This window comes from Terriglobia bacterium, assembly GCA_020073085.1.
In the GTDB taxonomy this organism is placed as follows: Bacteria; Acidobacteriota; Terriglobia; order JAIQFV01; family JAIQFV01; genus JAIQFV01.
Genome location: JAIQFV010000001.1, coordinates 288,358 through 403,700 on the forward strand (window position 1 = coordinate 288,358; position 115,343 = coordinate 403,700).

General features: G+C 56.6%; 96 protein-coding genes, 1 tRNA gene and 1 pseudogene (2 of these 98 only partly in view). 48 read left to right on the forward strand and 50 right to left on the reverse strand.

All coding sequences use genetic code 11. The annotated features are described in order from the left end of the window. The 13 genes from LAO21_01110 to rpsO all read right to left on the reverse strand — a co-directional run. A protein-coding gene (locus tag LAO21_01110) for a pyridoxal phosphate-dependent aminotransferase (GenBank protein MBZ5551288.1) crosses the window boundary here: on the reverse strand, positions 1 to 245 show its 5' portion. It extends 949 nt beyond the left edge of the window; 245 of the gene's 1,194 nt are visible here — the first part of the coding sequence; its start codon is at positions 243 to 245; the stop codon falls past the left edge of the window. Between the two features lie 103 nt (positions 246 to 348). Then, positions 349 to 858, reverse strand: coding sequence for a pantetheine-phosphate adenylyltransferase (coaD, locus tag LAO21_01115; protein MBZ5551289.1), 510 nt, complete (start codon positions 856 to 858; stop codon positions 349 to 351). Positions 859 to 863: 5 nt separating this feature from the next. After that, on the reverse strand, positions 864 to 1,430 hold the full coding sequence (gene rsmD / locus LAO21_01120) for a 16S rRNA (guanine(966)-N(2))-methyltransferase RsmD (protein MBZ5551290.1): 567 nt from the start codon (positions 1,428 to 1,430) through the stop codon (positions 864 to 866). 227 nt (positions 1,431 to 1,657) lie between these two features. After that, positions 1,658 to 3,787, reverse strand: coding sequence for an ATP-dependent DNA helicase RecG (recG, locus tag LAO21_01125; GenBank protein MBZ5551291.1), 2,130 nt, complete (start codon positions 3,785 to 3,787; stop codon positions 1,658 to 1,660). A gap of 98 nt (positions 3,788 to 3,885) precedes the next feature. Continuing rightward, positions 3,886 to 4,884: an NAD(P)-dependent glycerol-3-phosphate dehydrogenase gene (locus LAO21_01130; GenBank protein MBZ5551292.1), complete on the reverse strand. Its 999-nt coding sequence runs from the start codon at positions 4,882 to 4,884 to the stop codon at positions 3,886 to 3,888. A 135-nt stretch (positions 4,885 to 5,019) separates the two neighbouring features. Further along, a complete protein-coding gene (gene plsY, locus LAO21_01135; GenBank protein ID MBZ5551293.1) occupies positions 5,020 to 5,637 on the reverse strand; it encodes a glycerol-3-phosphate 1-O-acyltransferase PlsY in 618 nt (205 codons plus the stop codon). Positions 5,638 to 5,695: 58 nt separating this feature from the next. Continuing rightward, a complete protein-coding gene (gene thpR / locus LAO21_01140; GenBank protein MBZ5551294.1) occupies positions 5,696 to 6,253 on the reverse strand; it encodes an RNA 2',3'-cyclic phosphodiesterase in 558 nt (185 codons plus the stop codon). Positions 6,254 to 6,298: 45 nt separating this feature from the next. Further along, positions 6,299 to 7,531 (reverse strand): competence/damage-inducible protein A, encoded by a 1,233-nt coding sequence (locus tag LAO21_01145; protein MBZ5551295.1) that lies wholly within the window; start codon positions 7,529 to 7,531, stop codon positions 6,299 to 6,301. Positions 7,532 to 7,656: 125 nt separating this feature from the next. After that, positions 7,657 to 8,661, reverse strand: a complete 1,005-nt coding sequence (locus LAO21_01150; protein ID MBZ5551296.1) for a gluconolaconase — start codon at positions 8,659 to 8,661, stop codon at positions 7,657 to 7,659. A gap of 82 nt (positions 8,662 to 8,743) precedes the next feature. Continuing rightward, positions 8,744 to 9,259, reverse strand: coding sequence for a phosphatidylglycerophosphatase A (locus LAO21_01155; GenBank protein MBZ5551297.1), 516 nt, complete (start codon positions 9,257 to 9,259; stop codon positions 8,744 to 8,746). 8 nt (positions 9,260 to 9,267) lie between these two features. After that, positions 9,268 to 10,623, reverse strand: coding sequence for a 30S ribosomal protein S12 methylthiotransferase RimO (rimO, locus tag LAO21_01160; GenBank protein ID MBZ5551298.1), 1,356 nt, complete (start codon positions 10,621 to 10,623; stop codon positions 9,268 to 9,270). 217 nt (positions 10,624 to 10,840) lie between these two features. Continuing rightward, positions 10,841 to 12,982 carry a polyribonucleotide nucleotidyltransferase gene (pnp, locus tag LAO21_01165; GenBank protein MBZ5551299.1) on the reverse strand — a complete coding sequence of 714 codons (2,142 nt, stop codon included), beginning with the start codon at positions 12,980 to 12,982 and terminating at the stop codon, positions 10,841 to 10,843. 264 nt (positions 12,983 to 13,246) lie between these two features. Further along, positions 13,247 to 13,516 (reverse strand): 30S ribosomal protein S15, encoded by a 270-nt coding sequence (gene rpsO, locus LAO21_01170; protein ID MBZ5551300.1) that lies wholly within the window; start codon positions 13,514 to 13,516, stop codon positions 13,247 to 13,249. A 691-nt stretch (positions 13,517 to 14,207) separates the two neighbouring features. On the opposite strand from rpsO, the gene LAO21_01175 reads away from it, so the two are divergent. The 8 genes from LAO21_01175 (at position 14,208) to LAO21_01210 (ending at position 24,155) form a co-directional block, all read left to right on the forward strand. Then, positions 14,208 to 14,525 (forward strand): CopG family transcriptional regulator, encoded by a 318-nt coding sequence (locus LAO21_01175; GenBank protein ID MBZ5551301.1) that lies wholly within the window; start codon positions 14,208 to 14,210, stop codon positions 14,523 to 14,525. Between the two features lie 17 nt (positions 14,526 to 14,542). Next, positions 14,543 to 14,884, forward strand: coding sequence for a type II toxin-antitoxin system PemK/MazF family toxin (locus LAO21_01180; protein MBZ5551302.1), 342 nt, complete (start codon positions 14,543 to 14,545; stop codon positions 14,882 to 14,884). 88 nt (positions 14,885 to 14,972) lie between these two features. Then, on the forward strand, positions 14,973 to 16,379 hold the full coding sequence (locus LAO21_01185) for an IgA Peptidase M64 (GenBank protein ID MBZ5551303.1): 1,407 nt from the start codon (positions 14,973 to 14,975) through the stop codon (positions 16,377 to 16,379). A 107-nt stretch (positions 16,380 to 16,486) separates the two neighbouring features. Further along, positions 16,487 to 17,203: a cyclase family protein gene (locus LAO21_01190; GenBank protein ID MBZ5551304.1), complete on the forward strand. Its 717-nt coding sequence runs from the start codon at positions 16,487 to 16,489 to the stop codon at positions 17,201 to 17,203. Between the two features lie 159 nt (positions 17,204 to 17,362). Next, positions 17,363 to 19,330: a 1,4-alpha-glucan branching protein GlgB gene (gene glgB, locus LAO21_01195; protein MBZ5551305.1), complete on the forward strand. Its 1,968-nt coding sequence runs from the start codon at positions 17,363 to 17,365 to the stop codon at positions 19,328 to 19,330. Positions 19,331 to 19,598: 268 nt separating this feature from the next. Then, positions 19,599 to 22,028, forward strand: coding sequence for a DUF3536 domain-containing protein (locus tag LAO21_01200; GenBank protein ID MBZ5551306.1), 2,430 nt, complete (start codon positions 19,599 to 19,601; stop codon positions 22,026 to 22,028). Between the two features lie 363 nt (positions 22,029 to 22,391). Next, the gene (locus LAO21_01205; protein MBZ5551307.1) at positions 22,392 to 22,928 is read left to right on the forward strand and encodes a hypothetical protein; all 537 of its coding nucleotides are present in this window, start codon (positions 22,392 to 22,394) and stop codon (positions 22,926 to 22,928) included. 276 nt (positions 22,929 to 23,204) lie between these two features. Beyond that, positions 23,205 to 24,155 (forward strand): transglutaminase domain-containing protein, encoded by a 951-nt coding sequence (locus LAO21_01210; GenBank protein MBZ5551308.1) that lies wholly within the window; start codon positions 23,205 to 23,207, stop codon positions 24,153 to 24,155. Positions 24,156 to 24,223: 68 nt separating this feature from the next. Here the strand turns inward: LAO21_01210 and ftsZ are convergent, their stop codons facing one another. The 14 genes from ftsZ to LAO21_01280 form a co-directional block, all read right to left on the reverse strand. Next, positions 24,224 to 25,387, reverse strand: a complete 1,164-nt coding sequence (ftsZ, locus tag LAO21_01215; protein MBZ5551309.1) for a cell division protein FtsZ — start codon at positions 25,385 to 25,387, stop codon at positions 24,224 to 24,226. A gap of 143 nt (positions 25,388 to 25,530) precedes the next feature. Further along, a complete protein-coding gene (gene ftsA / locus LAO21_01220) occupies positions 25,531 to 26,760 on the reverse strand; it encodes a cell division protein FtsA (protein MBZ5551310.1) in 1,230 nt (409 codons plus the stop codon). Positions 26,761 to 26,793: 33 nt separating this feature from the next. Next, positions 26,794 to 27,681, reverse strand: a complete 888-nt coding sequence (locus tag LAO21_01225) for an FtsQ-type POTRA domain-containing protein (GenBank protein ID MBZ5551311.1) — start codon at positions 27,679 to 27,681, stop codon at positions 26,794 to 26,796. Positions 27,682 to 27,769: 88 nt separating this feature from the next. Then, positions 27,770 to 29,176 carry a UDP-N-acetylmuramate--L-alanine ligase gene (gene murC / locus LAO21_01230; GenBank protein ID MBZ5551312.1) on the reverse strand — a complete coding sequence of 469 codons (1,407 nt, stop codon included), beginning with the start codon at positions 29,174 to 29,176 and terminating at the stop codon, positions 27,770 to 27,772. A 54-nt stretch (positions 29,177 to 29,230) separates the two neighbouring features. Next, entirely contained in the window at positions 29,231 to 30,304 is a 1,074-nt protein-coding gene (gene murG / locus LAO21_01235) for an undecaprenyldiphospho-muramoylpentapeptide beta-N-acetylglucosaminyltransferase (protein MBZ5551313.1), read from the reverse strand. Between the two features lie 67 nt (positions 30,305 to 30,371). Continuing rightward, positions 30,372 to 31,463 carry a putative lipid II flippase FtsW gene (gene ftsW, locus LAO21_01240; protein ID MBZ5551314.1) on the reverse strand — a complete coding sequence of 364 codons (1,092 nt, stop codon included), beginning with the start codon at positions 31,461 to 31,463 and terminating at the stop codon, positions 30,372 to 30,374. A gap of 110 nt (positions 31,464 to 31,573) precedes the next feature. Then, the gene (gene murD, locus LAO21_01245) at positions 31,574 to 33,004 is read right to left on the reverse strand and encodes a UDP-N-acetylmuramoyl-L-alanine--D-glutamate ligase (GenBank protein MBZ5551315.1); all 1,431 of its coding nucleotides are present in this window, start codon (positions 33,002 to 33,004) and stop codon (positions 31,574 to 31,576) included. Positions 33,005 to 33,045: 41 nt separating this feature from the next. Next, positions 33,046 to 34,176 carry a phospho-N-acetylmuramoyl-pentapeptide-transferase gene (gene mraY, locus LAO21_01250; protein ID MBZ5551316.1) on the reverse strand — a complete coding sequence of 377 codons (1,131 nt, stop codon included), beginning with the start codon at positions 34,174 to 34,176 and terminating at the stop codon, positions 33,046 to 33,048. Beyond that, the gene (locus tag LAO21_01255; GenBank protein MBZ5551317.1) at positions 34,176 to 35,621 is read right to left on the reverse strand and encodes a UDP-N-acetylmuramoyl-tripeptide--D-alanyl-D-alanine ligase; all 1,446 of its coding nucleotides are present in this window, start codon (positions 35,619 to 35,621) and stop codon (positions 34,176 to 34,178) included. The genes mraY and LAO21_01255 overlap by 1 nt, the downstream gene beginning before the upstream one ends. Further along, a complete protein-coding gene (locus tag LAO21_01260) occupies positions 35,612 to 37,102 on the reverse strand; it encodes a UDP-N-acetylmuramoyl-L-alanyl-D-glutamate--2,6-diaminopimelate ligase (protein MBZ5551318.1) in 1,491 nt (496 codons plus the stop codon). The genes LAO21_01255 and LAO21_01260 overlap by 10 nt, the downstream gene beginning before the upstream one ends. A 55-nt stretch (positions 37,103 to 37,157) precedes the next feature. Then, a complete protein-coding gene (locus LAO21_01265; GenBank protein MBZ5551319.1) occupies positions 37,158 to 39,248 on the reverse strand; it encodes a stage V sporulation protein D in 2,091 nt (696 codons plus the stop codon). Between the two features lie 66 nt (positions 39,249 to 39,314). After that, a complete protein-coding gene (locus LAO21_01270) occupies positions 39,315 to 39,734 on the reverse strand; it encodes a cell division protein FtsL (protein ID MBZ5551320.1) in 420 nt (139 codons plus the stop codon). A gap of 16 nt (positions 39,735 to 39,750) precedes the next feature. Further along, positions 39,751 to 40,662, reverse strand: coding sequence for a 16S rRNA (cytosine(1402)-N(4))-methyltransferase RsmH (rsmH, locus tag LAO21_01275; GenBank protein ID MBZ5551321.1), 912 nt, complete (start codon positions 40,660 to 40,662; stop codon positions 39,751 to 39,753). Next, on the reverse strand, positions 40,663 to 41,103 hold the full coding sequence (locus tag LAO21_01280) for a division/cell wall cluster transcriptional repressor MraZ (GenBank protein ID MBZ5551322.1): 441 nt from the start codon (positions 41,101 to 41,103) through the stop codon (positions 40,663 to 40,665). It abuts the gene before it with no gap. A gap of 489 nt (positions 41,104 to 41,592) precedes the next feature. Here LAO21_01280 and LAO21_01285 point away from each other — a divergent pair, with 489 nt between their 5' ends. Beyond that, positions 41,593 to 42,705, forward strand: a complete 1,113-nt coding sequence (locus tag LAO21_01285) for a hypothetical protein (GenBank protein MBZ5551323.1) — start codon at positions 41,593 to 41,595, stop codon at positions 42,703 to 42,705. A 35-nt stretch (positions 42,706 to 42,740) separates the two neighbouring features. Here LAO21_01285 and LAO21_01290 read toward each other — a convergent pair whose 3' ends face one another. From LAO21_01290 to LAO21_01310, 5 genes are all read right to left on the reverse strand, one after another. Beyond that, a complete protein-coding gene (locus LAO21_01290) occupies positions 42,741 to 43,328 on the reverse strand; it encodes a LemA family protein (GenBank protein ID MBZ5551324.1) in 588 nt (195 codons plus the stop codon). A 30-nt stretch (positions 43,329 to 43,358) separates the two neighbouring features. Continuing rightward, a complete protein-coding gene (locus LAO21_01295; protein ID MBZ5551325.1) occupies positions 43,359 to 44,078 on the reverse strand; it encodes a nucleotidyltransferase domain-containing protein in 720 nt (239 codons plus the stop codon). Between the two features lie 105 nt (positions 44,079 to 44,183). Further along, positions 44,184 to 44,981, reverse strand: coding sequence for a TPM domain-containing protein (locus LAO21_01300; GenBank protein ID MBZ5551326.1), 798 nt, complete (start codon positions 44,979 to 44,981; stop codon positions 44,184 to 44,186). A gap of 701 nt (positions 44,982 to 45,682) precedes the next feature. Further along, positions 45,683 to 45,874 carry a hypothetical protein gene (locus LAO21_01305; protein MBZ5551327.1) on the reverse strand — a complete coding sequence of 64 codons (192 nt, stop codon included), beginning with the start codon at positions 45,872 to 45,874 and terminating at the stop codon, positions 45,683 to 45,685. Positions 45,875 to 46,047: 173 nt separating this feature from the next. Next, complete coding sequence (locus LAO21_01310; protein MBZ5551328.1) at positions 46,048 to 46,374, reverse strand: hypothetical protein; 327 nt, start codon at positions 46,372 to 46,374, stop codon at positions 46,048 to 46,050. 665 nt (positions 46,375 to 47,039) lie between these two features. Here LAO21_01310 and ychF point away from each other — a divergent pair. Both ychF and LAO21_01320 read left to right on the forward strand, forming a co-directional pair. Next, positions 47,040 to 48,134 carry a redox-regulated ATPase YchF gene (gene ychF, locus LAO21_01315; protein MBZ5551329.1) on the forward strand — a complete coding sequence of 365 codons (1,095 nt, stop codon included), beginning with the start codon at positions 47,040 to 47,042 and terminating at the stop codon, positions 48,132 to 48,134. Positions 48,135 to 48,188: 54 nt separating this feature from the next. Then, positions 48,189 to 48,923, forward strand: coding sequence for a ZIP family metal transporter (locus LAO21_01320; protein MBZ5551330.1), 735 nt, complete (start codon positions 48,189 to 48,191; stop codon positions 48,921 to 48,923). 143 nt (positions 48,924 to 49,066) lie between these two features. Here LAO21_01320 and LAO21_01325 read toward each other — a convergent pair whose 3' ends face one another. Then, positions 49,067 to 49,531, reverse strand: coding sequence for a cytochrome c (locus LAO21_01325; protein MBZ5551331.1), 465 nt, complete (start codon positions 49,529 to 49,531; stop codon positions 49,067 to 49,069). 49 nt (positions 49,532 to 49,580) lie between these two features. Next, a complete protein-coding gene (locus tag LAO21_01330) occupies positions 49,581 to 49,874 on the reverse strand; it encodes a Dabb family protein (GenBank protein MBZ5551332.1) in 294 nt (97 codons plus the stop codon). A gap of 655 nt (positions 49,875 to 50,529) precedes the next feature. Here LAO21_01330 and LAO21_01335 point away from each other — a divergent pair. The 17 genes from LAO21_01335 (at position 50,530) to LAO21_01415 (ending at position 69,330) form a co-directional block, all read left to right on the forward strand. Then, positions 50,530 to 51,792 (forward strand): sigma 54-interacting transcriptional regulator, encoded by a 1,263-nt coding sequence (locus LAO21_01335; protein ID MBZ5551333.1) that lies wholly within the window; start codon positions 50,530 to 50,532, stop codon positions 51,790 to 51,792. Positions 51,793 to 52,110: 318 nt separating this feature from the next. Then, positions 52,111 to 52,617: a MerR family transcriptional regulator gene (locus tag LAO21_01340; protein ID MBZ5551334.1), complete on the forward strand. Its 507-nt coding sequence runs from the start codon at positions 52,111 to 52,113 to the stop codon at positions 52,615 to 52,617. Positions 52,618 to 52,620: 3 nt separating this feature from the next. Continuing rightward, positions 52,621 to 53,160: a universal stress protein gene (locus tag LAO21_01345; GenBank protein ID MBZ5551335.1), complete on the forward strand. Its 540-nt coding sequence runs from the start codon at positions 52,621 to 52,623 to the stop codon at positions 53,158 to 53,160. Between the two features lie 147 nt (positions 53,161 to 53,307). Next, positions 53,308 to 54,441: an alanine dehydrogenase gene (locus LAO21_01350; GenBank protein MBZ5551336.1), complete on the forward strand. Its 1,134-nt coding sequence runs from the start codon at positions 53,308 to 53,310 to the stop codon at positions 54,439 to 54,441. Positions 54,442 to 54,504: 63 nt separating this feature from the next. After that, entirely contained in the window at positions 54,505 to 55,833 is a 1,329-nt protein-coding gene (locus LAO21_01355) for a 4-hydroxybutyrate CoA-transferase (GenBank protein ID MBZ5551337.1), read from the forward strand. A 71-nt stretch (positions 55,834 to 55,904) separates the two neighbouring features. Next, the gene (locus LAO21_01360; GenBank protein ID MBZ5551338.1) at positions 55,905 to 56,165 is read left to right on the forward strand and encodes a 4Fe-4S dicluster domain-containing protein; all 261 of its coding nucleotides are present in this window, start codon (positions 55,905 to 55,907) and stop codon (positions 56,163 to 56,165) included. Between the two features lie 116 nt (positions 56,166 to 56,281). After that, entirely contained in the window at positions 56,282 to 57,382 is a 1,101-nt protein-coding gene (locus LAO21_01365; protein ID MBZ5551339.1) for a 3-methyl-2-oxobutanoate dehydrogenase subunit VorB, read from the forward strand. A gap of 63 nt (positions 57,383 to 57,445) precedes the next feature. Further along, positions 57,446 to 59,113: a 2-oxoacid:acceptor oxidoreductase family protein gene (locus LAO21_01370; GenBank protein MBZ5551340.1), complete on the forward strand. Its 1,668-nt coding sequence runs from the start codon at positions 57,446 to 57,448 to the stop codon at positions 59,111 to 59,113. A 200-nt stretch (positions 59,114 to 59,313) separates the two neighbouring features. Next, the gene (locus tag LAO21_01375) at positions 59,314 to 59,571 is read left to right on the forward strand and encodes a YfhL family 4Fe-4S dicluster ferredoxin (protein ID MBZ5551341.1); all 258 of its coding nucleotides are present in this window, start codon (positions 59,314 to 59,316) and stop codon (positions 59,569 to 59,571) included. A gap of 224 nt (positions 59,572 to 59,795) precedes the next feature. Continuing rightward, positions 59,796 to 60,728 carry a branched-chain amino acid transaminase gene (locus LAO21_01380; GenBank protein MBZ5551342.1) on the forward strand — a complete coding sequence of 311 codons (933 nt, stop codon included), beginning with the start codon at positions 59,796 to 59,798 and terminating at the stop codon, positions 60,726 to 60,728. A 125-nt stretch (positions 60,729 to 60,853) separates the two neighbouring features. Continuing rightward, positions 60,854 to 62,167, forward strand: a complete 1,314-nt coding sequence (locus tag LAO21_01385) for a citrate synthase (GenBank protein MBZ5551343.1) — start codon at positions 60,854 to 60,856, stop codon at positions 62,165 to 62,167. Positions 62,168 to 62,326: 159 nt separating this feature from the next. Continuing rightward, positions 62,327 to 62,806, forward strand: a complete 480-nt coding sequence (locus tag LAO21_01390; GenBank protein MBZ5551344.1) for a YbaK/EbsC family protein — start codon at positions 62,327 to 62,329, stop codon at positions 62,804 to 62,806. A 116-nt stretch (positions 62,807 to 62,922) separates the two neighbouring features. Further along, on the forward strand, positions 62,923 to 63,357 hold the full coding sequence (locus LAO21_01395; GenBank protein ID MBZ5551345.1) for a c-type cytochrome: 435 nt from the start codon (positions 62,923 to 62,925) through the stop codon (positions 63,355 to 63,357). A gap of 226 nt (positions 63,358 to 63,583) precedes the next feature. After that, positions 63,584 to 64,159, forward strand: a complete 576-nt coding sequence (locus tag LAO21_01400) for a hypothetical protein (GenBank protein ID MBZ5551346.1) — start codon at positions 63,584 to 63,586, stop codon at positions 64,157 to 64,159. A 227-nt stretch (positions 64,160 to 64,386) separates the two neighbouring features. Continuing rightward, a complete protein-coding gene (gene pta / locus LAO21_01405) occupies positions 64,387 to 66,672 on the forward strand; it encodes a phosphate acetyltransferase (protein ID MBZ5551347.1) in 2,286 nt (761 codons plus the stop codon). 1,131 nt (positions 66,673 to 67,803) lie between these two features. Further along, positions 67,804 to 68,538, forward strand: coding sequence for a tetratricopeptide repeat protein (locus tag LAO21_01410; protein MBZ5551348.1), 735 nt, complete (start codon positions 67,804 to 67,806; stop codon positions 68,536 to 68,538). Positions 68,539 to 68,844: 306 nt separating this feature from the next. Further along, entirely contained in the window at positions 68,845 to 69,330 is a 486-nt protein-coding gene (locus tag LAO21_01415; protein ID MBZ5551349.1) for a hemerythrin domain-containing protein, read from the forward strand. A gap of 175 nt (positions 69,331 to 69,505) precedes the next feature. Here the strand turns inward: LAO21_01415 and LAO21_01420 are convergent. From LAO21_01420 to LAO21_01435, 4 genes are all read right to left on the reverse strand, one after another. Then, a tRNA-Leu gene (locus tag LAO21_01420) sits at positions 69,506 to 69,593 on the reverse strand. Positions 69,594 to 69,972: 379 nt separating this feature from the next. Then, a complete protein-coding gene (locus tag LAO21_01425) occupies positions 69,973 to 71,874 on the reverse strand; it encodes an adenosylcobalamin-dependent ribonucleoside-diphosphate reductase (protein ID MBZ5551350.1) in 1,902 nt (633 codons plus the stop codon). A gap of 147 nt (positions 71,875 to 72,021) precedes the next feature. Then, the gene (locus LAO21_01430) at positions 72,022 to 72,864 is read right to left on the reverse strand and encodes a hypothetical protein (protein ID MBZ5551351.1); all 843 of its coding nucleotides are present in this window, start codon (positions 72,862 to 72,864) and stop codon (positions 72,022 to 72,024) included. 127 nt (positions 72,865 to 72,991) lie between these two features. Continuing rightward, positions 72,992 to 75,199, reverse strand: coding sequence for a sodium-translocating pyrophosphatase (locus LAO21_01435; GenBank protein MBZ5551352.1), 2,208 nt, complete (start codon positions 75,197 to 75,199; stop codon positions 72,992 to 72,994). 330 nt (positions 75,200 to 75,529) lie between these two features. Here LAO21_01435 and LAO21_01440 point away from each other — a divergent pair, with 330 nt between their 5' ends. Further along, on the forward strand, positions 75,530 to 75,829 hold the full coding sequence (locus tag LAO21_01440; protein ID MBZ5551353.1) for a YtxH domain-containing protein: 300 nt from the start codon (positions 75,530 to 75,532) through the stop codon (positions 75,827 to 75,829). A gap of 176 nt (positions 75,830 to 76,005) precedes the next feature. Further along, positions 76,006 to 76,524, forward strand: a complete 519-nt coding sequence (locus LAO21_01445; protein MBZ5551354.1) for a hypothetical protein — start codon at positions 76,006 to 76,008, stop codon at positions 76,522 to 76,524. 118 nt (positions 76,525 to 76,642) lie between these two features. Here LAO21_01445 and mnmA read toward each other — a convergent pair whose 3' ends face one another. Then, positions 76,643 to 77,797 (reverse strand): tRNA 2-thiouridine(34) synthase MnmA, encoded by a 1,155-nt coding sequence (mnmA, locus tag LAO21_01450; GenBank protein MBZ5551355.1) that lies wholly within the window; start codon positions 77,795 to 77,797, stop codon positions 76,643 to 76,645. 280 nt (positions 77,798 to 78,077) lie between these two features. On the opposite strand from mnmA, the gene LAO21_01455 reads away from it, so the two are divergent. Next, complete coding sequence (locus LAO21_01455) at positions 78,078 to 78,305, forward strand: hypothetical protein (GenBank protein MBZ5551356.1); 228 nt, start codon at positions 78,078 to 78,080, stop codon at positions 78,303 to 78,305. Positions 78,306 to 79,127: 822 nt separating this feature from the next. Beyond that, on the forward strand, positions 79,128 to 79,421 hold the full coding sequence (locus tag LAO21_01460) for a superinfection exclusion B family protein (GenBank protein ID MBZ5551357.1): 294 nt from the start codon (positions 79,128 to 79,130) through the stop codon (positions 79,419 to 79,421). A gap of 372 nt (positions 79,422 to 79,793) precedes the next feature. Here the strand turns inward: LAO21_01460 and LAO21_01465 are convergent, their stop codons facing one another. The 3 genes from LAO21_01465 to LAO21_01475 form a co-directional block, all read right to left on the reverse strand. Continuing rightward, entirely contained in the window at positions 79,794 to 80,360 is a 567-nt protein-coding gene (locus LAO21_01465) for a hypothetical protein (GenBank protein ID MBZ5551358.1), read from the reverse strand. A 12-nt stretch (positions 80,361 to 80,372) separates the two neighbouring features. Beyond that, positions 80,373 to 80,765 carry a hypothetical protein gene (locus LAO21_01470; protein MBZ5551359.1) on the reverse strand — a complete coding sequence of 131 codons (393 nt, stop codon included), beginning with the start codon at positions 80,763 to 80,765 and terminating at the stop codon, positions 80,373 to 80,375. Between the two features lie 107 nt (positions 80,766 to 80,872). Beyond that, positions 80,873 to 81,280: a hypothetical protein gene (locus tag LAO21_01475; protein MBZ5551360.1), complete on the reverse strand. Its 408-nt coding sequence runs from the start codon at positions 81,278 to 81,280 to the stop codon at positions 80,873 to 80,875. Between the two features lie 193 nt (positions 81,281 to 81,473). On the opposite strand from LAO21_01475, the gene LAO21_01480 reads away from it, so the two are divergent. The 6 genes and pseudogenes from LAO21_01480 to LAO21_01505 all read left to right on the forward strand — a co-directional run bounded on the left by LAO21_01480 (position 81,474) and on the right by LAO21_01505 (position 85,533). After that, entirely contained in the window at positions 81,474 to 81,953 is a 480-nt protein-coding gene (locus tag LAO21_01480; GenBank protein MBZ5551361.1) for an IS630 family transposase, read from the forward strand. Positions 81,954 to 81,964: 11 nt separating this feature from the next. After that, positions 81,965 to 82,504, forward strand: a complete 540-nt coding sequence (locus LAO21_01485; GenBank protein MBZ5551362.1) for a transposase — start codon at positions 81,965 to 81,967, stop codon at positions 82,502 to 82,504. Positions 82,505 to 82,777: 273 nt separating this feature from the next. Further along, the gene (locus LAO21_01490; GenBank protein MBZ5551363.1) at positions 82,778 to 83,653 is read left to right on the forward strand and encodes a hypothetical protein; all 876 of its coding nucleotides are present in this window, start codon (positions 82,778 to 82,780) and stop codon (positions 83,651 to 83,653) included. Positions 83,654 to 83,792: 139 nt separating this feature from the next. Further along, a pseudogene (locus tag LAO21_01495) lies at positions 83,793 to 84,067 on the forward strand (BrnT family toxin). Beyond that, positions 84,051 to 84,302 (forward strand): hypothetical protein, encoded by a 252-nt coding sequence (locus tag LAO21_01500; protein MBZ5551364.1) that lies wholly within the window; start codon positions 84,051 to 84,053, stop codon positions 84,300 to 84,302. Before LAO21_01495 ends, LAO21_01500 begins: the two are co-directional and overlap by 17 nt. Before the next feature lie 691 nt (positions 84,303 to 84,993). Beyond that, positions 84,994 to 85,533, forward strand: a complete 540-nt coding sequence (locus LAO21_01505) for a DUF2911 domain-containing protein (GenBank protein MBZ5551365.1) — start codon at positions 84,994 to 84,996, stop codon at positions 85,531 to 85,533. A gap of 74 nt (positions 85,534 to 85,607) precedes the next feature. On the opposite strand, the gene LAO21_01510 is transcribed toward LAO21_01505, so the two are convergent. Next, positions 85,608 to 86,858 carry an acetate kinase gene (locus LAO21_01510; protein ID MBZ5551366.1) on the reverse strand — a complete coding sequence of 417 codons (1,251 nt, stop codon included), beginning with the start codon at positions 86,856 to 86,858 and terminating at the stop codon, positions 85,608 to 85,610. A 31-nt stretch (positions 86,859 to 86,889) separates the two neighbouring features. Continuing rightward, positions 86,890 to 88,077: an aminotransferase class V-fold PLP-dependent enzyme gene (locus tag LAO21_01515; protein ID MBZ5551367.1), complete on the reverse strand. Its 1,188-nt coding sequence runs from the start codon at positions 88,075 to 88,077 to the stop codon at positions 86,890 to 86,892. 137 nt (positions 88,078 to 88,214) lie between these two features. Between LAO21_01515 and LAO21_01520 the strand changes: the two genes are divergently transcribed. The 6 genes from LAO21_01520 to LAO21_01545 all read left to right on the forward strand — a co-directional run bounded on the left by LAO21_01520 (position 88,215) and on the right by LAO21_01545 (position 100,702). Further along, the gene (locus tag LAO21_01520; protein MBZ5551368.1) at positions 88,215 to 89,015 is read left to right on the forward strand and encodes an SAM-dependent chlorinase/fluorinase; all 801 of its coding nucleotides are present in this window, start codon (positions 88,215 to 88,217) and stop codon (positions 89,013 to 89,015) included. A 325-nt stretch (positions 89,016 to 89,340) separates the two neighbouring features. After that, on the forward strand, positions 89,341 to 90,513 hold the full coding sequence (locus LAO21_01525) for a pyridoxal phosphate-dependent aminotransferase (GenBank protein ID MBZ5551369.1): 1,173 nt from the start codon (positions 89,341 to 89,343) through the stop codon (positions 90,511 to 90,513). 177 nt (positions 90,514 to 90,690) lie between these two features. After that, on the forward strand, positions 90,691 to 93,042 hold the full coding sequence (locus tag LAO21_01530; protein ID MBZ5551370.1) for a transketolase: 2,352 nt from the start codon (positions 90,691 to 90,693) through the stop codon (positions 93,040 to 93,042). 530 nt (positions 93,043 to 93,572) lie between these two features. After that, complete coding sequence (locus LAO21_01535; protein ID MBZ5551371.1) at positions 93,573 to 94,136, forward strand: hypothetical protein; 564 nt, start codon at positions 93,573 to 93,575, stop codon at positions 94,134 to 94,136. Positions 94,137 to 94,813: 677 nt separating this feature from the next. Next, entirely contained in the window at positions 94,814 to 97,915 is a 3,102-nt protein-coding gene (locus LAO21_01540) for a hypothetical protein (GenBank protein MBZ5551372.1), read from the forward strand. 426 nt (positions 97,916 to 98,341) lie between these two features. Continuing rightward, positions 98,342 to 100,702, forward strand: coding sequence for a transketolase (locus LAO21_01545; protein ID MBZ5551373.1), 2,361 nt, complete (start codon positions 98,342 to 98,344; stop codon positions 100,700 to 100,702). An 89-nt stretch (positions 100,703 to 100,791) separates the two neighbouring features. Here the strand turns inward: LAO21_01545 and LAO21_01550 are convergent, their stop codons facing one another. Continuing rightward, complete coding sequence (locus LAO21_01550; GenBank protein MBZ5551374.1) at positions 100,792 to 101,589, reverse strand: IclR family transcriptional regulator; 798 nt, start codon at positions 101,587 to 101,589, stop codon at positions 100,792 to 100,794. A gap of 383 nt (positions 101,590 to 101,972) precedes the next feature. Here LAO21_01550 and aceA point away from each other — a divergent pair, with 383 nt between their 5' ends. Then, positions 101,973 to 103,331 carry an isocitrate lyase gene (aceA, locus tag LAO21_01555; GenBank protein ID MBZ5551375.1) on the forward strand — a complete coding sequence of 453 codons (1,359 nt, stop codon included), beginning with the start codon at positions 101,973 to 101,975 and terminating at the stop codon, positions 103,329 to 103,331. Between the two features lie 281 nt (positions 103,332 to 103,612). Here the strand turns inward: aceA and LAO21_01560 are convergent, their stop codons facing one another. From LAO21_01560 to LAO21_01570, 3 genes are all read right to left on the reverse strand, one after another. Next, on the reverse strand, positions 103,613 to 104,653 hold the full coding sequence (locus LAO21_01560) for a tetratricopeptide repeat protein (protein ID MBZ5551376.1): 1,041 nt from the start codon (positions 104,651 to 104,653) through the stop codon (positions 103,613 to 103,615). 209 nt (positions 104,654 to 104,862) lie between these two features. Beyond that, positions 104,863 to 106,185: an SGNH/GDSL hydrolase family protein gene (locus tag LAO21_01565; GenBank protein MBZ5551377.1), complete on the reverse strand. Its 1,323-nt coding sequence runs from the start codon at positions 106,183 to 106,185 to the stop codon at positions 104,863 to 104,865. A gap of 112 nt (positions 106,186 to 106,297) precedes the next feature. Continuing rightward, positions 106,298 to 107,989 (reverse strand): trehalase, encoded by a 1,692-nt coding sequence (locus LAO21_01570; protein ID MBZ5551378.1) that lies wholly within the window; start codon positions 107,987 to 107,989, stop codon positions 106,298 to 106,300. An 894-nt stretch (positions 107,990 to 108,883) separates the two neighbouring features. Here LAO21_01570 and LAO21_01575 point away from each other — a divergent pair. The 3 genes from LAO21_01575 to LAO21_01585 are packed head-to-tail and all read left to right on the forward strand — an operon-like array spanning position 108,884 to position 110,789. Beyond that, positions 108,884 to 109,396: a sulfopyruvate decarboxylase gene (locus tag LAO21_01575; GenBank protein MBZ5551379.1), complete on the forward strand. Its 513-nt coding sequence runs from the start codon at positions 108,884 to 108,886 to the stop codon at positions 109,394 to 109,396. Beyond that, entirely contained in the window at positions 109,396 to 109,998 is a 603-nt protein-coding gene (locus LAO21_01580) for a thiamine pyrophosphate-binding protein (protein MBZ5551380.1), read from the forward strand. The genes LAO21_01575 and LAO21_01580 overlap by 1 nt, the downstream gene beginning before the upstream one ends. Continuing rightward, positions 109,995 to 110,789, forward strand: coding sequence for a cyclase family protein (locus tag LAO21_01585; protein MBZ5551381.1), 795 nt, complete (start codon positions 109,995 to 109,997; stop codon positions 110,787 to 110,789). The genes LAO21_01580 and LAO21_01585 overlap by 4 nt, the downstream gene beginning before the upstream one ends. 219 nt (positions 110,790 to 111,008) lie before the next feature. On the opposite strand, the gene LAO21_01590 is transcribed toward LAO21_01585, so the two are convergent. Together LAO21_01590 and LAO21_01595 are read right to left on the reverse strand one after the other, a co-directional pair. Then, positions 111,009 to 113,375, reverse strand: a complete 2,367-nt coding sequence (locus LAO21_01590; protein ID MBZ5551382.1) for a TonB-dependent receptor — start codon at positions 113,373 to 113,375, stop codon at positions 111,009 to 111,011. A 444-nt stretch (positions 113,376 to 113,819) separates the two neighbouring features. After that, on the reverse strand, positions 113,820 to 115,343 hold the 3' portion of the coding sequence (locus LAO21_01595) for a molybdopterin-dependent oxidoreductase (protein ID MBZ5551383.1). It continues 54 nt past the right edge of the window; the window shows 1,524 of its 1,578 coding nt (coding positions 55-1,578); its start codon lies beyond the right edge, outside the window — the gene reads right to left on this strand; its stop codon occupies positions 113,820 to 113,822.

Consider the following 115,343-nt stretch of genomic DNA (forward strand, 5'->3'; position numbering starts at 1 on the left):
CGCGCAATACTCTCCCGCAAGGGCATGATTCCCGGCGTGGCGGTATATTTAGTGAAGTTGGATTCGATAGCGCGAATGCCCGCTGCCTTGACGTTCGCGGGCGTCGGAAAATCGGGCTCTCCCGGGCCGAAGTCAAGGATCTCGATCCCCTGAGCCTTCAACTTCTCGGCTTCGGTCAAAACCTGCAATGTGGCTGAAACACTGATACGATGAGTGCGCTTTGAATACCGGTCCGTGATTTCCATGGAAGTCACCTGCAGAGGAAGGAGATGAATTCAATTTCGACTAAGAACCGCTTTGAAAGTGGAACAGGGTACTTCCCTTGGCGATCAGACTGAATGCATGGAATCAGCCTTGCTGACGAGCCGCCATAGGGCCCTTGTTCTTGGCGTGCAAGCGTTGTTCCACGATCTCCGGCACCAGTCCCTTCACCGACCCGCCCAATACAAAAATCTCGCGGATCAGCTTCGAACTCAGATAACTGTAAGACTCGGCCGGCAACATGAAAACCGTTTCGATCCGGGGTTCAAGCCTCCGGTTCATCAGGGCCATTTGGAGTTCGTACTCGTAATCCGAGATGGCCCGGATGCCCCGGACGATCACGGTGGCTTTCTTTTTTACCGCGTATTCAACCAACAAACCATCGAACGTATCCACTGCCACATTCCCGTAGCGCTCCTGGGTCACGGTTTTCAGCATCGACACCCGCTCCCGGACCGTGAAGAGAGGACTCTTGTCGGGGTTTAATAAAACGGCGACTATCACCCGGTCAAACAGCTTGCTGCAACGTCCAATGATATCGATGTGGCCGTTCGTCACTGGATCGAACGTACCCGGGTAAAGAGCGATTTTCTTCAAGGGATTCACCGAAGTCCGGGATTGGGAATCTGCGGTTGATAAAATGAAAGCCGACTGTCCCCTTGCGTTTTTTCCCTCACCCGCTTGAGCGAGCCATACGTCGTCGTCAGGCTGAGACGTTTGGAGTGCTCCGCAATGACCAGGGCATCCCTCGGCCAGGTGATTCTGCGGCCGAGAGCGGTAAGGGCCTTCTCATACTCCTGCGCTTCCGCATAAGGGGGATCCAGGAAGCAGATGTCGAATTCTTCCTGTTGCAGGAGCGCTCGGACGACATCGCCCTGGATGATACTAAATCTCTCGTTGATTTCCAATGCCAAAAGGTTCGAGCGGACACACTCGACGGCAGGGCGGTGCCTTTCAATAAAGGTCACGTGAGCTGCGCCGCGACTGAGCGCCTCCAAGCCAACGGCGCCGCTGCCGGCATAGGCATCCAGGAACCGGGCGCCGACGATCCGCGGCCCGATAATGTTGAAAAGAGTCTCACGGAGTTGATCACTGGTCGGCCGCAAATGCATCCCCCGGAGGGTTCTCAGCCGACGGCCGCCATATTCTCCCGCGATGATTCGTAGCATAGGATTCAGGTATCAGGTGTCGGGTGTCGGGTGTCAGGTGCCGGGTGTCAGGTGCCCGGTGTAAGTGAAACTGAAGTCTAATGTACCAGTTCAACCTCTAGAGTCCGATGCTCCGGGTTGAGAATCCAGCTTAACATCGCTTATCCAATTCCCATTCATTGTCGGTCACCATCTCTGACTTCTGGTTTCCACTGACACCCGGCACCTGACACCTGGCACCTCTCCCCTCAGCCCACCTGGACCAGGCCGAACCTGCGACTCCAGTGGGCGCGAAGGTACTGCACGAGAGTAATGAACTCCGGGTCAGCAGGTGGACGCTCCACAAAGGCGGATGCCTCGCGCTTGGCCAATTCCAGCAGATCCTGGTCCCGGATCAGGTTGGCAATTCGAAACAACGGGATACCCGACTGCCTGGTCCCAAAGAACTCTCCCGGGCCACGCATTTCGAGGTCCAGTTCGGCAATCTTGAACCCATCCCCGCTCTGTTCGAGACACTTCAGCCTCTGCTCGGCCTCTTCGCCAACCGTCTCGGAGGTCATCAAGAAGCAATATGATTTCTTTTGGCCCCTGCCGATCCTGCCGCGAAGTTGGTGCAACTGCGCCAGGCCGAAGCGCTCGGCATGTTCCACCATCATCAGGGTGGCGTTAGGGACGTCCACCCCCACCTCAATCACCGTCGTCGAGACAAGGATTTGGATGACTCCAGCCGCAAATTGAGCCATCCCATCATCCTTCTCCTGGTTTGAAAGTCGACCATGAAGCAGCCCCACTTTGAGATCGGAAAAGATTCGCGTGGAAAGATCCTCAAACACCGCAACGGCGGCCTTGAGATCCGAAGCCTCGGATTCCTCAATAAGCGGGCAGACCACGTAGATCTGGGAACCCTCCTCCGCCTGCTGGCGGACAAACCGCATCACCTTCTGGCGCTCTTTCCCCTTGACCCATCGGGTTTCGATGGGTTGTCGGTGGGGGGGCATCTCGTCGATCACGGAGAAATCGAGGTCACCGTAAAGGGTCAAGGCCAGGGTCCGAGGAATGGGCGTGGCGGTCATCACCAGGGTGTCTGGATAGAGGCCCTTCCGTTTCAATTGCAGCCGCTGCATCACGCCGAAGCGATGTTGCTCATCGATGACAATCAGCCCTAAATTCTTGAGCTCAATATCCTTTTCCAGGACGGCATGGGTCCCCACCACAAGATCGATCTCCCCGCTCTGGAGCCCTTCCAGAACCTCCGTCCTTTCCTTCCGCTTGAGGGCGCTGGTCAGCAAAGCGATCCGTGCGTCAATCGGCGCGAGGATTCTCTTTGCGTAAAGAAAGTGCTGCACGGCGAGAATCTCGGTGGGAGCCATCAGGACGGTTTGATACCCATTGCCGATGGCAATGATCATGGCTTGAAGGGCGACGATCGTCTTTCCCGAACCCACGTCTCCCTGAAGCAGGCGGTTCATGGGGCTGTGCGACCGCATGTCCTCGACAATCTCCCGCAAAACCCGCTTCTGCGCCGCCGTGGGATGGAACGGAAGGATTTTTTTAATGGCCGCGCGGATAGACTCGTTGGTCTCAAAGCAGATTCCAGCTTGTTTTCGAGCGCGTCTCCTCTTGAGAGCCAGTCCCACTTCCAGGAGAAAAAATTCTTCAAAAATCATCCGCTGTTGGGCTTGAGAGCGGAAAGAATTCAAGGTCTCGATCGGTTCACTTGAATCCGGAAAATGGAATTGACTCAGGGCGGAAGTACGGCCAGGAAAACCGAGGCGCTTTCCGATGGAAGGAGGCAGCGGATCCGCGTCCTTCAAATCAGCTGTCGCCAGTGCGGACGCAATCAAACGGCGCAGATGTCGCGTATTAAGCTGTCCTATCGCTTCGTAAACAGGAACAATTCGCCCCATCTCTGATGAGGCGAAGCCGTCGCCCCCCGACTGACTCTCTTCCGCAAGAATTTCGAACTGGGGATTGAGGAATTGCAGGTTTCGATAACCATAGGGATCGGGCTCGGGTTTCCCATAGAAGACCACACGCATCCCCTGCTTGAATACCTTCCGTTGCTCGAGATAGGCCCCGTTAAACCACTTGCATCGAATCAGACCTGAAGCATCCCGGGCCGCGAGGTCATAAATAAACATCCCCCGACGACGGGTTCGTGACAGGCCGCAGGAGAGGACCGTCACCAGGATGGACTGGGGCTGACCGACCCGCAGGTCCCGCACGGAAGAAAAGTGAATCCGGTCCTCGTACCGGAATGGCGCGTAGGTGAGCAGCTCCCCGACGTCCTTTATTCCACGCTGCAAGAGCAGTTCCGAACGGCGGGGACCCACCCCCTTCAAGTATTGGATCGGCGTGTTGAGATCAAGTGAGGACATGGAGAATTGTGATCTTTGAAAACCGGCTGGAGGAACATTAAAGGGGGTCTTGATTATACTATCATTCCCCGAGGTCCCGTGGAGGATTTCGGATTGATTCATTCTTGCTTCAAGGTTCGATCCATCAACTGATGAATCGCATCGACCGGCGTTCGATCCTCGTACAACATCGCATACATCTGGTCAATGATAGGCATCTCGACCTCAAACTTTCTCGCCAGCGCGACGGCCGCGACCGTTGTGCGAACCCCTTCGGCCACCATCCTCATGCTCGAGACAATTTCCTTGAGCCTCTTGCCTTTTCCCAGTTCCTCACCAACCGTGCGGTTGCGACTCAGCGCTCCGGTGCAGGTCAAGACCAAATCGCCGAGTCCAGCCAGCCCGGCCATGGTTTCTTTCTTTCCGCCGGTCGCCACCACCAGCCGGGTCATCTCGGCGAGGCCCCGGGTGATGAGCGCTGCAATAGAGTTTGATCCCAGGCCCAGTCCGTCGCAGACCCCGGCCGCAATCGCGATGACGTTCTTCACTGATCCTCCCAGTTCAACTCCAATCACGTCCCTATTCCGATACAGCCGGAATTGGCGGCTCGAGAACTCGCGCTGGACCAGCTGAGCAGCCGACTCCTGCTCGGAGGCAATCACCACGGCGGCTGGATCCCCGCGGGCAATCTCCCGGGCGAAGGTGGGTCCGGACAGCACCGCGAACTGCACTCCCAGCGCCTCGCCCACTACGTCCCGGAAAACCTCCGACATCCGCATCAAGGATTCTTCTTCCAGGCCTTTGGTGGCGCTGACAAAGAGCATCTCCGGACGAAGATGGGGACGCATCTGCTGGTACAGTCCCCGGGCGTGGTGCGAGGGCATCACGCCGATGACGATCTCGGCATCGGTCAACACTTCTTCAAATGAACTGGAGGCCCGGAGGGTTTCGGGTGTCTTGTACCCTTCCAGAAATAGACAGTTCTCGTGACGCTGGTTGATGGACTCTACGACTTCTTTCTCATAGGCCCACAAGGCGACGGGATGCCCCTGTCTGGAAAGGATGATGGAAAGGGCCGTGCCCCAATTCCCCCCACCAATTACTGCGACTCTCTTCATAGATGGAAAACCCCGGAAGTTCGTATTTTGTCATAAGCCCTGCCGGTTCCCGGCGTGAGGCAGTTCCCCGGCGGTAACCGACGCGTAAGCCGAATACTCATTCTTCGCCAGCTTCACACTGCGGTGATGAGAGGATCATGGAGTCTTCTTCGAAAAGCCGGTGAACTTGTTCTCGGTACCCCGGAGCAAGCGGCGAATATTCTCATGATGTTTGGCCACGATGAGAAGGGCGCCCAGCGCTGTCGCTATGAGGATCGGCGGCGGCAGGGCGCCCTGACCCATGAAATACGCGAACACCGGAAACGCACTGGTGGCAACGATGGAGCCCAGGGAGATGTAGCGGGACAACCAAACGATCAGCACGAAAATGATGAGCACGGCCGCCACCGCTTGCGGGAAGATGGCCAGAAACACCCCGACCCCTGTGGCCACCCCTTTACCGCCTCTAAACTTCAGAAAAAGGGGAAAGACATGCCCCAGGATTGCCGACATGGCCGCAGCCGCGATCATCCAATGATTTTCCGGAGAGAGTTTCTGCGCGATCAGGACCGCCACGAAACCTTTTCCCACGTCCAACAGGAAGGTCAGAATACCGCCTGCCCTGCCGGCCGCACGCATCACGTTCGTAGCGCCAATGGAGCGGCTCCCCACTTCGCGCACATCGCGGCCTGATTTCAATTTGACGATAAGATAGCCAAACGGGATTGATCCCAACAAATACGCGACCGGGACAGCCAAAATTGCCAGACCCATCGAAGCCCAACCTCGCGGGTGGAATGTCAGTCTGCCAGAGGACCAGGCCGAAAGCGGCCTATTCTAACGCAAAAGTGGCCCGTTTCGTATAAATCGATCCTCCGCGATCGAGCTTGCTTTCGTAAAGGTAGAAATGGCCGACGGTCGCTGTTCCGCACTGGTAATCGGAAAAGGCCGAGGTGGCTTCGATGAAAGAGGCCACCTCCGGGAGGAATTTGATTCGGCCAACCGTGGCATGGGGAGAGAAAGGACGCGGCTCGGGAGGAAACCCTGCCGCTCGCAATGCCTCATCGACAAACCGGGCGAGCGATTGAAGCTCCCCCTTCCCTTCTTCAATACCCATCCACACCACGCGGGGTGCCCGGGCGTTAGGGAAAAAGCCGAGACGCCCGACCGAGATCTGAAACGGCGCCACGCCGCTCTTTCGCGTCGAGAACGTCTCTACCACCCGGCGCTGCTGGTCGTTGGAAATTTCTCCAAGGAACTTCAAGGTGAGATGAATGGTCTCCGGGCGCACCCACCGGACCGCATGAGAAAAACGTCCGAGGGCGTCCTGAGCCGCTTCAATCCGGGTCTGAATTTCCCGGGTCAGGTCGACCGCAATAAACGCGCGCACGTTTGAACCGCTCCTCGAAGGTTGACATCTCCGGGCCGCCGCCGATCAGAGCAATTTTCGCCGGAGCATATCCAGCGCCAGTTGGGAGGCCCACCAGCGGACGCGCTGGCGGTCGCCCGGAAATCGCACCTCCCGGTGATCTACCCCGGTCTCGCTGGAGACTGCAAGGTGCACCAGCCCCACCGGCTTGGCTTCGCTTCCCCCTGCGGGACCGGCAATTCCAGTCACCCCGATGCCGAATGTGGTTTCGGCCCTCTTGCGGATGCCTTCGGCCAGTCCGATGGCCACTTCACGACTGACAGCGCCGTTCATCTCGATGAGCAGCGGCGGCACGTCGGCCAGCTCCGTTTTTGCGGCGTTGCTGTAACACACGACCCCGCTGACAAAGTAGGCAGAACTCCCCGGGATCCGCGTCAACCGCTCCGAGACCAGGCCTCCGGTACAGCTTTCCGCGACCGCCACCGAGGCCTGCCGCATCGTCAAATACATCCCGACAATCTGTTCCAGCGACTCGCCGCGGCGGGAGAAAATGTGGTCGCCTAATTCCATCTCGATCTTGTCGCCCAGTTCGTTCAAAAGAGACTCCGCCTCTTCCTCGTTGGGGCCGGTCGCCTTCAAATGAATCTCGATCTCCCCCGGAGACGCCAGGATCGTGGTCACCGGGTTCCGGTAGCGCGTGTAAATCGGCGCGATCCGGGCATCGCAAGACGATTCCGTCAGGCCGGTAAGCTTAAAGACCCGCTTTTGAATGCGAACCCCCTTGGACATCTCCGCCAGCCGGGCCAGACACTGCGATTCGAACATTGCTTTCATTTCATGAGGAGGACCGGGAAGCATAATGGCGTGCTTACCCTCGGATTCAATCCACAGGCCCGGGGCGGTGCCCTGGCTGTTCTCCAGGACCCGCGCCCCCGAAGGAACGAGGGCCTGGCGGGCATTGTTTGAAGTCATGGTGAGACCGCGTGAGCGGAACCGCTCCTCCAGCTGTCTGAGGATTTCTTCGTCCAGCACGAGGGGTTTCTGAAACACCCGCGCAAACACCTTCCGGGTGATGTCGTCTTCGGTGGGCCCCAGGCCCCCCGTGGCAAAAACAAAGTCCACCCGCTGGAGCGAATCGCGCAGGACCTGTTCCAGTGATGCTTCGTCATCGCCCACGACAAATTTCGCATTCAAGTCGATGCCGATACTATTCAATTTTTCGGTGAGATAGAGGGAGTTGCTGTCCATTCGATCGGAGGTCAGCAGCTCTGATCCGATCGCAATGATTTCCGCTTTCAGTGAGTTCACAGGGATAGGTCCTCGGGACAGCGTTCGAAGGACGATTCTTACGGGTCCAATCCGCTGATCGGCCACGAACGCCTGCAGCCCCTCAGTTCAAGTCGACGGCCTCTTCTTGGCGGGGTTCAGTCCATCGGATCCAGTTTCAGCCGGTAGATCGAATCGGCGGTCGCCAGAATGAGATCGTCCTTTTTGGATGGGTCGAGCGCCAAACCGACAATCCCGGCTCCGGCGATTGCCAGCGAAGCGGTGCGGTCGGGACGGATCCGAACGACGCCCTTCCGCCCTCCGAGAGAGGCCGCTACCAGCAGGTCCCCCTGGCGGTCAAAGACCATTCCCTGGGGACGGCCCAGTCTCAGATAGTATTTCTCGACGTCTCCCTGCTGAGAGATGCGGTACACCGAATCCAGGCACCCGATGGTGGGACCCGTGACAAACAAGAACCCCCGGACATCCATGGCCATGTGATAGGCGGAGACACTCGCTTCCAGGGTCGCAAAGACAAAGGTATTTCGGTCCGGATCAATCTTAAAGATGGTGCCACTGCGGTCACCCACAAAAAGGTTGTCTTCCGGATCAAAGATCAGGCCGGTCGCGACTCCCATCCCCTTCGCATAGACTTCCGTCTGCGAACGAGACCGCACCTTGTAGACGCTTCCATCCAGGCGGCTGGAGACAAACAATTCTCCCTTGGAATTGAAGGCCATGCCCGTCGGGTTCATCAGTTCCGTGAGGTAAGGGATCACGCCGTCCGGCGTGATTTTGAAGACCGAGGTGGGCACCTTTTGGCCCCGGGACCCACTGAACGTAGCGAAGATATTCCCTTCCTCGTCCACGGCCGGATTCGAAACGGGATGAAGATTCGCAGCCAGCAATGAGGCCACGCGTAATCGAACCGGCTTACTCTCAGCCGACCCGCGCACCATCTTGACCTCACCCTGACTGGCATTGGGCGGAACCACTACGATCCCATACTGCATCGAGCACGCCACGAAGTGGCTGGCCTCATTATCGATGCACACCGTCGGCCGGGAGCCATCAATCATGAAATGCTCGCCCTCCATCAATACTTCTCCTCCGGGCAAGGCGGCCTTAGGTTCGATTCTCTTGATAACCGGTTCCATGTTCATCGAATCAGTTCAAACAGAGAATTGCCGGGCGCCCTGGATACCACCGGGCGCGCCGAAAATCCATGAATTCCACTTCTCACCACTACCAATGAAGCAACCACCGCACCCCCAGCAAAACGACAAAAGCATAAAGTCCGGCGCCGACGTCATCCAACACAATGCCCGTCCCCCCATGCAGATCCTGGATCTTGCGGATCGGGTAGGGCTTCCAGACATCGAACAATCGAAAGAGAAGAAAGCCAAGGGCCAACGATTTCCAGGGGAGTGCAGGGGAGAGAAGGCCGAAATAGGCAATCTGCTGTCCAATCACTTCATCGATGACGGTCTGATGTGGATCGACCTCTTGAAACCAGGATTCGCTGCGCGTGGAGGCCCAGATCCCGAGGAGGGTCAGAGCAAGGATCCACCCAAGGTGCGCGGGCATGTAAAGGGCAGCGGGAAACCAGCGTCGCAAAGCAAGCCACAGTCCCACCGACAAGGCCGACCCGGCCGTTCCGGGGGCGATGGGAGAATAGCCGGCGCCGATGCCCGTCGCAATGAGGATCGCCACCCGATCGGTCATCGAACGGGCGCTTACGGGTAGGGTAATGTTCTCCACGGCAGAATTCAGGATTGAGACTCCACTGAAACCACTCGTCCAAGGAGGTCGTAATCATGGGCTTCCGTAATTTCGACCTGTACAAACGCGCCCGCTTCGGGAGCCAACCCCTCGGCGACATCATTGATCAAGACCACGCCATCAATCCCCGGGGCCTGGGATTCCATTCGCCCCTGCAAAAGCAGAGCGGTTTCCTCTGAAGGCCCCTCCAGCAGCACGCGCACCTTCTGCCCAATGCGGCCTGAATTCCTCGCATGCGTAATCTCCTGCTGAAGGGACATCAAGACGCCCCGACGCTCCGTGGCAATTTCCGAGGGTACTTTTTCCGGAAGGTCAAAGGCCCGGGTGTTCTCCTCGTCCGAGTAAGTGAACACGCCGACGTGATCAAACTGAATTTCTTTTACAAAATCGCACAGCTCCCGAAACCGCTCACCGGTTTCCCCCGGGTAGCCCACGATAAATGTGGTCCGAAGGGCTGCGTCCGGGATTTCGCTGCGGATCATGGACACCATCTCCGTAAACATTCGACGATGGCCTCCCCGACGCATGGACTGGAGGATCTGTTCGTTGACATGTTGCAGCGGCACGTCAAAGTACTTGCAGACGTTGGGATGACGGGACGCCACTTCCACCAGTTCCCGCGTCAGGTGACTGGGATAACAATAGAGAAAACGGATCCAAGTCAACCCCTTCACACCGGCGAGTTCGGAAAGCAGCTGGGGGAGGCCGTGGCCGGGCCCCAGGTCGCGCCCGTAATGCGTCGTGTCCTGGGAAATCAGGTTCAATTCGCGGACGCCCCGGGCGGCGTGTTGCGTGGCTTCAGCTACCAGGGAGGCAATCGGCCGGCTTCGAAATGAGCCCCGCAACCTGGGAATGATGCAAAACGAGCAGACATGGTCGCATCCTTCGGCTATTTTCATGTAGGCGGTAAACCGGGGGGTCACCTGTATGCGCGGGGTGTTCTCGTCATAGAGATAGAGCGGGTAAGAGCGGTCCTCCGCAGGAGAGTCTGGCAGTCTGGTTTCGCATGCCGCCACGATGCTTTCCAACTCATTGACCCCGAGGACGACGTCGACTTCAGGAATCTCCTGCCGCAACTCCTGGCGATAGCGTTCCGCCAGGCACCCGGTGACGACCAACCGCTTCGACCGGCCGTTTGATTTGAGCTGGGCCATTTCCAAAATCGAATCAATGGATTCCTTCTTGGCGCTCTCGATGAACGCACAGGTGTTGACTACCAACACGTCCGCTTCTTCGGCGTGTGAGGTGATGCCCCACCCGTTCCGGTCCAGCAAACCCATCATGACTTCGCTGTCAACCAGGTTCTTCGGGCATCCCAGGCTGATGAAACCCACTTTTTTCATGGTAATTTCTGACAGCCCCCAAAAGGCGCAAATCTCACAACGCCGTCATCACCCTTCAGGGGGAAGTTGATGGGGCATCATGTGAGCGGGCATTACAGGCCATCGTTCCCCGTTATCTGGCCGTGAATACTACGGGTTCCCTGATCGGACACGACTAGCCGCCGCGGCGACCTTGGGTCCGGTCAGGGTGTCGTCTGGTGCCTACTGCGGACAGGGGTCAATTCCCCTTAGGTGAATGATGGCCGCCGTGGGCCGCGCCGGTCTTGCCGCGCTGCTCGCGCAGCACCGCCTTTCGGCTCAGTTTGATCTTGTTCCCCTCGACGCCGATCACCTTGACCATCACCGTGTCGCCTTCCTTCAGAACGTCGCGCACCTCACGGATCCGCTGCTCATCGATCTCGCTGATATGCAGCAGGCCGTCGGTCCCGGGGATGATCTCCACGAACGCTCCGAAATCGGCAATGCGTGAGACGCGTCCCACATAAGTCTTCCCGACTTCCGCCTCGGCCGTGAGGTCCTTGATCATCTGGATGGCCTTCTTGGCCCCTTCCTCGTCGATGGCCGCAATGTCAATCTTGCCGTCGTCATTCACATTGATCTTGACGCCGGTCTGTTCAATGATGCTGCGAATGACCTTGCCGCCGGGTCCAATCACGTCGCGGATCTTGTCGGTCTTGATCTGCACGGTGAAGATCCGCGGCGCCAGCGGCGAGATCGCAGGCCGTGGAGCAGCAAGGGCCTCCTTCATCCGGTCGAGGATGAACAAGCGAGCTTTCTGGGCCTGGGCCAACGCCTCCCGCATGATCTGTGCGGTCACCCCGCTGATCTTGATATCCATCTGCAGCGCGGTGATTCCCTCAGCCGTTCCCGCCACCTTGAAATCCATGTCGCCATAGTGGTCTTCAGCTCCGGCGATATCGGTCAAAATCGCATAACGATCACCCTCCTTGACCAGGCCCATCGCAATGCCCGCGACCGGGGACTTGATGGGGACGCCCGCGTCCATAAGAGCAAGCGTTGATCCGCACACCGTAGCCATCGAAGAGGAGCCATTGGATTCCAGGATGTCGGAGACGACTCGAATGGTGTACGGGAAGTTCTCTTCGGCGGGGATAACCGCGCTCAGGGCGCGCTCGGCGAGGGCGCCATGGCCGATTTCGCGCCGTCCCGGTCCCATCATCCTTCCGACTTCGCCCACGCTGAACGGAGGAAAGTTGTAATGGAGCATGAACCGCTTTTCGATCCCCTCGGCTTCCATCAGGATGTCCACACGCTGCACATCCTCTGCCGTGCCCAAGGTCGTAGTGACCAGCGCTTGGGTTTCCCCGCGGGTGAAGATGGCGGACCCGTGAGTGCGCGGCAAAACCGCCACTTCACTCGTTATGTTGCGAATTTGATCGAAGGCCCTGGAATCGGGCCGACGGCGGGCCTCGAGGATGTCCTCCCGAAAGAGTCTTTCAGAGAGATGTTCGAAGATGCGTTTCGCCTCTGCCTGTTTGGCCTCATCGGCGTCGGCCAGCGAAGCCATCAGGTCCTCCTTCACCTTCTTCACCCGTGCTTGACTCTCCAGCTTCGTGCCCCGGGTGGTGTCGAGCGCCTCCTTGAGGGGTGCCTTGAATTTCGTTTCGATCTCGGCCTTCAAGGCCTCGTCATATTTGACCGGTTCCACCGCGCGCTTTGTGATTTTCATCTGGGCGGCCAGGGAACGCTGCAGCCCCACTATCTTTTTGATCTCGGCATGACCGAATTCCAAGGCTTCCACCATCTTTTCTTCCGAGATTTCGCTGGCCCCTGACTCCACCATGACGATGCCTTCTTCACTCCCCACAACCGCCAGGTTTAGGGTCGACCGTTTCTGGTCGGCATAGTTCGGATTGACCACGAGCTGGTTGTCAATCAGTCCCACGCGCAAGGCGGCGATCGGGGTTTCAAACGGGATCTCGGACAGGAACAGGGCCGTCGAGGCGCCGGTGATCGACATGATGTCCGGGTCGTTGTCGGGGTCGGCGGAGAGCACCAGCGCAATAACCTGCGTCTCGCAACGAAATCCTTCGGGAAACAACGGTCGAATGGGGCGGTCAATCTGGCGCGATGTCAGGGTCTCCTTTTCGCTGGGCCGCCCTTCCCGCTTGATGTAGCCGCCGGGAATCTTGCCCGCGGCGTAGTTGTATTCGCGGTAGTCCACGGTGAGCGGGAAAAAATCAATTCCTTTGCGTTCTTCAAAGGACGAACATGCGGTCACCAACACCACCGTGTCGCCATAACGCACCACGGCCGAGCCGCCCGCTTGCTTGGCCCACCGGCCGGTTTCAATGGTTAGAGTCCTGCCACCCATTTCAATGCTGGCACTGTATGCCATATTCAGATTCTCCTCATGGTTGTGATTACACTAAGATGTTTCGGTTTTGTCTGCGGGGGTAAGCGGTGTGGAAGGTAGCAGAGGTTATATAGGGTTCCGAACGGTCGGAACGCTGTATCACTTCTGCTAGCTGAGACACCTCTCGATGCCGCAAACGCTTTAATCCTGGGCCCAATTCACCGCAGCGAACCGCACCCTGAAATCCTGATGCTGCCAATCGAATGCCGATCCCGGTGCCTGGCACCCGATCCTCGGGCCTCCCGGCTAGCGGCGAATGCCCAACTTTTCGATGATCGTCTTATACCCGTCCACATTGATGCTGCGAAGGTAATCCAGCAAGCGGCGGCGCTGGCTGACCATTTTCAACAGACCGCGACGCGAGGAGTGATCCTTGACATGTCCTTTGAAATGATCGTTCAGCGTGTTAATCCGCTCGCTCAGCAAGGCGATCTGAACCTCGGCGGACCCGGTATCGGTCGGATGCCTCCGATGCTCGGAAATCACTTTCGTCTTTCTCTCAACTGTCAGGGGCATTCTTCTCTACTTCTCCTGCCTTTCAATTTTTAAAACATAGAAACTACCACATAACCTCAATTCTTGTAAATAGATTTGTCGATCAGGAACCCTGAGGCCAAGGTCTGGCAACCCCTCCCAGGACGGTCCGCACACCGCCGGAGGAGGATCCATCTTCATTTGGAACTTGATTTGGAACTTGAATTTTGGGTTTTATTTGGATTTTGGAATTTGGAGTTTGCTTATCTGATGGCGGGGTGGCGCATACATCTCGTTTTGCGCGATGTGTGCGAGTCATGTGAGGGAATGGAGTTCCACTGCGAACTCACAACGATGTTTCTGCAGCTTCAAAGTATACGGGTGGATCGAGATGAGTCAGACTTCCGCGCTAGCATAGGCCTTGTTCTTTTTTGGTTCAACACGGTGAAGGAGTTTGAGCCATGCTTGGCAATTCCTCGAATAGGGATCAAGTACCGGCCTTCATAGTACTCAAACTGCAACACTAATTTAATGATCAGACAAAGCCACCATGCTCCATTAGTTGTAAAAAATGTTCACATTTTCAAGTTCCATGAATGACAATTAAGTAATTTATTTTATTATATTTAATAATATATTGATTGTGCAATCTAAATCGATATTACTTCTGATATCAATCTGCATATCTTGACAGATTTCATTTTTGGTTTATTATGCGCCTGATAGGATTTTGATGGCTAAGAATCCAATTGATATTCCAAGCGAGGCTCTAATGAAATCTTCCAAGGCTAAGATTAAGGAAACCACTCTCCGCCTGCCGGCTCATGTGTATTATCGAGCAAAGGCTGTCGTTAAAAGTGGCTCCAGCGATATCAGAAAGTTGAATGATTTTTACGTCCTAGCCATTCGAAGATATTTGGAGGAATTAGAAAGGAAGAGAATTGACGACGCTTTTACTGGAATGGCCACAGATGTGAATTACCGAACCGAAGCACAAGTGATTGCATCCGAATTTGAGGGTAGCGATTGGGAGGCGCTAAATTCTAAATGACTATTGGTGATGCCGTGATATTGAGAGGGGGAGTTTATAAAGCCAGACTTGATCCTACCGAGGGTTCTGAAATTCAAGGATCACGTCCAGTAGTCGTCGTGAGCAGGAACTCGATAAATCAAAACAGCCCAGTTGTGGTAATTGTTCCACTGACTGACGCAAGAAACAAAGCGAGGATTTATCCAAGTCAAACCCAGATCACTAAGGGGGACGGTGGCCTGGAAATAGACTCGGTGGCGCTAGGAGAACAGATTCGTGTGATTAAGAAGTCGAGATTAACTGAATTCAAGGGGACACTCTCAGAACAAACCATGTCATCGATTTCCTCTGCCCTTAAAATTACTTTAGATCTCCCGTGAATACCGTGGTGTTCATTACGTGAACACAGAAGCACTTCCCGCGATCTTCCCTATTCCAAACCCTCAACAATTAGGTACAATCCCCTGCATGATCACAAAATCCTTGTTGATCCTATTCATCCTGTTACCCGTTATGACAATCGAAGTCCTCGCCGTTCCGCGGACAATGCGGATCGACTACTATCATACCGGGAACGCGACCCACGAACTGTTCAGTCTCGATCGGATCGTCATCGAGCCGCTTCCCTGGCCGGGAAACCCGGCCCGCCCCATCGACCGCACCAACCTGGGAAAGTATTACTTCGAAGTCATCGAGCAAGCGACCAAGCAGGTCGTCTATTCCCGCGGATTTTCCTCGATTTATGGGGAATGGGAGACCACCGATGAGGCCAAGACGGTCCATCGGACGTTTTCAGAATCCCTGCGGTTTCCGGCTCCACAGTCCTCGGTGCAAGTCGTGCTGAAAAAGCGTGACGCCAACAATGCCTCTAAGGAAGTATGGTCCCTCGTTGTCGATCCCAAGGATCGTTTCATCGATACATCGGCGCCCCCTCAACCCGGGCCTCTTCTGACCTTCCAGAACAACGGCGATTCGGCCTCCAAAGTCGACTTCCTCATTGTGGGCGACGGTTACACTGCCGCGGAAGCTGAAAAGTTCAACACCGATGCGAGACGTCTCATCGAGATCCTGTTCGCGACTTCCCCATTTAAGGAACGGCGCAGCGATTTCAATGTCTGGGGCCTTTGTCCGCCCGCCGCCGAATCAGGAATTTCCCGTCCTTCGACTGGAATCCACCGAAGGTCTCCGCTCGGAGCCACCTATGATGCCTTCGGCTCAGAACGGTATGTGCTGACTTTTGACAATCGCGCTTTTCGCGATATCACCTCCTTCGCCCCTTATGAGTTCGTCGAAATTCTAGTGAACGGACAGACCTATGGCGGAGGAGGGATTTTTGGCCTTTATAGCACGGTGGCCGCAGATAGTCTCTGGGCCCCATATGTTTTCGTTCATGAGTTTGGGCATCATTTCGCCGGGCTCGCGGATGAATATTACACCTCGCCTGTCGCCTACACCCCCGCCACGCAGCGGATTGAGCCGTGGGAGCCCAACGTCACTGCGTTGTTGGATCCCGCCCAGCTGAAATGGAAGGATCTCGTCAGCGCCGACACGCCCGTCCCCACTCCCTGGGAGAAAGACGCTTTTGAGAGATACTCGCGCGAGATCCAACAGAAGCGCAGCCAGCTCCGCGCCAACCGGCGTCCGGAAAAAGAGATGGATGCGCTGTTTCAAGAGGAAAAAGAACACGACAGCCATATGTTGGGGGATGGAAAGTACGCTGCCAAGGTGGGGGCATTCGAAGGGGCAATGTACGAGGCCAAGGGTTATTACCGGCCGCAAGCCGATTGCATCATGTTTACGCGCGACAGCGTCCCTTTTTGCGCCGTCTGCCGCCGGGCCCTGGAGGGAGTCATCGACCTTTACTCACGGAAATAGTTTCTCCCACAAAGCGGAATCCCCAGTTCCGTGACCGGGAGCCGGAGATTCTCTTGTTGCTCCGCGAGGCGTGGAGGTCCCTTCTCCACAGCCGAGCGGTTCGCGCCATGGAAAATGGACGAGAAGAATTCTTGAAAAACCACGTTGACAGTCCAAGCCGCCGGCGATGCGTTGATCTCAGCCACACGGTGGAACATGGGATGATTACCTATAAGGGCCTCCCCGGGCCGATCATTGGCGATTACCTCAGCCGTGAAGAATCGCGAAGTCACTATGCCCCGGAGACAGAGTTTCACATTGGGAAGATCGAAATGGTGGCGAATACGGGAACCTATCTCGATACTCCCTTCCATCGTTATGCCGACGGGGCCGATCTCTCGGAACTCGAGTTGTCCTCGATCGCCGGTTTGGAGGGCCTTGTGATTCGTGCGGATTCCCGGAGGGGACGATCCATCCCCCCAGAGGCCCTCACAACGTTCGCGATCGAGGGCAAGGCCGTCCTTCTGCATACCGGCTGGGATGCCCACTGGCGGAAAGACCAATACTCCGAGGGCCATCCATTCCTGACCGGAGAGGCGGCACAATTCCTCGCCAAAGCAGGTGCCCGCCTGGTGGGGATCGACTCCTTCAATATCGATGACACAGCAGATTTATCCAGACCCGTCCATTCCACGCTATTGCGTGCGGGAATTCCCATCGTGGAACACCTCTGCGGACTCGAGAACCTGCCGGACACCGGTTTCATGTTCTTTGCAGTGCCGGTCAAAGTGAAAGGCATGGGGACTTTCCCGGTCCGGGCGTTTGCTCTCGTCGTGGAGGAATGATCACACTGGGTTGCCCTTTAAGTGATGTGAGCGAACTCAATACTCCCTATATGCCCGGGATGGGAGGGCGATGTGCTATGATGATTAGCGCTCATCTTCAAACCGATGGTTCAACAGCTATGAGTGCAACGCTTTACCGTAGACAAACGGAAAGGTGTGATGAATCCCCCAAAGACAGTAAACACCCGGCCTGAGCAGGAGGTGCGTAGCAAGACGCCCTCGAGTTCTGACACCACTTTGCTCACTGACAACGATCTCTATCTTTTCAACGAAGGGACTCACTACCGGCTGTATGAAAAGCTTGGAGCCCATGTTGTAACGGTCGGGGGCGTGGAGGGATGTTATTTCGCCGTGTGGGCCCCTGATGCGGAACAGGTCTTCGTCATGGGTGAGTTCAACGGATGGAACAAGTCCGGCCAAGCGCTTCATGAACGCGGACAGTCCGGCATCTGGGAGGGATTTGTCCCCGGCATCTCGTACGGCGCGGCCTACAAATATCATGTCATGTCTCGGCACAATGGCTACCGCGCGGATAAAGCAGATCCATTTGCACTTTTCAGCGAGGTCCCCCCCAAGACGGCATCGATTGTGGCGAATCTGGATTACACGTGGGGTGACAGCGACTGGATGAGCGAACGGACGGGCCAGAACCTCTTGCGGGAACCGATGAGCATTTATGAACTCCACCTCGGTTCCTGGATGCGCGCGCCTGACGAGAACCACCGTTACTTGACCTACCGGGAGCTGGCCCCCCGGTTGGCCGAGTACTTGAAGCGGATGGGTTTTACTCATGCCGAATTTCTTCCGGTCATGGAGCATCCGTTTTATGGCTCGTGGGGTTACCAGACGACCGGGTATTTCGCTCCCACCAGCCGGTACGGCTCGCCCCAGGATTTCATGTTTCTGATTGACTGCTTGCACCAAAATGGCATCGGCGTCCTTCTCGATTGGGTCCCTTCGCATTTCCCTTCCGACGAACATGGCTTGGCCTACTTTGACGGCACTCATCTCTACGAGCATGCCGATTCGCGGCTGGGCTATCACCCCGACTGGGGAACCTACATCTTTAACTATGGACGTCATGAAGTCCGCAGCTTCCTGATGAGCAGCGGCTTGTTCTGGCTGGAGAAGTACCATGCGGACGGGTTGCGGGTGGATGCCGTAGCTTCAATGCTCTATCTGGATTACTCCCGCAAGCAGGGCGAGTGGATCCCCAACCGGTATGGCGGTCGTGAGAATTTGGAGGCCATCGAGTTCCTGCGCCGGTTCAACGAAGAAGCCTATCGAAGCCATCCCGGCGTCCAAACCATCGCCGAAGAATCTACCGCCTGGCCGATGGTTTCCCGGCCGGTCTATGTGGGCGGCCTGGGGTTCGGCTTCAAGTGGGACATGGGGTGGATGCACGACACGCTGGAATACATCTCCAAGGATCCGGTCCATCGCAAGTTCCATCACCACGATCTGACATTCCGGATGCTTTATGCCTTCATGGAGAACTTCGTTTTGCCACTCTCCCACGACGAGGTGGTCCACGGCAAGGGATCCCTGCTGGGCAAGATGCCTGGAGATGACTGGCAGAAGTTTGCGAATATGCGGGCCATCCTGGGATACATGTTCGCGCAGTCCGGAAAGAAAATGTTGTTCATGGGCGCGGAGCTCGGGCAATGGCGCGAATGGCACCACGACGAAAGCCTGGACTGGCACCTTCTCGAGTATGCTCCTCACGCCGGGCTTCAGAAGTGGGTCGAGGATCTGAACCGGCTGTACACAAGCGAACCGGCTCTCCACGAGCTCGACTGCGACCCGTCCGGCTTTGAATGGATCGACTGCAATGACAGCCAGGCCAGCGCAATCACGCTCCTGCGGAAGGGTCTCTCCACGCAGGACACCTTTGTCATCGCCAGCAATTTCACCCCGGTCCCCAGAGTGGATTACCGCATCGGCGTCCCCCGGGGAGGGTACTGGAAGGAAGTTTTGAACAGCGACGCCACCATGTACGGGGGCGGTGGATGGGGAAACCTCGGCGGTGTGGAGGCCAATTCAGTTTCGGTCCATGGCCGCCCTTTTTCTCTCTCGCTGACTTTGCCCGCGCTCGCCACCGTTTTTCTGAAAAGCAGTAATCCGTGATGAGCAACTGGCTTCCTGTCGATCAACCGGTTTGGCCTCGAAAAAATTTGTCCCAGCCTCATAAAGATAACCCGGGTGGATCCGAGGTGGGTCTGCCCGCTTGGGAAGTGAGCCCTTGAAGGCAGGAGGTACGCGAAGCGCTATGGCGACAGCCGATCCTCACAGGGTATCGACATCGACCAGGGTTCATTAGGGTGGCGGCGGCCCTCAACGCTGGGGTTCACGCCATGCGCTTATCGTCCCTTCCTGAGATGAGGAGCAGTGCCGGATGGAACGCTATATCTGCATTCATGGCCATTTTTACCAGCCCCCACGGGAGAACCCGTGGCTCGAGGCCATCGAATTGCAGGACTCGGCGTATCCCTATCACGACTGGAATGAACGCATCACCGCCTCGTGTTACGCCCCCAATACGGCCTCCCGCATTCTCGATGGGGTCGGGCGGATCCTCAAGATTGTCGACAACTATCCCCGGATCAGTTTCAATTTCGGCCCCACTCTCCTTTCCTGGCTGGAGGAGAAAGCGGCGGAGGTGTACCGGGCCATTCTCGCGGCGGATCAAGTAAGTCATACGTTGTATGCCGGACATGGGTCCGCCCTGGCCCAGGCCTACAATCACATGATCCTTCCTCTGGCGAATCGCCGGGACAAGTACACCCAGATCCTCTGGGGCATTCAGGACTTCCGCCACCGCTTTGGTCGCATGCCCGAGGGAATGTGGCTTCCCGAAACGGCTGTTGATCTGGAATCGCTCGATATCATGGCGGCTGAAGGGATTCGTTTTACAGTGCTTTCTCCTTCGCAGGCCCGCCGCGTTCGCGCGCTTGCCACCCGGGGTCGCACCTGGAGTGATGTCGGCGGAGAGCAAATCGACCCCTCCCGCGCCTACCGGGTTGCGTGCCGCGCCGGCCGAAGTATTGCCGTTTTCTTCTACGATGGCCCGATCTCCCGCGCCGTGGCGTTTGAAGGCGTCCTCATCAAGGGAGAGTACCTGGCCGACCGGCTGGTGAAGGCCTTTAGTGATTCACGCACCTGGCCTCAGATTGTCCACATCGCCACAGATGGTGAAACCTATGGACACCACCATCGGTACGGGGACATGGCCCTCGCTTATGCCCTGGATTACATCGAGTCCCACCATCTCGCGCGGCTGACCAATTACGGAGAATTCCTCGAAAAACATCCCCCCACCCACGAGGTCCAGGTATTCGACAACAGCTCCTGGAGTTGCGTTCATGGCGTCGAGCGGTGGAGAACCAACTGCGGCTGCAATTCGGGGATGCACCTGGGATGGCACCAGGAATGGCGCGCCCCCTTGAGGGAGGCCCTGGACTGGCTTCGCGATACCCTCATTCCCACCTATGAACAATTCGGCAGCCCGCTGTTCAAAAACCCCTGGGTGGCCCGCAACGATTACATTCAGGTGATCCTGGACCGGTCGAAAGAAAACATCGAGCATTTCCTGAATAGCCATGCGCGACGTCCGCTCGATCCGGAGGACAAAATCCAGGCGCTGAGGCTTCTCGAACTGCAGCGGCACGCCCTGCTCATGTATACCAGTTGCGGCTGGTTCTTCGATGAGTTGTCGGGGATAGAAACCGTCCAGGTGATTCAATACGCCGCCCGGGCTCTCCAGTTGGCGAAAACATTCCTGGGGGACAGCCTGGAATCACGATTTCTCGACAAGCTTGAGCAGGCAAAGAGCAATATCCCGGAACACCGGGACGGCCGGCTGGTCTATGAGAAATTTGTGAGGCCGGCGATGATCGACCTCCCCAAAGTGGGCACACATTACGCCGTGAGCTCGCTATTTAACACCAATGGAACCACCGCACGAACTTACTGCTACGCGGTTCATCGCGAGGACCACAAACTGCTTTCCGCCGGGAAAGCGAAGCTCGCGCTCGGTCGAGTCCAAGTCACTTCAGAAATTATTCTTGAATCGGCTCGCATGAATTTCGGGGTTCTCCACCAGGGCGATCACCACGTCAGCGGGGGGGTTCGGGAGTTCTCCAACGAAGAAGATTATCTTGCGATCCTCCGGGAGATCACCGAGGTGTTCGAGCGCGGGGATTTCGTTGAGCTCAATCGGACTGTCGACAAATATTTTGAGTCGGGCGCGAATACTCTCAAGCTGCTCTTCCGGGATGAGCAGCGCAGGATTCTCAAAACCATTCTGGAGTCGGCCCTTGCCGAGGCCGGAGCGGCCTATCGCCATGTGTATACCAATTATGCCCCCCTGATGCGGTTTGCAACCGCTTTGGGTATGCCTCAGAAGCATTTCCAGATCGCCGCGGAATTCACTCTGAATGCGGATCTCCAGAAGGGCTTTGAGGCCGAACGTCTCGACGCGGAACTGATCAACGCCCTCCTGGAGGAGGCGAAACGGGCCGGCATCCCGCTGGATGAGGCGACCCTGGAGTTCGCGCTGCGTCGCAACATTGAAGCAGTAGCGGATCAGTTTCGAGGAAACCCGCTTGACCTCTCCCTCCTTCAGCAGTTTCACTCAGGAATTGAATTGGCACGCTCTTTGCCGTTTGAGGTCAGTCTGTGGTCCGCTCAAAATGTCTATTACGAGGCGATGCAGCGCTCTTTTCCGGAGTCGCGGGATAAAGGTGATCTCGGTGAGGAGGATGCGAGAGCTTGGGTTGCTGAGTTCCTCGCTCTCGGTGAAAAGCTGGGATTCCGTACGGAGTGACCCAAAGCGGCCCATCGACAAGCCGCTGTTTGGCCAGGCCCCCCAAAACATCACCATCCGATTCAACTCCCCTTTGACGGCTTTGTATCACAAGACGGGCCGCCTTTCACCTCTCCACGTCATGACAAAAAACCTGTGTTCCCCTCCTGCGGTTAGGCCTAGCAGTTCAATTGCCGTCTCCGCACACCAGACAAAAAATTACTTCTTCCATTGACTTTTGACAACCTTTGACTGGACTCCGGACAGTATCTCTCCTAGCATTGGGCCACACTGTTTCTGAAAGACGTTCAGTTGTTTTGAGTCCAGAAAAGATAGTGACTCGGCCCTTGAATTTATCGACAAACAATGTTGGGGGGAAGAGCAATGAAACGGCTGATCATCGGAATTACCTTATCCCTGGTCGCGAGCACATGGTTTTTGGCTTCCCAGGAACACATCGCTTCAAAACCCTATTCGATGGTTCAGCGAGCTTATGGTGCCCTGACTGAGGCGATGGACCGGCTGCCCGCTCAGGCGGCCACGTTGCGGCTTTGGCTCCCCATCACCTTTAGCCCGGTCGAAGGGAAGAATACCGTTCCCCCACCGAGTTCACCGTGCCCTTTTCGGACCGCTCAAAGGCCGTCCCATGGGAACCTCGGCATTCCTCCGACCGGCAGGAAGCCGCAAGGGTTCTCATTCATTGCCGACGTCACCCCTCGATTTCAACTGGATCCGGGTTTGAAGCAGCCTGGCGTGATTCCAGCCCGGCCATTGCTCGCAGGGACTTTTGGCGAAACAGAGCTTGAGACTTTCCTTCATCACGACTTCGTAACATCGGCTTCCCTTCTGGAAAACCGCCTCTGGCAGAACGATATCGCGGAAGAAAGCCCCGCCAATTGTCTTCGCACTCGAGATTTGTGATCTGCCATTTTCTCTGGGGTGAAAGGGATCCCCCTGGCCCAATCCCGAGAAACCCGAGGCGCTGGTGTATGCATCCCTCGTTTTGCTGGACTCCCGAAACCATGTTCGTGTAAGATCACCTTCCTTCGAAATTCTAGCATGAACGCATTATGACGAACCCGATCCCCGGATCGGAATGTTAAAGCATCTCAACTCAAATTTGGGGGAGCATGAACCATGAAAAAAAGTGCGATTGCGGTGACGTTGATTGTCTTACTGGCGACATTCCTGCTTTGCATGGGGAGAGGTTTCACCTTGAGTTCCGTCACGCCGGCACAACGGACCCTGGTTTTCACCTATTCAACGACGATCAAGGATCTGCCGGCAGACTCAGGTACCCTGAAACTTTGGCTCCCCCTTCCGGTCAGTGACGCGAATCAGACTGTTTCTGACCTGAGCATCACGTCTCCCTACCCGTATCGAGTGCGCTCCGAACCCCGCTTCGGCAACTCGCTCCTCTTCGTGGAGGTCGACAAGCCGGCGAAGCCCTCTTTGAATGTTGAAGTCCGGTTCAAAGTCACCCGGAAAGAATATCGCAAGAACCTGGAGGGATGGACGAAAGAGCCGTCAGGTTCTTCGGGACGTGGCTTGCCGGATGCTGACAAGTATTTGAAGCCGGATGCGTTGGTCCCCATTTCCGGCAAAATCCGGGACCTGGCGCTCAAAGTGACTGAGGGGAAGAAGACTCCCCTGGAAAAAGTGCGTGCGATTTATGACTTTGTGACCTGGACCCTCAAATATGACAAGAGCGGAACCGGGTGGGGCCGTGGCGATGCCCTATACGCGTGTGATGCCAAACATGGAAACTGCACCGACTTTCATTCCCTCTTTATCGCCATGGCCCGGTCGGTCGGTATCCCCGCCAAGTTTGAGATCGGGTTTCCGATTCCCGAAAACCAAAAGTCCGGTGAGATTGCAGGGTACCATTGCTGGGCAGAATTCTATATCCAGGGGATCGGTTGGATTCCGGTGGACAGCTCCGAGGCAAGCAAAGACAAGGAGAAGGCGAACTATTTCTTCGGGACCCTGGATGTCAATCGCGTCCAATTCACCCAGGGAAGGGATCTCGAACTGGTTCCCCCTCAGGCCGGGAAACCACTCAACTATTTTGTTTATCCTTACGCCGAGGTGGACGGAAGGGAATTCTCGAAGATCGACCGGAAGTTCTCGTTCGAGGACGTCCAATAGCAGCGGCCCTCGTGCGAAGCTGACCTCACATCCCCCCGTCAAAGTACCTGGAGGCTCCCGCCTTCACTTTACTGCGCCTTTCGGCGCAGGAAGGTGGGAACCTCAATGGGTATCCTTTCCTCCGGCCCGTTGGCCGGTCCCATGACCTCATTGTTCGATGGAGCGGTGGCTCCTGACGACCCGTTGCCGGGCCGGGGAATGCGGAGTTTCTTCAGCAACTCGCTGTTTTTCGACTTCTCGCGACCGGGATTTTCCGGGCCAAAGCCGGTGGCGATCACGGTGATCTTGATGTTCTCATTCATGGAGTCATCGAGCACCGCCCCAAAAATGATATTTGCATCTTCATGGGCCGCCTTGAAAATGATGTTAGAAGCATCATGCACTTCGTGAAGCATGAGGTTGCTGGACCCGGTAATATTAATGAGGACGCCCTTGGCGCCATTGACGGACTGGTCCTCGAGCAGCGGAGACGAGATGGCCTTGGTGGCGGCTTCGGTGGCGCGGTTTTCGCCGGAGGCAATCCCGGTGCCCATCACCGCCATGCCCATGTCTTCCATGATCGCCTTGACGTCGGCAAAGTCGCGATTGATGATTCCGGGAATGGTGATGATATCGGAGATCCCCTGGACGGCCTGGCGCAGTATATCGTCGGCGACCCGGAAAGCGTCAAACAGGGTGGTCCCCCGCTCCACGCACTGCAGCAGCCGTTCGTTGGGGATCGAGATCACGGTGTCGACGCAGTCGCGCAGCTCTTCCATTCCCTGTTCGGCCTGCCGCATCCGCTTCCGCCCTTCAAACAGGAAGGGCGAGGTGACCACTGCTACCGTCAGGGCTCCCAACTCTCCTCCCAGGGCTGCGATGATGGGGGCCGCCCCGGTGCCGGTTCCGCCCCCCAGACCCGAGGTCACGAAGATCATGTCTGCGCCTTCGAGGACCTCCAGGAGCTTGTCAGAATCCTCCAATGCCGCCTGGCGACCGATGACCGGGTTGGCGCCCGCACCCAACCCCTTGGTGAGTTTCTCCCCCAGTTGAATCTTGATGGGCGCCTTTGAAATCTTGAGCGCCTGAAGGTCCGTGTTGGCGACCATGAATTCCACGCCTTCAATCTTGGCATCGATCATGCGATTGACGGCGTTGCCCCCACCGCCTCCCACACCGATGACCTTGATCTTGGCATGGTTCCGGGGGGAATCATTAAAAGCCAGACGAATGCCGTTTGCAGTTTCACTCATGCTGTCATCCACTCCTTGCGTTGAATTTTGGCCTGAAATCGCGGTCCGTTGGAGCTGGGCCAGGCTGCGCATCCTGGAAGGCTGTAACGAAGTCTAGAAGATGAACTTACGCCCGCGATTTCGATTTTGCAAACAAAAAGAACCTATTGAAAGATATTTTTCAAACGCTCGACGGCACGCTCCATCAGGCCGGAGGCATGCCTTCCGCCCGCCTGTTTGGCCATGCGGATTCTGTTGCCGTAGCGAACCAACCCCACGGTCGTGGCGAGGCTCGGGTTAATTACGGTGGCATTCAATCCATTCAGCCCTTCCGGCACACCCTGGCGCACCGGCAAATTCAAGATCTGCTCGGCCAGCTCCACCATCCCATGCAGCTTGGAGTTTCCGCCGGTGATGACGACTCCCGATCCCAGCTGCTTTTCGAGACCGGTGTTTCGAATCTCATCCCGCACATGGCTGAGGATCTCCTCCACCCGGGGCTGAACAATGTCGCACAGCAGCTTTCTCGGCACCGTGCGCGTTCGCCGGCTACCCACCCCCGACACTTCCACCTCGCGATCTTCGGTCACCAGCAGGGTCATCGCACAACCCTGTTCCTGCTTGAGCCGCTCGGCCTCCGGAATCGGAGTGCGCAACCCCACGGCCAGATCGCTGGTGATGTGTTCCCCGCCAATGGGCACGACCGAGGTGTGCCACACCGAGCCATGAAGAAAAATGGCAAGGTCTGTGGTCCCGCTCCCCATCGCCACCAGCGCTACCCCCAATTCCTTCTCATCGTGCGCCAGGGTGGCTTCAGCGGCGGCCAGGGATTGCAGCACCGTTCCTTTCACAAAGGCGCCGGAGCGGTTCGCGGCGGTCACGACATTTTGTGCCGCCGTGACAGGACTCGTAATGATGTGCACGCTGACTTCAAGGCGGGTTCCCAGCATTCCCAGGGGATCGTCAATTCCATCCTGCTCGTCCACGATGAACTGTTGTCGAAGGACGTGGGTAATCTCGCGATCGGACGGCAAGGCGACGGCCTGGGCGGCCTCGAGCACGCGACGGATGTCTTCCCGGGTGATCTCCCGGTTTCGTCCCAGGACGGCGATGGCACCCTGGCTGTTCAGGCTCTTGATCTGCTTGCCGCCCAGGGACACATATACCGATTCCGCCTGGACCCCCGCCATCAATTCGGCTTCTTCGAGGGCCTTCTTGATGGATTGGACCGCCTCATCGAGTTTGACCACCACGCCCTGGCGAAGGCCCTTCGATTCGGCGTGGCCGAATCCTGCCACTTCCAGATGCCCATCCGTGGCGACCTCACAAATCAGGGCGCGGGTCTCTGTCGTGCCCACGTCTAATCCCACGATAAATCGGTCGTCTTTGGTCAAGGTCTTTTTCCCCGGGACCCGCTGCCTGGATCCCTATGTTGACGTCTTCGCCTTCGCTTCTTTGGAGCTCTCCTGACGCTTGATGACGATCTGGTCCTTGAATCGCAAATCCACGGCGTCGATGTCGGGATAATCCTGCTTCAATTTCTTGATGTTTGCGAGATAAAGTTTAAACCGCGGCAGCAGGTTCTCTTTGCCCAGGTGAACGAGGATGGGATCGTTCTTGAGAATCACCCGGACGTCGTCCGGATCGGAGACATCCACTTCGGACAGGTCGGCGGAGTAACCTTCTCGCCCACTCTCGAGTTCCGCCAGCAAATCCATGTATCGGCTGATGCGAAGGCGATTGATGACGTGATCGTTGGCGGTGTTCTCACCCGTCAGACCGCGCACAATCGGAAAATCAAAATGTTGTTGGGTCTCCCTCGACGCACCCAGGGGTATCCCCTCCTTGTCGATGAGTTCCACCGCCCCCCCGATGAGCGCATAGCCCACCGGGACCCGTTCGGTAATGATGACCGAGAGCGAGGCCGGCCAGAACCGGAGGAAGACCACGGACTCCACCCAGGGAATCTGCATGAGGGCGCGAATTCGTTCGTTGTAATTGGCCCGGAAAATATTCTGTCCGATCAGGGGCGCCAGTTGTTGCATGACGGCGGCGTCGGAGAGGTTGCGCAGCCCCTTGACTTCCCGGATGCTGAGATCAAACTTCGGCGAGGTGGTGGCGTACTCGGCAAAGCGTCGGATGCTGATCCCCAATCCGATCAGAAGGACCAGCGCCAGGAAGATTTGCGAGAACAAGACCAGCTTGCTCGGCTCCACCTGCATCCGCTTGACCGATATAGCCCGTTGCCGCCGCAAGTACGGCGTCTCTTCGAAGGAGTCCCGTTCTTCATCCCGGTCAGTTTCCTTTTTTCCCATGGACTTAACACTCCAGGACGAGCGGCCTGCTCGCCGTCAATGATTTCTTCCCTCTCCTCGTGATTCTCTCCGTTCGGGGCGGATTGCGCTATACGCCGGCCTCCGAACGGGACACCTTGCCCTCCTGTTCGGTTAGCAGGCCAAGCAATTCGGCGCCGGCCGTCCCGATATTGCCCGCCCCCAGGGTCAAGACAACATCGCCCGCCCGGAGCCGGGGCAACAGATATGCCGCGATTTCTTCCACTCGGGAAACATAATGGACCGACGCGCGGGATTCCTGCCGCATCCTTTCGGCCAGCGATCGTCCGCTGATGCCTTCGAGCGGCGATTCCGATGCGGGATAGATCTCGGTCAGAACCACTTCATCGGCCAGGTCGAACGCGTGGAGGAAATCGTCGAACAGAAACTTGGTCCGTGAATAACGATGGGGCTGAAAAACCACGATGGAGCGCCGGAATCCACAGTGCTTCAGGGTGTCCAGGGTGGCCGTGATCTCGGTGGGATGATGGCCGTAATCGTCGATCACCGTGACCCCCTGGTGTTCCCCCTTCCATTCGAACCGGCGCTCTGTGCCGCGAAATTCCGCCAGCCCTCTTTGGATAGCCGGGAGCGGGGCATTCAGCTCCAGCCCCACCGCCACCGCAGCCATGGCATTCAGGATATTGTGGGATCCCGGCACCCGAAGGTGGAATCTACCCAGCGCCTTCCCTTTTACATGAAGGTCGAATTCCGACTCGAATTTTCCCAGCGTCACCGCCCCCACTCCCAGGTCGGCCGCTTCCGAGTGTCCATAGCCCACGACGCGCCGCTCCAGCCTCGGGAGGATCGCCCGCGTGGCGGGGTCATCCACGCAGGCAATCACGCTCCCATAAAACGGCACTTTGTTGGCGAAGGAGACAAACGCCTCCTGGATATCGGCAAGATCGCGGTAGTGGTCCAGGTGTTCGCGATCAATGTTGGTGATCACGGCGATGGTCGGATCGATTTTCAGGAATGACCGGTCGCTTTCGTCAGCTTCCACAACCATCCATTCGCCGGCTCCGAGGCGGGCGTTGATTCCCAGGGCATTCAAGCGTCCGCCGACAATGAGGGTCGGATCGAATTTTGCCTCGTTAAGCACTTCAGCCACCATGGATGTGGTGGTCGTCTTGCCATGCGCGCCCGCCACAGCAATCCCATACTTCAGCCGCATCAGTTCGGCCAACATCTCGGCGCGAGGGATCACCGGCCGCTGCAGGCGGCGAGCTTCAACCAGTTCCGGATTCTGCGGAGGGACGGCTGAGGAAAATACGACGACCTGGGCCTCGTCGACATGGGCGGGATCGTGGCCCAAATAAATCTTGGCCCCCAGCTGGGACAGTCGTGCGGTCGCCGGCGACGATTTAAGATCCGAACCGGAGACGACATAGCCGAGATTCAGCAAGAGCTCGGCGATTCCGCTCATTCCAATCCCGCCGATCCCGACAAAATGAATTTTTTGAAATCGTTTAAACACATTCCCTCAAGAAATCCGGGGATATTTTCCCGTGCGACAGCAGGACACGGCCAGTCAGGCCTTTGATGCCAGGGCCTCCACAAGATCGGCGATCCGTGAGGCCGCGTCTGGGATGGAGAGTGAGGCGGCCGCCCGAGACATCTGCTCCTGTCTCTCCTTGTTCTCCATGTGCAAGCGGATGACCAATGCCAATCGCTCCCCATTAAGAGAAGACTGGTTTATCACCACGGATGCACCGCGCCGGGCGAAGACCTCCGCGTTCTTGCGTTGGTGGTCGTCCGCTGCCGAAGGAAAAGGGATCAAGAGGGACGGCCTTCCCGTGGCCGCAATTTCGGCCAGGCACGATGCGCCGGAGCGGGCAATGATCCAGTGGGCACGGCTGAACTGGTTTGGCATATCGTCAAAAAAGGGTCGAACCTCTGCCGAGAACTGGTTCGCCCGGTAAGTCGTCTCAACCCACGCGGCGTCTTTTTCACCGGTCTGATGGATGAAGCGAATCCGGCGGCGCCATTCTGCCAGGTGTGGAAGCGCCTCCATCATGGCCGCATTAATCGCATGGGCGCCCTGACTGCCTCCAAAAATCAACACCGTGAATTCCCCTTCGCGCGACGGGGGCCCCACCCGGAAGAACCCCTGCCGCACGGGATTGCCTGTTACCACCGCATTTCCGGGAAAATAGCGCAGCGATTCGGGAAAGTTCACCGCGGCCCTGGTCACAAAATACGCCAGCAGCCGGTTGGCAAGACCGGGAATCGCGTTCTGCTCCAGGATCATCCGGGGTCGTCCTTGCATGGTCGCTGCCACCACAACAGGTGCGGAAGCATATCCGCCAATCCCCACGACGACCTGGGGGGAAAACCGCTCGACAATCTGCCCCGCCTTTTGAATACTCCGCGGCAAGCCGACGAGCGTCGACAATCTCGCCGAAGTCGCGATTCCTTTCAGGGCGCCTGCTGCCACGGCTTCGAAGGAATACCCGCGCTGCGGAATGATACGGGCTTCCAACCCGCGGTCCGAGCCGACAAACAACAGTCGGGTCGATCCACGCCGTCTCACCAGTTCTTCAGCAACCGCGACGGCGGGAAAAACATGCCCTCCCGTGCCTCCCCCCGCAAACAAGACATTCATACGCTTCGGTCTGACCCACCCCGTTGAATTGCGGAGCTGAAGGGCCTTCCGAGACCCTCCCTCCGTCTCAGTCCGAGTGCTGTGACAGGTTCAACAAAACGCCAACGGCAAAGCAGTTGACGATCAGAGAAGAGCCTCCCGCACTCATAAAGGGCAGCGGGATTCCTTTCGTCGGGAGCAACCCGGTGACCACGCTGATATTGATCAATGCCTGGCAAGCGATCATCGCGGTCAGTCCCACACCCAACAGCGTGCCAAAAGAATCCGGTGCGGCCAGCGAGGCCTTCAAGCCCCGCTTGAGGACCACCGCAAACAAGATGACGATCAGCACCGTTCCCCACAAACCTAACTCCTCGCCCACCACCGAGAAGATGAAGTCATTTTGTGGTTCGGGGAGATAAAAGAGTTTCTGTTTTCCCTGTACCCAGCCCACCCCGCCGAGCCCCCCGCTTCCGATCGCGATGAGTGACTGGATGATCTGGAATCCTTTTCCCAACGGGTCCTTCCAGGGATCGATGAAGGTGGTAATGCGGTCGAAGCGATAGGCCACCCGATAGACCTCCCAGTAGAACACGGGGAGGGCGAGGATCGGAACGGCGGCGAACCACCTCCAGTCCACCCCGGCCACAAACAGGATCGCCGCGCAGATGAAGAAGCTGGCAATGGCCGTTCCAAAATCGGGTTCTTTAAGGACGAGGGCGACGGTCAGTCCCATGACCATCACCGCCGGCAAAAGCGTTCGCCGGATATCGTTCACCTGATGAAGACGGCTCTCCAGAAAGTAGGCGAAGAAAAAGATGAGGGCGAGCTTGGACATTTCCGAGGGCTGAAATGAAAACAGGCCCAGCTTGATCCAGCGGTGAGTGTTATGCGAACGGTCCAGGAAGAACACCGCCACCAGCAGGATCTGGCACACAAACAGGAATGAGAAGACAAAGGTGGGATTGCGCCATTTCCGGTAGTCGCAGTTCATGGCGACAATCATGCACACCAGGCCTATCACAAGTCCCAGCGCCTGCTTCCCAAGGAAAATGTACGACGACCCGTAAAGATCCATCGAGATGGTCGCAGAGGCGCTGTAGACCATGAGAAGGCCGTAAAAGATCAATCCGAAAGTAGCGGCAATCAAATATCGATCAAAGGTCAGTTTGCGAGCCATGATGAAGACTTCCTCTGCGTTCTTTTTATCCAGCGTTTCTCTGGCCGGGCACGCCGGGTGGACGGCGGAGGACCAAGGTCAGCAACGTTAAGCACCCTCCGCGGGGCATTTCATACCGGCGCCGCTTTCCCCTTGAGCCCCCAGACCAGTTCCTTGAACACTCGCCCCCGGTGCTCATAGTTTTCAAATTGGTCAAAGCTGGCGCAAGCGGGGGCCAGCAGGACGACATCTCCGGGGACGGTCAGCGAAGGCGCCACTTCGACGGCGCGCTGCAAGGTCTCGCACCGCCGCATCGCGACCACCCCCTCCAGCTGTCTCTCAATCTTCCCCGTGGCAGCCCCGATCAGGAGAACCGATTTGACGCGTGATTTCAGTAACGGGGAGAGGACAGTATAGTCACTGCCCTTGTCTTTTCCTCCCAGGATCAACACCACGTTTCCCTCGAAGGCCTCCAGCGCTTTCCGGGTGGCGTCGACATTGGTGGCTTTGGAATCGTTGTAGTACTTGACTCCCTTCAATTCGGTCAGGAGCTCCAGGCGGTGCTCCACGCCGGGAAATTCGGAAATCGCGCGCGCCACATTTCGAAAATCAGCGCCGAGGATGGCGGCCGCCGAGACGGCAGCCAGGCAGTTCTCGACGTTATGGGCGCCCAGCAAAGGGATCTCGTGGCGGTGGATCACCGGAGTTCTGACACCCCCCTGGGCCACTTCGATTCGGTGGTCGCTATAGACCGTTCCTGCTTCGAGCAGGACCTGCTGTGAAAACCACCAGACGCGGGCCGGCAAGTCCTGGGCGAATCGGGCGGTAATAGGATCATCCCAATTCAACACCGCCCACTCGGCACGGGTCTGGTTTCGAAACAACGCACGCTTGAATGAGGCGTATTCCTCGAAGGAGGAGTACCGATCCAGGTGATCCGGCGTCACGTTCAGCACCACCCCGATAAAGGGGCGAAACGTCGGGATGGCTTCCAGTTGAAAACTGCTGACCTCGGCGACAATGACAGATTCCTCCGTCGAGAGGGGAACGAGGGATGCCAGCGGCGTCCCGATGTTTCCTCCCACCAGGGTGTGAAATCCCGCAGCCCGTAACACGTCACCCACCAGGGCCGTCGTGGTGGTCTTTCCATTCGATCCCGTGATGGCCACGATCCGGCCCTGGAGAAAACGCGAGGCCAGTTCGAGTTCACTGATGATTTCGATTCCTTTTTTCCGGGCAGCCTCGAGGGGTTCAATCGAGAGGGGGACTCCGGGGCTCGCGACAATCAAGTCGGCCTTGAGAAATGTCTCAACGCGATGTCCTCCGAACTCAAATTCCACCTTGATCTCGCGGAGCGCCCCCGCCTCCTCTGAAAACGCCGCGCGCTCTCCGGAATCGGAGGCCGTAATCCGGGCGCCTCTTTCAGCGCAGAGCTTCGCCGCGGCCACCCCGCTGCGTTTCAACCCGACAATCAGCACGCGAGCTCCGCGCAGATCAGTCACGCCGCCCGCGGCCTGCCTTTCCACAACCTCTGCCCGTGATGTGTTCCGGTTCTTCTTCATCTCGACATGCCTGGCCGTTCCTCGATGCCTCGGCTCGTTCTTCAGCGTAACTTCAGTGTCGTCAGACTGAACAATGCAAAAATCAAGGCGGCAATCCAGAAACGAATAATGACCTGTGGTTCCTTCCAACCGATCAACTCAAAGTGGTGGTGAATCGGCGCCATCCGGAATACCCTTTTTCCTGTCATCTTGAAATAGAGCACCTGAACCATCACCGAAAGGGCTTCGATAACAAAAATCCCGCCGATGAAAAGCAGCAGGATTTCCTGCTTCACAATCACCGCCACCGTGCCAATCGCCCCCCCCAGGGCCAGCGACCCCACGTCCCCCATGAAAATGGAGGCGGGAAAACAGTTGTACCAGAGAAACCCCAGGGAGGCCCCGACCATGGCGCCGCAAAAGACCGTGATCTCACCCACCCTGGGGAGATTCTGGATATCGAGGTATTCCGCGAACTTGGCATTCCCTGAGATATAAGTCAGGACGGTAAACGCCGAGGCGGCAATGACCACCGATCCAATCGCCAAACCATCCAGCCCATCCGTGAGATTCACGGCGTTGGATGATCCCACCACCACCAAAACCACAAAAAGAACGAAAGGGAGATAGGCGAGTGGATGCAACCACCAAATCCTGAACCAGCGATGCACGATCAGGTCCGGATTGAATTGCTTGAAGAACGGGACGATCAGGTTGGTGGAATACTGCTTTTCGGCCGTGAAGTAAAGCAACATCAGGGCCACGGCCAGCGCGACCAGCGTTTGCAGGAACAACTTTTGACGGCCGGTCAGGCCGAGAGATTTCTTATGGGAAACCTTGGCCAAATCGTCGAGGAACCCGATGAACGCAAAGGCGAGAGTGGCCAGCATCGCCATCCAGACGTAGCGGCTCTTCAAATCCGCCCACAAGAGGGTAGGCAGCAGGATGGAGACCACAATCAGGACTCCGCCCATCGTCGGCGTCCCCGCTTTTCCCAAATGGGATTGCGGGCCGTCATCCCGGATCTGCTGGCCAATCTGGAACTCACGGAGGCGGCGGATCAACCACGGACCAAGCAGCAGGCTGAGGGCCAGCGCTGTCAGCGAGGCGTAGGCCGTGCGAAAGGTGATGTAACGGAAGACGCGGAAAGGCGTGAAGTAGTGCTGCAGTGAGGTAAAGAGCCAAAAAAGCATTAATGTGCTTTCACTGAAAATTTCTGGCGCAGACAATCCAGCGCCACATCCATTTTAACGCCTCGCGACCCCTTCATTAAGACCAAATCTCCAGGCGCAACAATCTGGCACAGTTTCTCCCCTGCTTCCGCAGGAGTCCGATAGAAAAAAACGCTCCGTGCTGACATGCCGGCTGCCTGGGCAGCGGAGGCCATCGCTTCGGCCTCTCCTTGAACGGCAATCAAAACGGCGATGCCGGCCTCCGCCATCGCCCGTCCACAGGCGGCATGCAAGGCACCGGACTCGGTCCCCAACTCCAACATCTCCCCGGCGGCAACGATCTTACGCTTGAACCCTCCCGCGGCGGCCACGGCGGAAAGCACTTCAGCCATAGCCCGAGGGTTGGAATTGTAAGTGTCGTCGATGACGGTGAACCCCTCGGAAAATCTTAAGATCTCGCCGCGCATCCTGGCCGGAGTGACGAGTTCCAGTCGGCGTGCCGCGTCGACGAGCGGCATTCCCAACTGAACGGCGGCAGCGATGGCCGCCCCGGCGTTCCACACATTGTGTCTCCCCAGCAGACGCAACCGGCAGGGAGCCCGGGCCCCCGAATCAAGCACCACATCGAATTCGGACCCATCAAGATTCGACATCCGGACATTCTCTATGCGCACATCAGCCTTCCGGTCCTGGCCGTAAGTGACGACTCGGGCCCGGGTGCAAGATGCAAAGCCGGAAACGCGAGGGTCGTCGGCATTGAGGATGGCCACCGCGTTGGCATCCAACTCTTCCACGAGTTCGCGTTTGGCCAGGGCGATCTCGTCGATGGAAGAAAAAAATTGCAGGTGCACCGGATTGACGTTTGTGATGACTCCCATGTTGGGGGCGGCGATTCGGGTGAGCGTGCGAATCTCTTCCCGGGCCGACATCGCCAGTTCGATGACCGCCACGTCCGCGCCGGCATCCACGCGGAGCAGTGTCAAGGGGACCCCGTAAAGATTGTTGAGATTTCCTTCCGATTTGTGAACCGTGCGGGAGGCCCCGAGAAGGGTGGCACAAATCTCCTTGGTAGTGGTTTTCCCGGCGCTGCCGGTGATGGCGACCACGTGGCCTCCCCACCGACGGCGAGCGTGCATTGCAAGTTTCTGAAGAGCAGCGGTCGTGTCCGCGACGACGAGCCAATTCCGCCCGGAAATTTCCTTACCCTCACGCCCGCGCAGGAGGGGCGACTGTGCCCAATCCGCTGCCACGACCGCGCCACAGGCCCCTTTTTCAAAAGCGGTCGAAATGAACGTGTGGCCGTCCAATCGTTCACCCCGGATGGCAAAGAACAGGTCGCCGGGCTTTAAGGTACGACTGTCAATGGAATAGCCGGAGGCGACGGTGTCCATTTCAAACGACTCTCCCGGGGCAGGTTCACCGACCGCAGCCAATGCCTCTGAGATATCGCGAAGGGTTAGTTGCATACCGTCGATGAATAGCCCAGTCCAGATAGTATTTCGCGCGCGACTTCCCGGTCATCGAAATGAACCGTCCGGTCCGACAGGACCTGGTAGGTCTCATGCCCCTTGCCGGCCAGAACCACAATATCGCCCTCGCGGGCTTCTTCGAGGGCGCGTCGAATGGCGTCGCCCCGGTCGGGTTCGACCGCATACCGGTCGGTCGCTCTCTGAAGCCCCACCACAGCGTCCGCGATAATACGCAGCGGATCTTCACTCCGGGGATTGTCCGACGTCAGGACGGTAAAGTCACTGAGCCGTCCCGCGACTTCACCCATGAGCGGCCGCTTGGTGCGGTCCCGCTCTCCTCCACAGCCAAAGACCGTGATCACCCGGTGCTTGGTCAGGCCCCGTGCGGTGGTGATAACGTTCCGCAACGCGTCATCGGTATGCGCGTAGTCGACCACCACCGTGAAGGGCTGGCCGCACTCGACCTTTTCAAACCGTCCCGGGACGGAACGCAGATTCCGAATTCCCTCTCGTATCGTTTCCATGTCAACCCCCATTGCGATCGAGCAGGCCACTGCCGCCAGGATGTTGTACACGTTCGGGGTTCCCGCAAGGGTCGACTCGATCGGGATCGACCCCTGCGGCGTCTGCGCTGTCAATCTCAATCCTTCAAAGGAAAACTCAATGGAACCGGCGCGGACATCAGCAGCCTGGCGCACGCCGTATGTGATCTTCTTTGTCGGCACTTCGGTGGCCAGCCGGACTCCATAGTCGTCATCCAGGTTGAGAACCGCCCACTCCGGGGGATCACTCTCTGTTCCAAAGAAAAGTTTCCGCTTGGCGTCAAAGTAGCGGTCCATCGTTTGATGGAAATCAAGATGGTCGCGTGTAAGATTGGTGAACACGGCAACGGCGAACCGGCAGCCATCCACCCGGTGCATCTCCAGGGCATGAGAGGACACCTCCATGACGGCACGGCGGCATCCCTGATCGCGGACCTGAGCCAAAAATCCCTGTACGTCAATCGATTCGGGGGTGGTGTTCTTCGACGGGGTGGACCGGCCCCCCACCAGACTTTCAATCGTTCCGATTAAACCCGCGCATTGCTGTTGCGCTTGAAAGATCGAGTGCACTACATAGCTGGTTGTCGTTTTTCCGTTGGTCCCCGTGATACCCACCAACTGCAAGGCCCGGCTGGGATGGCCATGAAAAGCGGACGCCGCCAGAGCCATCGATTGCCGCGCATCGCGCACCCGGAGCAGACACACCTTCCCGGGACTCCAGTCCCCGACCGCGTCGGTGACCACCACGACAGCCCCCCGATCAATCGCCGCCTGCACGAAACGGTTCCCATCCAGTCTCTCCCCTCGCAGCGCGAAAAAAAGAGATCCCCTCTCGACCTGGCGCGAATCACAGCAGATCTGCGATATCGGCACCGCAGTCGATCCGATAATCTCGGTTGGCCGCAGGGAGTCCAGGAGATCATGTAAGGACGTCAACCGCTTCGCTCACCTCCTTGAGCCCGTTCGAAAAGGCCAGGGGACCGGCCAAGGTTCACAGGGCGCCTTTTTCCGGTTTCCGGGCAAATTTGGCGACCACCCGGGAGTGGGGCGGGACCAGTGCTCCCGCCAGGGGATGCTGCTTGATGACAAACCCCGATCCCACCACGCCCAGTTCCAACCCCACTTGCTGACAATCAACCGCCGCTTCACGCAACGACTTGCCCAGGAGGCTGGGGACGGGAATGGTGTTCACCCCGGCTCGGAACGATTGCTCTTCCTCGACCCGGGTCTCCCCCGTATTCCCGGAATCCGCAACGGGCCGGACTGAGTAGTTTGACGGCACGACAGGCGCCGGGGTGGCCTGGACCTCGGCGGTCTCAGAAACCTCGTTGGGCTCAAAATCCATAATTTCCGCGCTGGCCACCGCGGGCGCGGTCTTTCTGGCAACATTCATCAGGGGCAACTCGGGGGGGATATTCAGGTACCTCAAGGTCTGCTCGGCGATTTCTTTCCACACGGGCGCCGCGACCTGGCCCCCCTGGTGGAGATACCCTTCCGGCGAATCCAGCACCACAATAATCGCCAGTTCAGGGTTATTCACCGGGGTAAATCCGGCGAAGGAGGCCACGTACTTGTTGTGGTAATAGCGGCCCGTCTGGGGATCGGTCTTCTGGGCTGTTCCTGTCTTCCCGGCAGCGGTATAGCCCTCCAGTTTGGCTTTTCGACCTGTCCCCTCCAGCACGACACCCTCCAGCATCTTCTTCATCATCACCGCCGTGCGTGCGCTGATGACCTGCTCGTACAGGGGTGTATTCGCGAACACCAGGTTTCCGCTGGAATCGACGATCGATTTCGCAAGATAAGGCCGCACTGCCACCCCGTCGTTGGCGATTGTCGATACCGCGCGTAAGACCTGCAACGGGGTGACCCCCACTTCCTGCCCCATCGAAATGGCGCCCACCGAAATCTTCGACCATTGATTCGGATCGCGCGCAATGCCCCGGGCTTCGCCGGGGACATCGACGCCGGTGGGCGAACCAAACCCGAAGGCACGGATGAATTTGTAGAGCCGCTGGTCACCCAGGCGCAGCCCCAGCTTGATGGCGCCCACATCGCTGGATTTCTCGATGACCTGGCTGACGGTCAGCGCTCCCAGCCGCTCATGATCGTGGATCGTATGGCCTGCCAGAACGATGGCCCCCATCTGACAGTCGATCACCTCTTCCGGCGTCGTCAGTCCTTCTTCCAGGGCGGCAGCCACGGTAATAATCTTGAATGTGGAGCCGGGCTCGTAAATGGATTGCACGGCACGGTTTTTCCAGGTATCGGGATTCGTGGCCTTGTAGCTGTTAGGATTGAAGTCGGGAGAATTTGCCAGGGAGAGGATTTCCCCGGTCCGGGGATTCATGACGATCGCGGTGCCCCCTTCGGAGTGGGTCGCCTCCATGGCTGCATCCAGTGCCTTCTGGGTGATGTACTGGATGTTCTCGTCAATAGTGAGGATCGTGTCATCGCCCGGGGACCGGCTGCTCTCCTTGCGGCCGTAACGTTGGCGCCGGGCGTCGACCAGCACAAAGAAGTGACCGGGCGCCCCCTTGATCTTGCTGTCATAGTAATGCTCAATCCCACCCAACCCCTCATTGTCGACCCCCACGTAGCCCAGGACCTGGGCCGCGAGTTCCCTTTTCGGATAAAACCGCTTGCTCTCCTTGATGAATTCCAGGCCTTTGAGGTTGAGGGCCCGAACGGCGTCCGCCTCCGGTTTCTCAAGCTTCCGTTTGATCCACACAAAGCCCCGGGTCGAATTGAGTTTCGATTCAATTTCACTGGTCTCCATATGGAGGAGGCGGGCGAGGCTGTGCGCCACTGACTTGGGGTCTTTGATCTGGCTGCCCCATGCGGCCAGCGAGTCGACGTCGACGCTGATCGCCAGCTCACGGTGCTGGCGGTCGTAAATTACACCCCGATGGGGAACGATGTTGACGATGTGCTGTTGTTGCCGGAGGGCCTTGTCCATCATCTCTCCATGCCGCACCACCTGCAGGTCGAACAAGCGCACGAGAATCACAAAGGACCATAACAGGGCCACGATTCCGAGGATCAGTATTCTGGTCTGTGCGAGTTTTTTGAACTGAGAGGGCATGAAGAGCACTCACGGATCTCAAGAGTCGTTCGAGGAAAGGCTTAACCATTGAAAAGGGTCCTGCCCTCATTCCACCCCGCGAGGTTTGGGGGGGATTGTCGCCCCCGCGGAATGGACCTGCGCCATGACGGGCTGATCGCCGAGGGTATGAGTGGCATCCAGGACAATCGCTTGTTGCTGCAGCGGAAATGTCATTCCCAGGTTGCCCCGCGCCAGGCTGTCAATCCGTCGCGGACTCCGAAGAGCCGCCCGCTCCACCAGGAGGAGATGGTTCTCCTGCTGAATCGAATCCGTTTCGGAACGCACCTGCTCGATGCGATAGCCGAACTGGCGGATTTCCACGCGCTCCCAGGCCTGAACCAGAAGTGCGATGACTACCACCGAAGCCACCAGCAGCCAGGATCCCAGCTCCAGGCTCATCCTTAAATCGATCGGTTTCCGGATTCGTGAGTTGTCTACAGGTTTGAGGTAAAAAACGTCGTTCATGAAAAGCTCCTGAGAATTATTTTTCAACCGCTGAATCTAAAGCCTGGCTGCTTCTCTCGGCAGCCCGCAACTTGGCGCTCCGGCTGCGCGGATTGATTCTTTTCTCGGTCTCCGAGGAGGTCACCACATGCGGGGTCAGAATCCGCGCCCAACCCTGTTTGTGCCACTCCCGGAACGCCTGCTTGACCGGCCGATCCTCGAGGGAGTGGAAGCTGATGATGACAGTGCGGCCCCCGGGAGGCAGCAGTGCGGGGATTTCGTTCAGAAAGCGAGACAGGGCGCTGAGCTCCTCGTTGACCGCAATGCGCAACGCTTGAAACGTCCGGGTGGCCGGATGAATCCGCTGCCGCCGGCCGCCCCCAAAGCAACGCGCCACCACTTCCGCCAGCTGGGTGGTACTCGAGAGGGGGCGATGGGAGACAATGGCGCGGGCAATGCGCCGGGAATACCGCTCTTCCCCGTACCGATAAATCAGATCTGCCAGGACCGTTTCCGAGAAATGGTTGACGACGTCCTCCGCCCGCAACGCCTGCCGTGCGTCCATTCGCATATCCAGGGGACCTTCGATCAGAAAACTGAAGCCACGCTCCGCCTGGTCCAGCTGCATGGACGACATCCCGAGATCGGCGAGGATCCCGTCGACAAATCCTGTTCCCTGACCTTTTAGATATGTGCCCATTTCAGTAAAGTTGGAGTGGACTGCTTGAAACCGTTCCCCGAACACCTTCAGTCGCCGGCAGGCAAGATCGAGAGCGGCCGCGTCGACGTCGAATCCGAAAACACGGGCGCGGGGATCAAGCTGGAGGAGGGCTTCGGCATGACCTCCCGCACCCAGGGTCGCATCAATGTAGGTTCCGCCTTCTCGCCAGTGTACATACTGCAAAACCTCTTCCACCAGGACGGGATGATGAGGGGCTTCATCCACCATCTAAATTCCAAGCTCTTCGAGGATCTTCTCATCCTCTTCCGTCAACGGATTGCTCTTGATATCATTCATGAAGCGGTCGTTGTTCCACACGTCGAGGTAAAGCAACTGCCCCAGCACCGCCACATCCCCCTTCATCTGCGCTGCCTCACGCAGGGGGGCGGGAATGAGGACGCGGCCCTGGTTGTCCATCTCCACCCCCTGCCCGAAATAATTGGTGCGATTCAAGAATTTCTTTTTCGTGCGATGAAACGTGGAGAGACGCGCCAGCTTCTCTTCAATCTTGACCCACTCCGCCATGGGGTAAATGCGGACCGAGTCTCCGTTCGGACTGGTCACGTAGAATTCATTGGTGTAATCTTCCAGGAGGGCGTTGCGGAAGACCGTCGGAATTTTCAGCCGCCCTTTTTCGTCGACAGTCGCCAGATAGTTGCCGCGGAGCATGGGGATTTCCAAAAATCAATTAGAGGATTAAATTCGAGCAGGAAAGGCTTTAAACAACAATACTTGGCTAAAAAAGACTACTTTCTCCCACTTTTGACCACCAAAATATAGGTCCCTCTGCCCTTAATGTCAAGGGAAATCTGTAACTTGTGCCGGAAAAATGTCCTTGGAAATGTCTGGAAGGGCCCTTTTCACACCAGCCGTTGCATGGTGAGTGCCGGCCCATCCCACAATTTGCGGTTCTGGGACCATAAAGCGGCATGAAGCGCTTGGGAAGGCGCCGCCCCCAGGATCCTCGTGTTTGATCCTTCGGGAACGCGTGCTTGAACTGTGCGGGGAGATTTGATAGATTCGCGATGCACGAACAAAGGCGGATTTATCCTTCAAACTTCTACCACGCGGATGAAAACTTTTTCTCTCACGATCGCTGCGCTCGCAGGCGCGGGGAGTCGACGCCTGTCTTCAGATCCCTCTCATTCCGGAAGGAGCATGAAAAATCCAGGATCAGGCAGGCGTCCCGTGGAATGGATGCGGTCTGCCGTCGGGTGGATGATGCTGGTCGCGTGGTGTGCCGTGCTTACGGCGCAGGCGGGCAGTCCGCCGCCGGCCATCGGCCGGCTGTTGAGCAGTGACCCGGTGTCCATCGAAGGGCGTGCGACCTGGACTTCTGGCAAAGAAGATCTCGAAGATCCGAGTCCACTCGTTTTCAGTGGAACCAAGATCACCATGCAGGCCGGTATCGCTCTGCTGCAAATGGAGGATTCCGGCGGGGTGGCAGGCTTCTGCGGACGGACTTCGCTCTCCTTGATGAGATCGAAGAACACGATGCTCTACGCCATGAACTCCGGAACCATCAGTCTTGATCTTTCGTCCTCGACGACGGATCGGGTCTTGACTCCCGACCTCGCCGTGGAATGGAAACCCATCGCGGCGGGAAAGAAACAAGGCGTCGTAAGCGTCGACTCGCGGGGAGGATTGTGTGTTCAGAATTTTGCGGGGAGCGTGAAGATATTCGATCTGCTCAACGGTCAGTCCCTGGATCTTCCGGCCGGTTCCTCGGTGCAATTGCAGTCGGGTCAGGCCCTCACGGCCCGGATTTCGAAAGACCTGGATTGTGGTTGTACGAAATCGGTTCCTCTAGGCGCTGCTGTCACGCCCCTCACGTCGGGCCAAGCCAACCCCGGGGCGCCGAGCCCGGAACCTGCCGCAGCACCGCCACCCATTCAAGCCGTTCCCACGCCGCAGAAGCCGCCTCCAGCGTCGGCCCCCGTCACGGTGCAGAGAGATCCTCCGCCCGCCAATATCAATCCCCCCCGGGCCGAGCGTACTGATCCTCATGAGCCTCGGGTGAGCCCGCCCGGTGCATCGCCCACTCCCGCAAGCCCGCCTCCTGCTCAAAACACTCCAAGCGCCCCGGAGGGCGCCGGAGCAAAGGCCCCGGCCGAGAATGCGCCGGTCGTGTCGGCCACCATGGCGGTTTCTGCCGAGAACTTGCCAAAGTCAGCAGGTCGAAAGACGTTCGGCCAAAAGGTCAAAAATTTTTTTAGAACCATCTTCTTCATGAAGAAGAAGGCCCCTGCTCCTGCCTCAGAGTCGAATTAAAGATCTACCCCGAACTCCTCATCCGTTCCACTTGCCTACTTGCTGAAGTCGACCTTGGGAACTTCCTTCGCGCCTTCACTCGCCTTGAAGTAGTCGTTGTTGTAAGTGAAGCCGCTCATCGAAGCGAAAATGTTGTGAGGGAAAACCTGCAAGTAGGTGTTGTAATCCTGGATCGCCTCGTTGTACCGGCGCCGCTCCTGGGCGATGCGGTTCTCGGTTCCTTCCAACTGGGCCTGGAGACTCAAGAACTGTTGATCCGCCTTCAGGTTCGGATAGTTCTCGACCACCACCAGCAGCCGGCTCAGCGCCGTGTCCAACCGGCCGTTGGCGGCAATGGCTTCCTGCGGCGATCGCGCGCCTCCCAAAGCCGCGCGGGCCGCGGCAATATCATCGAATACTTTCTGCTCATGGGTGGCATAGCCCTTCACCGTGGCCACCAGGTTGGGAATCAAGTCGGCGCGACGCTGCATGACATTTTCCACCTGGGACCACTTTTGTCGCACGTCCTCGCGCTTTTGAACCAGGCTGTTGCGCACCGTGATGTACTGCCCTACCAGGATGATTCCCACCAGCCCCACGAACAACACGACCACCAGCAAACCAATCAAGAATTTTCTTCCCATAAGAATCCTCCAAACCGGTGTTTGTCGAAGCTAGGACGCGAGCGCATCGACGCGCTCGATGACTTTCCCGATCGCCTCGAAGTACTTCTCGAACAAGGGATCCACGTCCGGATCCTTGAGTTCCACATCTCCCCTTCGAAAGTCCAGAATCTTGAGGAAGGGGGTCGCCTCGAACTTGAATTCCTCGGCCGACAATTTAAAGATTTCATCCTTCCGAATCGATGTCGGGTGCCCCACCAGGTGCAAGGCGTGACGGAAAAGAACGGCGAACGACGAAATCGATTGGGACAGCAGATGCAGGGATTCCCGCCGATCTCCTTTCACCAGCACGTAGCGGCTGCGAAGATTCAAGAGCTTTCCGCGCAACTCGTGTTCACATTCCAGGCGCTGATGGGTGTGATCAATTTCGATCTCCTTCAAGGGGTCCTGCCCAAAAAGAACACGGTGGGCGTCCTTCATGTCACTGAACTCGATCGGAAATACATCGGCCGATTCTGCGAGTTCGTGGGCGGTGAAGAACAACGGAGGCGGATTGCCGGTCCGGTTCCACCACCGGGCAATCTCGCCCGCCCGGCCCACTTTATGAAAGGTGGAATTCTTGACCACAATGAGGACATTCAGGTCCGAGTGCTTCGCATGATACTCGTTGGAAGCGGCTGACCCGTACAGGATGACCGATTCCAGTTCGTCACCGAATGCCGCCTGAAGTCCCGCCACCAGCTTGTCCAAGCTTTCCTGGTACGTCTCCATCTTTTGCTCCTCGATTCACGATTCACTGCGCTGCTGTGGTCCTCAAGGGAATCTGACGCGCTTAACCCTGCAAGGAAAACGATGTCAGCCGGTTCCGTAGGATCATTACCAGCCTCCGCCCGCGCCCCCGCCGCCGCTCATCCCTCCACCGAACCCGCCAAAACCACCGCCACCGCCTGAAAATCCGCCTCCGCCCCAGGAGCTCCCTCCGCCGCCTCGACCGCTGCCGATCAAGAAAATCAGCCACCACGGAATAGAGGATCCGCTGCGAACCGCCGGTCGTCCCATGGCGGCGCGACCAATCGATTTGAGCAACCCGAACAAAATGAAAATCCCAAAAAGGACCCAGATCCCTACCCCCGAGCCCCCTCCCCGGCTGCGACGCGATCCCGAGCGGCGAGGTGGGACCTTTAAAGTCCCACCGACCGCCGAGGACAACATCTGCACGCCCGTAATCACGCCGCCATCGTAATCTCCCTGCCGGAACCGGTCGCGAATGATGCGGTAGATTTCAGAGGCGGTGGCATCGGGAACTTTGTCTTCGAGGCCGTATCCCACCTCGATCCACATTTGTCGATCGTTCTTGGCGATCAGCAACAGGAGGCCGTTGTCCGTGCCCTTCTTTCCAATTCCCCACTGCGCAAAAAGATCGGTGGCATAGTCCTGGACGGCGCGGTCGCCGATCGAGGGGACTGTCACGACCGCGAGTTCAGTCCGCTGTTCCCGCTCGAGTTGTACCGCCAGCTGTTCGATCTGCTGCCGCGCCGTCGGACTCAGCATGTTGGCAAAATCACTGACATATCCCTGGGGCTTGAGCGGAATTTGCGCGGCGTGCTGTATGACAGGGACAAGAAGAGCGCCCGCAAGCAGCAATAAAATCGACAACCTCAAGATCCATTTCATGTCTTCGCTCGGCGCGAATTCAACCCGAGCTGTGCTTCCGGCATGGCCACCCCTGTGAATCCGGCCTGGCGGTTGGGTTCGAAATGAATGGGAGCACAACTTCAGAAATGAAACCAAATGGCCTCCTGGATGAAGTTCCTTCGTACCACAAAGTACGTAATCCGTCAAAACTGGTTTCGTTTTTCGGCGCGGGGACGATCTGGGAAGGCTTGAAACAGGATTAACAAGATTAACAAGATTAGTAACAATCGCGGGCCGCTCACGTGGGGCAGGCGTCCTCGCCTGCCTCCTTGTAGCAAGGTGCTACACACTGTTAGGCAGGCGTCCCCGCCCGCCTCATTATGACCGAGTGCTACACATGTGTGGCAGGCGAGGACGCCTGCCCCACAGCAAAGATCGGTCTCCTCAATGTACTTGACGCATGTGTGAATTACAGTGGGAATGTCGTTGCGGGGCACCTACAAGGTGTGAGGAGATTGGTGAATACCCAGCTAATTCAGGTTGCTTCGTGAGTCGATCCCTACAGCACCCCGATTCATCGGGGTGGCAAAACCCCACCCAGATCGAATCGCAGCCGTTTCAACGGCTTCATGAAAAGAAACCGATGAATCGGTTCAATGGCGAGGTGGGAATGATCTTAACACCCCGATAAATCGGGGTGCTTTTAGAAAAAATTCGTCGCGTTCTTTGCAGGAACAACGTCAGGATTTTGGGGGTCGCAGCTTTCTCCTTAGCAACCAACGCCAGTAAAGCACGTTCACGACGAGACCGATCGACGCGAGTAGTAACTGCACCAGAATGCTATGACTGAGGGACGCCAATCCAAACCACCCCGCAATCAACCCGGTGGTTATAAAACCATATTTCAGCAACTCGACGCTATCTTTTCTCATTCGAGTCCCACGCAAACTTTGATACCAAAGCCCACAGACAAACTGCACCGTGCGAGTGATGTCCGCTCAATGAAGGATCGGGTGGATCGGGGGTCAGACTGGGACATTGGACAATTCCGAAGCGGCCTGATCTATCAGCAATGTCGGTGCCTGGCACCAACGATTCCAAACTTTCATCTTGTTTGCTTTCTCGCATCGGTCTTCCCTCTCCGGTAGTAGACGATCAACAGAATCAAACCTGATGCAAATACTACCGCCCCAGCCAGGAAAGCAGCTGTCGTCCACGAATAGGCAATCCAAGCGGTAAGCGCGGCTAGACCAATGAACCATGTTGCGCAAGCCCAGTCTTTTTTCTTAAAAAACGCAGCGTCAAAGAATCCGGACGCAAAGATTCCCGCCAGAATTACCACTCGCACGGCTGTGCCGTGATGCTCAAGAAGTGAATTCCAATCCAATCCGAGCCCTAATCGCGCGATCATGGCACATTCCTGCTTGTCCATCTTGAAGAATTCGGGTCAGGCACCGACAATCATTCTGAATAGATGTCGGTTCATATGGGTCCATGGTGACTTTCAAATTTCCATTCACGCACCGACATTCTCCTCGCGGGAAGGGACGTGATACCAATGTCCTTCCCCCTGAACGCGCCACGGCCTCGCCATATAGACTTGAATGCAGGGGAAGGTTGGACCACTCGAACCGCTTACTTCACGAACCACATCCCCATTATAGCCGCTTTGCCCAGGAAGCGAGATGAAGAAATCATCTCGAGAACCATCCCCCGCTCCGGTGCAACCCTCAATTTTCGAATGTCGGTGCCTGACACCAACGAGTAGTGACGAGATTGGTGAGCACCCCCTTAAATCAGGTTGCTTCGAGAGTGGATCCCTACAGCACCCCGATTCATCGGGGTGGCAATGCGCCACCAAAATCGAATCACAGCCGTTTCAACGGCTTCATGAATAGGAACCGATGAATCGGTTCAAGGGCGAGGTGGAAATACGCTTAACACCCCGATAAATCGGGGTGCTTTTGGAATCTCAAGTCAAACAGGGCTTGGCAGGAATGTTGAAATGGAGAATCGGGCAGCAGCCTGATTCATCAGCGCTTCGAATTGTGCTAAGATGCTTCCGCTTTTCCAGCCCTGATCCTACGGAGTCCTAAGTTGAAAACCGGCATTATTGGCTTTTCCCAGGTGGGCAAGACCACTTTGTTCAAGATCCTCACGCACGCCCGGGTCGAGACGTCCAAGTTTTCCGGGGGCCGCGCGGAAGCGCATCTAGGAATCGCGACGGTCGCGGACTCACGCCTCGAGAAACTGTCCCAGAAATACCAGCCCAAGCGAACCATTTTCGCGACCGTGGAATATGTGGACGTCGCCGGGATTGTGAAGGGGGACCAGAAAAAGGAAAAAGAGGCCGCGTTCCTGGTGGACCTGCGCAATGTCGAAGCCCTGCTGCACGTGGTTCGTGGCTTCGACGACCCCGGTGTCTCCTTCTCTGAGGGTTCGATCGATCCGAAGCGCGATATCGAGAATCTGGAACTGGAACTGGTGCTGGCCGACCTCGGGATCGTGGAAAAGCGATGCGAGCGCCTGGAAAAAGATCTGAAGAAACTCAAGAATCCGGAGCTGGAACGCGAACAGGACATCCTGCGGCGCTGCAAGACGACCCTCGAAGCCGGGACGCCGCTGCGCCATCTTGACTTCCCCGCGGAAGAGAAGAGACGCCTGCGCGGCTTCATGTTTCTTTCCGCCAAACCCATCCTGCATTGCATCAACCTGGGCGACAACGACAGCGGCGTGATCGATGCGGCGCCCTCCCGGTTTGGCCTGGAGACGATCGCCCACCAGCCCAACACGGCGGTCACGGCGGTCTGTGGAAAGATCGAATCGGAGTTAATTGAGCTCTCCCCTGAGGATCAACAGGTTTTTCTGGCGGATTTCGGCCTGAAAGAGTCGGGGCTGGAACGCATCATTCACGCCACCTACCAGCTTTTGGATTTGATTTCCTTTTTCACCGTGGGTGAGGACGAGTGTCGTGCCTGGACGATCCCGCGCAACTCGACCGCCCTGGAAGCGGCCGGCGTCATCCACTCCGACATCCAGAAGAATTTCATCCGGGCCGAGGTCGTCAGCTATGAGGATCTCATGGCGTGCGGCAGCCTTCCCGCAGCGCGGGAGAAGGGGCTCTTAAGACTCGAAGGGAAAGAGCACGTCGTCCTCGACGGCGACATCGTCCATTTTCGCCACAGCGGTTGAGGCCGGTCCCTCTCTTTCGAACGGCCTGTCGCTGCACCATACCTTCTGACCACCATGGAACTCACTTTCAGCATCTTCGCTTACGGACTGGTCGCCGCCCTGGCCAATGTCTTCGGCGGCTTTCTCATTGTCCAGCGCGAATGGCACCGGGGTTTCCTGAAATATTTCATAGCGCTCGGATCCGGGTACATGCTGGCGGTTGCCACCTTGGAGATGATCCCTGAAAGCATCAACCGGATGCGTCCGCACGCCGCCCTCCTGATCCTCGGCGGTTATCTCATGGTCCATTTCTTCGAACACACCATCACTCCCCATTTTCACTTCGGAGAGGAAATTCACTCGCACGAGGTCATGAAGCCGGCCGTCGGCCTCTCTTCCCTGTTCGGACTGATCATCCACACCTTTTTCGACGGCGTGTCGATCGCCTCGGGGTTCCTCATCTCGCGACCGCTGGGGCTGTTGATCTTCGTCGCCGTGCTGCTGCACAAGATTCCCGAAGGATTTACCGTGGCCTCCGTCATGCTCTCCTCCGGCAGAAGCAAGCGGTTTGCAATGATCGCGGCGATCTCGCTGGGCCTGTCAACCCTGCTGGGGGTGCTCTTGATGACGCTGACCCGGCATTGGGTGAATTACGGATTGCCGGTCACGGCGGGAGTGGCTTTGTATGTGGCGGCTTCCGACCTCATGCCCGAGGTGAACAAGGAACCGGGGTTTCGAATGGCCCTGGTGGTCTTTGCAGGAGTGATATTTTTCTCGTTTACGAAGTGGCTCTTAGAGGGCGGGCTCTAGGTGAAGAATAGAGTTTAGAAGAATCCCGAACGAATTGTCGCAGGAAGTCAAATCCCAATCCCAAATCCGCATTCCGAAATCCGCAATCAAAAATCCCCAAGCGTCGTCATTCCCCCTGAAATCCTTGCTCTCAAGGCTTAAGCTCAATCCTTCTTCCCGGAGTCGTTGCGCGCTCCCGTGGTCTTTGATTCCACGGAGCGTATGAAGTTCACCAAATTCCAGCGAACCTCCTCGGGCAGATCGTCGAACTTGGGCATCGCATCCTTGCCCCGCGTGATGAAATCAAACACTTCCTTGTCGGTGAGTCTTCCCACCTTGCTTGGATCGGTCAAATTGGCGGGCTTGGGATGCAACATGGTTGCCATCTCACCGCTGCCATCCGCCTTCTCTCCGTGGCATATCTCACACTTGTCCTGAAACGCCCTTTTCCCGGCATCGATGGATTTAGGGGTCGGCTTGACCGGATTTCCCGCACTCCGCTCCCCTGCCGCCTTCTGATCTGAACCTTCTCGAACACTCTCACCCCGATGGCCAAAGGAGGAGAACCCCAGGAACACAATGCTGAATCCTGCAAGGAGGAAAATTCCTATCCACCGACCCTTTCTCATCTGATCTCATCTCCGGAAAGACAATTAAATGGCATGTCGAGACAAGCCTTCATTTGACTTCAAAGTCAACGGAGCAAACCTTCTCGTTAATGCGTCGTGATTCCTCCACCAGGGTGACATGTTCGGGATGCGCAGAGTAAACCTCCAAAGCCGCTCGATCGGCGAAGGTGAAGACGATGGCGACATCAAACGATCGTTGCATGTGCATTACGTCTTCCCCCACTTCCGCGGAGGCGATTCCGGGGACTCGCTCAGGGAGGGCTCGAAGCATGTGCAGGAAGTTCTGTCGCCGCTCCGGAGGGGTCTCTGTCTTATACTTGAAAAATACGATGTGGCGTAACATGACGATAACCTCGCTCTTGGTCGGCCTTCCCGTTTCCCATGTCTGGCCAACTCCCAACGGTCGAAATCACGAAATCACTGGAGAAGTTGCATGTAAGAAATTCACCTTGAGTTCGGGGTACGAGCCACACCTTGACGCTCCGGGGTTACTTTGCTTCATCGGTTTGGCGGTTCCCAGTGCCCGGTCGTACAGTGCTGCAACAGGGTGAAAAGTAAGAACGAGACGCAAGCTAACATGCCTCTTTATAGCATCGCAAGCACATTTCTCTATTCACGGGGCCTGAAACAGCGGTAATTGCCAATGCCCATCGAACGATCCCCTAGACGGTCGTGATCCAATGCAGAGTCTAGCCTCAAAGGTGCAACACTTGTCAATGACTCATGATATCTATATTGGATGAAATAACCATTTATATTGTATCATTTATCACCTTATCAGGCAGAGGTCTGCAATCAAGTGTTGCATCCTGTGGTATAATGTGAACACGATTAGTCGGAATTCGGTCCAATTGGGGACTCAGCAGGGGACAGGCGACGAGCCATTGAGCGAAAGCGAATTAATTCAAATCAGCGAAGGGTTGATTGTTCAATCCCGCGAGTATTGGGACCATGCCGACACGCTGGGGGCGATCCTCAACAATATCAGCGACGGTGTGATGACCTACGACGCCGACTTCAGGATCACCCGATTCAATCGGGCAGCTGAGGAGATTACCGGTTACTCGGCTGAGGAAGCCATTGGGCAGACCTGCCGCCATATCTTTCGTTGCACCGCGTGCGATCCTTCGTGTGGCATGTTTACGACGGTGCAGAATCAAATCCCCGAAAAGGACACCGAGGTTCGCCTGGAGCGCAAGAATGGGGAGATTCGCATCGCTCGTGTGAGCACAGCCATCCTTCGCGACACCGGCGACCGCATTGCGGGGATCGTGGTCACCTTCCGCGATATCAGCGAGCTGATGACCCTGAAGAAGGAGCTCATCGGGCGATATCAATTCCACAGCATCATCGGGAAGAGTCACCGCATGCAGGAGACGTTTGCCCTCATTGAAGATGTGGGGGAATCCGACGCCACGGTATTAGTTCTCGGAGAGAGTGGAACCGGCAAGGAACTGATTGCCCGCGCCATCCATCATCAGAGCCGCCGTTCTCAGTTTCCCTTTGTAAAAGTCAACTGTTCCGCCCTGGCGGAAACCCTGCTTGAGAGTGAGCTCTTCGGCCATGTGAAGGGGGCCTTCACAGGCGCCTACCGGGACAAGATCGGGCGTTTCGAACTCGCGCAGCAGGGATCTATTTTTCTCGATGAAATCGGGGACATCTCGCCGAACATCCAGTTGAAGCTTTTGCGGATTTTGCAGGAGCGTGAAGTGGAGAGGGTCGGGGATTCCAAGGTCATCACGGTGGATGTCCGCATCATTGCCGCCACCAACCGGAACCTGCGACAGTTGGTGGACGAGTTCAAGTTCCGGGAAGATCTGTTTTACCGGCTCAATGTCATTCCGGTTTCGATCCCGCCGCTGCGCGAACGAAAGGAAGACATCCCGTTGCTCCTCGATCATTTTATCTCCCAATTCAACGAAGAGACGGGAAAGAACATCGCGGGAATTACCAAAGAGGCGCTCAATATCATGATGGACTTTGACTGGCCCGGGAATATCCGCCAGCTCGAGAATGCCGTGGAGCATGCCTTTGTGAAGACCCACGGCCGATCCATTGAACCGGTCTCTCTGCCTATTGAGATCTGCCTGGGCTCGAAGCACTTTCAAGTCTCCCAGCAGGGGGCGATGGACGAACGTGAGAAGCTCATCGCCGCATTGCAACAGGCAGGCTGGAACAAGGCAAAGGCCAGTCGGGAGCTCGGAATCGACCGCGTCACCTTGTGGCGTAAGATGAAGAAATTTAATATCTCTGCACCTTAATTTTCACAAAAAACTGCAACAAAAACCCGCAACATTTGCGTTGCATGCAACAAAAATCCCAATCAGACCTTTCCACCGCGTGTTTCAAGAGGTCTTCACCTCGCTGTAACTAAACGATTTCCCGCTTTTCTTCCAACCGCCGGTTCATGCCCTCGTTTGGAAAATCAATTGCCCAATAACAGGTTAGGGAGAGACAAGGCGAACTCTCTATCCCCGAGCGAGTCCAGAGGCATGAATATGGTGCAGGTTTGACCCAAGCCCAGGCGAGGCGGTATTCGCTACTAGAAATGCGAGCAGCCGAGAAGAAAGGAACCAAATATGGCAAGTGTGGCACCTACCAACAATTTGATCAAGATCGGGGCCCTGGCCAGAAATGCGCATGTCTCTTTGAGAACCCTTCGATATTACGAGGAGATCGGGCTGATCGCTCCCGCTTCCCATAGCAAAGGGGGGCATCGGCTGTACTCAGGGGATGATGTCAAAAAACTGGAAGTCATTAACTATCTGAAGTCACTCCCGCTCTCCCTGGACGAAATTAAGGAGATCTTCACCGTCAAGAGGAACGCGCCCGCGCGCGAGAAAAAAGAACAGGTTGCCGTGCTTACGAAGTTGCTGGAGTCCAAATTGGGAGCCGTCAACGGCAGGATCCGGGAATTGACGGAGGTCAAGGATGAACTGGCCGGGATGGTCGACATTCTCCGTGAATGTGCCCGATGCGAAGGAAAACCTCTGCTGGAAGCGGAATCCTGTAGTGACTGCGCAGCCATTGAGCGTCATGGTCACGCGCCCTTAATGATGTCTGTTTTTCTGGAACGAGGCGCCTAACAAATGCTAAAGAAGATTTCTCCCGAGGTCGTATTGGACGCTCCCACTCCAAAGAACCCGATGTCAGGCTTCCTGATCCAGAAGATCCTGTTCCCGACGGACTTTTCAAATTACGCCAATTATGCCCTCAAGTATGCGATCTCGTTGGCGACGCATTTCAATGCCACCCTCTATGTCCTCCATGTGAATGTCCTGCTGGCGCAGAATTATCCGCCCGAGGTGTACCACGGGATGGACGCGGACTACATCGCTTATTTGAAACATTGCGCCAAGGAGAGTCTGCAGAAGGTGGTTCCGGCTGATGTCAAAGCCCAGATCCGGGTCGAGGAAATCCTGGAGAAGGGGGTCCCTTACCAGGAGATTGTCCGGAAGGCGCAGGCCCTGGGGGTTGACCTCATTGTGATGTCCACGCGCGGCCGGACAGGGCTTGACCATACCCTCACGGGTTCGACGACAGAGCGTGTAGTTTCGCTGGCCCCGTGTCCGGTGCTTTCCATCAAGTATCCTGAATTCGAGTTTTCCAAGCCGAAAGCCGCTGAATAGCGTGGAGGAGGCCGGCCGGAAAGTTAATACCTTTTGAGTTCATGTGAAAAAAGTTACAACAGTAGGGTCGTTCTTCCCCAAAGGGGAGACGAGAGCGGGATGCAGGTCTGAAGGAAAATTGATTTTGACATCGACGGGAGAAGCACCATGATCATCGGATTTGTTAAAGAGCCGACCCAGGTGGAGCGGCGTGTCGCTCTGATTCCTTCCAATGTCCGGGCGCTAATTGAAGAAGGCCACTCGGTTTACTTTGAACGCGGGGCGGGGGAAGGAAGTCATTTCAATGATGAAGAGTATGTCAATGCGGGGGCGAAGATCGCCTTCTCGCACGACGAAGTATTGACCCGGACGGAGCTGCTCCTGAAGGTCTCCGCTCCGACGCTGGATGAACTGCAGTCGATGCGGCGGGACAAAACCGTCCTGGCGTTTTTCCATCTCGCCGTGGCGGGAAGGCCGCTCTTTGAAGAGCTCTTGAAGAAAGAGATCACGGCCATCGGCTACGAGGTCATTGAGACCCTGGACGGTCAGCTGCCCGTCCTGCTCCCGATCAGCGAAATAGCGGGCCAGATGTCGGTGTTTATCTCCGCTCATCTGCTGGAATCCCACAACAACGGGCGGGGCGTGCTGCTCGGCGGGGCCCCGGGAATTCCTCCGGCCTCGGTGGTGATCCTGGGGGCGGGTCAAGTCGGGACCTGGGCGGCCCAGACCGCCGTCGCGAACGGCGCCCATGTGATGGTCCTCGATTCGGATGTCAACAAGCTTCGCCGATTAATGTCACGGCTGGGAAATCGCGTCGTCACCGCGGTCGCCGATACCTACAATATCGAGCGCGCGGTGCGTCACGCGGATGTTCTGATTGGCGCGGTCCTGATTCACGGCGGGAAGACCCCCCACGTAGTCACTCAGAAGATGGTTGAAACCATGAAACCGGGCAGCGTCATTATTGACGTGTCCATCGACCAGGGTGGGAGCATTGAAACCAGCCGCCCGACGACGCTGGCGCAGCCGACCTTCGTTCACAAGGATGTGATTCATTACTGCTGTCCGAACCTGACCGCGAACATCGCCCGCACGGCCTCGATCGCGCTCTCCAACGCCAGCCTGCCGTATGTGCGCGAGATTGCCGCCCTCGGCACGGAAGAGGCGGTCCGCAAGCACCTCGACCTGGCTCGAGGCGTGTTTACTTATCGGGGTCACTGTACGCGCGAACAAATCGCCGAGATCTTTGATGTCAAATACGAACCCCTCGACACCCTCACCTCCGCTTATATCTGGTCCTAAGGAGGGCGACGAGGAATCCACAATGTGTATATAACCTTCATAAAGGATCGACGTGAGACTGTGATGATCTGGATCAGCAATTATAAGCAGAAGTTGATGAGTGCTGAGCAGGCCCTCGATGTCGTGAAATCGAACGACCGGGTCTACATCCATCCCGGGTGTGCCGAGCCGGAGGTTCTGGTCGAGGCCCTGATCGCGCGTGCGCCCAGCCTGCAAAACGTGGAAGTCGTCCATTTGCTGACCATGGGCAATGCCGACTACATCAAGCCGGAGATGGAAGGGCATTTCCGCCACAACGCCATGTTTGTGGGAGGAAATGTCCGCAAGGCCGTCAATGAAGGGCGCGCCGATTACACGCCGATTTTCCTGAGCGAGATCGAGGACCTTTTCCTGAGCGGAGCGCTTCCCATCGATGTGGCCCTGATTCAGGTCTCTCCGCCGGATGAACACGGATTCTGCAGTTTCGGCGTGGGTGTCGACACCACCCTCACCGCCTGCCAGGTCGCGAAAACGGTCATCGCCCATGTGAATGACCAGATGCCGCGCACGCTGGGGGATTCGTTCATTCATGTGCACAAGATTGACCGCATTGTGGAATGTTCGCGTCCCGTGCTGGAAATCAAGCGGGTTGAAACGAGCGAACTCCACTGCGCCATCGGCCGGCATGCGGCAAGTCTGGTCGAGGACGGCTCGACGCTGCAGCTCGGCATCGGCGGGATACCGGATGCGGTGCTTTCCTTTCTTCGAACGAAGAAGGACCTGGGCCTTCACAGCGAAATGTTCTCCGACGGCGTGGCCGAGCTGGTGGAGATGGGCGTGGTCAACAGCGAGCGGAAGACGCTGCATCCCGGCAAGATTATTGCGGGATTCCTGCTGGGAACCAAGCGCGTCTTCGATTTCGTGGACAACAATCCGCTTTTCGAATTCCACCCGACCAAGTACGTGAATGATCCTTTCATCATCGCGCAGAACGAGAAGATGGTGGCCATTAACTCGGCCATCCAGGTGGATCTGACGGGACAGGTCAGTGCCGACTCGATCGGTCATTCGATTTACAGCGGCATTGGGGGACAGGTGGACTTCATTCGCGGGGCCGCGCGATCCAAAGGGGGCAAGCCGATCATCGCTCTCCCGGCGACGGCAAAAGACGGCGCCGTCTCGCGAATCGTTCCCCGGCTGGACCCTGGCGCGGGGGTGGTGACCTCCCGCGGGGATGTGCACTACGTGGTCACCGAATTCGGGGTCGCTTCCCTTCACGGAAAGACCATCCGGCAGCGTTGCCTGGCGCTGATCGACATCGCCGATCCCCGGTTCCGTGATGATTTGATGGAGTTCGCCTTCACTCAAAAATGGTTGCCCCTGCAGGTGCGGGTGCCCGCCGAGATCTCCTGATCGGGCCGCGGCTTCCTGCGACAGTCTGAAAGGCCGGTAAGAAACCAATACTGCTCAGAGAGGAATTTCGGATGCCGAATCCACCGCGTGGAAAGATTGACATTACCCAGGACGAGTGCAAGGGGTGCGCCGTTTGTGTTGACGCCTGTCCCCCGAAGGTCATCCAGCTTTCGACCGCTCTCAATGTTCAGGGGTATCACCCCGCCCAGTATCTGGGGGACGGGTGCACGGGATGTGGTATTTGCTTTTATGTCTGCCCCGAGCCCGGGGCCATCACCGTCTACAGATGGCAGGATGAAGAACCCAAGCCGAAGCAGGACCGTGCGGCATAGCACAGCGGCCCGGGCGAGGCGGACCCATCCAACGACATTTGGTAAGACCAGTTTCAATCAACCTTTAGAGCGAAAACAACTTTCGGGATCAAAACCACCAAAGCGGACAAATAATCATGAGCAAAGAGCTAATTAAGGGAAATGAAGCCATCGTGAAGGGTGCGATTCTCGCGGGCTGTCGCGCCTATTTCGGGTATCCCATCACGCCTGCCAGTGAGATTGCGGAAGCGGCCGCCTACTACTTTCCTTTGGTGGGAGGCACTTTTCTTCAAGCCGAAAGTGAAGTGGCCTCGATCAACATGATCTATGGCGCCTCTTCGGCCGGGCTGCGCTGTATGACCGGCTCCTCCGGCCCAGGGGTGAGCCTGATGCAGGAAGGGATCTCCTACCTGGCCGGGTCGGAACTCCCTTGTGTGATCGCCGATATCATGCGGGGAGGCCCGGGGCTGGGAAACATTGGTCCGGAACAGGGCGACTACAACCAGATGGTTAAAGGAGGAGGCCACGGCAACTATCACAACATCGTGCTTGCCCCCAATTCGGCCCAGGAGATGTGCGATTTAACCATGCTGGCTTTTGAGCTGGCCGACAAGTACCGCAACCCCGCCGTGGTGCTGGCCGATGGCTACATCGGACAAATGATGGAACCGGTGGATTTTCCAGAGACCGCCCAAGAGGCGCCGGTGAAGGATTGGGCTGCGCGAGGGGACGCGGCAACCCGAAAGAACGTGATCACGTCGATTTATCTCTCGCATGAGGCGCTCGAGCAGCATGAACTGCGTCTGGCCGCAAAGTATCGCAAGATCCGGGAAAACGAGGTCCGGTATGAGGCCTATCAAGTGAACGATGCTGAAATTGTGCTGGTCGGTTATGGCATCGTCTCGCGGGTGCTGCGATCGGCCGTCGACATGGCCCGCCATTATGGTATCCGGGCAGGCTTGTTCCGCCCCATCACGCTCTTCCCTTTCCCCACCCCGCAACTGGCTGAGATTTCCCTGTCGACGGAGCGTTTTTTGACCGTGGAATTGAGTGATGGACAGCTGGTGGACGACGTGCGACTGGCGATCTCGCGGCGTCACCCCTGCGACTTTTACAGCCGCATGGGAGGGTGTGTTCCCTCCACCGAGGAAGTCTTCGAAGTCATTAAGTCGACCATCTCCCACCCTGCCGAGTGCAATGAGGCGATGGCCGTCCCGATGGGCCTGCACGCTGTTTAGCGAGGTCCTGCAAGAAATGAGTAACCGAACATTTACCTTCTAACGAAAACGGAGCCAAAAAGAATGTACACGATTGTCCAACAACGAGCCGATTCTATCTACGACCTGTTCGAGCGCAAGGATGGCGACCCGCATGTCACCCACTACTGCCCCGGGTGCGGGCATGGCGTCATTCACAAAATGATCGCAGAATGTCTTGACGACCTGGGGGTACAGGACCGGACGATCCTGGTCAGCCCGGTCGGATGCTCCGTTTTCGCCTACTATTATTTTGATGTGGGGAACGTGCAGGCCCCGCACGGGCGAGCTCCCGCTGTGGCCACAGGCATCAAGCGCTCCCGCCCGGGCTCCATTGTTCTCAGTTACCAGGGCGATGGGGACCTTGCGGCCATCGGTGGCAACGAAATCCTGCATGCCGCGAACCGGGGAGAAGGCATTACGGTGTTCTTCGTCAACAACGCCATCTATGGAATGACCGGCGGGCAAATGGCCCCCACGTCCCTGCTCGGTCAGAAGACGACCACCTCTCCCTTCGGGCGAACGGTTCAAAACGAGGGGTACCCCATGCGGGTTTGTGAGTTGCTGGCCTCGCTTGAGGCGCCCGTTTACCTCGAACGGACCGCCATTTTCGACAGCAAGAACAACATGCGCACGCGCAAGGCGATCCGCAAGGCCATCCAGAACCAGATTGACGGCCTGGGCTTTTCGCTGGTGGAAATCCTTTCCCCCTGTCCGACCATCTGGAAGATGACCCCGCAGGAATCGCGAAAGTGGCTGAACGAGAATATGATCCCCTACTTTAAGCTGGGCGTGTACCGCGACAAGACGGCGCCGCCGGCGAAAACAGCTGAAACTTTGCAGGCTGCGTCGGGTAGCTTGAGCGCAGCTTCGGAGGCGGGCCAGACCCCGGCACCCAAGGTGCCGGCCGGCAATGCTGTGGAGCCGAGCTCCCCGCCTCCTGTCTCTTTCCCGCGGGCCCCGAGAAAAGAGGTGCCTCTCGTCGAGGTTCCCTCCATCCTCGGGATCCGGGCCACTGAACGGCCGGGAGAGACCAGCGGCAGTGCCGCGCTGCTGGGAAACTACAACGAACGCTCCCGCTTTTATGAGTCGACGGGCTCGCCGGCCACGCCGCGGACGGAAGCCGGCTCTTTCCCGCCCGCCGTTCCGGAAAAATATCAGAATCCCCAGATCAAGATTGCGGGATTCGGAGGCCAGGGAGTGCTTCTCCTTGGCGAGGTCTTGGCTGAGAGTGGAATGCTAAGTGGGTATCGGGTCTCTTGGCTTCCCTCGTATGGACCAGAAATGCGGGGTGGCACAGCACATTGCCACGTCCGTCTCTCACAACACGAGATTGGATCGCCGCTGGTGTCTCGTCCCACCATACTCCTTTCTCTCAACAAACCTTCCTTATTGAAATTCCTGCCGGAAGCGACGCCTGGCGCACTGGTCATCTACAATTCATCGTTGATCGATGAGCCGCCAGTGAGAGACGATATCGAAACGGTCCCGCTCTCAGCCACGGAAATTGCTGAGAAAATCGGCTCCCCCAAGGTCACCAATATGGTCATGATTGGGGGCTTGATGGCCCGAACGCATCTGCTCTCCAAGGAAACGGTGTTTGCGGCGATCGACGCGCTGGTGAAAAATCAAAAACTGATTGAAATGAACCGCCGCGCCATTGAAGCAGGCATGCAGGCCGTTCAGGAGATGGAGGCGATCCTTCAGGTCTGAAGGATCCGGGCTGCCGGCGATCAGTCCTGGTTCGAATTGGCACGAAAACGCAGTAACGGTGGTAAGGGGCTTAGTTGTTGGGCTTTCTACGGTTGTCAGTCCGGCTTCTGCCGGGGGTGCGGGAGTCCCGTCCCCGGGGCTCCGCGCAGAACCTCATATGAAGTAAACCATTCCAATTTCTAAAGGAGCGAGAAAACCTCATGGCCTTAATGATTACGAACGACTGCATCTCCTGCGGCGCTTGCGAACCGCCTTGTCCGAATCAGGCAATCTCCCAGGATGGGATCTACGTTATCAACTCGGACCGGTGCACGGAGTGCGTTGGGTTCTTTGATGAGCCCCAATGTGTTCCGCTGTGTCCGGTCGAGTGCATTGTGCTGAATCCTGACGTGCATGAAACCCCGGAGCAACTGTTGGCCAAGAAGGAGCGGTTGCACGCGGGCGAGGCCGTCCAGTAGAGCGCCCGTGAACTGAAACTGTTCGATCCGATGGACCCGCGGGTGCGCTGTGGGACTTCCTGAATGCCGTGATTCTTCCCGGTGTCTTTGAGAGCAACCCGATCAGAGGCCGGACCAGTGAGTGCTGCCGCTTAGCTCCGCAGACCGCCCGCGCATTTTCCCAACGAAGGATCATCCCCAAGGAGGAAGCTTCCATGATTCCGCATCCCGAAATCGGAAACGTAATGGTCTTTTTTAAGGGCGAATTCGTCCCCCTCGAGAACGCAAAAGTTAGTATCCTCACTCAGGCGCTCCACTATGGGACGGCGGTGTTTGAAGGCATTCGGGGGTACTGGGATGCCGAGAGCGAAGACATCTATCTCTTTCGCCTGCGAGAGCATTACGAGCGCATGAAGCGCAATTGCAACCTGCTCAAGATCAAGCTGCCGTTGTCGGTCAACGAGATGTGTGATTTCAGCGTCGAACTGGTGCAGCGCAACAAATTCACTGAAAACGTCTACATCCGCCCGCTGGCCTACAAGTCCACCCGGAGCATCGGGGTGCGGCTGGCCACGGATGACGATTTCTTCATTGTGGCGGTGCCTTTCGGGGACTATCTCGACACCCAGCGCGGGCTCAGCGTCTGCACCTCCTCGTGGCGACGCACCGAGGACAACGCCATCCCGTGCCGGGGAAAGATCTCCGGCGGTTATGTCAACTGCGCCCTGGCGGCCGACGAAGCTCACTCCAGCGGCTTTGATGAAGCCGTGATGTTGAGCGAGAGCGGCCATGTCAGCGAGGGTCCGGGCTTCAATATCTTCATGGTGCGCAATCACAAACTGGTGACCCCGGGAGAAACCGAGAACATCCTGGAGGGCATCACGCGCGACTCCGTGATCCGCCTGGCCGAGGAAGAGCTGCATCTTCCAGTGGAGGTCCGCAAGATTGACCGCAGTGAGCTCTATGTGTGTGACGAACTGTTTTTCTGCGGGACCGCTGCACAGATCGCCTCCATCACCTCCGTCGACCGGCGGATGGTCGGAACCGGGGAAATCGGAATGGTGACCCGGGAAGTTCAAAAGTTGTATAATGCGGTGGTGGTCAACAAATTTCCGAAGTATGCCGAATGGTGTACTCCAGCCTATCGGTACCAGCGTGCCGAGATCGGGATCAGATAAGTCGGGAATCATAAAACGTGACGGCGGTCCGCTTTTCACCGGCGGGCCGCCGCCATCGGCCGAGTTACACTCTCATCGAACGATCGATCCACTCACACCTTAAACCCTTAAACGAGGAAAAAGTTATGGGCAAAGAGACTCTCACCATTACGGACAACCGGACGGGGAAGACCTACGAAATCCCGATCCAGCACGACACCATCAAGGCGCTCGACCTGCGGCAGATTAAAGTCAAACCTGAGGAGTTCGGGATGATGACTTACGATCCGGCCTTTATGAACACGGCCTCCTGCAAGAGCCGGATCACGTTTATTGACGGGGACAAGGGCATCTTGCGGTACCGCGGCTATCCGATCGAGCAACTCGCGGAAAAATCCACCTACGTGGAAACCGCCTACCTGCTCATCCATGGGGAATTGCCGACCAAAGAGCAACTGGAAGATTGGACGTTCCAGATCAACCACCACACCATTATTCACGAAAACATCAAGAAATTCATGGACGGCTTCCATTACGACGCCAACCCCATGGGGATGCTGGTGGGTACGGTCGGCGCCCTTTCCACTTTTTACAAGGACGCCAAGGATATCCATGATCCCGAGAATCGAAAGAAGCAGATCTACCGGCTGATCGGCAAGATGATTACCCTGTCCGCCTTTGCCTTCCGGCATTCCAAGGGGATGCCCTACGCCTATCCCGACAACGAGCTCAGCTATCCCGGCAACTTTCTGAACATGCTGTGGAAGATGACGGAGCCGAAGTTCAAGCCGCATCCGGTGCTGGAACGCGCCCTGGATGTGCTGTTCATCCTGCACGCCGACCATGAGCAGAATTGCAGTACCAGCGCCATGCGCGGCGTCGGAAGCTCGCACGTCGATCCCTTTTCAGCCGTCGCGGCGGCAGCGGCGGCGCTGTACGGTCCGCTCCACGGCGGCGCCAATGCGGAAGTGCTCTATATGCTGGACGAGATCGGAACCAAGGAGAACATCCCCGCGTTTATCAAGAGCGTCAAGGAAGGCAAAGGAAAACTGATGGGATTCGGCCATCGCGTCTACAAGAATTTTGACCCTCGTGCCAAAATCATCAAGAAACTCGCCGAGGAAGTCTTTGCCGTGACGGGCCGCAATCCAAAGCTCGATATCGCCATGGAACTGGAACGCATCGCCCTGAATGATGAATACTTCATCCAGCGCAAACTCTATGCGAACGTGGATTTCTACTCGGGTTTGATCTACCAGGCCATGGACTTCCCGATCGATATGTTCCCGGTGCTCTTTGCCATTGGACGCACCTCAGGTTGGATCGCGCAGTGGCAGGAGATGTTGACGGATCCGGAGCAGAAGATCGCCCGTCCGCGACAAGTTTACCTGGGTTACGAGAGCCGCGATTATCAGCCCCTGGAGGAACGTTCAAACGTCGCGGTCAAGACCGCCGTGTAAGGGGGTGCCCCGGTCCGGACGGGCGATCGCCGGGGCCGCTTCCCACCAGAGGGGCGAGTTTCAGAGGGGACCGATCCCGGTTCCGCTGAGAGTACGGAGCGAAGAGGACAAAAAACTGGATACCATTTCATCTCTGCAGACCAGAGGAAGGGGTGATTTATGTCCATCACAAATCGTCTGAAGGAGTACCTCGAGGCAAACGGGGTATCTTACACCCACTGCACGCACCGGCTGGCCTATACGGCCCAGGGAGTCGCTGCGGCACAACACGTCAAGGGACGCGAGATGGCGAAGACCGTCATCTTGCGGACCGCAGATAAGTTTTTGATGGCGGTACTGCCTGCCTCTCACAAGGTGGACATCGCCGCCCTCGAACATGCGCTCCCGTTTGAACACGTCTCGCTGGCCACGGAATCAGACTTTGCCGTCCTTTTTCCGGACTGTGAGGTCGGGGCGATGGCTCCCTTTGGCAACCTGTATGGGCTGCCGGTTTTCGTGGACACTCAACTGACACGCGACACCGAAATCGTGTTCAATGCCGGGACGCATACGGACACGATCCGGATGGGCTACGCCGATTTCGACCGGCTGGTCCAGCCGACTGTTCTCTCTTTGACTCACCAACTGGTCCCGGCATGATGTCACTGTGGAACAACTCGGCGCGCCCGTGTTCCCCGACCTGTCCTCCCTGCCTGCGAGCGCCAGGATCAATGGTTTGCCATGACGAGAAGAGGCATTACGGGAAAGGAGTCTTTATGAAGAAGCTCGCTTTGAACGCTCTCATCCTTCCGCTTTGCCTGGGCCTATGGGGCGTCGCGTGGACGGCAGCCCAAACCAAGAAAGAGGTGACAGTCAAGACAGAAGCCACAACGGAACTGGAGCGCGGCAAGAAGCTCTTCGAAACGAATTGCGCTTCCTGTCACGGCAAGGATGGCAAGGGAAGCGGGCCGGTCGCAGTGGCGATGAAGGCCCCCCCGACTGATCTGTCTCAAATCGCCAAAAAGAACCAGGGAAAATTCGACGAAGTCCATGTCATGGCCTTCGTGGATGGCGAGAAAGCCATTTCCGCTCATGGGACCAGGGAAATGCCCGTGTGGGGGACGCGATTTCGACGCAGCAAAGGATCGATGGAGTCCTCGTTGAACATTTACGTCTTGATGAAGTATATCGAGTCGCTGCAGGAAAAATGAGGGCCTCGAATCGCCGTGTCCATTTTTGCGGGAATCCGCACGCGTAAGGGGGCATGGTTGAGGGAGTCAGGGACGAGCCGGGCTTGTTCCTCAAGGGAGCATTGAAAAGGATGGTGCAGTGTTGTTACAATAGGGCAGCATGATTTGCTACAACCGATTTGGAGGGTGCCTCATGGATGCCCCCTAAGTGCCGAATACGTCTTCAAGCGCCAAGAAAGGAGACGTTATGGTTCCGATGTCTTCCCGCCCGGGTCGCCGCGGTCGACTTCACGGCGTTCCCAAGGTTCAAACCCAAACGGCGGCTGTCCCCCTGCATTCCCCCGGCTCGCAACCTTCGCCGCGTTCCTATCGCATTGATGACGGGTTAGTCGCCCGCGATGTGCACACGGCAGGAGAAGCTGTCTGCAGGCAATGCAAGGCGGTTTATCATGGCAAGCGTTGGAGCTACCCGCCCCGGCCGCTGACCCGGTTTAAACAGCTCCCCCGCGTCGAGTGTCCGGGTTGTCGATTGGAACGCGAGGGGAAAGTGGGTGGCATCGTGAGTCTTTCGGGCGACTTCTTGCCGGGCCATGAGGAAAATATCCTGTCGCAAATACTCCGCATTGCCCAGCGCGAACGGCAGCGGAATCCGCTGGCCCGCTTGCTGAAGTTCGAGCGCATTGGAGGGGGGCTTTCTGTCTTTACCACTCACCGCACGCTCGCTGTCCTGTTGGGAAAGGGCCTGCACCACGCGAACCGCGGGTCGCTCAAAATTCATTGGACCGATCATGACCCCCTCCGCGTGGAGTGGTCCCGAACGTGAAAATCACCCCGCGGCGCATGCGAGGCTCCAGGGTATTCCAAACGGCAGACCCCGCCTGCATTAAGAGCTTCTGAGGAGGACCGCGCAGTTCGAACCACCGCGCCCGGAGGCTTGAGCCATCCCCTGAACAACGGAACTCCCGGTTCAGGAGTGCGGGGGTTCGTCCCTTTTCAGACAAGACCCAGTCGTGACCCGTTTTTTCTTCCTACCTACCGAGAGGAGCCGTTATGACCATCCGAAGACAAGATGCACTTAATTACCACGCCTTGGGGCGTCGCGGGAAAATCGAAGTGACGCCCAGCAAGCCCTGTCGAACCGCGTTTGATCTCTCCCTGGCTTACACGCCGGGCGTGGCAGAGCCCTGCCGTGAGATCGAAAAAGACATCGAGAACGTCTATCGCTATACCGCCAAGGGAAACCTCGTGGCGGTGGTTTCCAACGGCACCGCGGTCTTGGGCCTGGGTGATATCGGGGCGGCCGCCGGCAAGCCGGTCATGGAAGGGAAAGGGGTCCTCTTCAAGCGTTTCGCCGACATTGACGTCTTTGACTTAGAACTGGATACCCATGATCCTGACGAGATTATCCGCACCGTTCAACTCCTGGAACCGACCTTTGGCGGCATCAACCTGGAGGATATCAAGGCCCCCGACTGTTTCTACATCGAGGAAACCCTGAAGAAAACGATGAAAATCCCCGTGTTTCATGACGATCAGCACGGCACCGCCATCATTTCGGGCGCTGCGCTCATCAATGCCGTCGAGCTCGTGGGAAAGGACATCTCCAAGGTCCGGGTCGTGTTCAATGGTGCCGGCGCGGCGGGCATCGCCTGTGCCGAACATTACGTCCGTCTGGGAGTGAAGCGTGAAAATGTCACTCTCTGCGATTCGAATGGCGTCATTTACAAAGGCCGCGAGAAAGGAATGAACCCGTACAAGCAGCGGTTTGCACAGGACATTTCTTTAAGAACGCTGGCGGACGCCATGAAAGACGCCGACGTATTCTGCGGAGTGTCGGTCGCCAATTGCGTGACGAAGGACATGGTGCGGTCGATGAATGTCAATCCGATTGTCTTTGCGATGGCCAACCCCGACCCCGAAATCACCTATGAGGACGCCAAGGCGGCGCGGAATGACGTCATCATGGCCACCGGCCGAAGCGACTATCCCAACCAGGTGAACAATGTGCTGGGATTCCCGTTCATCTTTCGCGGCGCCCTGGACGTCCGGGCGACAGCCATCAATGAGGAGATGAAAATAGCCGCGACTCTCGCCCTCGCCTCACTGGCGAAACAGGATGTCCCCGATACCGTCGTTCGGGCTTATGGAGGAGAACGATTCAAATTCGGCCGGGACTATATCATCCCCAAGCCGTTTGACAGCCGCGTGTTGATCTGGGAAGCCTCCGCCGTGGCGAAAGCAGCCATGGATAGTGGCGTGGCCCGCGAGCCGGTGAACCTGGACGAATATAAGGAAAAACTGGAACTCCGCTTGGGAAAGTCCCGAGAACTGATCCGTCACGTTGTCCACAAGGCCCGGAAGGATCCGAAACGAATCGTGTTTCCGGAAGGCGACCATGAGAGAATTCTGCGGGCCTCCCAAATCCTGATCGACGAGAAAATCGCGAAGCCTATTCTGCTCGGAAGCATCGAGAAGATTACCCAGACCATAAAGGAATTGGACCTGACTCTGAAGGGCGCGCAAATCATCGAACCCACTCAATCGCCTCTCTTTGGAAAATATGCCAATGAGTTTTATCAGTTGCGACGGCGCAAGGGCGTCACGCTGGGCGAGGCCCATGAAATCATGCTGAACCGCAACTACTTCGGGGCCATGATGGTCCATTTCAACGATGCCGACGGGCTGATTTCAGGGATGACGCAGCATTATCCCGATACCATCCGGCCGGCGCTCCAGATCCTGAAGACACGGAGCGGCTCCCATCGGGTTTCAGGCCTCTATGTCCTCATGACCAAGCAGGAAACCTTCTTTTTCGCGGACACCACCGTCAACATCGATCCCACTCCGGATGAACTCGCAGAGATCGCAATGAGCAGCGCCGAGGTCGCCCGGAGCTTCGATATTGAGCCCCGCATCGCCATGCTTTCATTCTCGAACTTTGGCTCCACCAAACACCCCCTCACCGAGAAAGTGCGTGTGGCCACCGAGATTGTGAAGCAGTTGATGCCGGAGTTGATGATCGACGGGGAAATGCAGGCGGACACGGCCGTGGTGCCTGAAATCATCAACGAAACCTATCCCTTCTCGACACTTAAGGGCGGGGCAAATGTCCTGATCTTCCCCGACCTTCAGTCCGGGAACATCGCGTACAAGTTGATGATGCGCATCGGAGGGGCGGAGGCCATTGGGCCCATCCTCATGGGTATCGGCCGGCCCGTCCATGTCCTGCAGCGTGGCGCGGAGGTCACTGAGGTCGTCAATATGGCGGCAATCGCCGTCGTCGACGCTCAGTTGTATGAATTCCACCACCAGGAGGTTGTTGGAGCAACCCGTTGAAGGTGTTTTGTCGGAATTTCTCTGTCTGAGTGCGGAGGGCTGAAAGGTCGGGCTTTGCCGGTGCCCAGGATAAGCTGATCCCCCCGCTGCCGGTGGTTTCAATTCAGCCCTCTCCAAGATCCCAGTGGTCTAACCAAGCGCTGCCCTGTCTTGAACATTACCCTGACCTCTTTGGAATAATTTACAGCTTCGAAGGTATCTCCGGCCCCCTTGGTCCTCACAGCAAGTCTCACGGGAATGTGTTGCGTGCAACAGTTTTGTTGCGACAAGTTTTATCCATTGTGTTTCAAGCCAAGAATCATTCCCATTCTTTCATGGTTCTAATTTAAACAATTTAAATGAGATATACTTGAACAAGAAATCCATAAGTTTGGCAAGTCAATTGTATATTCTCTTTATGCATCCCGGCCCCTAGTACAGCATAAACCCAGTGGTTTTAGATGATCTTTGACAACTGAAGTGAAGCCAATCCAAAAGCCGAACGCGAGTTCTTCAATCCGCAGGAGTGGCGGTACCGTCTTCAAAAAAGTAATTACCGCCTAATTTCTGGAACTGATCAGACCAATTCCAAAAACACCTGCAAACGCCCGCACACATCGAGGTAAATTGCCGATGTGAACAACCTACCTTTTATGGCGTGCCGCCTCATTCTTGCGGATCGAAGAACTTACGACTACCTCCTGCACGGACAGGGTTTCACCTCCTGTTGAGTGGAAGATCACACGGCCTACGGACGCCCTCGGGTCAATGATCTTTGCGTGTTCTGGGTTGCTCTTTTCAATTACACACCTCTTTCCATAACGTGGTCTCCATCCGAGTCGTGTGCCTCCTGGTTTTTCCTGGAATGGGGGGGCAGACCTTAAGGAGGCTCTCATGCTCAGCAGGCTTTTATTGTGGGCCGGGTTGAGTCTAACGATTGGACCGGCAGACGTCTGCGCGGACCAAGGCCCGCGCTTGAACCACCAGCCATCAGATTCCCCACTCGCCCTCCCAAGTCCGGAGGGAGGTCAAGCCCAACTCCCCGCGGCACTTCTCTCCCCCCAATCACGCCCTGCTGCCTCCGAAGTGCTGTTGAAAGGAATGATCCGGCCGCTGAGTCGACCCAAGACAGATGGAATTCTGGTAGCTCAGATGTCTCATCGCGGTCCCCTGGGACCGGTCGGGATTTCGAATCGGCGCTCATCATTGGACCCCGAGTTCGAAACGTTGACTCATGCTCGCACCACCACTCCGAGCCGTGCTTCTTCTACCGGCACCCTTTTTGCTCAGGCCATCCCCAAGGAGGCCGAGGCCCAATACAAGAAGGCGACAGAACTCCTCAAGAAAGAAAAAAACGTCGAGGCCATCCAGGTTCTCCATCAGGCCCTTGATCTCTATCCTGATTATTTTCTCGCCCTTCAAGCCCTGGGAGTCGTCTACGTCAGGGAAGGTCAATTTGAGGCGGCGCTGAAAACCTTGTCGCACGCCATCCAGGTCAACCCAAAATCGGACGTCTCCTTTCTATCCATAGGGATCGCACAGCTGAATCTCAACCGAATGGAAGAAAGCATTCAGTCTCTTCGACAATCCACGGCACTCAATCCCCGATCTTCCAACGGCTACCTCATTCTCGGTTATGCCCTCATCAAGAGCGGTCATGCCCATGAGGCGGAGGATCCCCTCCAACTTGCATTTCGTTTCGGAGGGGGCCGGGTGATCGAGTCGCAACTGTATCTCGCTAACGCCTACGAAAAGACTGGACGGTTTCACGACGCGGCCAACGCTCTCCAGCTCTATCTCAAACATGCCCCCAAGGGGACTGACAAGGTGAAGATCGAAACCATGATTGAAAGGTTGCAAAAGAAATCAGCGGAATCCGACAAGTGATATCTCCAGAGATCCAGTGTTGGGATCCAGGGGCTGCTCCCCTTCCCGTTCCCCCGGGGGGCGGCCCGATTCATATTCTCTCCCTTCTGAAATGGACGTCCGTCCCTGTGACTTTAGTCATCGTTTCCATCATTGAAAACTTATAAGATCTTCCGGACAGTCAGAGATCCTCCTAGCCAATGGAGAAAGACCCGGCGACCTTGTTTGACCTCACGGGTAAACCCTGATCTCGAGGCAGCCCTGACTGACCAGCTTGACCGGCGGTAGAAGGACGACGGCAAGAATCAAACTCAGATCGGAGACTCCATGACCACCCAAATCAAGGCCCATGCCACCGAGGAGCTGCGGCACGAGCACCAGTCCGTGCTCCAGTTGTTGAATGAGATGAACCGCGTACTGGATTCGGCAGACCTCTCTGTGACAGTTTCCTGGAAGCCGTTTTTCGAGGATGCATTAAAGTACTTCAAGAAGGATGTCGCCACTCACTTCAAGAAGGAAGAGGACGCCCTCTTTCCCGCCTTGGAAAGGTACATTGGCCGGGAAGGCGGGCCGATTGCCGTCATGCTGAACGAGCACCAACAGCACAACGCCCTCCTCGTGAAACTCAATGAAGCGGTGGCCGCGGGCGACCTGCCCGGGCTCCGTTCAGTGTGGGAGAATTTCAATCCCCTGTTGACCATGCATATCGTCAAGGAGGATTCGGTGCTGTTCCCGATGGCGGAACACATGCTCACCGAAGAGGAATGGAGCAGAGTGGGCCGCAGGATGGAGGAGCTCAACAAAGCACATTAAGGAAACCCGATAGGCAGGAAAACAAGAAATCAAATGCGGAAATGGAAGCCAGGGGCGCAAATAGATGTGGCCCTGATCTGACTCCCGCCGATCCCCTCCGGCGTTGCCAAGCGCCTTGTCGACCTCTGACTTCCTCGGCGTGAGGGCTTAATTTGGTATCGCCAGAAGTCAAATGTGGTGCGGGGGAAGGGACTTGAACCCTCACGCCCTTTTGGGGCTTGAGATTTTAAGTCTCATGCGTCTGCCGATTCCGCCACCCCCGCGTCCGTCACTGAGGCAAGAATATACTCGCAGGGTGCGGAAAAAGGCAAATAAATGCCCCTCATCTCCCTCCGTTCTCGGCGAAGAGCGGATTGAAAGCAAGACCCTATTTCGGACGAGCCGGAACCAAACCCGGGTTTTATTAGGAAGCCAGGAACACAGGAGGATCAGTTATTGAGGGAAGGCCCGCCGGGAGGGAGCCTCAGATTCTCTTTAGATTGGGGCCTTCAACTTCCTATATTCCTGGTCTCCTAATGATGAATTCTCTTGCCCTCGTCGGGACAAATTCTGCTGATCAGTCACTTCTCGCATTCCCCATTTTTTCCCGAAACAGCGATTCCCCCTTTGAGGTTTCTTGGAGACCCCATCGTCGCCACAGGACTAGACCTGGCAGACGGTATAACCGCAAACGCGGCAGTGAAGGCAGCCGCTGGAATGCTCAATGGGACCGCCGCACTCCCCGCAGATTTCATTCGCCAATTCTGCGCGTTCCGTTTCCCCCCACCCTGAGATGACCGTTGCTTCGCGTTGTGTGATCGACTTGAGCTCGAATTGAACTGCGGGCTTCCGGAGCACCTGGTGCCGCTTGCTGGTGTCACGGAAGATGGTAATTCCCTTACAGCCCATTTCATGGGCCAGCCGGTACACTTCCGCCACATCCTCAACGCTCGCGCTCGCCCGGAGGTTCACCGTCTTGCTGACGGCGCTGTCGGTGAATTGCTGAAAAGTCGCTTGCATGCGAACGTGGTCAGAGGGGGCGATGTCATGCGCCGTTTTGAAAATCTTTTTCACGTCTTCGGGAATTGCGAAGGCGTGTCTCCCATCATTCCCCAGGTCCGCGATCGAACCCTGCTCGGCGAGGGCTTCCATCAAGCGTTCAGAGAAGAATCCACGATCCCGCGCGACGGCGGCAAAGGCCGGGTGGATCTCGACGGCGCGCTCCTCGCCCAGAATGTTCCGGAAGTAGGAGAGCGCGAAAAGGGGCTCGATCCCACTGGAGCAATCCGCAATCAGGCTTAGAGTCCCGGTCGGTGCAATGGTGGTGACCGTGGCGTTGCGGAGCCGCTCTCCTCCGGCCACGTCATAACGGGAGCCTCTGAAATTGGGAAAGACCCCGCGCTGTTCCGCCAGCTCGCACGAGGCCTCGCGGGCCTCCCGTTGCAGGGTTGACATCACGTGCTCGCCGAACTTCCGGGCATCCATCGAATCATAAGCGATCCCCATCTGGATCAAAACATCCGCAAAGCCCATCAGGCCGAGGCCGATCTTCCGATTGCCATGCGTGATTTCCGCCGTTTTCTCCAGGGGGTATTGATTGGCCTCAATCACGTCATCGAGGAAACGTACCGCCCAGCGGACCGTTTCCTGAAATTTTTCCAGGTCGAACCTGCCGTCCATCATATGCGCGGCCAAATTGATGGAGCCGAGGTTGCATGATTCGTATGGGAGCAGGGGCTGCTCTCCGCACGGATTGGTCGCCTCGATCGCCCCCTTGTGCGCGGTGGGGTTGTCGCGGTTGATCCGGTCCAGAAACACCAACCCGGGATCGCCCGTCGCCCAGGCCAGTTCGGTGACCTTCTCAAAGAGCTCGCGCGCATGCATCGACCCCTGCGGCTTGCCAGTCCGGGGATTGACCAGTTCAAACGAATCATCCTTTTTGAGCCGATCCATGAAGTCGTCTGTGACGGCAACGGAGAGGTTGAAGTTATTGAGAGATTCGTCATTTGACTTGCTGGTGACAAACTCCATGATGTCGGGGTGATCGTAACGGAGCACGGCCATATTGGCGCCGGCGCGCGCTCCCCCGAGTCGGTTGATCTCGGTAGAGTAGTTGTACAGCCGCATGAAGGAAACGGGCCCGGAAGAGATGCCCCGGGTCGAGGCCACGTCATCATTGCGCGGCCGCAACCGGGAGAAAGAAAAACCGGTACCACCCCCGCTTTTCTGAATAAGCGCCGCGTCCCGGAGAGTCGAGTAAATCGATTCCATCGAGTCCTCGATCGGCAGAACAAAACATCCCGAGAGCTGGCCGAGCGGTGTTCCGGCGTTCCTCAAGGTGGGGGAATTGGGCAAGAACTCCAGCGTGGCCATCATGTCGAAAAACTTCTGCTCAACCTCTTCTAAAGAAAGCGCCCCCTTGTAATGGGCTTCGGATTGAGACACGGCTTGAGCAACCCGGCGGAACAGCTCCTCCACGGTCTCGCAGACTTTCCCTTCGGGGTCGCGCCTGAGATAACGCTTCTCGAACACCATCTGAGCATTGGAGGTGAGATTCATACCCATAATCTACCAGAAGAAAAAGCGAACATAAAGCGAAAACTGAACCACATGCCCTTGCCTCTCATCGCACGGGAGGCTTCCGCAAACCGCCTCCGGGTCCAGCCCGCCGGAGGGCTTGAAACATAAGTATTATCCCCATTCATCTTGCGCTTAGCGATCAAAAAACTCCAGGATGGCCGGGGTGATGTCGGCCAGGGACCGTACCCTTCTGGCAAAAAACTGAGCGTCGCGCCCGAAGGCCAACAACGGGACGGGATTTCGGGTGTGCGACTTCGTCGCGGGATCCTCCAGGTTTCCATGATCGCTGGTCACCAGCAAAGTGTGGGATTGAAAATCAAATCGAGCACACACCCCCGTCAATAAGCGATCGAGTTTGTACACTTCGATCAACGCGCGATCGAAACTCTTTCGGTGCCCCACCAGATCGCTCAGAAAATATTCGTAAAAGGTAAAGTCGTGGCGGAGGGAGATCTTGACAAGGATTTCACCCGCCTGCTCTGGAGTCCGCACCTCCAGGGAAAACCCCCGCGCATTCAAATAGGAATTCGTGAATTCCTGGTACAACGCCCCCCCCGAGGCCACCGCGGCGATGTCATTCAAGGGGATCCCGGCGGCGGTCACCGACGCTGTGGAAACGGAAACGTAATGTCTCGCCAGCGGCGATGTGAAAAACTCCGGTTGATACGCATTGGCGAAGGTGGCATCCAACCCTTTTTTCTTGAGCTTCACAAAAACTGATTCCCGCGAGAGCAATTCCCGCAGTTCGCGGTTGGGGAAGCCGTTCAGATGTCGGCCAAGCAACCGGGCGGCATTCACGCCGGAGAGGATAGAGGCCTGACCAGTCGCGCTCTGCGGGAGCCCGCCTACCCCCAGGGTGGCGTCAATCGCCTTCCCGTATCCCGCAAACTCCCGAAAAATCGTGCGGCGTCGAAATGAAAAGAACCTTGAAGGGAGGAACTGAAAAGGGTTCAGGCGCCTGGCTCTTTGCGCCAAACCCACTCCGTCGAAGAAGACAAATAATATTTTTCTCTGTGGTGGCTTTAAACGGGGCACGGGTCACACATCAAAAGAAAAGCGGCGACCCAACCGTCTCTGGATCGCCGCCCGGATCTTCAGAAAACTATCTAATGAACAGGGGAGCCAGAACCAGCGTGATGGTGGAAAGCAGCTTGATCAGCACGTGGAGGGACGGCCCGGCCGTGTCTTTAAAGGGATCGCCGACCGTATCTCCGACGACAGCCGCCTTGTGAGGGTCGGATTTCTTCCCCACCACCTTGCCGTCCACCGTAAACAGGCCCGATTCAATAAACTTCTTGGCATTGTCCCACGCGCCGCCGCTGTTGTTCAGGAACAGGGCCATCAGGATTCCAGCAATTGTGCCCACCATGAGCAGGGCTGCAACGGACTCGGCCGCAATCGTTTTGTCCTGGGCCGTGATAAACATGCGGAATAGTACTCCGACGGCAACAGGCATCCCGACCGCCACCAGTCCGGGAGCGATCATCTGCTTGAGGGCCCCGCGCGTCACGATGTCAACACAACGGGCATAATCGGGTTTCTCCGTCCCCTCCATGATCCCGGGCTTCTCTTTAAACTGGGTCCGGACCTCCGCGATGACGGATTGTGCTGCCCGCCCCACTGCTTTTATCGCGAGGGCGGAGAAGAAGAACACCAACATGGCTCCCAGCAGGCCTCCGACAAAAACCGCGGGCTTGGCAATGTCGACCCGGTGAAAAAGTGTTTCTCCTTCAGAGCCCAGGTAAAGGCGCACTTCGTCCATGTAAGCGGAAAACAGCAGGAAGGCTGCCAGCGCCGCCGATCCAATGGCATAACCCTTTGTGAGGGCCTTGGTCGTATTGCCGACAGCGTCCAGACGATCTGTCTTCTTGCGAATCTCTTCGGGTTGCTTGGACATTTCCACGATTCCGCCGGCGTTATCGGTGATCGGCCCGAAAGTGTCCATCGCCAAAATGTATGCCGCGGAGCCCAGCATCCCCATGGTGGCGACGGCGGTTCCAAACAGCCCTCCGTTCGGGACGGCCCATTCCCCCAAATGATAGGAGGCGAGGATGGCAATCGATATCGTAATCACGGGCAAAAGGACGCACTCCATCCCTACCGAGATTCCGGAAATAATATTGGTGGCTGGCCCGGTGATGGAGGCATTGGCAATCTCCTGAACGGGCCGATACCGGTATTCGGTGTAATACTGGGTGATCCAAACAAAAGCCCACGAGGTCAGCACCCCAATCACCCCGCAGATGAAAAACTTCCACCAGGCATCGGGATCATTCGAGCTGGAGAGCAACCACTTCGTGGCCCCAAAAAACGCGACGATCACCAGCGTGGCTGTGACCGCATAACCCCGGTTCAACGCGGACATCGGATCCTGGCCCTGTTCCTTGGTTTTGACGATCAAGATTCCGATGATGGAGGCAATCAAGCCGAAAGCGCGGGCAACCAGGGGGAACATCATTACCCCGACGATGCCATACGCGAAAGGCATATTCATCCTTTGCGCCGACGCCGCCAGGGTCGCACCCAGGATCATTGCCCCAATGTTTTCGGCTGCCGTGGACTCAAACAGGTCAGCCCCTCGACCGGCGCAGTCGCCCACATTGTCTCCGACCAGGTCGGCAATTACCGCCGGGTTGCGGGGATCATCTTCCGGGATCCCTGCTTCCACCTTCCCCACCAGGTCCGCACCGACATCGGCGGCCTTGGTGTAAATGCCTCCGCCCAGCTGTGCGAATAAGGCAACAAAAGAGGCGCCAAAACCATATCCCACGATCAGCAAAGGAATCTTTTCCTTGGCAACCTCGGGCGCAAAGGTGCTGACCAGCCAGTACAAGCCTCCCACGCCGAACAGCGACATGGCCACGACAAACAGGCCGGACACCGCGCCTCCCCGCAACGCGATCTGGAGGGCCTTGTTCAGCGAAGACCGTGCGGCCGACGCCGAGCGGACATTGGAGCGAATCGAAACCCACATCCCGACATACCCCGCAAAGACGGAGCAGGCCGCCCCGAGCAGAAAGGAGAGCGTGATCCAGAACGCGAGTCCCGTCGACGTCGCCACAGGATCGAAACTGTGATGTGATCGGATAAACGCGTATAGAACAAAGATGACCACAGCCAACACGACTGCCAGCAGCACAATCGTGCCGTTTTGACGACGCAAGAATGCCTCCGCACCTTCCTTGATGGCATTGGAAATGACTTGCATTTCCTTCGGCCCTTGATCCTGGCTCAAGACCCAACGGGCCAGCAGGACAGCCACCAACAAAGACAAGAGACTAATCCCAATAACGATCGGCAGAAAGACCATACGTGATCCTCCAGATTGTCTTACATCGAGGGGTTAGGGGCGCACGAGAATCCCCGCACGCTGGGATCATTTGAATCGCGAGTGCAAATTTGAGTCCTGAAATGAAGCGAAGATAATGCGAAGTGCTCTCAGACCAATGAAGCGACCTGAGTATATATCACAACTATTTTATTTGCGCAATTCGCGCCCCCCTTTCTGCTGCTGTGGACAGGCCCGGCTTCCTTGCTATTTCAATTTCCCGGTGATATGATGGCAGAGAATCGATAATTGTGAGTACTATAGCGCCACCGTGTTTTCAATCTAATGGATTATTGACGCTGGAGGTTTCTTATGGGAGAGAATAACGACACAGGCAGCAAGGTTCTTTTCTTTGTGGTAGGAGCGGGAATTGGCGCCGTCATTGCGCTTCTCTTCGCTCCCCGGTCAGGCAAAGAGACGCGCGAACTCCTCGCCCAGAAGGCCGTTGAGGGGAGAGAGTACTTGACCTCGACTGCCAGAAACGTTCAGGATAAGACCCAAGAGGTTCTCGACCAGACCAAGGAGACGCTGACCCAGAAAAAATCACAGATTTCAGCGGCCCTCGAAGCCGGCAAACAAGCCTATCGCGACGAAAAATCCAAAGCGAATTAATGATCGCCATGATTTTAGTGGATTTTATAACCTTGTTTGGAGTGGATCGGTTTCGAACTCGGGACGCAATAATCTTGACACCCGCGCGAGTCTTTTGCGGGCGTAGTTGTGGGGATTCACAGCGTATCTATCACCCGGATGGAGCCTAGCGCTCGATCTTTTCCTGGAGGCTTGCTGTGTCGAATGACATTGGTCTCGTGCTGGTGATCGTTGTTTCGGTGGCGATCCTTGTCCAGGTGGGCATCCTCTACGGCATCTTTCAAGCGATGAGTCGCCTCAACCAACAGGTGACGACCGCGCGGGAGGCTTTTGACCGCTCCAAGGATCCGTTGATGGGCGATATCAAGGTCCTGCTCAACCAATCGATCGAACTGGTCAGCAATTTGAACCGGATTTCGGGGGATTTCTCGAAGATCTCCTCCGCCGCACGGGATCAGGTGGAGAAGGTGGATTTCCTGGTCTCTGAAACGACGGATTTGGCGCGGAATCAAGTGCGCCGGCTGGATGTCATCGTCACCGACGCCATCGACCATATCGAGCGCACCACCAAGGTGGTTCAAACCAATATCCTCGGCCCGGTTCGAGAAGTTTCAGCCGTGATCAAGGGGATAAAAATGGGATTGGAATTCCTGGCGTCCAAGCGCCAGCCGGCTCAGGTGGACAAGGCGACGCAGGACGAAGCCATGTTCATCTGATCTGAGGAGAGCCCGCCCAGGAATGGGATTGTTGTCTGGAAATTGAAGATTTGGAAACGGGCCGGGGATTCACCCGGCCCGTTTTCTTGTAGAGGTTCGAGACATTCTGCGTCGCGGGCTAATTCAGCGCCTTTCCGATCCATCCTCCACCCACCACCAGATCGCCCTCGTAGAAAACGCAAGCCTGTCCCGGCGTAATAGCGCGCTGCGGCTCGTTGAAGGTCATCACAACACTTCCGTCGCCGGAGTTTGAGACCACCCCTTCAGCCGGCTCATGGCGGTTGCGAATCTTCGCGGAGACCGAACGCGGCCCCTTCAACACGTCCAGGGAAATCCAGTTCACATCGCACACCCGTGCCCGGCGATGCATCAGTTCTGCATCGTCTCCGACCACGACGCGGCGGGTCACGGGATCGATGGAAATGACGTACAAAGGACGTCCCAGGGCTACCCCCAGGCCCTTGCGCTGACCCACGGTGAAATGATGAACACCCCGGTGGCGGCCCAACACGGTGCCATCGCGGAGCGTGATCTCTCCCGCCAACCCGTTATCGTCCCGCGGGACCGAACCCGAGTCTGCGTCATTCCCGGCCGTGATCTCGGCTCGATAAGCCTCGATGAAATCAGAGTACGCCCCGCCGGGCACGAAACAGATTTCCTGGCTTTCGGGCTTTTCGTGGGTCGGCAGATTCCGGGAGGCGGCAATTTCCCGGACGACTGGTTTCGTCAGGTGGCCGAGGGGAAACTCGGTCTGAGAGAGTTGCTCCTGGGTCATTCCAAAAAGGAAGTAGGACTGGTCCTTGCTGGTATCGACCCCCTTCAACAATTCATGGCGGCCACTTGCCCGGTTGTATCGAACCCTCGCGTAATGCCCCGTGGCCAACCGGTCGGCTCCAATCTGGAGGGCCCGGGTTCGGAGCAAGTCGAACTTGAACACATTGTTACATTCCACGCAGGGAATGGGTGTCCTTCCCTGGAAATACTCCCCGATGAACGGCTTCACGACCCGGGCCTCGAACTGTTCCCCGAAATTGATTACGTAGAAGGGGAACCCGAGGTACTCGGCCACGCGCCTCGCATCATGCAGGTCGTCCAGTGAACAGCAGTGTCCCGAGGACTGAATGCCCGCCCGGGCCTTCAATTCAGGGAGTCGTTCCTGATCCCAGAGCTGCATGGAGAGCCCCACGACGTCATGTCCGGCGTCCAGCAGCAACGCGGCCGCAGTCGATGAATCCACTCCGCCACTCATAGCAACGGCTATTCTCTTGGTCATAAACGCGCCATCTTAGCAGATTCGGAACCCAAATCAAACTTCCGGAGCCTCGGCGGGGGTGGCGCACACATCGCAAAGAGCACAATGTATGCGACACCAGGGAAGCACTGATCAGTCCAGTGTACCAATCCGCCCACATATTATTCCATTCCTCGAGAAGATAGACGCCCCGATTGATTGGCGTTAGACTTGATTAATGGAATTTGAATGGGATCTGAAGAAAGCGACCACGAACCTTCGAAAACAACGGAAGCTTATAAAGAAGAAATCTAGGACGCGGATGCAGAGCGACCTTCGCTCTGAATATGATTTGAAGAAGCTGCTCAAGGGCGGTGTCCGCGGGAAGTACGCAAGACTTTACGAAACTGGCGCCAACGTCGTCTTACTCGACCACGATGTCTTCAAGGCGTTTCCTAATGAGCAGGCGGTCAACGAAGCGTTGCGTTTGGTGGTTAAGTTAACAAAGATTCCAAATAGCAGATGGTCCGGCGCTGCAAAGGCACACTGATTCGGAGCGAAAAAGAGGAGAAAAGGGGGGCAGCTTTTTGCAATCGCGAGTTGATCCTTGACCTTTTGAAGAGGTCGGTCTCGTTTCGACTCGATTTCCATTTGAAGAGCTCTGACACGCCCTTTTCCTTTAATACCCCCAACGCCAGTTGGGAGATCGTTCAAGCCCATCCTCCAAAACAAAATCACCGTGCCTTCTGAAGCAGCGTCGTCACTCCATTGCCGGGGATCAGTGGCTTTTTCTAAGTCCAGCATAGGCAAGCAAGGAGAGTTCTCAGCCCCCCCCATCAGGAAAAGGTGGTCTTTGAACGATCCACCAGCTACCGCTGGTGGGATTTTCGAGTCGAACTTGGTCTGTGGGTAGGTTGAAACTGAATCATCCACCACCTGCCGGTGGGGGGACTAGACTTCTGGCATTAGGGTTGATTCGCGGCCTAATCCGAAGGGAAAGGAATAGAGTCCTGAAGACCGCCTCTGACCCGGGGTGCCGCAGGCATGTCTTCTGTACATGCCTGCGTCTGCCAGAGTCCTGAAGACCGCGGCTGGTCGTGGCCCTTGGGGGATTTGCCGGTGGCCTCGCCGGGGAGAGTAGAGGCGTCATGGATCACTCTTCGCAGACATGCACAAAACGCATGTCTGCGGCACCCGCATACCGATTCATTGGTCCGACGGAATGTCTTGACATAGCAACAATCCTGGACTTGAATTGCGGATAGTGAGGTGAAAGTACGAACAATATAGGAAAGCAGAATACCTCTCCCCGCGACATTGTCGAAGCTTCAATGATGGACGCTTTGTGTATCTCAATTGGAGGACATTCCACATGAACCAATCAAGTTTCCGCAGTGCTGGCCAAATCATCAACTTGATACATTGGCCTATATCAAAACTCCTTGGCGTTATCGTTGCTTTTGGTGCGCTACTCTTTTCACCGAAGGAATGGGTGGATTTTCTACTTGATAATCCTCGCGTGCCGACTCTTCTCAATCCTTGGTTGGGGTTGATATTTGTCTTGGCGTCCTCATTCTTCGTAACTTATTTCATGGTTCGGTTCCTTTCAAAAATCAGAAGTTGGTGCAAGAAGAAAGAAGTATTTGCAGATGTGGACGCTCAGTAGGTCAAGGAAATAACCAGGCCCAATAACTCAACAAGGTGACTCGTTGATTGTTGAGACCAGGCATCAACAACTATATCTTGCCAGCGGCGAGGCATTTCTCGATTATTCTGTAGGATCGGCTGTCCTCTTGCACTTCGCTGCCAAGGCCATTGACGATCTGCGCCGGTTTTACCACCAATACCTTTATACGCATTTCGCGCGGGGCTCGATCCTCCTGCTCCCCGAAACTCGCGACCGGTTCAGGGCAAAGGTGCCTAGGAAGCGATGAGTTCTCAGAAAATAAAGCGGCGAAAGGGGGAGGTCTCAAAATTTAACAAGCTGAGTCGTTGATTGTTGAGACCGGGCACCAACGAATCTCTGTCGACCATTCGTCTAATCGCAGAGCGACATGTCCACAAACTTTCCCCAGATAACCACAGTATCCGATGTGGTCAATGTTACTTCCGGCATGCCCCCTTCCTTCGTTGTAGCTTCTGGAGAAAACAAAGGCTTTTCAATGTTTGTAATGGTTGAAACAACGAGATATTTCGTGAACCACGCCAGAGGTAACTTTCTTGCGCTTTCGTACTGCTCATCACTTAACTCAACAACTAGAAAAAAAGGGGGAGGATCATATGGGTCTGAGAAGACTGCCCAATAGGAAGCGGAGCGATAGAATACGTCTTCCAAATAAACAGTGAAGACGCACGGGCGGCCATCCCTCCGATTTAAAGCTTTCTGCAAGTCGATCGTAAGGGAAGGCCAAGTAATGTCTTTATGCCAATCTATGACGGCATTGTATTTTTGATTGAAGTAGGAAAGTTTCTCGGCTATCTTGCGATTCTTCTCTTTGTCGGATATCTTCGTTTCCGGCTTACTACAACCAGTAATCGTAATTAGGCAAACGAGACAAAACAGCGAAATGCAAATCAGGTGCATCTTGGCGCTTTTTCTTTGCACCGGCGTTCCTCCTTAAAATATATATGGCCACCGCCCGATGTGCTTCGCCTCAATTTCATTCAAAAACGTATACCGTCCGACTCTCGAGACTTTTCTATAGAGTCCCCTTATCACCACCTCTTGCCCCTCCTTCAGTTTCTTATATCCCCTTGAATAGATTCTTATCCTGAGCTCTCTATCAGTGAGCACAAAAACAGTGTATTCATTGCCGAACCGCGAAGTGCGTTGCTGGTAGCCAACAACCTTTCCTCTGACAAAGACAATCTCGTGGTCATAACGATCGGGATTTGCAATTATATCTGGGATACTAGCCTTCTTCTCGATTACATAAACGGTGAGAAGTATTAGGGCTATCGCTATGACAGCCCCAACCATTCCAATCCACTTTTTCCGTAGCAATCGCATGCATGTTACCTCGCTCGTGGAATGGGGCAACGGTGCGCTACCCTCTCAAATGCAATCACTGAAAGTGTATGCATGAGGGAGGAACAAATGAGAATGCCTATTTTTGCCTATCCAGCATCGCTGTCAAATCCGAATCGTTGGCCATTCTCATCAAGGGGCACAATATGCGGGATGGGAAGGCCTGTTTTCTTCCGGACTTGGTCAAGCGTGTGCTCTTTTACGCGGCGGCCACAAAATAGATCGAGCAACCATTTCGTGGCATGCAACTCTCCTCGCAAATATTCCGCTTGTGGACTATCGGTCGCGCCCATGTCCTTTTCATTTAACTCCTTAACCAGCCATTCCAAATGCTGTGAAACAATCCGCACTGCAGAGACAGAATTTTCGAGCATGACCCTGATCATCCCGGCTCGGGTTCTCCTTTCGAAGTTGGCCAAGCGATCCAGCTGATCAAGCACAAGCCGACTGATCCGGAATGAAACAACTTCGCTTGATTCATCCTGATGCTTTGCCATGAAGGGAGTGTAGTTAAAAAAACTACGAGAGTCAAGTGTTTTGCTATCACACCACAGGGATTGGCAGGGTGGCGCATATTGGAGAGCGAAAGGGTCTCAAAATTCAACAAGCTGACTCGTAGATTGTTGAGACCAGGGACAATTATTGACTCATGATTAAGTAATGTCCTATACTCCGGGTTGGAGGTGTGCGATGAGACCTGCTGGAAGCCCGGAGGAATTGCAGCGGCGCCGGGAGCGAGCGGTGGCTCTGCTGCATCAGGGGTATCCACCCGTTGAGGTCGCCGAGCGGGTGGGCGTTGACCGGCGCAGCGTCCGGCGCTGGAAAGCGGCGGTCCGAGCGCGCGGCCGCCAGGCGCTGCGGGCCCGGCCGGTCCCGGGCCGACCTCACAAATTGAACGCGCAGTCGATCGAATGGCTGCAGCAAGACTTGCTGGAGGGGGCTCAGGCGGCCGGCTTTCCCACGGATCTGTGGACCTGTCCGCGCATCGCGGCCCTGATTCAATCGCGCTTCGGTGTGCATTACGAGATCTCCGGGGTGTGGCGTTTGTTGCGCGCCCTGGGATGGAGTCCCCAAAAACCGGAACGCCGCGCCGTGGAGCGCGACGCACGAGCCATCCGGCGCTGGATCAAAAAGGACTGGCCCCGCATTAAAAAAAAGCCCACCGGCTGAAGGCGCATCTGGTGTTCCTGGATGAAACCGGTTTTCTGATGGCCCCCCGGGTGTGCCGCACCTGGGCTCCCCGCAGTCACACTCCCGTGTTCTATCAACGCGGCGGTTCCTATCAGAAGGTCTCTTGTATCGGCGCGCTGGTGGTGCCTCCCGGTCGCCATTCCCTCCACTTCTACTTTCGCTTGCATCCCGACCACAACATCAACACCGATCGAGCCCTCGGCTTTCTCACCCAACTGCTCCGCCAATTGCAGGGCAATCTCCTGGTCATCTGGGACGGCGCGGGTCCCCATCTGGCCCGAAAGGTGGAAGCCTTCCTGTATCGTCATCTCCGCCTCTACCTGGAATATCTCCCTCCCTGCGCCCCCGAACTCAATCCCGTCGAATACGTCTGGAGTTATCTCAAAAAAAATCCCCTGGCCCACTGTCCGGCGACCACTCTGAGCAGTTTGACCGACACCGCTCGCCGTTCCGGCCAATCCCTACAACGCCAACCCCGACTCCTGCGCTCCTTCCTGAAGCACAGTTCTCTTTTTTTACGTCTTAAATAGGACATTACTTAATCAATTACCAATAATTCATCTGTGGATTTCAGGATCGGGTTGAAAAGGATGCAGCGCTCAAGACAATGCTCACTGCCGCAAATGCAAAGCTTGTTGATTTGTGAGACTTGGCACCATGGTTGAAGATTATCTTGGTCTCCGATAACTGACTGCCCGAACTTGATAATTCATCAAAGATGGGTTGTCGAAGAGAAAGAGATGACAGGCGACTGCGGCCAAAGATCAAAGCGCGCGGATTTTGTACAGGTATAATATTGGGTTATGAGCCAAATCGTTTATTTCGTCGGAGCGGGTCTGACAAAATCGTTGCAGCAGAATTCCCCTGTCCCTTTGCTCAATGATTTCATTTCAGTTATGGCTGATTATTTGACCGAGAGTGATGTTATCCGTGTGGCTCTTGCCGATTTCGAATGTGATGACTTGTTTGAATGGAGATGCGATGAATGGAAAGATACAGCTCAAAGCATTTTGGATTGCGATGGATCCGTTCCAAAGGATCTCCTGAGGAAGTTTCAAGGAATTATGAAATCGCGCCCTTCTGAAAACATCGAGATGCTCTTGGGGAGGGGGTTTGAAAAGCACGCAACACCTTATAACAGTTCGGCTATGCGGTTCTGTTTTGCAATTAACGATGTATTTAGTCGAATAGGGTGGAATGTCAATTTACCGCCGCTGGAACAGTTTTTGCGCAAACAGCTTAAGCTGTCCGGCGGCAGGCACACTTTTATTAGCTTCAACTACGATCTCGTGCTCGACCGCTGCATTCGGGAGTATACAAAGGGTGACTGGCAACCATCTGATGGTTATGGTTTCAAAATAGAAAGATCATTCAACCAGAACGAGGGTGAGGTCCACATGAAACAGTTCGACGGGGATGGAGGTTCATTTTCTTCCTTTCCGCTACGTGATTTGGTCCTCAGGTCAAGCCCCAAATGCCCGGTTAAGCTCTTAAAGCCTCATGGGTCATTGAATTGGTTGATAAGCTATAATTGGAAGGGTCTGACCCGAAAATTGTTCATAGCGGGGGCTGGTTGCACACGGTGGGTTGCTTGGGGGAAACAACGGTTGCTATTCTCTCATGTCTTGCTTCCGCCCACAAAGGGAAGGAATGGCAAGATCTCCGCAATCCCGATTTGAAGAGGCACCTCCGCATTTTTTTCATTCGCGATCTTCAGCTAACCCCCGCGCTGGCGCTCGCCCGTCAGCAATTGCAGAATGCGGAGACCCTCGCGATTAGAAGATAGACGCCTCGATTGATTGGGGTTAGACTCAATTAATGGAATTTGAATGGGACCTAAAAAAGGCAGCCACGAACCTTCGACGGCATAAGATTTCCTTCGAAGAAGCGGCCACTGTGTTCGGTGATCCCCTCAGCATTACCTTTCAAAATCCTGACCACTCATCGGAGGAGAATCGATATCTCACCATTGGGCCTAATACCGCCTCCGACGTTTGATCGTATCTCATACAGAACGAGAAAACAGGATTCGAATCATTGGCGCTCGCGAGCTCACAAGGGGAGAGAGGGAAGCCTATGAAGAAGAAATCTAGGAGGGGGATTCAGGGCGACCTTCGCCCTGAATATGATTTGAAGAGGCTGCTCAAAGGCGGTGTCCGCGGGAAGTACGCGAGACTGTACCGGACCGGCGCCAACGTTGTCTTACTTGACCACGATGTCTCCAAAGCGTTCCCTAATGAGCAGGCTGTCAACGAGGCATTGCGTTTGGTGATTAAGTTAACAAAGATTCCAAATAGCACAAAGTCCAGCGCTGCAAAGGCACACTGATTAGGAGCGAAAAAGAGGAGAAAAGGGGGGCAGCTTTTTGCAATCGCGAGTTGATCCTTGACGTCTTGAAGGGGTCGTTCTCGTTCCTACTCGCTTGCCATTTGAAGAGATCTGACACGCCCTTTTCCTTTGATCCCCCCAACGGGAGTTGGGGGATGATTCAGGTACTCCCTCTAAAACAATACCCCGCGCTCTCCGGACTAGCTTCGTTGCTCCACCGCTACGGATCAGGGGCTTTCTTGAGTCGACCGCAGGCAAGCAGTGGGAGTTGTGAGTCCCCCCTTTACCAAAAGGCAGTAGCTGAATGATCCACTCCGCCGAGGCGGACTGGTGGGATTTTCAAGTCGAACTTGGTCTGTGGGTAGGTTGGAACTGAATGATCCATCACCTGCCGGTGGTGGGATTAGAGGTCTGGGCGGGGGTGGCGCACACATCGCGTCTTTGCGGTATGTGCGATGGCGGGTCAATGGCCTTTGGAGCCTGAAAAGGAGCATCCCTCCAAAAAAATCGCGTTCAGTCGCCACAAAGACTATAGATCAACTATGCCCTCCCTCGCCAGATTCTCGATACAAGATTTTACAGCCTCGATCGGTACGGGCCAGCAATTGCAGTTGACAGGCCGCGGTCGACAGGGTAATAAATGAGTTCTCAAAATAGATTCAACCATCAAAAAACAAGGAGAATTCGATCCATGACCGATCGCGCTCGCTTCTTGAAAATCCTGGGTTGTCTGACACTGGGTCTTTTCCTGGCGATCCCCTTCCTATCAGCCCAGCCTCCCGCTGGACCCAATCGAGGAGTTGCAAACCTGACCCTTGACGGAAAGACGATTTCCATCAACTACGGCCGACCCGCCCTGAAAGGCCGCGATCTCTCCAACTCCGTCGCGGTGGGAACGGTGTGGCGCTTCGGGATGAACGAGGCCACCGTCCTCAAGACCGATGCGGACCTTTACACCTGCTGCGGCGTGTTGAAGGCGGGTTCCTACAGCTTGTGGGCAAAAAAGGTCGGGGAAAATAAATGGGAATTGATTTTCAATTCTCAGACCGGCCAGTGGGGAACCGACCATGATCCGCTTAAAGATCTGATCTCGGTCCCCATGAAGGTGGAGACCTCCAAGGACAGTGCCGAACAGGTCACTATCACGCTGGTCAAGACGGCCAAAGGCGGGGAAATTCGGTGTGCCTGGGGCACACAGCTCCTCGCTGCTGAATTCAGCAATAAACCATAACTCCGGCCCTGGACGAGTATGAACTGAATCAAGGCCCGCGGCGGGTGTGACCGCCGCGGCGTCTCATTCAATCTTCAAGCGGAGACCTCTCCGGCAACGACCTGCGGCTGCGGAATCTTGAGAATCGTCCGATAGGTATCGCGGGCGATCAGAACCTCCTCGTTGGTGGGAATCACGAAGATGCGGGAGCGGCTCTTCTTCGTGGCGATGTCGCCCTCCTTGACGGCCTGATTCTTCTCCCGGTCGATTTCATAGCCGATCGACTGCAGCCGGTCACACGCCTTCTCGCGAATCAAAGATGCGTTTTCGCCGATCCCTCCCGTAAAAATCAACGCGTCCACGCGACCCAGAACCGCCGTATAGGCCCCGATATACTTGCGGAGCCGATAGCAGAACATGTCGATCGCCAGCTTGGCCCGGGCGTGCCCCTCCACCATGCTGATCATGAGCTGGCGCATATCGTTCGATTCCCCCGAAATTCCATACAGCCCGCTCTGCTTCATGAGCAGGTTGGTCACGTCGCTGGCGGTCAGTTCCTCCTGAAGCATCATGTACACCACGACGGCCGCATCCAGGTCGCCCGTGCGGGTCCCCATGACCAGGCCTTCCAGCGGGGTCATGCCCATCGAGGTGTCCACCGAATTCCCGTTCTCGATGGCGGTAATGGAGCAACCGTTTCCAAGATGACAGGTGATCAAGTTACAGGTTTCCTTCGGCGCCCGCGTGATCTGGCGATAGCGATAAGCCACATAGCGGTGAGAGACGCCATGAAAACCGTAGCGGCGGATCTGATGCTGCTTGTACTGGCTGTAAGGCAAGGCGTAAAGAAACGCCTCGGGGGGCATGGTTTGGTGGAAAGCAGTGTCAAACACCGCCACCTGGGGCAGGCTCGGGAAAAGCTCGCGGCAAACGTAATATCCCTTCAGGTTGTGGGGATTGTGCAAGGGAGCCAGGACGACACAATCCTCGATCGCTCTGACGGCCTCTTCGGTCATCAGGGTCGACGAAGAGAATCGTTCCCCACCGTGTACGACGCGGTGACCGATCGCCTCGATCGGAGAGTCCACCCCCACCAATCCGTGGTCGGTCAGAAGGGAGATGATCTTGGCAATGGCCGTCTTGTGGTCATAGATCGCCTGCACGTGCCGTTCGAAATCGCGCGTGGTCACCGACTCGAAGGTGATGATGGCATCGTCGGCGCCGATCTTCTCGACCTGGCCGCTGGCCAGCCGCCGATCGGTGGCGGTTTCGATCATGTGCTGATCCGTTTCAATCAACTGGAACTTAACGGAAGAACTCCCGGAATTCAGTATGAATATTTTCATGAGGACACCATTCTATGAATGAAGTACAGCGTTATTCTAACACAGGGGGAGCTGTCTTTTGCTTTCCAACCTTCACCGGCACGGACCGAACATGCTCAACGGTCCGACACACAATCTCTGCGGCGCGATCAATCTCCTCCTCGGTATTGAATCTGCTTAAACTGAAGCGCAAGCTGCTTCGGAGAATTTCGCTGCGGACCCCCATCGCCTTGAGAACGTGGGATGGTTCCAGGGACCCTGAGGAACAGGCCGCTCCCATGGAAGCCGCCACCCCCTCCATATCCAACGCCAGCAACAGCGCCTCTCCATCGACCGCTTCAAAGCCGAGATTGCTGGTGTTGGCAACGCGGAACCAGCGATGTCCATTGACCTGGGAGTGGGGGCATCGCGTAAGAACCGAATGTTCGAAGCGGTCGCGCAGAGATGCGACACGCGGCGACTCTGAGAGGCTATTCTGCCGGGCGAGTTCGGCGGCCCGGCCCAACCCGACCGCGCCCGCCACATTCTCGGTCCCCGCCCGCCGCTTCCGTTCCTGACTTCCGCCGACCATCATCGGTGTCAAGCCGACCCCTTTGCGGACATAGAGGGCGCCGATTCCCTGGGGACCATGAATCTTGTGGGCGGACAGTGAGAGCAGATCCACTCCCAGGCTCTTCACATCCACCGGGATCTTCCCCACCGCTTGCACCGCGTCCGTGTGCACCGGGATGTGTAAGGCCCGGGCGAGCTCGACAATTTCCTGCACAGGCTGAATGACCCCGGTCTCATTGTTCGCCATCATAACCGAGATCAGAATTGTTTCCGGGCGGACGGCCGCGCGAAGTTCCTCCAGTTGAATCAGCCCGTCGCGGTCAACACCGAGATAGGTGATATCAAACCCCTGTTTTTCCAGGGTCCGGCACCCCGACAAGACAGCCGGATGTTCGATCGAGGACGTAATCAGGTGATGCCCTTGATTCCTGCGTGCCCCGCTCATCCCCAAAATCGCCAGGTTGTCAGCCTCTGTGCCGCTGGAGGTGAAAACGATCTCCTGGGGAGCCGCGCTAACCAACGAGGCCACCCGCTGCCGCGCGCTCTCCAGGGCGGCCATGGCGCGCTGCCCGTACCAGTGCACAGAGGATGCGTTGCCATAGTTTTCGCGGAGCCACGGCAGCATGGCCTCAAAAACCTCCGGCGCCATAGGCGTCGAAGCGTTGTTATCCAGATAGATTCTTGTCATACTCAATCCACAAAGCCCTTCTCATTCTATCTGAAATTTGAGATAAACTACAGCAGGGGTGCTCATCCGGGAGCAGTGGAATGGGGAAATGCGTGCTCCGAAGGGTTGAAACTCCAAGCTGATTTTCAGAGGAAAAGATGCCCGCTACATCCATCATCACTTTGACCACTGATTTCGGTGAATCGGACTATTACGTCGGGGCCATGAAGGGGGTCATTCTCTCGATCAATCCCGATGCCCAGATCGTGGACTTGAGTCACGAGATTCGGCCTCATGACATTCTGGATGCGGCCTTTCTCATCAGCAGGGCCTACCGTTATTTTCCGGCGCGGACCGTGCATTGTGTCGTCGTGGATCCCGGAGTGGGAACCGCCCGCCGGCCGCTTGCCGCGACCGCGGATGGCCATTACTTCGTCGCTCCTGACAACGGCGTGCTCTCACTCATCTGTGAACACACCGAGGGCGTGCGCGTGGTAGGGGCCACCGCCACACATTACTATCTGAATGAGGTCAGCCAGACGTTTCATGGACGGGACATTTTTGCGCCCGTTTCCGCCTGGCTGAGCCGGGGAACCCAGCTTGACCACTTTGGCGACGGCGTGGAGGATTACGTTCGATTCAAAATGCCGAAGGCCCGTTTGGAAGGGTCGAATCTCGTGCGAGGGGCCGTGATCCAGATTGACCATTTCGGGAATTGCGTCACCAACATCTCCCCTCAACTCCTCCCGGATTTCTTTTCGTCACAGCGACCTTCATTCAAATTTCGGGTTGGAACAACCACCATCCAGCAGGTCTCAACGGCTTACGCCGCCAACGAAACCAATGTCCCGTTCATCATCCTCGGAAGTTCCGACCTCCTGGAAATTTCCTTGAGCCGCGGGTCCGCCGCCGACAGTCTGAAAATCTCGCGAGGGGCGGAAGTAGAGGTCACCTGGTAGACCCACCTGGCCGCCGACGCGGACCACCTAACCGAGTTTGAAATAATAGTAGATCTTCAATCCTCCCCAGAACGTAAGCTTCAAGCAATTATTATCGTTCTTCCTCATGCTTCCAATTGAAATACATGGGGAAATGATGATATCCTACAGGTGGTTGAGACTCGAAAAAGGACCACTCCGAGTCGCTCCTGTGAAAGCGGTGATTCCCGACCTGTTAAGACTGCTTATTCACATCAAAAACCGCCCCTGAACCAGGGAGCTCCGCTGACATAACATCATCATTCGAAAAAATCTTTCCATTAATTCTCAATGAGGATCCTCCGCCATGAAACTTGCCAAACGAATGTCCCGCCTGGGAACCGAAACAGCCTTTGAGGTCCTGGTCCGAGCCAAGGGCCTGGAAGCCAAAGGCCACGATGTAGTGCATCTGGAAATTGGTGAACCGGACTTTGATACACCGCCCAATATTACGGATGCCGCAATTCAAGCCCTCAAGAACAAGTGGACTCACTACGGCCCGTCGGCCGGCCAGCCTGTGCTGCGTGAGGCGATTGCCGAGTACATTTCGAAGACCCGTAACCTGAAGGTCGATGCAAGCAACGTGGTCGTTGTGCCCGGCGGCAAACCGATCATTTTCTTTCCCATTCTCGCGCTGGTCGACGAGGGGGATGAAGTGATTTATCCCAATCCCGGCTTTCCGATCTATGAATCGATGATTAATTTCATTGGCGGAAAGGCGGTCCCCATCGCGTTGCGTGAGGAACGTGATTTTGCGTTCGACGTGAACGAGTTGATTTCAAAAATCAACGATCGGACCAAGCTGATCATCCTCAATTCACCGCAAAATCCCACGGGCGGTGTGCTCCCGAAGGAAGATTTGAAAGCCATTGCAGACGCCGTCCGCGACCGCGACTTGATGATTCTTTCCGACGAGATTTACTCCCGCATCCTGTTTGAGGGAAAGGCCGAATCGATCACTCAATTTCCGGGAATGCAGGAGAAGACGATCATCTTGGATGGCTTCTCAAAGACTTATGCCATGACCGGATGGCGGCTGGGATACGGAGTCATGCGCACCGATCTCGCCACTCAAATTGCGAAGCTGCAAACCAACTCCACCTCCTGCACTGCTTCCTTCAGCCAGATCGCCGCGGTGGAAGCGCTCCGGGGAGACCAGTCGGGCGCGGAGGCGATGGTCGCGGAATTTCACCGGCGGCGTGATTTCATTGTCAAGCGACTGAACGAAATTGAAGGGCTCAGCTGCCGGATGCCGAAGGGGGCCTTCTATGTCTTCCCGAACATCAAGAAGACTGGAATGACTTCCAAGGAATTTGAAGAAAGGTTATTGAACGAAGCGTTCGTGGCCTGTCTGGCGGGAACCTCGTTCGGTGCCTTTGGCGAGGGCTACGTCCGCTTCTCCTATGCTAACTCGCTGGAGAACCTGAAGAAGGCCATGGATCGGGTCGAACATTTTGTGACCAAGAAGGTTTTAGTGTAGCAATGAGAACCAGATACACCCCGACACATTGGGGTGCGCTGTGATGGCCACGGTCCCCAGGCCCGCTATTTCTCTTCTTTGTCTTTCGCAAATTCACATTTGCGGATTAATTCCTCGCACTCCCCCCTCGATTTCTAATCAGGAGGCAAACTACGGACACAGGAGCGCTTTATGCCAATGTTGACTGTCGAACAATCACCCAGCCGGTTGAAGGAACTTTCCAAGGACTTTCCTGCCTGGGAAAAAACCAAAGACTGCATTGATACCTATCTTGACCTTATCATCAACTATCGCCAAAGTGGTCATCCCGGGGGTTCCCGGTCCAAAGTCCATGCCATGGTTACCACTCTGTTGAGTGGCTTCATGCGATGGGACATCCGCCATCCCGAGAAGAAATTTGGAGACCGCTTCATCCTGAGCGGCGGACACACCGTGCCGCTCGTGTATTGCACGCTGACCGTACTCAATGAGGCGCTCCGCACCAAGTACGAGCGCACGCAAAATCCGGATTTTCTGGTTCCCCACCCGGAAAGGTTTCAACTCACCTGGGAGGACTTGCTGGGATTTCGCAGGAATAAAGGCCTGTCCGGACACGCCGAAATGGAAGGGAAAACCCTTTTCCTCAAGTTTAACACCGGACCCTCCGGGCACGGCATCACGGCTGCCGTGGGAGAAGCCTTCGCCCTGAAACGCGCCGGCGCCGAAGGCGTTAAAGTGGTGCTCTTTGAGGGGGAAGGGGGCCTGACACCCGGGGCGTCGCATGAGGCCAAGAATTCCGCCTGGGGACTGGGGCTCAACAATCTTTATTTTCTCATCGACTGGAATGATTTTGGAATCGATGAGCAGCCCATCAGCTCGGTCGTCTATGGTACTCCGGAAACGTGGTTCAATTCATATGGATGGCGCACGTTCGGCGCAGAGAATGGCGCAGACTGGAATCTCCTCACGGAAGCTATTCTTGAAGCCCAGGGAGACAACCCCCAGAAGGTGCCCACGGCCATTTGGATGAAGACCCGCAAGGGGCGCGGCTATCTGATGTATGACAACAAATCGCATGGCACGCCGCATCCCTTGAACTCAGAAACTTTCTGGGAGACCAAGAAGGAATTTCAGAACAAATACAACGTCAAGTTTGAAGGGTTCGGCCAGCCCGCCCCCAAGGATCCTGCGGAACTGCGCCAGCAATTCAAGAACAACCTGAAGGTTGTTGCCGACGTGATCCGGAGCGATGAATCTTTGGTCAACTACCTGGCGGATCGGCTCCTGGAGTTGGGCGAGAGTGTTCCGGAGACGATTTCGAGCTTCCGCCTCGGTGGCCGGAAAAATCCGTTGTTAGACCCTGTTCTCACCGATATCAAGAATTATCCCAAAGAACTGTTTGCCAAGGGCGGGGCGAAGGAGGCGAACCGGGCAGGGTTTGCCAAGTGGGGGTCGTGGATCAACTCCTATTGCCGGCAGAAGTATGATCGCCCTCTGTTCATTGCCTGCTCCGCCGACCTGGCCGAATCGACTAACATTGCCGGCTTCGCCAAGGACTTTGGCGAGATGAAGAACTACGGGCGTTACTCCCGCGACAAGAATCCCGAAGGCGTCCTGCTGCCCCAGGAGATTACTGAAAACGTCAACGCGGGAATCATGGTGGGGGCGGCGAGCGTTAATTTTGCCGAAGATCCCTTCCAGGAGTTCAACGGGTTCCTCGGGACTTGCTCAACCTATGGTTCGTTCGTGTACCTTAAGTACGGCATGATGCGACTCTTCAGCCAGATGGCCCAGGATGGGCAATTGAAGATGGGCAAGGTGATTTGGGTTGCCGGACACTCGGGCCCCGAAACCGCCGATGACTCCCGAACGCACTTCGGCATTTTTGAGCCGGGTGTTACCCAGCTCTTCCCGGAGGGCCACATCGTGGATGCTCACCCGTGGGAACACAACGAGGTCGCCCCGGTATTGGGTGCCTGGATGAAGACCACTATCCCCATTATCGCCCTGCACCTGACGCGACCGCCCATTGAAGTTCCGGACCGGGAGGCCCTTGACCTTCCCTCCCACCTCGAAGCGGCCCGGGGGGCCTATGTGATCCGGGACTACCGCATCGGGGCTAAACCGATGGGGACTTTGATCGTGCAGGGGACCTCGACCACCGCGAACCTCATCAAGCTTCTTCCCGTACTCGATGAGCAAAAGCTGAATGTCAAGATCGTCGCCGCCATCTCCCCCCAGTTATTCGCGCTTCAGGATTTTTCCTACCAGCGGGAAGTTCTATCAGAAGTCGACTATATTGATTCCACGGTCATCTCGAACCGGGCCTTGAGGCTGATGAGCGACTGGATCAAAACGGATGTGGCTCGTGAATACGCCATGTGCTCGGACTGGGACAATCGCTGGCGCACTGGCGGAACCGTCGACGAAGTGCTGGAGGAGGCCCACCTGTCTCCGCAATGGCTGCTGACAGGAATTGAACGATTCGTCCGTGAGCGCGAACGACGGCTGCGCCACCTGAAGTCGATCCTCGACAACATCACCAGCTGATCCGGTACGACAGGGGTAACCGGGGCGGAGGGAAACGAATGTGAACGTTGACGGGGAAGGGGTCCTCTCGGTGTGCCGGAAAGTGAACCTGGCATCGTGGAGAGTGTCTCTCCGACCTGGCTTCTCGAGGAAATCGGGCGTTTTTTCGAAAGTCTGGACACTCCTCTGGGCTTGTTCGTTCGCGCCAGAATCTGACCGATTTTCGCTAAGTCGGAAGTTGCCTCTTTAATTTTCTATTTGTCTTTGTTAAGTCGGCGTGATGTGGTTTATAATGACCCTGTAACCAAGGCCAGGTCCCCGGGTTTGGGGACCGTGGCTGCGGACGAGGCTTTTTGCGGCTTTAAAGAAATAAATCAACACAGCACCTCACCTCTGAACCCTCTCTTTTTCAGGAAGTCAGTCATTTGACTTTCGATCAGCCGCCTCGTGGTTCGATCCTTCTAGAACCCAAGATCCTGAAAAGCCGTTTAGCGGATTCACCCATCGTAGCGAGAGCATTTCAAGGAGCATCTGAATTCCTGGAGGGCACCATGAAAAAACTATTCCTGCTGTCGCTCATCCTCGCGGTGGTGCTGGCCGCAGGGTGGGAAGTGTTGTCCTATTACGAATCGAATTACACGGGGCTGGTGCTCTACGGTCACCTCGTGGCCATGGACAAGCTAAGCGAACTGCAGACAACCACCCAGCGCCTGCTGACCCAGCCTGAAAACAAACTCGTGGTCATGCGGTTCGAGGGCAAGCCGAAGGCGCCTCGCGAGATTGACTTCTATACGGCGAAACTGATCGACAACCAGGGTGGCATCCATAAGCTTCAAACCGCCGTCTGGAATGAATCGACTCCGACCGAAAATCTTCTCGTTTTTGCAGTGCCTGAGAAGACCGAAATCGCCTCATTTCAGTATTCCGATCAGCCCGTCTTCCCGATCAAATATTTCGACAGGTTCGCGTGGTTGCGCTTCCGGAACTGGGTGGGCGGATCGGCCCTGACGATGATTGCGCTGGCCTGTGTGTTTGGGATCGTGTTGCACTTCAGGCCCGTGAAGAAGCCCGTGGAACACGTGGATCCGTTCGACTACATCAACAAGGCAGCGTAGTCCAAAGAGAGTGACGGCAAGTGTTCTTCCGCCTTCCTCCGGGGATGAGCAATCAAGGGGACATGCCAGGGGAAGGATTGCAGTTTCGTTGCCGGAGAGTCCCCTTTCCCGGATGCAATTCGACGCCCGTGGTTCAATAACCGGGTTTCGTGCTCTTTGATCATCTTGAATTCGCAACTGAACCAGACCTGTGGGTGGGCGTGAGTCTCTCATGACCCACCCATCAAAGCCCTGGTTTTGATCTAACGTCGGTCTCCCCTCCTCTATTTCCAGATCCTTGAGCCGTCTATTGAGTCGAATGGTTCATCCCTTGATGGACGTCTCTCCGGGCAGAGCCTCTTTGCGCAAGGGCACCGATTCTCGGATACTGAGGTTTGAGGACTATCATTCCCAGATTGCATTAACTCCTCGGGTGGCATGTGTTATAATGACACACCGTGTGCTCTTTGAACTGTATTCGGAGGCTAAGCACGAGCCGAACAGTCGACTTGCTCACATACCAATGGATGACCGGCCTTTCGTGGCCTGGGATGAAGTAGACAACTGACCTCCTCTCCTCAACCCATCGATTTCCACCTGTTGAGTTCGTGTCTCCAAGGAAGTTACCTGCTCATCCTTATGAGGTAGCTCTAATCGACACAATCAAACACAATCCACGCGGCCGAAGGAGAAAAACGATGTCTATCAAAACACTCTCTTTTGCGGCGAGTGTGACCGGGCTTTTGTTTTTGAGCGGGGCTTTGTGTGCCCAGGTTCCACATTTCGTCCTCAGTGGCACGACCGCTCAGGTTCGTGTGCACGGACAGACGGAGGTCATGGGTGATTTGGCATTGACCTGCGATGTGTCCGGAACGTTTCCACCCTCCTCTTCGTTCACGGTGCTTTACGCCCCCGTGTTTGGCCTGGTGAATTCCACTGGTGGCACATTTACCGTTGCGAACGCCCAGGCCTCCAATGCGCGCCAGTCCCACGTCGAGAGCGAACCCGCCACCACGGGGATTGTGATTGGCACCGCCACGCTGAATGCGGTCACGCCCAAAAGCCTCACGATCACCCTATCCGGGACTGCGGCAGTGGGCGATGTCATCCGTGTCGCGGGGATCCGCGCCAACATCGGCGAGGCGAATTTGCCTCCCGGAACTCCGGTTTCCGGCACCCTCGTCGCCAATCCCCCTAATGCCTTCCAAATCGACAATGTATCCAGCTTCCCCGTGGCCTTCGTCCTGGATGAGATCCAGGTCAAAGTGACACCGGCAGCGCCTTTGGTGTTCTGCGATCCCAGCCACTGCCAGGTTGGAACTGTCACCGTCACGGAGCGTTCTCCATCGGCGTTAACCTCCTTACTGGAAGAGAATGACCTGCAACGTAAGCCCGGCGCCCCCGGAGCGAAGGCTGCCACCAACGGCACCCAAGTGAAGATTGTCCTTGCCAGTATATCGCCGGGAGTTACGGTGTCGGTCCCCCCTTCAGTCACCAACGCGACGCTGACTCTTTCCTTAAACGGGGCGTCCCCCTCTTTCACAAACACGTCTCTGACCACCCCGACGGATACTACTTTCACGTACAATGTGATCGCCGATGACCCGACCACGGTGGAAAATATCAGTATCCCGGTGACCTTCTGTGCCACGGCGGTCCCCTTTCCCGCGGTATCTTCGACTATGACGGCTCAAGTCCTGATGGGCCCCAATGCGGGCTCCGGGTTTACGTCCGAGATTCCGTCAGGCAGTATCTTGAGTTTTGTCCCGAACCCGCTGAGTGTTCCTCCCGGACCGATTGAAGGCCTCTCGGGCCCACCCTGTCACACCAACCTCAAGGTGCAAAATGTTTTGGTGACTCCGGACAGCGGCCCTACTGCAACGCATATTTCAGTAGCGTTCACCATCGCCAACCAGGGCAATGGAACTGCCAGCCCCACGACGGTCTCTCTCCGCCTGAACACCTCGACCACCAGCGTAAGCGCAAGCGATTTCCTTCTCGCTACAGTTCAGAGCCCGGTTATAGGACCTGGCGCCACCTTTGATGGCTCCCAGACGACAACCATTCCGTGTCCCCTGAATCCGGGCGGCTATGTGGTCTGGGTGGTCGTTCCAGGGGACCAGAGCAGAAATGAATTCGATACCACGGGATTCGGCCACTTTGCGGTTCTCAGTTCCTCGTGCGTTAGCGCAGTTTCTCCCGCCAGTCAATCTTTCACCGCCAGTGGCGGAACGGGCAGTGTCATCGTCCAGGCACCAAACTCCTGCAATTGGACGGCAAACAGCAATTCCCTCTCGCTCTCGGTTGCCCCCGGGAGCAGCGGCAGTGGAAATGGCACAGTGGACTTTTCTGTGGCGCCCAACTCCAATACCAACCCCCACACCGGGACAATAACCGTCGCGGGATTTCCTTTCATCGTGGTCCAAGCGGGGAACAACCCGGGCAGCTTCAGTACCACGCTGACCGTGGGGGGCGGCCTATCGAAATCGTCGCTCAACCAGGGCCCGCTGTCAGTCTTTTACGGCCAACTCGTCGGCACAACCTCCTCTCAACCGGTCGCGCTCGCGAACTTCGGATTTTCACAGAACGGAGCGCTGATCTCTGAGGTCGGGGTTCCGGCCTCTTCCTTGCTCTCGCGCACCAGGCTCTTTGTGGACCTCGGGAGCGGGTTGGATACGGGTGTTGCGCTTGTCAATCCCAACGACACCTCCATTTCGGTCCATTTGGAGGCGAAGGACGCTACCGGTCTGAGTATTTCCCAAGGGACCCTGAACCTCGGCCCACGCGGCCATACAGCCCTCTTCGTCAGCCAGATGGGTTTGAATCTGCCGACCAATTTTCTGGGGACTTTGACCCTTTCGAGCTGCAACCTGTTTGGTGTAACCAACCTGCGGAACGCCACCAATGGGCACGGGGAGCTCATCTCGACTGCATTGCCCCTGGCCGATTTGAATAGTCTTCCTCCCGGAGCAAACTTGATCTTCCCTCAAATCGTGGACGGAGGCGGTTTACCCACACAAATCCTCTTGATGAACCCCTCTGCCACCGCATCCAGCTCGGGAACGATCTCCTTGTTCGGGGATGACGGGGCGTCGTTGTCACTGGACTTCGGTTCCGGTCCCCAAAGCTCCCTGAATTATTCGATGCCGCCCGATGGGATGGTGAAATTTACGACAACGGGCCTGGGGGCGCTGCGCGTTGGTTATGCCGTGGTCACGCCCTCATCTGGCGCCCTGCCGATCGGAAGCGGGATCTTTACCAGTAAGAGTGGGGCCAGCGTCTCTTCTCAGGCCGGGGTGCCGAATTCTCCCCAGACCACAGCAGCCCGGCTGTTTGTGGAAGTTGCCGCCTCGCCATTGAGCCGCAACACGGGTCTCGCGATTATTAATCGAAATGCCGCGACGGCGACAGTGAATCTCAATCTGGTTGGTCTCGATGGCACGCCTTTCTCCGGTAGTTTGACCATTCCTCCCAACGGACATGTGGCGAGATTCATCACCGAACTGATTCCTTCGCTGCCCCCGAACTTTCAGGGGGTATTGACACTGAGTTCCAACGTCCCCGTCTCTCCCCTGACGTTAAGGCTGACGAAGAACCAGCGCGCCGAAGATATTTTCTCAACCCTGCCCGTCGCCGATCTGAACAATCCGCCGGTAGGATCCCAGTTCCTTCCTCAGATTGTCGATGGCGGGGGATTTCAGACTCAATTGATCTTGCTCAGCACTTCCACCATCACGGGGGCCGTTCAACTCGATTTCTTCAACGACGGGGGGGCGAGCGTGGGACTAACCTTGCGTTGAAGCGGTAAGGTCTGTCTCAATCGGGTTTTCCAGAATGAAGTTTTGGATCCTCAGGGGCGATCGGCTCCGGCTGATCGCCCCGAACTCTTTCGATGTATAATGCCTCCCTCCCCAAACCCCTGCCCTGCTTTTACTTCTTGACGATCTCCCGATGAAGATGAAATTATAGGCAGTCCTCACGCTGTCGCGACAATGATCCTGCCACACCCGAGGCTGTGGTGAGATGACCCGACGGACACCCCGAGTTACCCTTTGGTCGCGGAGTCAGTCTTGTGTCCGGGGAATCCCCGGGTCGCTTGTTATTCGGTCTCGTGAAGCTCAAGAAAGAATGTTGGTGCTCCCATGGGTCGCCACATTCAAATCGGTTCTGTCCAACGCATCGGCGGTCGCTGCCGGTCCAGAATCTGAAGTTCTCCAGGAGCCTCAATGCCCACGGCCACAGAAGATCTGCTCTCTTCCCGACACAAAGAACTCGCCGCCTTATTCCCGAAATGGGAAAAAACGAAAGACTGCATCGACCAGTTCATCGATATCATCTTGAATTACCGGCAGAGCGGCCACCCGGGAGGGTCCCGATCCAAGGTGCATGCCCTGTTGACGACTTTGTTGAGTGGCTTCATGCGGTGGGACATCCGGCATCCCGAAAATCGCTTTGGAGACCGGTTTCTTTTGGGCGCGGGCCACACGGTTCCATTAATTTATTGTACCCTCGCCGTCTTGAATGAAGCGCTGCGGGCCAAATATGAACAGACGGGAGACCGCCGGTATATGGTTCCGGAACCCCAGGAGCGGCAGCTGACATGGGAAGACCTGCTCGGCTTTCGCCGCAACAAGGGACTGGCGGGGCATGCGGAACAAGAGGGAAAAACACTGTTTCTCAAGTTTAACACCGGACCCTCGGGTCATGGAATTCCAGTGGGCGTGGGCGAAGCCATGGCCCTGAAGCGTGCTGGAGCCATGGGAGTGAAGGTCATCCTCTATGAAGGCGAAGGCGGACTCACTCCCGGCTCGGCCCACGAGTCCAAGAATTCAGCGTGGGGGTTGGGCCTGGACAATCTCTACTTCTGTATCGACTGGAATGATTTTGGAATCGACGACCGGCCGGCCAGTTCCGTCGTTCGGGGGGCGCCGGTGGATTGGTTCCAACCTTACGGATGGCGCGTGTTTGGAACAGACCAGGGGAGCGAGTGGGAGACCATTGTGGATCCCTTTATCGGAGCCATGGTCGCCGACAATCCTTCCAAGGTCCCCACGATGATCTGGTTCAAGACCCGCAAAGGCCGCGGGTACTTGAAGTACGATAACAAATCCCACGGCTCCCCTCATCCGATGAACCATGAGTTGTTCTGGCAGACCAAAAAGGAATTCATGGACAAGTACGGCGTGGAGTTCGATGGCTACGGCCAGCCCGCCCCCAAGGATTCTACCGCCATCAAAGAACAATTCAGGAACAATTTGAAAGTGGTCGCTGATGTGATTCGTGCCGACCAGGAACTCGTCGATTATCTTGCCGATCGCCTGGTGGAGATTGGCGAGGGGGTCCCAAAGGATATTCAAGGCTTCCGGCTGAAGACGAAGAGGAATCCCGTTCACGACGACCGCCTTTACGATTATCGGAACTATCCCTCGGAACTGTTCCTCTCCCCGGGCGCCAAAGAGGCCAACCGCGCGGGGTTTGCCAAGTGGGGAGCCTGGGTGAATGCTTTCTGCAAGAAAGAATACGATCGGCCGCTGTTTCTGGCGATGTCGGCCGACCTGGCGGATTCCACTAATATTTCCGGATTCGCCAAGGACTTTGGCGACACAAAAGGCTATGGCTGGTATGAACGTGATAAAAATCCCGAGGGAACACTGCTTCCCCAGGAAATCACCGAGTTTTCCAATTCCGGTCTTTCCGTCGGTATTGCTTGCGTCAATCTTTCAGAGAAACCCTTCGAGGAGTTCAACGGGTTCTACGCGACTTGCTCCACTTACGGTTCATTCGTTTATCTGAAATATGGTCCGATGAGGCTGTTCAGTCAATTGGCGCAGGACTCGCAGATCAAGACGGGAAAAGTCATCCTCTGTGCGAGCCACTCCGGGCCGGAGACCGCTGAGGATTCGCGCACCCACTTCGGCATTCTGGCGCCCGGTGTCACCCAGCTTTTTCCCGATGGCAAGTGCATTGATTTGCATCCGTGGGAACACAACGAAGTCGCTCCCGTGCTGGGAGCCGCGATGAAAATGGACGCCGCGATCATCGCGCTCCATCTCACCCGTCCTGCGATTGAAATTCCGGACCGGGAAAGGCTTGGCATCGCCTCCCATTTTGAAGCGGCCCGTGGCGCCTACGTGCTTCGTCCTTTTCGATCGGGCCAGAAACCGATGGGGACGATTCTGGTCCAGGGGACTTCGACGACGGCCAACGTGGTCAAGATCCTGAAGGATCTGGATGAAGCCAAGCTCAATGTCAAGATCATTGCGGCCATCAGCCCGCAACTGTTTGCGGCGCAAGAGGCCGCGTATCGAAGCACCGTGTTCCCGGAGAAAGACTGGATTGATTCGACGGTAATCTCCAACCGGGGCCGGCGCCTCATGCACGACTGGATGATGACCAAGATCGCCGAAGAGTACGCCATGACTTCCGACTGGGACAACCGCTGGCGCACGGGCGGAAGCGTCGATGAGGTTATCGAAGAGGCGCATCTTTCGCCTCCCTGGCTGCTGAAGGGCATCGAGCGGTTCGTGCGCGATCGCGACAAACGCCTCCAGCGGATCCAGTCGATGCTTGATGCGGTCAAGGGCTAGCCGATTCCTGGCCCCGCGGGGCGCAGGCTGCCCTTCCTGCCGGGTTGTACTTCTCAGCTATTGGCCGCCGCTAAGGTATCGGCCTTCCCTCAACCTGCGTGGCCCTTGCGTGCAGCCGACTGGTGGCCCAGCTGGTGGGAGATTCGGCGCGCAGCGTCTTTCACCAGGTCCGCGATCTTCGACATGCTGGAGCGGTCCACCTGGCTCGTCGTGCCGCTGACCCCGACGCTCGCCACGGTGTCTCCCAGGGCATCGAAGATCGGCGCCGCCACACAACGCACCCCCAGGTTGTTCTCCTCGTCGTCCACCGCAAATCCCCGGGTTCGTATGTGTGCCAGCTCGCGCGAAAATTGCGGGAGGGTCGTTATCGTCTTTCGGGTCCGGCGGGTCAGTTCGAGGCCCTTCAAGAGCGCCTCCGCTTCCGACTTTGGCAGATGAGCCAGTATCGCCTTCCCCACACTCGTCGTATGCACCTCCATGCGGCGACCCACCCACGTGTCCATCTTGATAAAGCCGGGAGCTTCGACCTTTTCAATGTAGACCGCCTTGCCCCCGTCCAGGATGGCCAAATGTGCCGTCAAGTGGACGTGCTCCACGAGGTGATGAAGGGCCGGAATCGCCAGTTCCCGGATGTCGAGGCCGCCAAGGACACCACGGCTGAGGCTGACCACCTTGAGCCCCAGGCGGTACTTGCCGGTGGTGCGCTCCCGGCGCAGGTATCCCCGCTGCTCCAGCACCCGGAGGATGTAACTGGCCGAGCTTTTTGGAATCCGCAGCTTGCGGCTGAGTTCCGCATTGGTCATTCCCCCGCTGCGCTCGGAAATGGCCTCCAGCATGCCCAGCGCCCGATCCACCGCCGATGACGCCTGTTCCGCTGCTCCACGCATACACTGTCCCCTGACCGATCGTCTTGCCGAATCTCATCCTAACAAGCCCCCTCGCCGCTGTCAAAGGCATGGTTCGCATTATGAATTTGCGTTCAGCATATTGAACAAGACGGAAGTTGCGCTTGACAGCGCCCGCAGACCGGCTATGATGTGCACTGAATTGAATAACTGTTCAATATATTGAACACCGGCCCGAGGGCTGGAAAGGCCTTCCGCATTGCGCTGGGACCGAGGGGATGAAAACGAAGGATTCCCCGGTCGCCTCCAGCATGCGGCTCACCGCCGGGGACTAACTGGTCTGAACCAACGCCGGACCCGCATTTCTGATTTGCAGGGGCGTTTTCCTGGAATTGCTCGATCGATCTTTCTAGAGGAGAAGAGACATGAAGAACGATCTTCAGGCAGCAGAACTTTCTGAACAATGGGCCACTCACCCGAGATGGAAGGGGATCACGCGGCCGTACACGGCGGATGATGTCATCCGGCTCCGCGGCTCCATCCAGGTCCAGCACACCCTGGCCGAAATGGGAGCCGAGCGGCTGTGGCATTTGTTGCACTCCGAGCCTTATGTGGCGGCCCTGGGCGCCTTGACCGGCAATCAGGCGGTCCAGCAGGTCCAGGCCGGACTCACGGCCATTTATCTCAGTGGCTGGCAGGTGGCGGCCGATGCCAACAACGCCGGCCAGATGTATCCGGACCAGAGCCTCTACCCGGCCGACAGTGTCCCCCACGTGGTGCGCCGAATCAACAATGCGCTCCAGCGGGCCGATCAAATCCAGCATGCGGAGGGTCGCCCGGGGCCCTACTGGTTCGCCCCTATCGTGGCGGATGCGGAAGCCGGCTTTGGCGGCACCTTGAACGCCTTCGAATTGATGAAATCCATGGTCGAAGCGGGCGTCGCGGGGGTCCATTTTGAGGACCAGTTGGCCTCCGCCAAAAAATGCGGCCACATGGGCGGCAAGGTGCTGGTGCCGACCCAGGAGTTCATCCAAAAGCTCGTTGCGGCCCGACTGGCGGCGGATTTGATGGGAGTGCCCACCCTCCTCGTTGCAAGAACGGATGCCAACGGGGCCAACCTTCTCACCAGCGACGTTGACAAGCGGGACCGGCCGTTTCTGACCGGCGGGCGGACCGTGGAAGGATTCTTTACGGTGAAGGGCGGGCTGGAAGCCGCCATCGCGCGTGGACTCTCATACGCCCCCTACGCCGACCTGATCTGGTGTGAAACCTCGGAGCCGAACCTCGAAGAAGCCCGCCGTTTCGCCGAAGCGATTCACGCGGAATACCCCAGCAAATTGCTGGCTTATAACTGCTCCCCCTCCTTCAACTGGAGGAAGAAACTGGATGATGCCGCCATCGCCCGCTTCCAAACAGAGCTTGGAGCCATGGGATACAAGTTCCAGTTCATCACCCTCGCGGGGTTCCATGTGTTGAACCTCGGCATGTTCGAGCTGGCCCAGAGCTACAGGGAGACCGGGATGACGGCCTATGCCCGGGTGCAGGAAAGCGAGTTCGCTCGGGAAAGCGACAGCGGCTACCGGGCTGTCAAGCACCAGTCGTTCGTGGGGGTGGGATACTTCGATGATGTCACACAGACGATCGCGGGGGGAACTTCCTCAACCACGGCGCTGGCGGGGTCAACGGAAGAAGAACAGTTTTCGCAACCCGCGTCAGCTCACGTCCCTGCTCCCTCGGATCCGCTGATGATCGATCCATCGCAGTTCCCTTCCCTGTCCGCGTGAGGGGATGCTGAGGAGCCGAGACCAGGGTCGTTCGGGGATCCCGGGAAAGCCTGATCCATCTCCGGTGGAGCTCCAGGACAATGGCCTCCTCCCACGTTTTGGAATTACAGGTTGATTTCCCCCATTCACGGTCCACTCCATTCAGGTGAGAGTACGAGGCAATCTTCGAGATTGCCTTCGTGCGTCTGCCTCATTTGAGCCTGGGGCTGGCTAGTAACCGGCCCCGGATCAAATTCGAATGAACCTCTTAGAGCTCCCAGCCGCGTTTTGACCGCCTTGTCCTAGGGCTGGTGAATCTCCTTCAGAGCGGCTAGAAATCTATCATTCTTCATGAACCGCTGGAACGAGGAGTCTTCCTCCGGGTGGGGCATTTGTTCTCCGGCAATAACGTTGTCCTTGTATTGGAAGGCACGCTTCAGAAAGCTGATGGTATTGTCCAGATCATCCATTTCGGCATAGGTGCAGGCGAGGTTGTAATAAAAGAGGGGATAACGATCATCCTTCGACAGACCGTACTCAAAGGTCTCTTTGGCTTTTTTCATGTCCCCCGTCATCCCATAACACATCCCCAAATTATCGATGAGAACATGCCACCAGTCTTTCTCGAGCGTGGATTCTTTCTTCTCACGATCCAAGGCCTTCTGGTAGGGCCCGATCGCCTTCACAAAATCTCTCTTGAGGTAATAACCGTTCCCCTCGGTGACATAAGCCCAGGTGGGATCAATCGAGGGACTTGAGTCGACCGTCGAGGAGTGGTCCGGAGTTGCTGCAGTCGGAGCCGGGTTGCCCGGCTTCGGCTCAAAGTGAACTGACTTCACGACATTCTCGAAAAGAGGTCGGTCCGCGGGTTTGTAGAGAACTTTCGACAAATGCAGATCCACCCAGAATCCGTCTACCACATATTCCGCATACATATTGTACTGCTGCACCGGGATTCCCTTGTAAGCCGGGAGGAGGTATTCAAGGATGCTGATCCCACCTATCTCAGACTGGGCGACATTCTTAGGGTTCTCAAGCTGTGGCTGGTTGCTCTTCCAAACAAAATCGCGACAAGACTTGCTATCATTGCACTTCCGGGCCGATTCAATGAAGAATGAAATGTTCAACTGATTCTTATTATCTTCCAGGAGAAAATATCCCGAAGAGCCTTCGGGCTTAACCTGTTGGCTCTTGACCTCCACGTTGTCTCCGTCAATCAGGAGAATCCAAGGCGCCTGGGGGATGGTGAATCTCAGTTCTTTCTTGGTGGAAGTCGCTGCGCAAAGCAGAGAGGTTCCAAGTCCCATCAAGAGAGCAAGCCAGCTGATCGTGATTCGCTTCATGCACGGCTCCTTTACATAGATGCCGCCTATTCGAAGAATCGCTTTCCGAACAGTACCCCACGGAGAGCGTCTGCAGGCAGATGTCGGTGTCTGTTCCCCACTCTTCCGACCTACTCGAATGGGCATGTGGTTGTGAAGTCTATCAGGTTCTTCTGCCTTTCTGAACACTGGGCGTTCTCCAGGCAGAGGGTCAACACGCCTGTGAGCACTTACCGCTTGCGCTTTAGATTCCATCGGCCGATGGCCACTATCGCTCCGTCCGTCAGGACGATCCGGGCCTCGCCTTCGAGCGACCGGCCAGTGAACACGCCTTCGTACTTTACGACGGCACCGCTGACCCCCTGCGGCTGGATGAAGGATACTCCGGTTTCAGTTAGCACGACCTCGGACACCTGAGACGTCATATCGTCCCGGGGATTTCCAAAGCGGACCTTCAATTCCCCCTGCCAATCCTCGCCGGTCCGGGTCAGGTGCAGTTCCATCGTGGCGGGCCAAGCCATTGCCCGGGAGAAGACGCGCGTCTCTCCCGTCCAGGATCCTTCGAGATCCGCCGGTGTGGGTTTGCGCCCGGCGGGCAGTGCCGTGCGCTGGGGCTCGGGCGGCGGTGAGACATTCAAGTAACCTCCGGAGGTCTCCAGCTTTTGGTGCGCCTTCCACGCCGTCTCTTGGATGAGCTCGGCAGACGATGCCGAAAGCCCCACGAGCTGCACTTTTTTGTCATCGGTGATGCGGCCGGTGTCGTCTACAGCAGGTCCTGAGATTTCGTGCGCCAGCCCTTTGGGGCTCCGGCCGGTAAAGGTCGCATAGAACACGCAGGCGGCGAGGTATGTCCCTGCGGGTGAGGGATGAGAACCATCCTGCCAGTAGGGGTCAACGGCTGAACCTTTTGACCGGAGGTCCTGCCAAGCCATCCCGACCGGGGCCATCCGGGCATGTCGCTCGCGCGCGATCTGCATATAAGCATAGTCCAACAACTGCTGATTTTGGACGGGAGCGTTACGCCGTCCCCACGTGGAATAAAAGACTGTGTTCGCGCCTGCCTGCCGGATGGCTTCGTCGAAAAGACGTGCATACCTGTAAAAATCATCAGGAGAGCGAATGGTCGGCAAACCGTCCAACATGGGGCTTGGGCCGAGCGAACTCTGCTCTTGCAGCACCACATAATCCCAGCCGCCATGCTGGATAGCCCATAGCGCCGCCCCCCTTTGCCAGTGTTGTTCGAGGGTCGCTCCCCCTGCCACAACCATCCGGGCCTGGATGCGGGAGTCTGTGCCCGCCGACAACGACAGTTGTTCCAGCATTTCCGGAAGGTTGTTGTAATAGGTGTAACTATTCCCGACAAAAAGGACCCGCAGCGGCTTCCGCCGCGGCTGCGGCACCGGCGCGTGGGGAGTAATGCGGGAAGCCGTCACCAAAAGCAAACTCAACAGCACCCAGTGCAGGACGGCGGCACGCAATGCTCTGCCTCGCGACCGCCGTATCGCCCTCTCGCTACCCAATTCCACAAAACCGTTATAGAGCGGCCTCTTCATCTGGGTTGTTCAAGTCCCTCCCGGGTTCACTTCCTGAAGCCCAAGTGCATTCTAACGACAACGCTGCCTCCGTTCGATTTACATCCGTTTAGAACTAGAGAGGACGGACCATTCATTTCGCCCCCAGGCGTTTCGCCCAGGGTTCAGGCAGGGCGTGCAACAACTCGAGAAAGACTCCGTTCGTCCATCCAAACCCGACCACGTTCTGCGTGTAGCCCTCCGCGACATGGGTCTCCGAAGATCGGGTCACCACATTATATTTTTCACGAATCGTCTTATCGCGCCGGAAGTTCTCAAGCACCATCGCCAGGAATTTATAAGAGAGGCGATCGGCATCCTCGTTGAACCCATAGCGTCGCAACCCTTCGATCGCAATCAGATGAACGGGAGCCCAACCATAGGGAGAATCCCATTGCGCGCCCGAGGCCGTCTGACTCATCGCGAGTCCACCCGGTTGTTCAAAGAGCTTCAGGTTCTGGCGAACCATTCGCGCCTGTTCCGGCGAAGCGAGTCCCGCCCAGAGCGGATAGAGGGTCGCAGCGAAGACATAGGAAGACGGGGTGTGACCCTCAAAGTCGTAATCGAAGTAGAGCCCGCGCTGTGAGTTCCAAAGAAACTTGTCCATGGCCTCACGTCGTTTCTCAGCCCGCGTCCGCCATTGGGCCGCCTGCTGAGCTTTTCCCAGAATCCTGCTGATTCGCTCCAAGTCCATCTCAGTTTTGTAAAGCAGGCTGTTCAGGTCCACCCCGGCAAAGTGATGAGTCGCCGCGCTGAAAGGCCCGAAGCGGAACGAGACGTCAAAGCCCGACTCGCGCATGCTGCGGTCCCCTTTGTAATATTCGCGCGAAAGACTCACCCCTTCAACGGGGGTGCAATCTTTCGTGGACTCTGCATCCGGTTCGCAGAGTTCGAGAGGAAAAAGCGGCCCGATGGCCTGCGCGTCGCGCGGCTTGTCCCCGGATCGAACGAGATATGAACCCGTTTCCCTGGGCGATGCGAGAAAATGGCGGGCAACCTCCCGATAATAGCCCGGGGAGTCCGCCATTTCAGGTACGGGTCCATTGCCGAAATCGTAGTAACGTGAAAGGCCGGTATCGCCGGCAAGATGTGGCGAGCGGGTCCAAAAGCGGTGGTCTCTGACGGCATAAGGATAGGCCTTCTCCAGCCATGCCGGATCGTCCTGCCCCTTTGCTTTTTCGGCGTCGTATAGGGCGAGAATCATCGAGGTCAGGAAAGGGGGCTGTGAGCGGGTTAAATAATAAGTGCGGTTGGCATTCAACACTCCTCCGTAATGGTCGATCTCGAAGAAGAAATTTTCAACGATCCCCCGGGCGAGATCGAGCCTTCCATCTCGCAGAAGGCCCCGCAGGATAAAATAACTGTCCCAACCATACATCTCGTTGAACCGGCCGCCGGGAACAACATAGGGGTGTTCCAGATAAAGCAAACCGGGCGGCTCAATCTTGGCCGGGTCAACCTCACCCAAAGTTGAGATTTCCCGGGGAAGGTGTTCCACATGAATCGAACAATCCTTTTCCAGCCCCTTTACGTCGGGGGGCACCGCAAACCCTGCAGGAAGATACAAGACGGACCGCTCGGACTCTTTGGGGTCGAGGACCTCGTTGCACGTCGTCATTGACCGGGTTAGAGAATCCCAGGACCGTGAAATATACCCAAGGATGTCTTTCATACCCTGCGTCTCCTTCGCGACTTGCGGTCCGGCGGCGGATGCAGCCCTTCCAAGCAGCAGGACAGCCAGAAACAACCCTGCCACAATCATCGCGCGACCCACTTTATTTCTCATGGCTCCAAACTATAGTACGGCCATTCGAGTTCCGCAACCCGCCGGAAGATTTCCCTCCAAGGGTTTTCGCCTCATTGACTTGACCCGCATAGACCGCAACCAATCAGGGCGAGTTTGCAGGAGTTAGAAGTTTTCCGACCGAGCTAAGATCTGCATCAACAACAGGCGCCCAGGCAGTTCGAAGAAAACTTCTTGCCAATTAAATAGGTTCATAAGGCAGTGCTGATGCCCAGCTCGATCGCAACCGACACGCGTTGATTTCGAATCGGCCATACCCCAACTCCGTAGGAGTGAAATATTTATAGACTACCCACACCGCATCCGCCCTATCTTGGTTTAACCCCGTCAGGGGTGGCATAGGGGCTGCGAGCCTGCCCTCCTCCACCGGGCTTGGCCATGGATCTCTCCTCGTGGATGAGCTTGGCAGTTTAGATGTCACCCCTGACGGGGTTAAATCGAAGAGGAAAAGAAGGGCCCACCGGACTATAAATATGCCACTCCTACGGAGTTGGGTCACCGCTGCATCAGGAGGAAAGCAGGTTATTGGGGCTGTTTCACTTCTCTTTGGGCGCGCGTGCTGGGAACCGACGCTCTGCTATCTTCATCGAGTCAGAATCTATGCCCAAACCGACACAGGCCGGAACCAAACAGTGTTAATCTGCAGGAGTTCGATGTTTCCAGACCGGCCTAAGATCTGCATCGACAACAGGCGCCCAGGCAGCTCGAAGAAAACTTCTTGCCAATAGAACCGGTTGATAAGGGATCAATTCCTCAGAGGACCCAATTCGAAGCTCCCATGACCTTCTCTTTTTTGACGATTTCGAAGGGCCTCTCCTCGTGTTATGATCCGCTTCGGTCGGAACCCGGAAAACCAATAGTCCTCAAGGAACAGCCTTGGCGGTCTCTGTCGCTCATTCGAAGATTGTGTATGACGCCTTAAAGCGTTGCGGCATCCGTTTACTGTCCGCCCTCCCGGAGACCTGGCTCGTCCATCTGATCCGGATGGCGGAAGAGGATCCTGAGATGACGCTGGTCCGGCTGGCCAAGGAGGAGGAGGGGATCGGAATTTCGGCAGGCGCCCATTTTGCCGGTGTGAAGTCAGCCCTGTTGATGCAGAACCATGGCTTTCTGGCTTCGATCAACGGGATCGTTTCCTTTGCCCATCTCTACAAAATCCCTCTGCTCATGCTCATCAGTTATCGCGGGACATTTGGAGAACGCGATCCCTGGCAAACGCAGGGCGGAAATGTCACCGAGCCGTTGCTCCAGGCGCTGAGAATTCCCTACCACAGGCTGGATTCTCCGGAGATGGTGGAACGGCGTATTCGTGAGGGCCAGACGCTGGCGGAGAGCAGTCTTCAGCCGGTGGCCCTTTTATTGACTCGCGACCTGATGTGGGAGGAGTGATGCTGCGAATCGAATGCCTTCGGGCGATTTATCCGGAACTGGAGCGATCCCTCGTCGTCACGATCATGGGAGCGGTCGCTGCGGAACTGCAATCGCTCGGACACAAACCGAATTTCTTTTACCTCCAGCATGCCATGGGCCTCGCTTCGTCCCTGGGGCTTGGACTGGCGCTGTCGTTGCCGCATCAAAGGGTCGTAGTATTGGATGGCGACGGATCAATCCTGATGAACCTCGGAAGCCTGAGCACCCTCGCCCGATACCAACCAAAGAACCTTGTTCATGTCATTTTCGACAATGAGAGTCTGCTCTCGGTGGGAGGCTTCCCTACTGCCACCTCCGCCGGAACAGATCTGGAAGGCATCGCCCGGTCATCCGGGATTCCCCGGGTTGCGACCGTCCGGAGCATTGAGGATTTTCGGGATTGTTTTTCGGAAGCCATCCAAGGCGAACAACTCACAACGCTGGTGGCCAAGGTAGAAGCCAAGGGGCCTCCAACATTCCTGACTGATCTGACGCTTCTGGAAAATCGGATGGAGTTCCAACGACACGTCCGATCGCGAGCCAAAATTGACGCACCATTCACCCGGGTGGAGAAACCATGAGTAATGCCCTTATTCAATTGATTCAGGAACTCACGGCCGGAAAACTCCATGTCGTGGATCTCACACAGCCCCTGAGCCCTGAATCTCCTCTACTGGTTTTACCCGAGCCTTGGGCCAATACCCCTCCCTTTCGGATGTGGGAGCTCTCCCACTATGACGAACGCGGACCGGCGTGGTACTGGAACGCGTTTGAGACCGGGGAGCATACCGGGACACACTTCGACGCCCCGGTGCACTGGGTCAGTGGAAAAGATCTGCCAGATAACACCGTCGACCGGATCCCTGTGAGCCGATTTGTTGGTCCTGCCTGCGTCATCGACGTCGCGGCAGATGTGAAATCGAATCCGGACTTCCTGTTGACTCCCGAGCACGTCACCGCGTGGGAGCAGAAGCATGGCCGGATCCCAGCCGGAGCTTGGGTCTTGTTGCGGACGGGATGGTCAAACCGACATGCCGGGCAGGATACCAACTACTCGGGGGATGAAGCGCCCCGTACCCCGGGATGGTCGTCCCAATGTTCGAAATTACTCGCTCATGAACGGGACATTCTGGGCGTGGGGGTGGAGACCATTGGAACTGACGCGGGGAAAGCCGCCGGCTTTAGTCCGCCTTTCTCGAATCACTATTTCATGCACGGAAGCGGCAAATTCGGCCTGGCCAGCCTGTGTAACCTCGACCAACTGCCCCCCACCGGCGCCATCGTCATTGCCGCGCCCTTGAAGATCGTCAACGGCTCGGGAAGCCCAGTCCGGGTCCTCGCGATCGTTCCCGCCAAGAGTCCCCATCCCTGAACCGGGCGGCCGACAAGGCAGCCGCGCATCTCTCCCACCGCGGGGTGGCGCACACATCGCGTTCTCCGCGATGTGTGCGAGAAGGGATCAATCCGACCTATCTACTCATGTGAATCTGTACCCCGGGAGCTCCGCACACATCCCCAAGAGCGGAATGTGTGCGCCACCCAGTCCATTCCGGTCTTTGCGACTCTGTGGTTCGTGGCTCGCCCCAAGCCCCTACTTTCTCCCCAAAAACCGGATTCGAGCCGTGAACACCCGTCCCTGAACTCCATTCAGACTTGAAAATCCCGGGGAGTCGACGTTGTTGTTGATTCCGGCTGCGTTCTGATGATTGGTGATATTGTTGAAGCCGGCGCGCAGCGCCAAATAGTATCCCAGCAGGTGAAACCTTCTTTCCATGTGCAGGTTCAGGGAAAAGAAATCGGGCAGGCGGCGAGAGTTTGGCGCTCCAACCAGGAATTGATTCTGGTCAATCACACTGAACGGAAATCCAGTGCGCCAGTCAAGAGAGTAGAACAGATCAAACCCCTTGATCAGGGGATACCCGCCCCAGGAGAGAAACCGGTTTGGAGAGTCCCAAGGAAGCGGCCCTCCCGCCTGCTGAGAGAAAACGGGGTTTCCGAGATTGAAATCGACCACGGCATTGGAACGAGCCGCGGACCGTGTATACGAGGCGAGGAATGAATAACTCCCTTTGAAAGTATGCCGGACATTGATCTGAAATTCATCAAAGTGATCCTGCCCCTCATTGGTCAACAAAAACTGACCGCCTGCCCCACCGGTCCCGATCGCTTCCGTGTTGACGAAAGCGAAACCGCGGGTTCCCCGCCTCTCAATGAAATTCATACCCAAATCCACTGAATGCGGAAGGGTTCGCTCCAGCCCGATGCTCCAATTCAGGAATCGAGGGGCTTTCAGCGCTTGCTCGTTGACGAGGAACGCCGTCAGGACAGGCGGGCCAAGGGGTGTCAATCCATCGGCCGCAAAGGTCTCATCGATTCGTTGTCCTCCCAAGGGGCGAGTGACAAAATCCAGGTTCGTGGCATCGTGGTAGAGACCGATTCCCACTGACAATTTCGTTCGGCCATCCGGAGTTAGAAGATACGTCGATGCCAGCCGGGGAGAAATCAGCACGTCGCGAATGATCTGATCCCAGTCCTGACGAATCCCGATTTCGAGCAGGAGCCGGTCCGACAACGACCATCGATCCTGCACATAACCCGTCCACTCAGAATTGGTTCGTCTGAAGCTTGGGTTTCCCACAAACGTTATCAGGCGCGCGAGCGTTCCATCCTCCCGGACGATGGAGATCGGCTGGCGTTCCAATGCTTGTTGATAGGTGACATGATCGATATCCGTCCCCACTTTAAACTCATGCCGGCCGTGCCATTGCATGGGAGGCAAGGTCACGTTGGCCTTCCATTCAAACCGCCGCGCCTCCCCATGGTCGGTTTGGAAGAAGCTACCGGTGGCGCCCTCGGGGTGGAGCAGGAAGGGCAGTCCACCGGATTGCGGGGCATCATCGGTCCGGAACTGATTTACCGCCATCCCCACTTCCAGCAGCATGCCGTTCCGAAAGTAGATTTGGTCGTTGATCGTCGCCAGGTAGGCGGATTGTCTTTGATCGATGGTCGAGGGCAGCGGGTTGGAAAGGGACAAGCCGAAATTCGGGGAGTGAAATTGATTGATGAGGACACTCGCCGTCAAGATATTCGCCGGGCTGAGATTGATTTGCGCCTTGGCGAGATTGCTCCATCGCCAGGCATGTGTCCGGTCGGCCCCCACAGGCAATTCGTCGACGATGTTCAAATCGTACTCGCCATCGAGGGCGTCAAAAAACCAGACCTTCCCTTTCTTGAGCGGACCCGAAAAAGTGGCCCGGGGGGTCCACTCATTGAAGTTCACCCCCTTGCGCGTTTGAAGGGAGGGGACAAAGTTCGTGGCGGAAAAGCGGAAGTGATCATCACCCATTCCCGTGAGCATGCTGAGAACCGCTCCTGAGCTTTTCCCGTATTCGACCGGGATGCGGCTATCCTGGATGTTGACGGATCGAACCGCATCCGCGCTGACTCGCAGATCGAGCAGTCCCGTGACGGGATGGGTGATGTTGAATCCATCGAGCAAATCAAAAATCTGATACGTGGCGGCCCCATTGACGTGAATTTGCCCGGTGGCATCCGGCAGCACTCCCGGGATCAACGGCAGCGCCTGGCGGATGTCCCGAGTCGTGGGATACGGGAGATTGACGATGTCCTGCCCCGTCAGTCCTTCGCTACTTGTGGTTTTCTCGGGATCGATGGCGGGAGGGGAATAGTCCACATTCATGACCTCGTGCAATTCCTGGAGGTGGTTGAGAGTGATCTCCACGGCCTGGGTTTCACCCACACGGGGTTCATCGGAAGTGACTACATAGAATCCTTCCTTCTCGACGCGCAGTTGATAACGACCGGGAGCCAGATTTTCAAACTCGAACCGACCGGTGTGATCCGTTCCGCCCTTGACGATCCGCGCGCCCTCCGTTGAAGTGAGCGTCAGTTGAGCGGCGGAAACAGGAACCCCATTTTCGTCGATCACTGTGACCACAAGTTTCTGGCTCCCAAGCCGGGCGGTAGTTGAGGGCGCCTGTACAGGAGCCTGACGGAGGGATGGAGGCTCTTCCCCCGGGAGAGCCTGCGGCAGCGCAAAAACCACTGAGAATGAGGCCCCGGAAAAGAGAAACAGAAAGGCGGCCCGGCGAAACACACGTCGAGCCCCGAGGCCGTGACGAGTGGACTTGCAAGGAGAATGCCCTCGAACTCCACTGGGACCGACTTTAACCGAATGCACGGCGTTACTGTCCTTAGTGAATATTCTTCCCGGGATGACGAATGGTACGTCCCCGCTGAACCCTATGACTTGATATTCGAATGGATGCAACTTCCGCGTCTTTCGTTGTCACCTCGACGCTCTTCAGTTCCAATGGCTCGAACCGCCGTGGATGACGCAGCAGGACCCAAGGCTGAAAAGAATTGGCGGCGACTTGAGGGTTCATCCTGACTTGACATTTCGGTGATGGTATCCTGAGGCCCCGTCCGGGATGGGGGGAGCTTCTTCCTCGGTCTGCAAATGGCCCTCTCCGTCGGTCGCCCGCACCACCAGTCCGTGATTCCCCGCGCGGGTCGGGGTCCACTCCTTGTGCCACAGGGCCCATGAGTAGGGAGAAATCGCTGGTTTAATTTCAGCCCGCTCCCAGGTCTCTCCACCGTCCATAGAAATCTCGACCGATTTGACTCCGCGATCGCCGGCAAAGGCGATTCCGGCAACCGCCGTGCTGCCTTGAAATGATTTTCGTGGGACATCAATGCGCGACAAGGTCTTATATTCCGCCTTGTCATCCCAACCGCGCGCCTGCCAGTATCCCTTGAAGTCGTAATCGACCGCCTCAATCCGGGTGATCCATTTGACATTCTTCATCCCGTAGATCCCGGGAACGATGAGGCGAAGAGGAAATCCATGGATCGCATTGAGCGCCTCCCCGTTCATCGCGTAAGCGAGTATTGTCCCCTCCTGCATGGCACGATCCAGTGGAATGGAATCCGCATAGTGGTCGCTCGCGTGAAGCACAATCTTGAGGACCCCGGGTTTGAGTTTAGCTCGTTCAAGCACATCTCTCAGTCTCACGCCTCGCCACAGGGCATTGTCGATCAGGGCCCCCCCCACCGTGTTGCTGATACATTCGAGGGTCGCGTACTGCTCGATTGCCGGGAGGGCCTTGATGTCGGAATAAGTGAGGGACAGCGGGTTCTCGACAAGCCCGCCGACGTCGAGTTTCCATGAATGAACTTCAACGTGGGGGTCAAAAGCGTTCTTGGAAACCTGATAGAAGTCAGCGGTGGGCGAAACTTCACGAGCGAGCCCGTCGATATCAGGGAAAACCCCGCTCCCTCCCGTGATCAACCCAGCGGTATTTTGTCGCAACCACGTCCACAGAGGACGTGCAATGATGTCGTAGATGCCCGCTGCGACGAGGGTATAGCCCAGGCCGGTCATCACCTGCCGCCGTGATAGCCATCGCTCGCCTACCCGGCTGAACCAGGAGTTCCTGCCGATTCGCTCCTGGAAAACCCCTCCAAAAAATCCGACAAAGAAGCCGTAGCAAGCGTACACGAAAAGAAACCAGACAGAAACCGGGACTATCCCGAGGGGCGATTTCCTTGCAATAAAACCAAAACCGAGCAAAGGCATCGCCACCGTCAATGTGAACAACCAGAGGAAGAGACTGAATAGGGCGATGGAGAGTGGACGCCGTCCTTTCCGCAGGCGAAGAAAAAGCGAGGCCGCCGCCGTCAGCAGGGCCACATAAATCACCGCGCACCCGATGAAAGCAAAATGTTTCGCAAACTCACCCAGCAGGCTTACGGCAAATTCCACCAGGCTGATGGGCACGACGGCAAACAGGCGCTCCGTCATCAACTCCGGGATGGTGGGTGCGCGAAAAGCAAAGCGGACCACGAGATTCAGCGCCACAGCGAGGATTGAACTGAGCAACCCCACCTGCCATCGAATCTCCGC

Bases quoted from the DNA above. Each gene is read 5' to 3' on its own strand.
- LAO21_01480 (MBZ5551361.1), top strand. From the start codon at position 81,474: ATGAGACCTGCTGGAAGCCCGGAGGAATTGCAGCGGCGCCGGGAGCGA.
- LAO21_01570 (MBZ5551378.1), bottom strand. From the start codon at position 107,989: ATGAGAAATAAAGTGGGTCGCGCGATGATTGTGGCAGGGTTGTTTCTG.
- LAO21_01350 (MBZ5551336.1), top strand. From the start codon at position 53,308: ATGATCATCGGATTTGTTAAAGAGCCGACCCAGGTGGAGCGGCGTGTC.
- glgB (MBZ5551305.1), top strand. From the start codon at position 17,363: ATGAATCCCCCAAAGACAGTAAACACCCGGCCTGAGCAGGAGGTGCGT.
- LAO21_01210 (MBZ5551308.1), top strand. From the start codon at position 23,205: ATGGGGAGAGGTTTCACCTTGAGTTCCGTCACGCCGGCACAACGGACC.
- LAO21_01305 (MBZ5551327.1), bottom strand. From the start codon at position 45,874: ATGAGAAAAGATAGCGTCGAGTTGCTGAAATATGGTTTTATAACCACC.
- LAO21_01370 (MBZ5551340.1), top strand. From the start codon at position 57,446: ATGTACACGATTGTCCAACAACGAGCCGATTCTATCTACGACCTGTTC.
- LAO21_01270 (MBZ5551320.1), bottom strand. From the start codon at position 39,734: ATGAACGACGTTTTTTACCTCAAACCTGTAGACAACTCACGAATCCGG.
- mnmA (MBZ5551355.1), bottom strand. From the start codon at position 77,797: ATGACCAAGAGAATAGCCGTTGCTATGAGTGGCGGAGTGGATTCATCG.
- LAO21_01525 (MBZ5551369.1), top strand. From the start codon at position 89,341: ATGAAACTTGCCAAACGAATGTCCCGCCTGGGAACCGAAACAGCCTTT.
- LAO21_01340 (MBZ5551334.1), top strand. From the start codon at position 52,111: ATGGCAAGTGTGGCACCTACCAACAATTTGATCAAGATCGGGGCCCTG.
- LAO21_01295 (MBZ5551325.1), bottom strand. From the start codon at position 44,078: ATGGAGACGTACCAGGAAAGCTTGGACAAGCTGGTGGCGGGACTTCAG.
- LAO21_01205 (MBZ5551307.1), top strand. From the start codon at position 22,392: ATGAAACGGCTGATCATCGGAATTACCTTATCCCTGGTCGCGAGCACA.
- LAO21_01395 (MBZ5551345.1), top strand. From the start codon at position 62,923: ATGAAGAAGCTCGCTTTGAACGCTCTCATCCTTCCGCTTTGCCTGGGC.
- LAO21_01255 (MBZ5551317.1), bottom strand. From the start codon at position 35,621: ATGCAACTAACCCTTCGCGATATCTCAGAGGCATTGGCTGCGGTCGGT.
- LAO21_01150 (MBZ5551296.1), bottom strand. From the start codon at position 8,661: ATGAACATGGAACCGGTTATCAAGAGAATCGAACCTAAGGCCGCCTTG.
- LAO21_01400 (MBZ5551346.1), top strand. From the start codon at position 63,584: ATGGTTCCGATGTCTTCCCGCCCGGGTCGCCGCGGTCGACTTCACGGC.
- LAO21_01265 (MBZ5551319.1), bottom strand. From the start codon at position 39,248: ATGCCCTCTCAGTTCAAAAAACTCGCACAGACCAGAATACTGATCCTC.
- LAO21_01290 (MBZ5551324.1), bottom strand. From the start codon at position 43,328: ATGGGAAGAAAATTCTTGATTGGTTTGCTGGTGGTCGTGTTGTTCGTG.
- LAO21_01200 (MBZ5551306.1), top strand. From the start codon at position 19,599: ATGGAACGCTATATCTGCATTCATGGCCATTTTTACCAGCCCCCACGG.
- mraY (MBZ5551316.1), bottom strand. From the start codon at position 34,176: ATGCTTTTTTGGCTCTTTACCTCACTGCAGCACTACTTCACGCCTTTC.
- LAO21_01585 (MBZ5551381.1), top strand. From the start codon at position 109,995: ATGAGTAATGCCCTTATTCAATTGATTCAGGAACTCACGGCCGGAAAA.
- LAO21_01550 (MBZ5551374.1), bottom strand. From the start codon at position 101,589: ATGCGTGGAGCAGCGGAACAGGCGTCATCGGCGGTGGATCGGGCGCTG.
- LAO21_01580 (MBZ5551380.1), top strand. From the start codon at position 109,396: ATGCTGCGAATCGAATGCCTTCGGGCGATTTATCCGGAACTGGAGCGA.
- LAO21_01565 (MBZ5551377.1), bottom strand. From the start codon at position 106,185: ATGAAGAGGCCGCTCTATAACGGTTTTGTGGAATTGGGTAGCGAGAGG.
- LAO21_01510 (MBZ5551366.1), bottom strand. From the start codon at position 86,858: ATGAAAATATTCATACTGAATTCCGGGAGTTCTTCCGTTAAGTTCCAG.
- LAO21_01460 (MBZ5551357.1), top strand. From the start codon at position 79,128: ATGAACCAATCAAGTTTCCGCAGTGCTGGCCAAATCATCAACTTGATA.
- LAO21_01545 (MBZ5551373.1), top strand. From the start codon at position 98,342: ATGCCCACGGCCACAGAAGATCTGCTCTCTTCCCGACACAAAGAACTC.
- LAO21_01475 (MBZ5551360.1), bottom strand. From the start codon at position 81,280: ATGGCAAAGCATCAGGATGAATCAAGCGAAGTTGTTTCATTCCGGATC.
- plsY (MBZ5551293.1), bottom strand. From the start codon at position 5,637: ATGGGTCTGGCAATTTTGGCTGTCCCGGTCGCGTATTTGTTGGGATCA.
- pta (MBZ5551347.1), top strand. From the start codon at position 64,387: ATGACCATCCGAAGACAAGATGCACTTAATTACCACGCCTTGGGGCGT.
- LAO21_01540 (MBZ5551372.1), top strand. From the start codon at position 94,814: ATGTCTATCAAAACACTCTCTTTTGCGGCGAGTGTGACCGGGCTTTTG.
- LAO21_01175 (MBZ5551301.1), top strand. From the start codon at position 14,208: ATGGCTAAGAATCCAATTGATATTCCAAGCGAGGCTCTAATGAAATCT.
- rsmH (MBZ5551321.1), bottom strand. From the start codon at position 40,662: ATGGTGGATGAAGCCCCTCATCATCCCGTCCTGGTGGAAGAGGTTTTG.
- LAO21_01440 (MBZ5551353.1), top strand. From the start codon at position 75,530: ATGGGAGAGAATAACGACACAGGCAGCAAGGTTCTTTTCTTTGTGGTA.
- murD (MBZ5551315.1), bottom strand. From the start codon at position 33,004: ATGAAGAAGAACCGGAACACATCACGGGCAGAGGTTGTGGAAAGGCAG.
- rsmD (MBZ5551290.1), bottom strand. From the start codon at position 1,430: ATGCTACGAATCATCGCGGGAGAATATGGCGGCCGTCGGCTGAGAACC.
- LAO21_01375 (MBZ5551341.1), top strand. From the start codon at position 59,314: ATGGCCTTAATGATTACGAACGACTGCATCTCCTGCGGCGCTTGCGAA.
- LAO21_01380 (MBZ5551342.1), top strand. From the start codon at position 59,796: ATGGTCTTTTTTAAGGGCGAATTCGTCCCCCTCGAGAACGCAAAAGTT.
- ftsW (MBZ5551314.1), bottom strand. From the start codon at position 31,463: ATGGCTCGCAAACTGACCTTTGATCGATATTTGATTGCCGCTACTTTC.
- LAO21_01490 (MBZ5551363.1), top strand. From the start codon at position 82,778: ATGAGCCAAATCGTTTATTTCGTCGGAGCGGGTCTGACAAAATCGTTG.
- recG (MBZ5551291.1), bottom strand. From the start codon at position 3,787: ATGTCCTCACTTGATCTCAACACGCCGATCCAATACTTGAAGGGGGTG.
- LAO21_01455 (MBZ5551356.1), top strand. From the start codon at position 78,078: ATGCAGAGCGACCTTCGCTCTGAATATGATTTGAAGAAGCTGCTCAAG.
- LAO21_01185 (MBZ5551303.1), top strand. From the start codon at position 14,973: ATGATCACAAAATCCTTGTTGATCCTATTCATCCTGTTACCCGTTATG.
- LAO21_01280 (MBZ5551322.1), bottom strand. From the start codon at position 41,103: ATGCTCCGCGGCAACTATCTGGCGACTGTCGACGAAAAAGGGCGGCTG.
- LAO21_01310 (MBZ5551328.1), bottom strand. From the start codon at position 46,374: ATGGACAAGCAGGAATGTGCCATGATCGCGCGATTAGGGCTCGGATTG.
- LAO21_01330 (MBZ5551332.1), bottom strand. From the start codon at position 49,874: ATGTTACGCCACATCGTATTTTTCAAGTATAAGACAGAGACCCCTCCG.
- LAO21_01385 (MBZ5551343.1), top strand. From the start codon at position 60,854: ATGGGCAAAGAGACTCTCACCATTACGGACAACCGGACGGGGAAGACC.
- LAO21_01560 (MBZ5551376.1), bottom strand. From the start codon at position 104,653: ATGAAGCGAATCACGATCAGCTGGCTTGCTCTCTTGATGGGACTTGGA.
- LAO21_01325 (MBZ5551331.1), bottom strand. From the start codon at position 49,531: ATGAGAAAGGGTCGGTGGATAGGAATTTTCCTCCTTGCAGGATTCAGC.
- LAO21_01365 (MBZ5551339.1), top strand. From the start codon at position 56,282: ATGAGCAAAGAGCTAATTAAGGGAAATGAAGCCATCGTGAAGGGTGCG.
- rpsO (MBZ5551300.1), bottom strand. From the start codon at position 13,516: ATGCCCCTGACAGTTGAGAGAAAGACGAAAGTGATTTCCGAGCATCGG.
- pnp (MBZ5551299.1), bottom strand. From the start codon at position 12,982: ATGGCATACAGTGCCAGCATTGAAATGGGTGGCAGGACTCTAACCATT.
- LAO21_01500 (MBZ5551364.1), top strand. From the start codon at position 84,051: ATGAAGAAGAAATCTAGGAGGGGGATTCAGGGCGACCTTCGCCCTGAA.
- LAO21_01470 (MBZ5551359.1), bottom strand. From the start codon at position 80,765: ATGCGATTGCTACGGAAAAAGTGGATTGGAATGGTTGGGGCTGTCATA.
- LAO21_01530 (MBZ5551370.1), top strand. From the start codon at position 90,691: ATGTTGACTGTCGAACAATCACCCAGCCGGTTGAAGGAACTTTCCAAG.
- LAO21_01355 (MBZ5551337.1), top strand. From the start codon at position 54,505: ATGATCTGGATCAGCAATTATAAGCAGAAGTTGATGAGTGCTGAGCAG.
- ftsZ (MBZ5551309.1), bottom strand. From the start codon at position 25,387: ATGAGTGAAACTGCAAACGGCATTCGTCTGGCTTTTAATGATTCCCCC.
- LAO21_01415 (MBZ5551349.1), top strand. From the start codon at position 68,845: ATGACCACCCAAATCAAGGCCCATGCCACCGAGGAGCTGCGGCACGAG.
- LAO21_01390 (MBZ5551344.1), top strand. From the start codon at position 62,327: ATGTCCATCACAAATCGTCTGAAGGAGTACCTCGAGGCAAACGGGGTA.
- LAO21_01360 (MBZ5551338.1), top strand. From the start codon at position 55,905: ATGCCGAATCCACCGCGTGGAAAGATTGACATTACCCAGGACGAGTGC.
- LAO21_01535 (MBZ5551371.1), top strand. From the start codon at position 93,573: ATGAAAAAACTATTCCTGCTGTCGCTCATCCTCGCGGTGGTGCTGGCC.
- LAO21_01320 (MBZ5551330.1), top strand. From the start codon at position 48,189: ATGGAACTCACTTTCAGCATCTTCGCTTACGGACTGGTCGCCGCCCTG.
- LAO21_01300 (MBZ5551326.1), bottom strand. From the start codon at position 44,981: ATGAAATGGATCTTGAGGTTGTCGATTTTATTGCTGCTTGCGGGCGCT.
- LAO21_01285 (MBZ5551323.1), top strand. From the start codon at position 41,593: ATGAAAAATCCAGGATCAGGCAGGCGTCCCGTGGAATGGATGCGGTCT.
- LAO21_01435 (MBZ5551352.1), bottom strand. From the start codon at position 75,199: ATGGTCTTTCTGCCGATCGTTATTGGGATTAGTCTCTTGTCTTTGTTG.
- murG (MBZ5551313.1), bottom strand. From the start codon at position 30,304: ATGAATGTCTTGTTTGCGGGGGGAGGCACGGGAGGGCATGTTTTTCCC.
- LAO21_01515 (MBZ5551367.1), bottom strand. From the start codon at position 88,077: ATGACAAGAATCTATCTGGATAACAACGCTTCGACGCCTATGGCGCCG.
- LAO21_01190 (MBZ5551304.1), top strand. From the start codon at position 16,487: ATGGAAAATGGACGAGAAGAATTCTTGAAAAACCACGTTGACAGTCCA.
- LAO21_01410 (MBZ5551348.1), top strand. From the start codon at position 67,804: ATGTCTCATCGCGGTCCCCTGGGACCGGTCGGGATTTCGAATCGGCGC.
- LAO21_01425 (MBZ5551350.1), bottom strand. From the start codon at position 71,874: ATGGGTATGAATCTCACCTCCAATGCTCAGATGGTGTTCGAGAAGCGT.
- LAO21_01335 (MBZ5551333.1), top strand. From the start codon at position 50,530: ATGACCTACGACGCCGACTTCAGGATCACCCGATTCAATCGGGCAGCT.
- aceA (MBZ5551375.1), top strand. From the start codon at position 101,973: ATGAAGAACGATCTTCAGGCAGCAGAACTTTCTGAACAATGGGCCACT.
- LAO21_01225 (MBZ5551311.1), bottom strand. From the start codon at position 27,681: ATGGGAAAAAAGGAAACTGACCGGGATGAAGAACGGGACTCCTTCGAA.
- LAO21_01130 (MBZ5551292.1), bottom strand. From the start codon at position 4,884: ATGAAGAGAGTCGCAGTAATTGGTGGGGGGAATTGGGGCACGGCCCTT.
- LAO21_01520 (MBZ5551368.1), top strand. From the start codon at position 88,215: ATGCCCGCTACATCCATCATCACTTTGACCACTGATTTCGGTGAATCG.
- LAO21_01505 (MBZ5551365.1), top strand. From the start codon at position 84,994: ATGACCGATCGCGCTCGCTTCTTGAAAATCCTGGGTTGTCTGACACTG.
- rimO (MBZ5551298.1), bottom strand. From the start codon at position 10,623: ATGAAAAAAGTGGGTTTCATCAGCCTGGGATGCCCGAAGAACCTGGTT.
- LAO21_01345 (MBZ5551335.1), top strand. From the start codon at position 52,621: ATGCTAAAGAAGATTTCTCCCGAGGTCGTATTGGACGCTCCCACTCCA.